Annotated in this window: 113 protein-coding genes and 3 pseudogenes (1 of these 116 running past the window's edge); 55 read left to right on the top strand and 61 right to left on the bottom strand. The window is 66.3% G+C overall.

The window, feature by feature from the left end; all coding sequences use genetic code 11:
- The 13 genes from Q8814_RS00580 to Q8814_RS00520 form a co-directional block, all read right to left on the bottom strand.
- Nucleotides 1-478, bottom strand: the start of a protein-coding gene (locus tag Q8814_RS00580) for an AMP-binding protein (protein ID WP_330150043.1). Its footprint begins 1163 nt before the window's first position; 478 of the gene's 1641 nt are visible here — the first part of the coding sequence; its start codon is at nt 476-478; the stop codon falls past the left edge of the window.
- Entirely contained in the window at nt 475-1956 is a 1482-nt protein-coding gene (locus Q8814_RS00575; protein ID WP_330150042.1) for an aldehyde dehydrogenase family protein, read from the bottom strand. The genes Q8814_RS00580 and Q8814_RS00575 overlap by 4 nt, the downstream gene beginning before the upstream one ends.
- Nucleotides 1953-2273, bottom strand: coding sequence for an AtuA-related protein (locus Q8814_RS00570; RefSeq protein ID WP_330150041.1), 321 nt, complete (start codon nt 2271-2273; stop codon nt 1953-1955). The genes Q8814_RS00575 and Q8814_RS00570 overlap by 4 nt, the downstream gene beginning before the upstream one ends.
- Nucleotides 2270-3592: an acyclic terpene utilization AtuA family protein gene (locus tag Q8814_RS00565; protein WP_330150040.1), complete on the bottom strand. Its 1323-nt coding sequence runs from the start codon at nt 3590-3592 to the stop codon at nt 2270-2272. Before Q8814_RS00565 ends, Q8814_RS00570 begins: the two co-directional genes overlap by 4 nt.
- A gap of 127 nt (nt 3593-3719) precedes the next feature.
- On the bottom strand, nt 3720-4931 hold the full coding sequence (locus tag Q8814_RS00560) for a CaiB/BaiF CoA transferase family protein (RefSeq protein ID WP_330150039.1): 1212 nt from the start codon (nt 4929-4931) through the stop codon (nt 3720-3722).
- A gap of 42 nt (nt 4932-4973) precedes the next feature.
- Nucleotides 4974-6455, bottom strand: coding sequence for an aldehyde dehydrogenase family protein (locus Q8814_RS00555; protein WP_330150038.1), 1482 nt, complete (start codon nt 6453-6455; stop codon nt 4974-4976).
- Nucleotides 6455-6922 (bottom strand): MaoC family dehydratase, encoded by a 468-nt coding sequence (locus tag Q8814_RS00550; RefSeq protein WP_330150037.1) that lies wholly within the window; start codon nt 6920-6922, stop codon nt 6455-6457. The genes Q8814_RS00555 and Q8814_RS00550 overlap by 1 nt, the downstream gene beginning before the upstream one ends.
- Complete coding sequence (locus tag Q8814_RS00545; protein ID WP_330150036.1) at nt 6922-7812, bottom strand: HpcH/HpaI aldolase/citrate lyase family protein; 891 nt, start codon at nt 7810-7812, stop codon at nt 6922-6924. The genes Q8814_RS00550 and Q8814_RS00545 overlap by 1 nt, the downstream gene beginning before the upstream one ends.
- Nucleotides 7813-7820: 8 nt before the next feature.
- Complete coding sequence (locus tag Q8814_RS00540; RefSeq protein WP_330150035.1) at nt 7821-8987, bottom strand: acyl-CoA dehydrogenase family protein; 1167 nt, start codon at nt 8985-8987, stop codon at nt 7821-7823.
- Nucleotides 8988-9007: 20 nt separating this feature from the next.
- Entirely contained in the window at nt 9008-10684 is a 1677-nt protein-coding gene (locus tag Q8814_RS00535) for an ATP-dependent acyl-CoA ligase (protein WP_330150034.1), read from the bottom strand.
- Entirely contained in the window at nt 10684-11709 is a 1026-nt protein-coding gene (locus tag Q8814_RS00530; protein ID WP_330150033.1) for an LLM class flavin-dependent oxidoreductase, read from the bottom strand. Before Q8814_RS00530 ends, Q8814_RS00535 begins: the two co-directional genes overlap by 1 nt.
- A 27-nt stretch (nt 11710-11736) precedes the next feature.
- Complete coding sequence (locus Q8814_RS00525) at nt 11737-12510, bottom strand: SDR family NAD(P)-dependent oxidoreductase (RefSeq protein WP_330150032.1); 774 nt, start codon at nt 12508-12510, stop codon at nt 11737-11739.
- Between the two features lie 44 nt (nt 12511-12554).
- Nucleotides 12555-13718, bottom strand: a complete 1164-nt coding sequence (locus tag Q8814_RS00520; protein ID WP_330150031.1) for an acyl-CoA dehydrogenase family protein — start codon at nt 13716-13718, stop codon at nt 12555-12557.
- A gap of 182 nt (nt 13719-13900) precedes the next feature.
- Between Q8814_RS00520 and Q8814_RS00515 the strand changes: the two genes are divergently transcribed.
- From Q8814_RS00515 to Q8814_RS00500, 4 genes and pseudogenes are all read left to right on the top strand, one after another.
- Nucleotides 13901-14455 (top strand): nuclear transport factor 2 family protein, encoded by a 555-nt coding sequence (locus tag Q8814_RS00515; RefSeq protein WP_330150030.1) that lies wholly within the window; start codon nt 13901-13903, stop codon nt 14453-14455.
- A 75-nt stretch (nt 14456-14530) separates the two neighbouring features.
- Nucleotides 14531-15708 (top strand): annotated as a pseudogene (locus tag Q8814_RS00510) (thiolase family protein).
- 21 nt (nt 15709-15729) lie between these two features.
- Entirely contained in the window at nt 15730-16494 is a 765-nt protein-coding gene (locus Q8814_RS00505) for an SDR family NAD(P)-dependent oxidoreductase (protein WP_330150029.1), read from the top strand.
- A gap of 9 nt (nt 16495-16503) precedes the next feature.
- Nucleotides 16504-17268, top strand: a complete 765-nt coding sequence (locus Q8814_RS00500) for a crotonase/enoyl-CoA hydratase family protein (RefSeq protein WP_330150028.1) — start codon at nt 16504-16506, stop codon at nt 17266-17268.
- Between the two features lie 83 nt (nt 17269-17351).
- Here Q8814_RS00500 and Q8814_RS00495 read toward each other — a convergent pair whose 3' ends face one another.
- The 9 genes from Q8814_RS00495 to Q8814_RS00455 all read right to left on the bottom strand — a co-directional run bounded on the left by Q8814_RS00495 (nt 17352) and on the right by Q8814_RS00455 (nt 26134).
- A complete protein-coding gene (locus Q8814_RS00495; RefSeq protein ID WP_408015787.1) occupies nt 17352-18509 on the bottom strand; it encodes an ABC transporter substrate-binding protein in 1158 nt (385 codons plus the stop codon).
- Nucleotides 18510-18525: 16 nt separating this feature from the next.
- Nucleotides 18526-19251, bottom strand: a complete 726-nt coding sequence (locus Q8814_RS00490; protein ID WP_330150027.1) for an ABC transporter ATP-binding protein — start codon at nt 19249-19251, stop codon at nt 18526-18528.
- Complete coding sequence (locus tag Q8814_RS00485; protein WP_330150026.1) at nt 19235-20053, bottom strand: ABC transporter ATP-binding protein; 819 nt, start codon at nt 20051-20053, stop codon at nt 19235-19237. Before Q8814_RS00485 ends, Q8814_RS00490 begins: the two co-directional genes overlap by 17 nt.
- Complete coding sequence (locus tag Q8814_RS00480; protein WP_330150025.1) at nt 20050-21024, bottom strand: branched-chain amino acid ABC transporter permease; 975 nt, start codon at nt 21022-21024, stop codon at nt 20050-20052. Before Q8814_RS00480 ends, Q8814_RS00485 begins: the two co-directional genes overlap by 4 nt.
- Complete coding sequence (locus Q8814_RS00475) at nt 21021-21911, bottom strand: branched-chain amino acid ABC transporter permease (protein WP_330150024.1); 891 nt, start codon at nt 21909-21911, stop codon at nt 21021-21023. The genes Q8814_RS00480 and Q8814_RS00475 overlap by 4 nt, the downstream gene beginning before the upstream one ends.
- Nucleotides 21912-22001: 90 nt before the next feature.
- Entirely contained in the window at nt 22002-23183 is a 1182-nt protein-coding gene (locus Q8814_RS00470) for an ABC transporter substrate-binding protein (protein WP_330150023.1), read from the bottom strand.
- A 103-nt stretch (nt 23184-23286) separates the two neighbouring features.
- The gene (locus Q8814_RS00465) at nt 23287-24537 is read right to left on the bottom strand and encodes a quinolone resistance protein norA (RefSeq protein WP_330150022.1); all 1251 of its coding nucleotides are present in this window, start codon (nt 24535-24537) and stop codon (nt 23287-23289) included.
- Between the two features lie 2 nt (nt 24538-24539).
- Nucleotides 24540-24857: a ferredoxin gene (fdxA, locus tag Q8814_RS00460; RefSeq protein ID WP_330150021.1), complete on the bottom strand. Its 318-nt coding sequence runs from the start codon at nt 24855-24857 to the stop codon at nt 24540-24542.
- 47 nt (nt 24858-24904) lie between these two features.
- A complete protein-coding gene (locus Q8814_RS00455; RefSeq protein WP_330150020.1) occupies nt 24905-26134 on the bottom strand; it encodes an MFS transporter in 1230 nt (409 codons plus the stop codon).
- A gap of 95 nt (nt 26135-26229) precedes the next feature.
- Here Q8814_RS00455 and Q8814_RS00450 point away from each other — a divergent pair, with 95 nt between their 5' ends.
- Nucleotides 26230-26979: a M50 family metallopeptidase gene (locus tag Q8814_RS00450; RefSeq protein ID WP_330150019.1), complete on the top strand. Its 750-nt coding sequence runs from the start codon at nt 26230-26232 to the stop codon at nt 26977-26979.
- A gap of 2 nt (nt 26980-26981) precedes the next feature.
- Here Q8814_RS00450 and Q8814_RS00445 read toward each other — a convergent pair whose 3' ends face one another.
- On the bottom strand, nt 26982-27632 hold the full coding sequence (locus Q8814_RS00445; RefSeq protein ID WP_330150018.1) for a cyclase family protein: 651 nt from the start codon (nt 27630-27632) through the stop codon (nt 26982-26984).
- Between the two features lie 77 nt (nt 27633-27709).
- Between Q8814_RS00445 and Q8814_RS00440 the strand changes: the two genes are divergently transcribed.
- Nucleotides 27710-28996: a serine/threonine-protein kinase gene (locus tag Q8814_RS00440; protein WP_330150017.1), complete on the top strand. Its 1287-nt coding sequence runs from the start codon at nt 27710-27712 to the stop codon at nt 28994-28996.
- Between the two features lie 6 nt (nt 28997-29002).
- Here Q8814_RS00440 and Q8814_RS00435 read toward each other — a convergent pair whose 3' ends face one another.
- A complete protein-coding gene (locus Q8814_RS00435; protein ID WP_330150016.1) occupies nt 29003-29809 on the bottom strand; it encodes a thioesterase family protein in 807 nt (268 codons plus the stop codon).
- Nucleotides 29810-29893: 84 nt separating this feature from the next.
- On the opposite strand from Q8814_RS00435, the gene Q8814_RS00430 reads away from it, so the two are divergent.
- The gene (locus Q8814_RS00430) at nt 29894-30970 is read left to right on the top strand and encodes a nucleoside hydrolase (protein WP_330150015.1); all 1077 of its coding nucleotides are present in this window, start codon (nt 29894-29896) and stop codon (nt 30968-30970) included.
- Nucleotides 30971-31008: 38 nt separating this feature from the next.
- Nucleotides 31009-31425 (top strand): histone-like nucleoid-structuring protein Lsr2, encoded by a 417-nt coding sequence (locus tag Q8814_RS00425; protein WP_330150014.1) that lies wholly within the window; start codon nt 31009-31011, stop codon nt 31423-31425.
- 12 nt (nt 31426-31437) lie between these two features.
- On the opposite strand, the gene Q8814_RS00420 is transcribed toward Q8814_RS00425, so the two are convergent.
- Nucleotides 31438-32853, bottom strand: coding sequence for an FUSC family protein (locus Q8814_RS00420; protein WP_330150013.1), 1416 nt, complete (start codon nt 32851-32853; stop codon nt 31438-31440).
- Nucleotides 32854-32924: 71 nt separating this feature from the next.
- Between Q8814_RS00420 and Q8814_RS00415 the strand changes: the two genes are divergently transcribed.
- Nucleotides 32925-33437 carry a MarR family winged helix-turn-helix transcriptional regulator gene (locus tag Q8814_RS00415; protein WP_330150012.1) on the top strand — a complete coding sequence of 171 codons (513 nt, stop codon included), beginning with the start codon at nt 32925-32927 and terminating at the stop codon, nt 33435-33437.
- Nucleotides 33438-33455: 18 nt separating this feature from the next.
- Here the strand turns inward: Q8814_RS00415 and Q8814_RS00410 are convergent, their stop codons facing one another.
- Together Q8814_RS00410 and Q8814_RS00405 are read right to left on the bottom strand one after the other, a co-directional pair.
- On the bottom strand, nt 33456-33935 hold the full coding sequence (locus tag Q8814_RS00410; RefSeq protein ID WP_330150011.1) for a hypothetical protein: 480 nt from the start codon (nt 33933-33935) through the stop codon (nt 33456-33458).
- A 32-nt stretch (nt 33936-33967) separates the two neighbouring features.
- Nucleotides 33968-34780 (bottom strand): DUF72 domain-containing protein, encoded by an 813-nt coding sequence (locus tag Q8814_RS00405; protein ID WP_330150010.1) that lies wholly within the window; start codon nt 34778-34780, stop codon nt 33968-33970.
- Between the two features lie 102 nt (nt 34781-34882).
- Here Q8814_RS00405 and Q8814_RS00400 point away from each other — a divergent pair, with 102 nt between their 5' ends.
- Nucleotides 34883-35470 (top strand): HdeD family acid-resistance protein, encoded by a 588-nt coding sequence (locus Q8814_RS00400; protein ID WP_330150009.1) that lies wholly within the window; start codon nt 34883-34885, stop codon nt 35468-35470.
- 1 nt (nt 35471) lies between these two features.
- Here the strand turns inward: Q8814_RS00400 and Q8814_RS00395 are convergent, their stop codons facing one another.
- Nucleotides 35472-35879 (bottom strand): TIGR03618 family F420-dependent PPOX class oxidoreductase, encoded by a 408-nt coding sequence (locus Q8814_RS00395; protein ID WP_330150008.1) that lies wholly within the window; start codon nt 35877-35879, stop codon nt 35472-35474.
- 127 nt (nt 35880-36006) lie between these two features.
- On the opposite strand from Q8814_RS00395, the gene Q8814_RS00390 reads away from it, so the two are divergent.
- Complete coding sequence (locus tag Q8814_RS00390; RefSeq protein ID WP_330150057.1) at nt 36007-36327, top strand: GYD domain-containing protein; 321 nt, start codon at nt 36007-36009, stop codon at nt 36325-36327.
- Here Q8814_RS00390 and Q8814_RS00385 read toward each other — a convergent pair.
- From Q8814_RS00385 to Q8814_RS00355, 7 genes and pseudogenes are all read right to left on the bottom strand, one after another.
- Nucleotides 36306-37460: a CoA transferase gene (locus Q8814_RS00385; protein WP_330150007.1), complete on the bottom strand. Its 1155-nt coding sequence runs from the start codon at nt 37458-37460 to the stop codon at nt 36306-36308. The genes Q8814_RS00390 and Q8814_RS00385 overlap by 22 nt on opposite strands.
- Nucleotides 37457-38695, bottom strand: coding sequence for an acetyl-CoA C-acetyltransferase (locus Q8814_RS00380; RefSeq protein ID WP_330150006.1), 1239 nt, complete (start codon nt 38693-38695; stop codon nt 37457-37459). The genes Q8814_RS00385 and Q8814_RS00380 overlap by 4 nt, the downstream gene beginning before the upstream one ends.
- 181 nt (nt 38696-38876) lie before the next feature.
- Nucleotides 38877-39578: pseudogene (locus Q8814_RS00375) on the bottom strand (AMP-binding protein); the annotation flags it as partial.
- Nucleotides 39575-40450 carry an alpha/beta fold hydrolase gene (locus tag Q8814_RS00370; RefSeq protein ID WP_330150004.1) on the bottom strand — a complete coding sequence of 292 codons (876 nt, stop codon included), beginning with the start codon at nt 40448-40450 and terminating at the stop codon, nt 39575-39577. The pseudogene Q8814_RS00375 and the gene Q8814_RS00370, both read right to left, overlap by 4 nt.
- Nucleotides 40447-41193 (bottom strand): hypothetical protein, encoded by a 747-nt coding sequence (locus tag Q8814_RS00365; protein ID WP_330150003.1) that lies wholly within the window; start codon nt 41191-41193, stop codon nt 40447-40449. Before Q8814_RS00365 ends, Q8814_RS00370 begins: the two co-directional genes overlap by 4 nt.
- Nucleotides 41190-42386 (bottom strand): acyl-CoA dehydrogenase family protein, encoded by a 1197-nt coding sequence (locus tag Q8814_RS00360; protein WP_330150002.1) that lies wholly within the window; start codon nt 42384-42386, stop codon nt 41190-41192. The genes Q8814_RS00365 and Q8814_RS00360 overlap by 4 nt, the downstream gene beginning before the upstream one ends.
- An 86-nt stretch (nt 42387-42472) precedes the next feature.
- The gene (locus Q8814_RS00355; protein WP_330150001.1) at nt 42473-43075 is read right to left on the bottom strand and encodes a TetR/AcrR family transcriptional regulator; all 603 of its coding nucleotides are present in this window, start codon (nt 43073-43075) and stop codon (nt 42473-42475) included.
- Nucleotides 43076-43216: 141 nt separating this feature from the next.
- On the opposite strand from Q8814_RS00355, the gene Q8814_RS00350 reads away from it, so the two are divergent.
- From Q8814_RS00350 to Q8814_RS00340, 3 genes are read left to right on the top strand one after another with little or no spacing between them, the layout of a single operon-like run.
- A complete protein-coding gene (locus Q8814_RS00350; protein ID WP_330150000.1) occupies nt 43217-43714 on the top strand; it encodes a nuclear transport factor 2 family protein in 498 nt (165 codons plus the stop codon).
- Nucleotides 43711-44070, top strand: coding sequence for a DUF485 domain-containing protein (locus Q8814_RS00345; protein ID WP_330149999.1), 360 nt, complete (start codon nt 43711-43713; stop codon nt 44068-44070). The genes Q8814_RS00350 and Q8814_RS00345 overlap by 4 nt, the downstream gene beginning before the upstream one ends.
- Nucleotides 44067-45683: a solute symporter family protein gene (locus tag Q8814_RS00340; protein WP_330149998.1), complete on the top strand. Its 1617-nt coding sequence runs from the start codon at nt 44067-44069 to the stop codon at nt 45681-45683. Before Q8814_RS00345 ends, Q8814_RS00340 begins: the two co-directional genes overlap by 4 nt.
- A 69-nt stretch (nt 45684-45752) precedes the next feature.
- Here Q8814_RS00340 and Q8814_RS00335 read toward each other — a convergent pair whose 3' ends face one another.
- From Q8814_RS00335 to Q8814_RS00325, 3 genes are all read right to left on the bottom strand, one after another.
- Nucleotides 45753-46289 (bottom strand): DinB family protein, encoded by a 537-nt coding sequence (locus Q8814_RS00335; RefSeq protein ID WP_330149997.1) that lies wholly within the window; start codon nt 46287-46289, stop codon nt 45753-45755.
- 83 nt (nt 46290-46372) lie between these two features.
- On the bottom strand, nt 46373-46555 hold the full coding sequence (locus Q8814_RS00330) for a hypothetical protein (RefSeq protein ID WP_330149996.1): 183 nt from the start codon (nt 46553-46555) through the stop codon (nt 46373-46375).
- Between the two features lie 51 nt (nt 46556-46606).
- The gene (locus tag Q8814_RS00325) at nt 46607-47086 is read right to left on the bottom strand and encodes a TspO/MBR family protein (protein WP_330149995.1); all 480 of its coding nucleotides are present in this window, start codon (nt 47084-47086) and stop codon (nt 46607-46609) included.
- A 120-nt stretch (nt 47087-47206) separates the two neighbouring features.
- Here Q8814_RS00325 and Q8814_RS00320 point away from each other — a divergent pair, with 120 nt between their 5' ends.
- From Q8814_RS00320 to Q8814_RS00310, 3 genes are all read left to right on the top strand, one after another.
- Nucleotides 47207-48028 carry a sugar phosphate isomerase/epimerase family protein gene (locus tag Q8814_RS00320; protein ID WP_330149994.1) on the top strand — a complete coding sequence of 274 codons (822 nt, stop codon included), beginning with the start codon at nt 47207-47209 and terminating at the stop codon, nt 48026-48028.
- A gap of 195 nt (nt 48029-48223) precedes the next feature.
- Nucleotides 48224-49141, top strand: a complete 918-nt coding sequence (locus Q8814_RS00315) for an RNA polymerase sigma-70 factor (protein ID WP_330149993.1) — start codon at nt 48224-48226, stop codon at nt 49139-49141.
- A gap of 100 nt (nt 49142-49241) precedes the next feature.
- Nucleotides 49242-50450, top strand: a complete 1209-nt coding sequence (locus tag Q8814_RS00310; protein ID WP_330149992.1) for an NAD(P)/FAD-dependent oxidoreductase — start codon at nt 49242-49244, stop codon at nt 50448-50450.
- A 46-nt stretch (nt 50451-50496) separates the two neighbouring features.
- On the opposite strand, the gene Q8814_RS00305 is transcribed toward Q8814_RS00310, so the two are convergent.
- Entirely contained in the window at nt 50497-51366 is an 870-nt protein-coding gene (locus Q8814_RS00305) for an SGNH/GDSL hydrolase family protein (RefSeq protein ID WP_408015786.1), read from the bottom strand.
- 188 nt (nt 51367-51554) lie between these two features.
- On the opposite strand from Q8814_RS00305, the gene Q8814_RS00300 reads away from it, so the two are divergent.
- Nucleotides 51555-52559: an MBL fold metallo-hydrolase gene (locus Q8814_RS00300; protein WP_330149990.1), complete on the top strand. Its 1005-nt coding sequence runs from the start codon at nt 51555-51557 to the stop codon at nt 52557-52559.
- 11 nt (nt 52560-52570) lie between these two features.
- On the opposite strand, the gene Q8814_RS00295 is transcribed toward Q8814_RS00300, so the two are convergent.
- The 3 genes from Q8814_RS00295 to Q8814_RS00285 all read right to left on the bottom strand — a co-directional run bounded on the left by Q8814_RS00295 (nt 52571) and on the right by Q8814_RS00285 (nt 55092).
- Entirely contained in the window at nt 52571-53230 is a 660-nt protein-coding gene (locus tag Q8814_RS00295) for a TerD family protein (protein ID WP_330149989.1), read from the bottom strand.
- A gap of 90 nt (nt 53231-53320) precedes the next feature.
- Nucleotides 53321-54406, bottom strand: coding sequence for a DUF475 domain-containing protein (locus tag Q8814_RS00290; protein WP_330149988.1), 1086 nt, complete (start codon nt 54404-54406; stop codon nt 53321-53323).
- A 110-nt stretch (nt 54407-54516) separates the two neighbouring features.
- On the bottom strand, nt 54517-55092 hold the full coding sequence (locus Q8814_RS00285) for a TerD family protein (protein WP_330149987.1): 576 nt from the start codon (nt 55090-55092) through the stop codon (nt 54517-54519).
- 239 nt (nt 55093-55331) lie between these two features.
- Here Q8814_RS00285 and Q8814_RS00280 point away from each other — a divergent pair.
- The 7 genes and pseudogenes from Q8814_RS00280 to Q8814_RS00250 all read left to right on the top strand — a co-directional run bounded on the left by Q8814_RS00280 (nt 55332) and on the right by Q8814_RS00250 (nt 63682).
- A pseudogene (locus tag Q8814_RS00280) lies at nt 55332-56453 on the top strand (hypothetical protein).
- 29 nt (nt 56454-56482) lie between these two features.
- The gene (locus Q8814_RS00275) at nt 56483-57640 is read left to right on the top strand and encodes an HpcH/HpaI aldolase/citrate lyase family protein (protein WP_330150056.1); all 1158 of its coding nucleotides are present in this window, start codon (nt 56483-56485) and stop codon (nt 57638-57640) included.
- Entirely contained in the window at nt 57637-58935 is a 1299-nt protein-coding gene (locus tag Q8814_RS00270) for a phosphoribosyltransferase family protein (protein ID WP_330149986.1), read from the top strand. Before Q8814_RS00275 ends, Q8814_RS00270 begins: the two co-directional genes overlap by 4 nt.
- Complete coding sequence (locus Q8814_RS00265; protein ID WP_330149985.1) at nt 58932-60038, top strand: cysteine protease StiP family protein; 1107 nt, start codon at nt 58932-58934, stop codon at nt 60036-60038. The genes Q8814_RS00270 and Q8814_RS00265 overlap by 4 nt, the downstream gene beginning before the upstream one ends.
- A gap of 56 nt (nt 60039-60094) precedes the next feature.
- A complete protein-coding gene (locus Q8814_RS00260) occupies nt 60095-60871 on the top strand; it encodes an HAD family hydrolase (protein ID WP_330150055.1) in 777 nt (258 codons plus the stop codon).
- A 66-nt stretch (nt 60872-60937) separates the two neighbouring features.
- Complete coding sequence (locus tag Q8814_RS00255) at nt 60938-62176, top strand: TerD family protein (RefSeq protein WP_330149984.1); 1239 nt, start codon at nt 60938-60940, stop codon at nt 62174-62176.
- A 6-nt stretch (nt 62177-62182) separates the two neighbouring features.
- Nucleotides 62183-63682 carry a TerD family protein gene (locus Q8814_RS00250; protein ID WP_330149983.1) on the top strand — a complete coding sequence of 500 codons (1500 nt, stop codon included), beginning with the start codon at nt 62183-62185 and terminating at the stop codon, nt 63680-63682.
- A 14-nt stretch (nt 63683-63696) separates the two neighbouring features.
- Here Q8814_RS00250 and Q8814_RS00245 read toward each other — a convergent pair whose 3' ends face one another.
- Nucleotides 63697-65502 (bottom strand): sigma-54-dependent Fis family transcriptional regulator, encoded by a 1806-nt coding sequence (locus Q8814_RS00245; RefSeq protein WP_408015785.1) that lies wholly within the window; start codon nt 65500-65502, stop codon nt 63697-63699.
- A 185-nt stretch (nt 65503-65687) separates the two neighbouring features.
- On the opposite strand from Q8814_RS00245, the gene Q8814_RS00240 reads away from it, so the two are divergent.
- From Q8814_RS00240 to Q8814_RS00175, 14 genes are all read left to right on the top strand, one after another.
- Nucleotides 65688-67316, top strand: a complete 1629-nt coding sequence (locus Q8814_RS00240; RefSeq protein ID WP_330149982.1) for an aromatic/alkene/methane monooxygenase hydroxylase/oxygenase subunit alpha — start codon at nt 65688-65690, stop codon at nt 67314-67316.
- An 83-nt stretch (nt 67317-67399) separates the two neighbouring features.
- Nucleotides 67400-68443 carry an FAD-binding oxidoreductase gene (locus Q8814_RS00235; protein WP_330149981.1) on the top strand — a complete coding sequence of 348 codons (1044 nt, stop codon included), beginning with the start codon at nt 67400-67402 and terminating at the stop codon, nt 68441-68443.
- 29 nt (nt 68444-68472) lie between these two features.
- Entirely contained in the window at nt 68473-69579 is a 1107-nt protein-coding gene (locus Q8814_RS00230) for an aromatic/alkene monooxygenase hydroxylase subunit beta (protein ID WP_330149980.1), read from the top strand.
- Nucleotides 69576-69917 carry a propane 2-monooxygenase effector subunit MimD gene (gene mimD / locus Q8814_RS00225; protein WP_330149979.1) on the top strand — a complete coding sequence of 114 codons (342 nt, stop codon included), beginning with the start codon at nt 69576-69578 and terminating at the stop codon, nt 69915-69917. The genes Q8814_RS00230 and mimD overlap by 4 nt, the downstream gene beginning before the upstream one ends.
- Before the next feature lie 47 nt (nt 69918-69964).
- Nucleotides 69965-71008, top strand: a complete 1044-nt coding sequence (locus Q8814_RS00220) for an amidohydrolase family protein (protein ID WP_330149978.1) — start codon at nt 69965-69967, stop codon at nt 71006-71008.
- Nucleotides 71005-71775, top strand: coding sequence for an iron-sulfur cluster assembly protein (locus Q8814_RS00215; RefSeq protein ID WP_330149977.1), 771 nt, complete (start codon nt 71005-71007; stop codon nt 71773-71775). The genes Q8814_RS00220 and Q8814_RS00215 overlap by 4 nt, the downstream gene beginning before the upstream one ends.
- Nucleotides 71772-72797 (top strand): NAD(P)-dependent alcohol dehydrogenase, encoded by a 1026-nt coding sequence (locus Q8814_RS00210; RefSeq protein WP_330149976.1) that lies wholly within the window; start codon nt 71772-71774, stop codon nt 72795-72797. Before Q8814_RS00215 ends, Q8814_RS00210 begins: the two co-directional genes overlap by 4 nt.
- Nucleotides 72798-72830: 33 nt before the next feature.
- On the top strand, nt 72831-74480 hold the full coding sequence (gene groL, locus Q8814_RS00205; protein ID WP_330149975.1) for a chaperonin GroEL: 1650 nt from the start codon (nt 72831-72833) through the stop codon (nt 74478-74480).
- A gap of 10 nt (nt 74481-74490) precedes the next feature.
- Complete coding sequence (locus tag Q8814_RS00200; protein ID WP_330149974.1) at nt 74491-74814, top strand: putative quinol monooxygenase; 324 nt, start codon at nt 74491-74493, stop codon at nt 74812-74814.
- Between the two features lie 202 nt (nt 74815-75016).
- Complete coding sequence (locus tag Q8814_RS00195; RefSeq protein WP_330149973.1) at nt 75017-76579, top strand: AMP-binding protein; 1563 nt, start codon at nt 75017-75019, stop codon at nt 76577-76579.
- Nucleotides 76576-77649, top strand: coding sequence for an MBL fold metallo-hydrolase (locus tag Q8814_RS00190; protein WP_330149972.1), 1074 nt, complete (start codon nt 76576-76578; stop codon nt 77647-77649). Before Q8814_RS00195 ends, Q8814_RS00190 begins: the two co-directional genes overlap by 4 nt.
- Before the next feature lies 1 nt (nt 77650).
- Entirely contained in the window at nt 77651-78412 is a 762-nt protein-coding gene (locus Q8814_RS00185; protein ID WP_330149971.1) for a crotonase/enoyl-CoA hydratase family protein, read from the top strand.
- A gap of 89 nt (nt 78413-78501) precedes the next feature.
- Nucleotides 78502-79371 (top strand): LysR family transcriptional regulator, encoded by an 870-nt coding sequence (locus Q8814_RS00180; protein WP_330149970.1) that lies wholly within the window; start codon nt 78502-78504, stop codon nt 79369-79371.
- Nucleotides 79372-79375: 4 nt separating this feature from the next.
- On the top strand, nt 79376-80263 hold the full coding sequence (locus tag Q8814_RS00175; RefSeq protein ID WP_330149969.1) for a LysR family transcriptional regulator: 888 nt from the start codon (nt 79376-79378) through the stop codon (nt 80261-80263).
- 29 nt (nt 80264-80292) lie between these two features.
- On the opposite strand, the gene Q8814_RS00170 is transcribed toward Q8814_RS00175, so the two are convergent.
- Together Q8814_RS00170 and Q8814_RS00165 are read right to left on the bottom strand one after the other, a co-directional pair.
- Nucleotides 80293-80931 (bottom strand): potassium channel family protein, encoded by a 639-nt coding sequence (locus Q8814_RS00170; RefSeq protein ID WP_408015789.1) that lies wholly within the window; start codon nt 80929-80931, stop codon nt 80293-80295.
- Nucleotides 80932-80950: 19 nt separating this feature from the next.
- On the bottom strand, nt 80951-82324 hold the full coding sequence (locus tag Q8814_RS00165; protein WP_330149967.1) for a TrkH family potassium uptake protein: 1374 nt from the start codon (nt 82322-82324) through the stop codon (nt 80951-80953).
- 161 nt (nt 82325-82485) lie between these two features.
- Here Q8814_RS00165 and Q8814_RS00160 point away from each other — a divergent pair, with 161 nt between their 5' ends.
- Nucleotides 82486-83568: a class I SAM-dependent methyltransferase gene (locus tag Q8814_RS00160; RefSeq protein WP_330149966.1), complete on the top strand. Its 1083-nt coding sequence runs from the start codon at nt 82486-82488 to the stop codon at nt 83566-83568.
- A gap of 96 nt (nt 83569-83664) precedes the next feature.
- Here Q8814_RS00160 and Q8814_RS00155 read toward each other — a convergent pair whose 3' ends face one another.
- Nucleotides 83665-84876 carry an acetyl-CoA C-acetyltransferase gene (locus Q8814_RS00155; protein ID WP_330149965.1) on the bottom strand — a complete coding sequence of 404 codons (1212 nt, stop codon included), beginning with the start codon at nt 84874-84876 and terminating at the stop codon, nt 83665-83667.
- A gap of 38 nt (nt 84877-84914) precedes the next feature.
- Entirely contained in the window at nt 84915-85655 is a 741-nt protein-coding gene (gene fabG, locus Q8814_RS00150; protein WP_330149964.1) for a 3-oxoacyl-ACP reductase FabG, read from the bottom strand.
- Between the two features lie 166 nt (nt 85656-85821).
- On the opposite strand from fabG, the gene Q8814_RS00145 reads away from it, so the two are divergent.
- The gene (locus Q8814_RS00145) at nt 85822-87000 is read left to right on the top strand and encodes an acyl-CoA dehydrogenase family protein (protein WP_330149963.1); all 1179 of its coding nucleotides are present in this window, start codon (nt 85822-85824) and stop codon (nt 86998-87000) included.
- Nucleotides 87001-87065: 65 nt separating this feature from the next.
- Here the strand turns inward: Q8814_RS00145 and Q8814_RS00140 are convergent, their stop codons facing one another.
- From Q8814_RS00140 to Q8814_RS00125, 4 genes are all read right to left on the bottom strand, one after another.
- Entirely contained in the window at nt 87066-88742 is a 1677-nt protein-coding gene (locus Q8814_RS00140; RefSeq protein ID WP_330149962.1) for a class I adenylate-forming enzyme family protein, read from the bottom strand.
- Between the two features lie 13 nt (nt 88743-88755).
- Nucleotides 88756-89520: an SDR family NAD(P)-dependent oxidoreductase gene (locus Q8814_RS00135; RefSeq protein WP_330149961.1), complete on the bottom strand. Its 765-nt coding sequence runs from the start codon at nt 89518-89520 to the stop codon at nt 88756-88758.
- Between the two features lie 53 nt (nt 89521-89573).
- A complete protein-coding gene (locus Q8814_RS00130) occupies nt 89574-90704 on the bottom strand; it encodes a thiolase family protein (protein WP_330149960.1) in 1131 nt (376 codons plus the stop codon).
- A gap of 164 nt (nt 90705-90868) precedes the next feature.
- Entirely contained in the window at nt 90869-92224 is a 1356-nt protein-coding gene (locus Q8814_RS00125) for an MFS transporter (RefSeq protein ID WP_408015784.1), read from the bottom strand.
- A 297-nt stretch (nt 92225-92521) separates the two neighbouring features.
- Here Q8814_RS00125 and Q8814_RS00120 point away from each other — a divergent pair, with 297 nt between their 5' ends.
- The 9 genes from Q8814_RS00120 (at nt 92522) to Q8814_RS00080 (ending at nt 99632) form a co-directional block, all read left to right on the top strand.
- The gene (locus Q8814_RS00120; RefSeq protein WP_330149959.1) at nt 92522-93766 is read left to right on the top strand and encodes a CoA transferase; all 1245 of its coding nucleotides are present in this window, start codon (nt 92522-92524) and stop codon (nt 93764-93766) included.
- The gene (locus Q8814_RS00115) at nt 93763-94956 is read left to right on the top strand and encodes an acyl-CoA dehydrogenase family protein (protein WP_330149958.1); all 1194 of its coding nucleotides are present in this window, start codon (nt 93763-93765) and stop codon (nt 94954-94956) included. The genes Q8814_RS00120 and Q8814_RS00115 overlap by 4 nt, the downstream gene beginning before the upstream one ends.
- Nucleotides 94957-94994: 38 nt before the next feature.
- Nucleotides 94995-96152 (top strand): acyl-CoA dehydrogenase family protein, encoded by a 1158-nt coding sequence (locus Q8814_RS00110; RefSeq protein ID WP_330149957.1) that lies wholly within the window; start codon nt 94995-94997, stop codon nt 96150-96152.
- 107 nt (nt 96153-96259) lie between these two features.
- The gene (locus tag Q8814_RS00105) at nt 96260-96880 is read left to right on the top strand and encodes an AIM24 family protein (protein ID WP_330149956.1); all 621 of its coding nucleotides are present in this window, start codon (nt 96260-96262) and stop codon (nt 96878-96880) included.
- Nucleotides 96881-96889: 9 nt separating this feature from the next.
- Nucleotides 96890-97594: an AIM24 family protein gene (locus tag Q8814_RS00100; protein ID WP_330149955.1), complete on the top strand. Its 705-nt coding sequence runs from the start codon at nt 96890-96892 to the stop codon at nt 97592-97594.
- Nucleotides 97591-98346 carry an AIM24 family protein gene (locus tag Q8814_RS00095; RefSeq protein WP_330149954.1) on the top strand — a complete coding sequence of 252 codons (756 nt, stop codon included), beginning with the start codon at nt 97591-97593 and terminating at the stop codon, nt 98344-98346. Before Q8814_RS00100 ends, Q8814_RS00095 begins: the two co-directional genes overlap by 4 nt.
- 144 nt (nt 98347-98490) lie before the next feature.
- Nucleotides 98491-98688 (top strand): (2Fe-2S)-binding protein, encoded by a 198-nt coding sequence (locus Q8814_RS00090; protein WP_169621043.1) that lies wholly within the window; start codon nt 98491-98493, stop codon nt 98686-98688.
- Nucleotides 98689-98736: 48 nt separating this feature from the next.
- On the top strand, nt 98737-99213 hold the full coding sequence (gene bfr / locus Q8814_RS00085) for a bacterioferritin (protein ID WP_330149953.1): 477 nt from the start codon (nt 98737-98739) through the stop codon (nt 99211-99213).
- Between the two features lie 128 nt (nt 99214-99341).
- The gene (locus Q8814_RS00080) at nt 99342-99632 is read left to right on the top strand and encodes a GNAT family N-acetyltransferase (protein ID WP_330149952.1); all 291 of its coding nucleotides are present in this window, start codon (nt 99342-99344) and stop codon (nt 99630-99632) included.
- Nucleotides 99633-99677: 45 nt separating this feature from the next.
- Here the strand turns inward: Q8814_RS00080 and dmpG are convergent, their stop codons facing one another.
- The 3 genes from dmpG to Q8814_RS00065 are packed head-to-tail and all read right to left on the bottom strand — an operon-like array spanning nt 99678 to nt 102490.
- Entirely contained in the window at nt 99678-100742 is a 1065-nt protein-coding gene (dmpG, locus tag Q8814_RS00075; protein ID WP_330149951.1) for a 4-hydroxy-2-oxovalerate aldolase, read from the bottom strand.
- Entirely contained in the window at nt 100739-101674 is a 936-nt protein-coding gene (locus Q8814_RS00070; protein ID WP_330149950.1) for an acetaldehyde dehydrogenase (acetylating), read from the bottom strand. The genes dmpG and Q8814_RS00070 overlap by 4 nt, the downstream gene beginning before the upstream one ends.
- Nucleotides 101675-102490 carry a 2-keto-4-pentenoate hydratase gene (locus tag Q8814_RS00065; RefSeq protein ID WP_330149949.1) on the bottom strand — a complete coding sequence of 272 codons (816 nt, stop codon included), beginning with the start codon at nt 102488-102490 and terminating at the stop codon, nt 101675-101677.
- Nucleotides 102491-102624: 134 nt separating this feature from the next.
- Between Q8814_RS00065 and Q8814_RS00060 the strand changes: the two genes are divergently transcribed.
- Nucleotides 102625-103143 carry a DnaJ family domain-containing protein gene (locus Q8814_RS00060; protein WP_330149948.1) on the top strand — a complete coding sequence of 173 codons (519 nt, stop codon included), beginning with the start codon at nt 102625-102627 and terminating at the stop codon, nt 103141-103143.
- 57 nt (nt 103144-103200) lie between these two features.
- Here the strand turns inward: Q8814_RS00060 and Q8814_RS00055 are convergent, their stop codons facing one another.
- Both Q8814_RS00055 and Q8814_RS00050 read right to left on the bottom strand, forming a co-directional pair.
- Complete coding sequence (locus tag Q8814_RS00055) at nt 103201-103863, bottom strand: CoA transferase subunit B (RefSeq protein WP_330149947.1); 663 nt, start codon at nt 103861-103863, stop codon at nt 103201-103203.
- Nucleotides 103860-104627, bottom strand: a complete 768-nt coding sequence (locus Q8814_RS00050) for a CoA transferase subunit A (RefSeq protein ID WP_330149946.1) — start codon at nt 104625-104627, stop codon at nt 103860-103862. The genes Q8814_RS00055 and Q8814_RS00050 overlap by 4 nt, the downstream gene beginning before the upstream one ends.
- 195 nt (nt 104628-104822) lie before the next feature.
- On the opposite strand from Q8814_RS00050, the gene Q8814_RS00045 reads away from it, so the two are divergent.
- Nucleotides 104823-105596, top strand: a complete 774-nt coding sequence (locus tag Q8814_RS00045) for an IclR family transcriptional regulator (RefSeq protein ID WP_330149945.1) — start codon at nt 104823-104825, stop codon at nt 105594-105596.
- 13 nt (nt 105597-105609) lie between these two features.
- Here Q8814_RS00045 and Q8814_RS00040 read toward each other — a convergent pair whose 3' ends face one another.
- The 5 genes from Q8814_RS00040 to Q8814_RS00020 are packed head-to-tail and all read right to left on the bottom strand — an operon-like array spanning nt 105610 to nt 111677.
- Entirely contained in the window at nt 105610-106431 is an 822-nt protein-coding gene (locus Q8814_RS00040) for an HpcH/HpaI aldolase/citrate lyase family protein (protein WP_330149944.1), read from the bottom strand.
- Nucleotides 106428-106913 (bottom strand): MaoC family dehydratase, encoded by a 486-nt coding sequence (locus tag Q8814_RS00035; protein ID WP_330149943.1) that lies wholly within the window; start codon nt 106911-106913, stop codon nt 106428-106430. The genes Q8814_RS00040 and Q8814_RS00035 overlap by 4 nt, the downstream gene beginning before the upstream one ends.
- Nucleotides 106910-108073 (bottom strand): acyl-CoA dehydrogenase family protein, encoded by a 1164-nt coding sequence (locus Q8814_RS00030; protein WP_330149942.1) that lies wholly within the window; start codon nt 108071-108073, stop codon nt 106910-106912. Before Q8814_RS00030 ends, Q8814_RS00035 begins: the two co-directional genes overlap by 4 nt.
- Nucleotides 108070-110076 (bottom strand): acetyl/propionyl/methylcrotonyl-CoA carboxylase subunit alpha, encoded by a 2007-nt coding sequence (locus Q8814_RS00025; RefSeq protein ID WP_330149941.1) that lies wholly within the window; start codon nt 110074-110076, stop codon nt 108070-108072. The genes Q8814_RS00030 and Q8814_RS00025 overlap by 4 nt, the downstream gene beginning before the upstream one ends.
- Before the next feature lie 5 nt (nt 110077-110081).
- Complete coding sequence (locus Q8814_RS00020) at nt 110082-111677, bottom strand: carboxyl transferase domain-containing protein (protein WP_330149940.1); 1596 nt, start codon at nt 111675-111677, stop codon at nt 110082-110084.
- A gap of 120 nt (nt 111678-111797) precedes the next feature.
- Between Q8814_RS00020 and Q8814_RS00015 the strand changes: the two genes are divergently transcribed.
- The 3 genes from Q8814_RS00015 to Q8814_RS00005 all read left to right on the top strand — a co-directional run.
- On the top strand, nt 111798-112418 hold the full coding sequence (locus Q8814_RS00015) for an SACE_7040 family transcriptional regulator (RefSeq protein ID WP_330149939.1): 621 nt from the start codon (nt 111798-111800) through the stop codon (nt 112416-112418).
- A 22-nt stretch (nt 112419-112440) separates the two neighbouring features.
- On the top strand, nt 112441-113208 hold the full coding sequence (locus Q8814_RS00010) for a thioesterase family protein (RefSeq protein WP_330149938.1): 768 nt from the start codon (nt 112441-112443) through the stop codon (nt 113206-113208).
- Between the two features lie 67 nt (nt 113209-113275).
- A partial coding sequence (locus tag Q8814_RS00005) for an AAA family ATPase (RefSeq protein ID WP_330149937.1) occupies nt 113276-114122 on the top strand: 847 nt, incomplete at its 3' end.

Below are 114122 nucleotides of genomic sequence, written 5' to 3'. Positions count from 1 at the left end.
TCGTGGCGAGCCACGACAGCCCCGGCATCGAAGCGGTGAGTGTCTCCGCCATACGCGTTTGGACGATCGCCCCTCGGGGCGCGCAGTGTTCGTCGAAGTAGGCGAGTTCGTCGGCGCTGCTTCGGGTGTTGAGGCATACCGCGACCGCACCGATCGACACGATCGCCGACCACGCGACGAGAAAATCGGGGCAGTTGTCCATCAGCAGCACGACACGGTCGCCGGGGTCGATACCGCGGGCCTGTAGTCCGGCGGCGAGCCGGTCCACGGCGGCGCCGAACTCCTCGTAAGTCCAGTGCTGCGCAAGCGCATCGGTGTGGGGTTCCCACGTGAGAAAGATCTTGCCGGGTTGCGCATTGCGGTATCGGCCGAGAAGCCACGGCACGGTCCGGTCCCCGAACGCCGCGTGGATATCGTCACCGGGGGCGGGCTCCACGGCCAGCGGGTACGCAGGCGCGTGCGCGGCACCGGGAATCACGACGGCACCTGCCAGTTGAGGTGCTTGATCCGGAAGAACTCCGCAAACCCGTCCTCGCCCATCTCGACACCGGTGCCACTGCGCTTGGACCCGCCCCACGGCACGTCGGGACGCATCGGGCCGCCGCCGTTGATCGCGACCGTGCCGGCGTCGAGCCGCCCCGCGACCGCGAGGGCTTCGTCCAGCTCACCGAAGACGCTCGCATTGAGTCCGTAAGGGGAGTCATTGGCGATCGCGACGGCCTCGTCGACAGTCCGGTAAGGCAGGATCACCGCGACTGGAGCGAACAGTTCGTCGCGGCAGATCTCGGCGTCGTTGGAGACACCGGTGACCAGGGTCGGGGGCAGGAACCATCCGGGACCGGCAGGGCGCTCTCCGGCGACCGCGACGCGGCCTCCGGCGGCGACCGCCCGGTCGAGGTAGCCGCGAACCCGGTCGAAATGCTCGGCCGAGATGAGAGGGCCGACCTCGGTACGCTCGTCGAACGGATCCCCGGTGGGAACGGCCTCGTCGATGAAACCTGCTGCCAGATCCACGAACTGGTCGACACGATCCTCGGGCACGAGGATACGTGTCGTGGCGCCGCAGCCTTGGCCTGCATTGCGGCAGAAGCGCAGAATGGACGGCCCGACCGCCGACCGGAGATCTGCGGAGGGCAACAGGATGTTCGGCGACTTGCCGCCGAGTTCGAGCACCACCTTCTTGTGAGTGGCGGCGGCCTGCGCCATCACCGCGGAGCCGACCACGGACGAGCCGGTGAAGCTGACCATGTCCACGTCGGGATGGGAGCTGAGGACGGTTCCCACCTCCGCACCGCCGAGGACCAGGTTGAGGGCGCCGGGTGGGAGCCCGGCTTCGTCGGCGAGGCGCATGAACGCCAGCGCCGAGAGCGCTCCGCGCGGCGACGGCAACAGCACGACGCTGCATCCTGCTGCGAGCGCAGGCGCGACCTTCCACGAGATCATGTTCAGCGGATAGTTGTACGGCACGATCGCCGCCACCACACCGATCGGCTCACGCACGAGCACGCTCTCCGACGAGACCGCGCCGCGAATACCGGGGAGCCGTTCCCGGTACCCACCGCGTGGACCGCGGAGCGCGGCGTCCGCGAACCACCTCAGGTTCACTGCCGGCTGGCCGACCTGCAGGGCGCGTGCCAAGGTGATCGGCGATCCGACCTCCCGCACGACGAGGTCGACGAGTTCGTCGGTGTGTTCGTCGATCAGGTCGGCGAGCCGGCGCAACACCTTGGCGCGCCGGTCGGGGTCGGCGGTGCGCCATTCCCCGCTCTCGACACTTCGGCGCGCGGCCGTCACCGCAAGGGCGGCCTGGAATTCGTCGGCACATCGGTGCCGGGCAAGGACCTTTTCCGTGGCCGGATCGACCGACTCCACGATCGCGCCCTGTCCCGCTTCCCACCGGCCGTCGATGTACAGGGACTCGCCGTACAGGGCGGCTTCCTGCAGAGTGCGGCTCATGACTGCTCCCCTCGCTCCGGCAGGTCGATGTCCAGGATCAGCGACTGGTACGACTTCCCGTGCGGGTCGACACGAAGCGACTTCGAGACACCGCCCGCGAGGGCGCGCGTGAGCACGAAGTTCAAGCAGCAGTTGACGGGTATCTCGTACCGTGTCACGTCGCCGGCCACGAGATCCCCGAACGTCTTCGCGACGAGTTCGGCGGTGAGCACCTCGCGGAGCCACTCGAAGTCGCGGTCGTCGTGGGGGAACACACAGATGTTGCTGATGTCGCCCTTGTCTCCGGAGCGGCTGTACGCCATCGAACGCAGTTTCATGCGGAGATCACCTCCACGGACAGGGGCACTTCGCTGCGCGGCAGCAGAGCAGGTGTGACCACGATTGCGGGCACGACCGAGGTGACCACCCCGCCGCCGCCGGCGGGCCCGAAGTACAGGTATTCGATCTCGTAGGCCGCAGCCTTGGCGACATCGTGATCGAGCGCGCGAGCAGCGAGCCTCAACCGGACCTCGGCCGGTTCACCGCCGCGCATTCGGTCGCCGAAAAGCGTGTTCACGCCGTGTAGTTCGATGCGCAGTTCGTCGATTCGGTCCCGTATCGGTTCGAGACGCTTTCGCACGATTTCCTCCGCGCGGCGAGCTCGGTCGACACAGCCCGGGCCGCCGTAGGAGATTTCGGCGACCGCCTTGTATCCGAGGTCGACACCGACGAGCACCTTGAGAGTGTCCGGTCGCGCGGAACCTCGGGCTCCGGACAGGCGAACGCGGTCCTTGCCCACCTCCTCGAGGCGTACACCGCTGAAGTCGGCTACGACATCGGGTGTGAGATAGATTGTGGGGTCGTGTATTTCGTAGTAGAGCTGGGTGCGTGTCGTGCGCAGGTCCACGACACCACCGGTGCCGTCGAGTTTGGTGACGATCAGTTCGTCGTCGTCGATCTCGGCGAACGGAAAGCTCAGATTGTGTGGATCGGGGACCACACGATACGGCGGGTCCTCGAAGTTTCCGCCGGTGCTGTGCACCCCGCATTCGAGGAGATGACCCGCGAGCGTCGCCTGCGCCACCCGGTCCCAGTCGTCGAGAGCCCAGCCGAGTTCGTGACAGATCGGGCCGACGAACAACGACGGGTCTGCCAGTCGCCCACCGAGGACGATCTGCGCGTCCTGCTGCAGACAGTCGACGACCGGGTCGGCACCGATGTACGCATTGGCCGACACGATCCGTTCGCCGAGCGCACGGGTGCTCGTGCCGAGTTCGGGCAGGTCGAGGTCTTGCGAGACGACGGTGTCGCGAACATCGTCGCCGCGGATGATGCCGATGCGGGTGCCCGTGATGCCCAGCCGAGCGAGACCGGCACCGAAGTCCGCGGCCGCCGCGTCCGGATTGGCTGCCCCGAAGTTCCCCACGACCCGCCCACCCGATTCGAGGAACGACTTCAAAATCGGGACGAGGGCGCCGATCCGCTCGTCCTGCCCCGCGGCAGGATCGTTCATCCTGCGGATCTGTGCAAGAGCCATGGTGCGTTCGGCGAGACAGTCGAATCCCATGTAGCCGACGCATCCGCTGTCCGCCATCGCGGCGGCGGTCTCGAGTCGGTCGTTGGCGTAGGCCGATCCGGATCCGATGGTCAAGCGCATGTGCCCTCCTCCTGGTACGTCGGCCGCCGCAGCGGGGCACACCCGGAGCCGGATCGACCTCGAGCAGAGTTCGATCCGGTTCGCGGAGTGCGGGAAACGATCGGGTACGTGAGCCCCGGGACGACGATCAGGCTGCGCTGATCACCCCGGTTGCCATGAGCGCGCCGAGATCATCGGCCGTCAGGCCGAGCCGCTCGGCCAGTACCTCGTGGGTGTGCTCGCCGATGGTGGGAACACCGTCGTAGGCGGGTCCGTCGTAGCTTTGCAGGTGCAACACCGGACCGGGGGTGAGCACACCCTTCATGATGTCGTTGCCGGTGATCTCGACGAGGGTGCGTTCCTGGAAGTGCGGATCCGCCACCACATCCGCCGCGTCATTGACCGGCGCGGACACGACCTCGAACTTCTCGAGGGTTTCCAGGACCGTCGCCCGCGGCATCGAACCGACCCATTCCTTGACGAACGCCTGCACCTCGTCGTTGTTCTCGAGGCGGGCAGCGTTGGTCGCGAAGCGAGGATCCTCGATGATCTCGGGCTTGCCCATCGCGGCGAACAGCCTCTTGGCAATGCCCTGGTTGGAAGCCGCGATGGACAGGAATCGTCCGTCCTGCGCCTCGTAGATGCCGCGCGGCGACGCCGCGCCGGTCGCGTTTCCGATGCGCTGCTGGATTTCCCCCAGAGCCGTGTAGCGCAGGAACATGTCGCCGATGATGAACATCAGCGGTTCGTACAGGGCGACGTCGACCACGTCGCCCTGTCCGGTACGTTCCCGCTTGTACAGGGCCATCGATACACCCATCGCTGCCGACAGGCCGGCGATCGAGTCGGCAAAACCGAACGGCGGAGATGTCGGAGGCGAGTCCGGCCAGCCGTTGACGTGAGCGAAACCGCTGGCCGTTTCCGCCACGGTGCCGAAGCCGGGCAGCGTCCGGTTCGGCCCGGTCTGACCGAAGCCCGACACGCGCGCCAGGACGAGTCCGGGATTCTCGGCACTGAGCGTCTCGTAGCCCAGACCCCATTCCTCGAGCCGGCCGGGACGGAACGACTCGACAACGACGTCCACGTCCGCCGCGAGCTTGCGCACGAGCTCCCGGCCCTGTTCGGATCGCAGGTCGATGCCGAGAGACTTCTTGCCGGCGTTGAGCCTCGAGAATCCCAGCGACAAGCCTTCCTTCTGCGGCACCCATTGCCGGGCGTAGTCGCCCGTCGCGGGATCCTCGACTTTGACGACATCCGCGCCGAAGTCGCGGAGCATGCGCCCCGCGGTGGGCGCGGCGTACATCGTCCCCAGCTCGAGCACCTTGATGCCCGCGAGGGGGCCAACACCGGATGCGTTCATCGTCGTCTCCTCAATCTAATGCCGAATACCTTTGCTAGCGGATCAGATCCGCCACTGGATGTGCTTGACCTCGAGGTATTCGCGCATGCCCCACTCACCCAGCTCGCGCCCGATACCCGACTTTCCGTAGCCACCGAAGGGTGCGTCCGGACGCATCGCGCCACCCCCGTTGATCCACACCGTGCCGGCGCGGATCTTCTCGGCGACCCGGCGGGCCTCGACCGGATCGTCACACCAGACGTTGGCGGCGAGACCGTAGGGTGTGTCGTTCGCGAGTCGGATGGCTTCCTCGGTGTCCTTGAACGGCAGAATCACCGCAACGGGCCCGAAGATCTCCTCCTGGACGGCGCGGGAGTCGGGCGAAAGACCGCCCAGCAGTACGGGATTGACGTACCATCCCTTGTCCGGAAGCGGTTTGGTGACTTCGAGCAGTTTCTTGCCGCCCTCGGCGACCGAATCCTCGATGAATCCCCGGACCCGGCCCTGGTGGTCGGGGCGGATCATGGGACCGATATTGGTGGCACGGTCCCACGGATCGCCGACGACCATCTGGTCGAACGCGGAGGCGCCGGCCTCGAGGAACTCGTCGTACACGGCCTCGTGGACCAGCAGTCGTGCCAGCGCCGCACAACCCTGCCCGCCGTTGCGGGACCATCGCAGGTGCATCTCCACGGCGATCTTCTGCACATCGACACCCGGAAGCACGATATTGGGCGACTTCCCCCCGAGCTCGAGGGTCACACCAGCGAGGTTGGCCGCGGCCTGCTCCATGATCTTGGCGCCCACGCAGTCGGATCCGGTGAACGAGACGCGATCGACGCCGGGATGCGACGACAAACGCTGCCCCACATCGGCGCCACCGATGACAACGTTCATCACGCCCGGAGGGAGCCCGGCCTCGCGGATGAGGTCGCCGAGGAACAGCGTGGTCAGCGGGGTCCGCGGTGACGGCAGCAGCACCACGGTGCAGCCGGCAGCCAGTGCAGCACCGAACTTGAAGATCGCGAGGTTGAGCGGGTAGTTGTAGCCGGTGATCGCAGCGACCACACCGACCGGCTCGTACACGACATCGCTCATCGTCGGCACCGGCTTGTCGTACTCGCCGAGGTGGATCGTGCGGTCGGTCTTCGCGGCTTCGGCCGCCCAGCGTAGGTGTTCGTCGACGGCCATCTTGACCTGCAGATACTCTGCGAGCGCCACCGGTGTGCCCACCTCGTTGACGATGGAGGGCAGCAACCGGTCGGCCGCCTTCTCGAGCACGTCGGCGAACCGGTGGATATAGCGGGACCGTTCCTCGCCGCTCAGCGCGGACCACGCCGGAAATGCTTCCCGTGCCGCCGAGACGGCAGCGTCGACCTGATCGAGGGAGGCCCCGCCGACGGTGGCGATGACGCCCTCGGTCGCAGGGTTGTACACGTCCCAGGTCTCACCGGCGGGTTCGACCTCACGGCCGCCCAAGAGCAGTGTGCGGGTCTCGGGAACCCAGTCCTTCAAAGGGAATTCGGTCTCTGCTGCTGTAGTCATCAGGCACCTTCCTCGGTTGCGGGGCACTTCATCATCAGGCCGACGCGCTCGAGCAGGCAGACGAGTTCGTCGCGCTGGTTGAATCCTTTGTGCTCGAACCACACGATGCCGCTGTCGGTGCGGCTCTCGGATTCGCGCTTCTTCAGGATCGTGGTCTCGGCACGGAGGGTGTCGCCGTGGAAGACCGGGTGGGGGAACTTCACCTTGTCGTAGCCGAGGTTGCCCAGGGTCGTACCCATCGTCAACTCCGGGACATGGAACGCACCGATCAACGCGACGGTGAACAGGCTGTTCATGACGCGTTGACCGTGGATCGTGGTCTTCGCGAACTCCTCGTCGAGGTGCAGCGGCTGCACGTTCATCGTCAGCGAGGTGAACAGGACGTTGTCCATCTCTGTCACCGTGCGTGTCAGAGCGTGCTTGTAGTGCTTCCCCACCTCGAACTCTTCGAAGTACAACCCGCGCATCAGCGCTCACCCTTCCGTAGGATCGTCTCGGCCCGGTCGAGCCATTGAATTGCCTTGTCGTAATGGGCCTTGTCGATGTGGAGGCCTCGATACCGGAGGGCACCCACGCCTTCGGCCTCTGCCTTTTCGTAGGCTTCGGCCAGGCCACGGTAGAACGCGAGGTCCTCCTGCGAGGGACTGAATACTTCGTTGACGGTGTCGACGTGCGTCGGATGGATCGCGATCATCCCGCGGAAGCCCAGTTGCCGACCACGCACCGCGAATTCGCGGAGACCGTCCAGGTTTTCGAGATCCTCCCACAGGCCTGTCAGCGCGTGGATGCCTGCTTCCCGGCATGCGAGAAGTACTCGGCTGCGCAGGTACAGGGTCTCCTGCCCTTCGGGCGTCCATTCGTAGCCGACCTCACGCGCGATGTCGGCGTGTTCGGCCGACGGCCCGATCATCGCCCCGACCCGGGGCGACGCCGACGCCACTTCCCGACAGTTCTGGATGGCCTTGACCGTCTCTACCGGCACGATGTATTCGAGGCCGTCGACACCATTGCGCAATTCGAAGTGATCGAGCAGCGCATCGTATCGGAGCACATCGGTCGCCTGCTCGATCTTCGGTGCGAAGATGCCGGTCAGTCCGGGCACTACGACAGCTTCGAGGTCGGCGCCGGTCAGCCGTGTCGCAAGCGGGTTGACGCGGACGAAAAGGCCGACCTCCGAATTGGTTTCCCGCACCCGGCCGATGGATTCGGCCACAGTCGCGCGGGCGGCCTCCTTCTCTGCGGCCGGCACCGAGTCCTCGAGATCGAGCACGACGCAGTCGGCCCCTGCGGCGATCGCCTTGGCCACCCACTTCGGGCGATGCCCCGGCACGAACAGAATCGAACGATACGGCTGCACGGTGTCTCCTAGTAGCTTCGCGGCAGGCCCAGCACGTGCTCGGCGGTGTAGTTGAGGACCATTTCCTGGCTGATCGGAGCGATCCGCATCAACCGCGCCTCACGGAAGTAGCGCTCGACGTGGAACTCCTTGCCATAGCCGAATCCGCCGTGGGTCTGCAACGCGACGTCCGCGGCATAGAAGCCCGCTTCGGCACACAGGAACTTCGCTGCGTTCGCCTCCCGACCGCAGGGCAAGCCCTGGTCCACCATCCAGCTCGCCTTGTCGAGCACCGCCGCCGCGGCGTCGAGACGGATACGCGCCTCGGCGAGCTGGAAGGCGATGCCCTGGTTCTGGCCGATCGGACGCCCGAACACCTCACGCTGCTTCGCATACTCGACACCCCGCCGGAGCGCGGCTTCGCCGATACCGAGAGCCGCATTCGCGGAGATGACCCGTTCGGCGTTCAGGCCACCGAGAATTGTGCGGAACCCGTGCCCGACCTCACCCACGACATCTTCGTCCGCGACGAACAGCTCGTCGATGAACAACTCGTTGGTATCGACCGCATTGCGGCCCATCTTCGGGATCGGGCGGATCTGGACCTTGCTGCGGTCCATTTCGGCGAACATCAGTGTCATGCCGGCGGTGCGTTTGGCATTCTCGTCACGGGGGCTCGTGCGGCACAGCAGGAGCATGCGTTCGGCTTCCTGCGCCTTCGTGATCCACACCTTCTTACCGGACACGACCCAGCCGCCGTCGACCTTCTTCGCAAAGGTCCGGATATTGGTGGTGTCGGTACCGGCGTCGGGTTCGGTGACGGCAAACGATGTGTGGAGTTCACCCGTGACGACGCGCGGCAGGTACTTTCGCTTCATCTCCTCGGAGCCGTGGTGGATGATCGGTTCGAATCCGAAGATGCCGATGTGAACGGCACTGCACCCGCCCATCCCGGCGCCCGACGCCGCGATCTCACGTTCGACGATCGCGGCCTCCGTGACGCCGAGCCCCCCGCCGCCGTACTCCTCCGGCACCGTGAGACCCATCCAGCCGCCGTCGGCCATGGCGTTGTAGAACTCCCACGGGAATTCATGGGAACTATCGTGCTCGGCCCAGTATTCGTCGGGGAATCGTTTACACAGTTCGCGAATTCCCTGGCGGATCTCTTCGTGGGTTTCGTTCGTGGTGAAGTCCATCTTCCAAACCTTCCTCGGCGTCAGACCACGGGGACCGCGGAGCGGTCGGTGTCACGAACCGCGGCGCGGTCGTATGTATCGGGAGTGATTCCCTCGTCGCGGAGGTCGGTCTTACGTACCTTTTCCGACGGTGTCTTCGGAAGCTCGTCCGTGAGGCGGACGTACCGGGGGATCGCGAATGCCGGCACACGACCTTCGCACCACGAGAGGATCTCCTCGGGATCCGGCGCACTGCCTCCGTTGGACACCACGACGGCGAGCACTTCGTCCTCGCCACCCTCGACGTCGGCCGGCACACCGATCACGGCGCACTCTACGACCGCCGGGTGCCCGAGAACCGCCTGCTCGATCTCGTACGAACTGATGTTCTCACCTCGACGACGCAGGGCATCCTTGTAACGATCCACAAAATAGAACCAACCGGCCTCGTCCTTCTTCAGGGCGTCCCCGGTGTGGAACCACAGGTTGCGCCACGCCTCGAGAGTCTTCTCGGGCATGTTGTAGTAGCCCATGCTGCAGGTCCAGGGCTGTACCGGTCGAACCACCAACTCGCCTATCTCGCCGACCTCCACTTCGCGATCCGTCTCGGGATCAACCAGTCGGATGTCGAACCATTGTGACGCAGCAAGGCCCGCCGCGCCCGGTGGGCGTGGTACGCCGTAGGGAGCGATGATCGGTGCGCACGTCTCGGTGAGGCCGAAGGCATCGACGAATGCCTCAATGCCGTAGCGCTTCTTGAAGTCCTCGGCGATGGAACTCGCCGTCGGCGCCGCATAGACACACCGCAGCTTGTTGTCGAGATCGTTGTCACGGGGCGGCTGTTTCCAGGCGAAATCCATCATGACACCGACGAAGTTGGTGACGGTGACGCCGTCGTCGCGTACGTGGTCGATCCACCGGCTCGCGCTGAACTTCGGCCGCACGACCGCACGTGCACCGGCGATCAAGGCCGGGTACACGGCCATGAACTGGGCGTTGCCGTGGAACAGGGGCGTGGTGGTCAGGTAGGTGTCGTCCTTCGTGAGACGAGTGAAGCAAACGACTTCCTGTGCGAAGAAGTACAGCTGCGAATGCGGCATCGCCACGCCCTTCGAAGGGCCGGTGGTTCCGGAGGTGAAGAAAATCGCCCCGAGCTCCTCGGGCGTCGCCTTCGGCAGTGCCTGAATCTCGCCGGCCTCGAGCGACTCCCACTCATCGGCCGCCCAGCCATTCGAACGCAGCAGTTCGATTGCGGCACCGCGGTTTCCGGCTCCGTCGTCGATGACCCAGAACTTCTCGATCCCGCGGGCGTGCTCGGCAACCGCGACGAAACGCTCGGCGAATCCCGCATCGATCACTGCCCAGCGTGGCTCGACGGTGACGACCTGGTGACGTAGGAACTCACCCTCGTAGTTGGTGTTGATCGGAACCTCGACAAGATTTCCGACGGCCGCGCCGAACCAGCTGCGTACGAGTTGCGACGAATTCTGGGCCATGATGACAACGCGGTCGCCCACCTCCGCGCCGGCTCTGTACCACGTGCTTGCCACCTTCTCCGCCGAGGTGAGCATCTCGGCGTAGGAGAATCTGCGCCCCTCTTCGGGGGTGACAAGGAACTCCGATTCAGGTTGGGAGGCAGCGTAAGTCCGCAGGACATGATCGAGCGTCCACGTTTCGGGATCCGCGAAGGTCGGTTGGAGATCATTGTAGGTCTGCATCATGACAACTCTCGGTTCGCTGGGATTGCAGTGATCGAGGGGACCACTTCCTTGCCGAGCCGGGCGATCGCGGCGATCGTCTCATCCGCGTCCATGGTCGGCCACTGCGGACGCATCAGCAGCGGATCGACCGGAAGTGTGGTCACGAGATCGGTCAGCTGGGCAACGACCTGTTCGGGATCGCCGACGACGGCGTGCCCCGACACTGCCTTCGCAAATTCGTTCTCGAGATCGGTCCCACTCATGACGTCGAGGCCCTTGTTCATGTACGTGAGGTAGCGCCCCTGCGCCACACGCGCGTACTCCTGCATCGCCTTTTCGCGGGTATCTGCGACCAGGACGTTGCGACGCAACGGTTGTGGGCCGAATTCCTTGCCGCGCTCGGCGAACAGGTCCCGGACGACGCGGAATCTTTCGAGGACTTCTTCTTTCGGAGTCTCCGGCGGAGTCGCGTAGGCGTCACCGTACTTTCCGGCACGACGCACCCCGGCCATAGCGTGCGCACCGATCCAGATCGGTGGATGCGGGTCCTGAACCGGTCGAAGGTGTGGTCGGACACCGTCCAATTGGAAGTACTTTCCTTGGAAGGAGACCTCATCTTCCGTCCACAGCTTCTTCATGACCTGGAGCGACTCGTCGAAACGGCCGGCCCGCTCCTTGAACGGGATTCCGAGGTAGTCGAATTCTTCGGGTCGGTATCCGAGACCTGCACCGAAGATCAGGCGTCCCTCCGTGACCACGTCCAGGGTCGCGATCTCCTCCGCGAGCATGACCGGGTGGTACAGCGGCGCAATCATGATCTGGGTGACCAGCTTGACGTGCGGTTCGACGTGCGCGGCCAGTCGCGCCAGCAGGGGGACCGGCTGAAGCCATCGCAGATCGCCGTAGAGGAAATGCTGACCGATTGCGATATAGGTGAAACCGTTTTCCTGTGCCGCATCGACGATGCGCAGAACATCCTTGAACTGCTGGGCAGGACTCACCGATTTCGGTACGTCGCTGAGCAGTAATCCGACCTGAACCATTGTGCCGCTCCTCCCGATATTCCAGCGTTACTGTGCGGTGAGTCCGCCGTCGACCGGGATGGTGGTTCCGGTGATGTAGCTTGCGTCGTCACTGTTGAGGAAAGCGATCACCGAGGCGATCTCTTCGGGTTGCGCGCCACGTCCGAGTGGAATGGTCGCGACGAAATCCTTGGTCAACGCGGAGACGTCGGCGCCGGGCTCTCGGCCGAAGAATTGCGAGAGCATGGGAGTGATCACCTGCCCCGGGCAGATGACGTTGACACGGATGCCGTCCTTCGCGCCGACGAGGGCGAGGGATCGAGCAAAGGGAACGAGGGAACCCTTGGTCATCGAGTAGATCGGGCTGAAGGGCGACCCGATGAGTGCCGACGTCGAGGAGGTGAGCGTAATCGATCCCTTGCCCTCGGCCTTCTTGAGCAGATCGAACCCGAGCGTCGTCGAGTAGTAGGCGCTCTTGACGTTGACTGCGATGTTCTTCTCCCAGCCCGCATCGTCGAGTTCGATGCCGCCCGGACCTGGCATGCCCACCTGGGCGTGCAGCGCATGTAGCACACCGTGCTCGGCGTCGATCTTGCCGAACAACGCGCGGAGGTCGTCCTTGTTCGTGGCATCCACCCGGATGGGGGTGGCCTGGCCACCGTCGGCCCGGATCTCGTCCGCCACCGTGACCGCCCCGTCCTCGGAGAGATCGGCAACGTAGACGTGACCGCCCTCCTGCGCGATGCGATGGCTGATGGCGCGTCCCATACCGGAACCGCCACCGACAATGGCAGCGATGCGTCCCTCGTATCGACCCAACATGTCGTTCACCTCGTTCTTCGAAAAGTTCTGGTTGATTGCTGACTTCAGGCCCGCTGGTTGAACGTGCGCCCCAGCAGTTCGGACACGATCCGGGTGCGCTGCATGGTGGGCGTACCTCCCGCGAGGGCCCATCCGTGGGAATCCCGGTGCAGGCGTTCGATTCCGAACTCCTCGGTGTAACCGTTTCCACCGTGCAATTGGATCGCCAGGTCCGTGACTCGCTTGGCCATCTCGTTGGCGGTGCACTTGGCGAGCGAGACCTCCAGCGGGTTCGGGAGCCCGTCCACGATGTTGGCCACCGCCCGGTCGCGGAGCAGTCGCGCTGCATCCACCTGCAGGACCATGTCGGCCAACGTCATCTGCACCGATTGGAATTCGACAAGCGGCTTCCCGAACTGGAAACGTTCCTGCACGTAGGCGACGGTCCGGTCGAGCGCCTCCTGCCCGATCGCCAGGCTCATCGTGGTATTGCCGAGCCGCTCGATGGTGAAGGCGCCGAACAGTTGCTTGAAGCCGCCGGCTTCCGCCACGACGTTCTCCTCGGGAACGAGAACATCGTCGTAGAAGATGTCGGCCGAGGGAATTCCCCGGAATCCCATGAGCTTTTCGCGTGCACCGAACGACATGCCCGGGCGGTCCGACTCCACGAGCACGGCACCGATGCCCTTCGCTCCCGGTGCGTCGCTCATTCGGCAGTACGTGAGGTAGACGTCGGCCTCACTGCCGTTGGAGATCCAGCGCTTCATTCCGTTCACGACGACCCCGTCGCCGGTGCGCACGGCCTTGGTGGTCATGTCGGTGGCCGCGGACCCCGCGTCCGGCTCCGAGATAGCCACGGCCATCGTCTTCTCACCGGCGACGATCTGCGGAAGGAATGCCTTCTTCTGCTGCTCGGTTCCCATCATCGCGATGACCTGGGCCGGACCGGTGTTGGACTCGAAGATCTGAAAAGCTGCCGGCCGGCATACCTTCGCGAACTCCTCGATCACCGCGAGCGCATGCGACAGCGGCGCGCCCGACCCGCCGTATTCTTCGGGAAGCGAGATACCGAGGTAGCCCAATTCCCCGAGAAAGCGTCGCTCATCGTGCGGAAACGCCGTGCGGTCGAGGTCCCATTGCGCCGCCTTGGGCTCGTAGCGCTCACGCGCCACCTTCGCTGCGGCTTCGCGCACTTCGCGGAGCTCGTCCTCCACGTCGGAATTCCACATGGCGACACCTTTCCTGTTCATCATTAACCTAGAGTGACGGGGCGATGTGGTCAAGGTCACTCAGCGTGACGGTAGGATAGTAACCATGATAATGATTAAGACGCAATCGGTGAGTTTTCCCGGCGCGTCGTACACACGGCACCATCGAACCCCTCCGCATCAGCACTCGTCCCGGAGCAGTCATGGCGATCTCTGACCCCGAATATCTCCGCGAACTCGGGCGGCGCGTCGGTCGACTCGAGGATCGTGCCCGAATTCGGAACCTGATCGCGGCCTATGCCATCGCTGTCGACGACCACGACATCGAGACGGTGGTCTCGATGTTCACCGAGGATGCCGAGTTCGTGCGCTCCGGTTCTGTAAGTCGTGGCCGGGACGCGATTCGCAGCTTCTACATCGATGCGATGGACCGATACTCGCTCACGCTCCATCAGCCACTGAGCGATCAGATCGACATCCACGGCGACAGCGCTCGCGGACTGCTCACCGGCCGGGCCGAGCTCGCATGGGCCGGCACGCTCATGGTGGCCGCCTACCGATACTCCGACCGGTACGTCCGAGAAGGCGACGCGTGGCTTTTCGCTCGAAGGGATCTGCGTTTTCTGTACGCCGTACCCGTGGACAGCTTGAACGACGGCCTCTGCACGACCGAGCGCATCCGCTGGCCAGGCACCCCTCCCCGCTCGGCCGACTTCCCGGAATCCTTGCCTACCTGGGAAAACTACCGGTCAATGTGACCGGCACCATAGCCGTGCGATTTTTGTTCTATAGTAACCATCATCATCAATAGTCTCCGTCGGGAGGATCGTCCCATGGTTCGTGCCGTCATTGTCGATGCCGTCCGCTCGCCCGTCGGGAAGGGCAAACCCACCGGCGCTCTGGCCGGTGTCCACCCCAGCGACCTCCTCGCCACTGTGCTCTCCGGCCTCGTCGCCCGACACGACCTCGATCCCGGGTTGATCGACGACGTGATCGTCGGTTGCGTCAATCAATCGGGCGAACAGTCCGCGACTCCCGGACGCCAAGCACTTCTCGCCGCGGGATTTCCCACACATGTGCCGTCGGTGACCATCGAACGCAAGTGCGGCTCGGGCCAGCAGGCAGTCGATTTCGCAGTCCAGGGCATCGTGTCCGGCGCATACGAGATCGTTGTCGCCGCGGGTGTCGAATCCATGAGTCGAGTACCCATGGGATCTGCCGCGATGGGCAAAGACCCTCACGGACCAGGGACACGTGGTCGCTTTCCCGGGCTCGTGCCACAGGGCATCGCCGCAGAACTCGTGGCCCAGAAATGGGCGCTCACCCGCTCGGAATTGGACGAATACTCGGCACGATCGCACGAGCGGGCCGCGCGTGCACGGCGGGAAGGCTGGTTCGACTCCGAGATCGTTCCGGTGACCACCGACAACGGAACGGTCACGGCAGACGAGACGATCCGGGAAGGAACCACACCGGACAAACTCGCGGGTCTTCGTGCCGCATTCGACTCCGACGACTGGCGGGCCCGCTTCCCCGACCTCGATTGGAAGGTCACAGCCGGCAACTCCTCCAGATCGCCGATGGTGCGGCCGCCCTCCTGATCATGTCCGATGAAAAAGCGCGCGCACTCGGACTGCGTCCGCGGGCCGTCGTCCGCGCCTCCGCCGTGGTCGGTGACGACCCGACCCTGATGCTCACCGGCCCCATTCCGGCAACGGAGCGGGTGCTGAGCCGGGCGGGACTGTCCGTGCGCGATATCGACGCGTTCGAGGTGAATGAGGCATTCGCATCCGTTCCGCTGGCCTGGCAGCGCGAGATCGGCGCATCCGACGACGTCGTCAATCCGCTCGGCGGCGCGATTGCGCTCGGACACCCCCTCGGCGCATCGGGAGCGCGCCTGATGACCTCCCTGATCGCACACCTCGAACGCACCGACGGGCGCTATGGCCTCCAGACCATGTGCGAAGCCGGCGGCATGGCGAACGCGACGATCCTCGAACGAATCGGATAGACGAACGAACAGGAGCCATTCATGGACATGACACAAGGATCCGCTGTTGTCACGGGCGGGGCATCGGGCCTCGGGCTGGCCACGGTCGAGCGGTTCATCGCACAAGGCACACCCACCGTCATCATCGACCTGCCGACATCCGACGGTGAAACAGTGGCAAAGTCCCTCGGCGACCTCGCCGTCTTCGCGCCGGCCGATGTCACCGACCCCGAAGCCGTGGACCGGGCGCTCGACGCCGCCGAGAAACTCGCTCCGCTCCGGGCTGTGGTCCACTGCGCCGGACGTGGCGGTACCGTTCGAGTCGTCGAGAAGGACGGCACACCCGGTTCCCTCGACCTCTACGAAAATCTGGTCCGGATCAATCTTGTCGGTTCGTTCAACGTCCTGCGTCTCGCCGCGGCCCGCATGGTTCGGAACGAACCCGTGGACGGCGAACGGGGAGTCGTCATCCTGACCGCATCCGTGGCAGCGTGGGAAGGCCAGATCGGCCAGATCCCCTACGCTTCGGCCAAGGCAGGAGTGGTCGGGATGACCCTCGTCGCGGCACGGGACCTATCGCGAAAGCTCGTGCGGGTCAACAGTATTGCTCCAGGAACCTTCGACACCCCGATCCTGTCGCGCTTCTCGCAGGAGATTCGTGACGGTCTCGCCGCCCAGACACCGCACCCGTCGCGCCTCGGTCAACCCGACGAGTACGCCAAGCTCGCCCTGTCGATCGTCGACAACGCCATGATCAACGGCGAGACGATTCGCATCGACGGCGCGATCCGCATGCAACCGCGTTAGGAGTCCCGCGTGAATACACCGGTCCACGTCGAACAATCCGACGGCGTCCAGATCATCACGATCAACCGCCCGCAAGTACGCAACGCAATCAACACCGAGACGGCGGTGGCCATCGCCGCCGCGCTCGACGAACTCGATGCCCGCGACGATCTCGTGGCAGGCGTTATCACCGGATACGGTGGAACATTCTGCACCGGAATGGATCTCAAGGCATTTCTCGCCGGCGAGCGTCCCTCCGTCGAAGGTCGGGGGTTCGCCGGCATCACCGAAAAGTCACCGGCGAAGCCGCTTATCGCGGCAGTCGAGGGTCACGCCGTCGCGGGAGGCTTCGAGATCGTTCTCGCGTGCGATCTCATCGTGGCCTCCGAGACTGCAATCTTCGGACTTCCCGAGGTCAAGCGGGGTCTGCTCGCAGGTGGAGGCGGTCTCCTTCGCCTCCCCCGGCGCATTCCCCACCAGCTGGCAGTCGAATGGTGTCTCACCGGTGAGTTCGTGCCTGCAGCCGTGGCGTACGACGCGAAGCTTCTCAACCGTCTCGTCCCGGAGGGCAACGCCCTCGACGAGGCACTGCAGCTCGCGCGGACCATCGCCAAGAACGGTCCCCTCGCCTTGCGTGCAACCAAGGAGATCATCGCGCAGGCGCGCGATTGGTCCAACGTAGAGGAATTCGACCGTATGCGGGAGATCTACGAGCCCGTGCGCTCCTCGGCAGATGCGAAGGAAGGTGCGCTCGCGTTCAAGGAGAAGCGCGCACCCGTCTGGCAGGGTCGCTGACCCGACCCCGCAGCCCATCGCGACAGCAAATATCCCCGCCGACAGAAACCTTGTCGGCGGGGATATTTCGGCTCGGCCTCCGGTCAGATCTTTGCCGGTTCGCCCAGCACCACTTCACGTGTGCCGTTCCACTCGACGAGCACTCCGGTGGTCCGCATGTCGTGCCCCTCGAAGGCGATCCGCCCCTGTGCACCGTCGAAGCCCTCCGCTGTCACCAGTTCGAGGCCACGTTGGATGTCGTCTCGTGACGCGCCCCCGGCCGCCTTGATCGCACGCGCCAGCATCCACGCGGCGTCGTAGCCTTCGGCAGCGTAGTTCACCGGATCCTCACCGTACTTCGCACGGTAGGCGTCTACGAACTTCTGCGAAGACGGGAAAGGCTGGTCGACAGTGAAGTTGGTCGTCCAGAACATTCCCGCGCCGTCCACGCCGGCCGGCACCAGATTGCCGGTTCCCGCGCCGGTCTGGCCGAGGACCGGCCCGGTGTATCCCGCCTGACGCAGCTGCCTCATCGCCGTGGCATTCTGCGCCCCGGTCAGGAGGAAGGCGACCGCATCCGGTTGTTCGGCTGCGATCTTCGTCGCCGACGACGCGAAGTCCTGTGTGGAGTTCTGCACCGAAGTAGCAGAGACGATCTCGTATCCGTACTCGTCCTGTCCTTCGGCGAGGTTCTTCTCGGCCATCTCGGCCAGGGCGGGATTACCCGCATTGAACAGGACACTCAGTCGTTCGACCCCGAGGTCTTCGAGGTGTGCCATCGACGTCGCGACGTGCGTGGTCTGCGGCGGCGTTGCGCGGAACGTGTAGTCGCCGATCAGTACACCGTCACTGGCCGACTGCGTGTAGACGGTCGGCAGACCGGAGCGATCCGCAAGGGGCGAGATCGCGGTCGCCTGCGCGCTCGAGATTCCGCCGAGCATCGCGCTGACCGATCGATCGGCCGTCGCCTCCACGGCTTGACTCACGGCAGTCTGAGTGTCGCTCGCCGCGTCCCGGCTCCGCAGGACGATTTGCGAACCCTCGAGATAATCCTGTTCGTTGATCTCGTCGATGGCGAGCTCGATACCCCGGAACTGGGGTTGACCGCCGAAAGCCGTCAATCCTGTCTTGTCCGTAACCGATACGATCTTGATCTGCGCGGGCATCTCGCCCGCTTCCACCGGACCACCGGCGGAACCACATGCCGTAGTCAGCACCAGCCCGGCTGCAACGGCGGATGCCACCGCAAAACGCTTCTTCATGATTTCCGCTTTCGATTCAACTGTCGGTTCCGGTGAGTGCCGCCTCGCCGAGGAAGGCCAGCACGACGGACGAGTGGTCGCGGGCCTCGTCCACCGGCCCCGAGTAGACCGATTCTCCGCGGTTCACCACCACGACGTCGTCTGCGATCTTCATCCCCGCCTCGGCGTTCTGCTCGACCATCAGCACACCGATCCCCTGGTCTGCGATGGCACGAACGCTGTCCATGACACGGTCGACCACGGCGGGCGCCAGCCCCATCGACGGTTCGTCCATCAGGATGTAGGAGGGCTGGGACATCAGACTGCGGCCGAACGCGAGCATCTGCTGCTCTCCTCCGCTCAGCAGGCCGGCCGGGCCGTCCTGGCGTTCCTCGAGGATGGGAAACATCTCGAAGACTTGCCGCATGGACCGTTCTCGTTCCTTCTTCGATGCGATCAGGCCGCCGACCTTCAGGTTCTCGGCCACTGTCAGCGACCCGAAAACCCTGCGGCCTTCGGGCACCAGGGAGATTCCGGCCGAGAGGATCCGGTGTGCGGGCCAGCCCTTGATCGATTCGCCGTCGAGGAGGATCTCGCCCGAGGTCGGAGTGGTCAGTCCGGCCACCGTACGTAGGGTTGTCGTCTTGCCGGCACCGTTCGCACCCAGCACCAGCGTGACCCGGCCCTGCCGGGCGGTCACCGATACACCCCGTACCGCACTGACCTTGCCGTAGTCGACGTGGAGATCACGAATCTCGATCATCGTTGCCCTGCTTTCCGAGATAGGCCTCGCGCACCGCGGGATCACGAACGACGTCCGTCGGCGTGCCCGACGCGATGAGTTGTCCGGAGTTCATTGCGAAGAGGTGATCGCAGACATCCACCATCATCGCCACGTCGTGCTCGACGATGAGCTGCGTCAATCCTTCCGACCTCAGATCGGACATCAGCTTGCCGATTTCTTCACGCTCGAACCGGTTCATTCCCGCCGTGGGTTCGTCGAGGAGCAGCAGTTTCGGTGACATGACGATGGCACGCGCGATCTCGACGCGACGCTGCAATCCGTACGACAGTTGTCCCGGACGCAGGCCTTCCTTCCCGGCGAGTCCGGTCCGCTCGAGGGCTCTCGTCACGGCGGCATCCGCTGCTTCACGGTCGGCGCTGTCCGGACGCCGCCACCACGGCCGCGAACCGGCGATCAAATCGTGGCCGAGTTGAACGTTTTCGCGAACCGTCAGGTCGTCGAGCAACCGGACGGTCTGGAAGGTTCGTCCTATCCCCAGCTTTGCGACTTCCTCCGGCCGCACATGCGAGTAATCCTGGCCCTCGAAGCGGAAGCTTCCCCGGGTGAGCGGGGTCAGACGGGTGATAGCTCCGAGCAACGTGCTCTTTCCGGAGCCGTTGGGTCCCAGGATCCCGGAGACCTTTCCTCGCGCCAGGTCGAGGGTGACGCCATCGACCGCCTTGATCCCGCCGAAATGCACGGCCAGATCGTCGACAGTCAGCACCGCGGTGCCCTCCGGGCCCGACGGGTCAGGTTCTCGGCGAACGAGTTCCGTAGTCATCGCTTCCCTCCTGCAGTGACGGTGGACGGACCGGATCCGGCAAGTTCGGCGGCGGCTTCGGCGTCTTGCTCGACCGCCCGCTGTTCGCGTGCTTCCTCGGAGTCGAGAGCATCGGCGTTCAGGCGTGCGACTCGCTTGCGGTACAGGTCGGTGACGATGCCGGTGATTCCGCCCGGCATGAAGATCGCGGCAAGAGCGACGATCACGCCGTAGACGATGCTCTGGTACGTGCCCACCTGTTCCAGGACCACCGGCAGCCAGGTGAAGATCAACGCTCCGATAAGGACACCGAGCCAGGAGCGCGATCCGCCGACAATGATGATGGTCAGCGCAAGCACGATCAGCGGGAAGCCGATGTTCTCCGGAGCGATTGCGGTCATCATGAGGATGTTCAGCCCACCCCCGAGCGCTCCCAGAACGCCGCTGAACACGAACGAGGCCTTTCGGTAGCGCGCCACGTTGATACCCATCGCGGATGCCAGCTCAGGGTCCTCACGGACGGCCTCGATCCTTCGGCCCATGCGACCGCGCTCGCTCAGAATCATCGCGCCGACCGCGATGCCGCACACGACGGCGAGATGCGGCACGGAGATCTCCACCGGGGTGATCACACCGAACAAGCCGACGGATCCGCCGGTGAGGTCACCACCGTTGTGCGCAACCACGGTCACGATCATCACGAACGCGACAGTCGCCATGGCCAGGTACAGCCCGCTCAATCGCTGCACCACCAACGAGAGCAGATAGCCCACGACCGCGCAGATCACCACAACGGCCAGCAGAGCTGATATCGCATCGAAGCCGTAGTGCAGCACGAAGATTGCCACTCCGTACGAGCCCATACCGTAGAACGCGGCGCCGGCAAAGGAGAATACCCCCATCCGGAACTGGATCTGAATGCTCAGCGCCAGAAGCAAAACTGTGAACGTGCCCTGAATGAGCACGATATTGGAGAAATAGAAGTCGCTCATACCCGTCGCACCTCCTTCTTTCCGAAGATTCCCTGCGGCCGCAGGAGCAAGACGACGAGGATCAGGCCGAAGCCGACGGCGTCGACCCACCCACCGCCGGTATAGCGCAGCACCAGGACCTCGGAGAATGCCAGGACCATCGCACCCAGGGCCGCACCCCCGGTGCTGCCCACCCCGCCGAGAATGATGATCGCAAATGCCTTGATCAGCAGAGTCTCACCACTTTCCGCGGTGATCGCACCCAGGTTGAAGGTGAGCAGGGCTCCGGCCAGGCCGGCCAGTCCGCCGGAGATCGCCATCGTCAGCAGTGACAACTGGCGGCGCTTCACTCCCATCAGCTCTGCGGTCTCGGAGTCCACCCCGATCGCGCGGAGGGCGAGTCCGTGGCTGGTGTTCTTCAACCAGTAGGAGATCGCCAGTGTGAGGACGAGAGCGGAGCCGAGTACGACCAGTCCGGTACTGGACAACCGCATGTTCCCAGCAGTGTGCACCGTCGTCTCATAGGTGCTTTTCAGGAAGCCGAAGGGCTCGCTCAATGTGTAGAACTGCACGATCGCAACGGGAATCGTACCGATCCCGATACCGCCGATGAGAATCTGGAGTTCGGCGGTGCGCTGGTCCTTGGCTCGTCGAAGAATGGGCTGGAAGGCGAAGGCGTAGATCGCCGCCGAAAGCAGAGCACCGACCACCACGGAGATGAGGCAGACCGCGATCAGGCCGAGCTCGAACTGAGAGACAATCTGCGATGCCACGAAGGCGGAAAACATGAAGATGCCACCGTGCGCAAAGTTCAGGATGTCGATTGTGCCCCAGGAGATGCTCATCCCCAGGCAGAACAGGAGATAGATGGACCCGAGCACGAGCGCATCGATCAACAATTGAGACATGGTGTTACTCCCTTGTTCCCGTACTCGCGCGGAACGCGCGCGACTGGGCGGATCCGCCGGACTCCGTCGATGTGTGGGGGTGGTCCGGCGTCAGTTGGCAGCATCCGAACCCTCCAGCAGGACTTCCTCGGTCCCGTTCCACTCCACCAGGACGCCGTCGACTCGCATGTCGTTGCCTTCGAACCACACCGGGCCGAGAGCACCGTCGAAACCCTCACCGACAACCTGCTCGAGTCCGCGCTGGACGTCCTCTCGGGACGCACCATTCGCGTTCTTCACGGCGTGCGCCAGCATCCAGGTCGCGTCATATCCTTCCGCGGCGTAGTTCAGCGGGTTCTCGCCGTTGTACTTGCCCCGGTACGCTTCGACGAACGCCTGGGACGACGGGGCGGTCTGGTGGAAACTGAAGTCGGTGGCCCAGAACATCCCGGCACCGGCCGCCCCTGCAGGAGCAAGGTTGCCCGCTCCGGCCGCGGGGTTGCCGACCACGGGACCGGTGTATCCGGCCTGACGGAGCTGGGACATGGCCGTGGAGTTTCCTGCGCCGACGAGTAGTACGACCACGGCATCAGGATCCTCGCCGGCGATCTTCGTCGCGGTGGTGCTGAAATCCTGGGTGGTGGCCTGCACTGCTGTGCTGGACAGTACCTTGTACCCGTACTCCTCCTGGCCCTCCGGAATCGTCTTCTCGCCGAGTCCGGCAAGGGTGACGTTACCGGCGTTGTAGAGCACGCTGATCGTCTCTGCGCCTTGGTCCTTCAAACGTTCGAGCGCCTTGACGAAATAGGTTTCCATCGGCGCTGTCGCGCGATAGGTGTAGTCGCCGATCACGACGCCCTCGCTGCCGGACTGCGTGAAGACTGCCGGCAGTTTCGCCCGTTCCACCAGCGGAGCGATCGCGACTGCATGAGAGCTGAGGACCGGCCCGAGCAACGCACTGACACCTTTGTCTCTCAGCACCTCCGTGGCCTGAGAGACAGCCGTCTGGGTGTCGCTTGCCGAATCCCTTTTTTCCAGAACGAATTCGGTGTCCCCGAGGTAATCCTGCTGATTGATCTCGTCGATGGCGAGTTCGATGCCCTCGAGTTGGCTGCTACCGACGTAGGCCGTGGTGCCGGTCTGGTCGGTGATCGAAACGACCTTGACCTGGTCCGGTAGGTCACCGTCCGAAACGGTCCCCCCACCTCCGGACCCGCATGCCGCAAGGAACAGGGACGCGGCACCGATACCGGCGAACGCCCGTAGACGGCCCCCGCGATCGACTCGACTCATGACTCCCCTTTCGGGTCGAATGATATTCATCATTACTCGTGATGGGAGTCACACTAGGAGGCTGCACCGAAAATGTCCATAGGGAAGTGGATGCGCAGGCGCTTCAGTGGTCGACCGTCAGAACCGCTGGGGCGCGGTCGGTGTCACCGGTGTTCCAGTGCTTTCGCCCGAAGAGCATGACCGCCCCGCAGAAGACTCCGAACAGCAGAACCGCGATCGCTGTTCCCCAGGTATAACCGACCCAGCAGGACAGCGCTCCGGCCAGAAGGATCATCAAGGCGGCGAATCCATACGAGGTACACGCATACAAGGAGGTGGCTTTGCCCTGTTCTACAGGCATCAACCCCGCCGTAAGCAACGTCAGGCCTTTCGCGTACGCGAAGCCCTGGCCGATGCCCCACAAAAGGCACCCGACCAGAACCGGCAACAGTCGTCCGGACACCATGCCCACGGCGAGAATCGCACTGCCGGAACCCAACAGAAGAAGCGAATGCGGTGCCGACGGCGTCCGTCCGACGGCTCGCCCGATATAGGGGACACCCCACGCCGTGATCAGCAGGACGACACCGCCGAGCACCCCCATGACGAGCAGGTCCGACTTCAGGCCGTCACGCAGCGCAGGCGGAAGCACACCCACGGCGATACCGCCGACTGTCCATCCCGCGGCACCGAGGCCGTACGCGGCGGCCCGGCCGCCACTACGAGCACCCCGGCCCGAAGACCGTACGGGCCGGCTACTGGGCACGGGCGCGGCGAGCCCCACTGCTGCCCTGATACGAGACCTGTTGCACCACAGAACAGTCAGCAATATGAGTTCGCACACCGCAAGAGCAACCGCGTGAACTCGGTAGATCAGCACCGTGGGATCACCGAAAACCTCGGCGATGACCGAGGCCGCGACCAGCCCGATAAGCGACCCCCCGATCGCTCCGGTGGCCGCGAGGGTGCGTCCGGACTCCCCGCGCGCAGCAACGGCAAGAGCGGCCGCGGAGCCCGTCGCCAATCCCACGCACGTACCCGTGAGAACTCTGCCCAGGAAGAGCAACGGGGGTGTCTCACTTCCCAGCCATAAGAAGACGTCACCCGATATACCCACAAGCAGTGCCACGGGAAGGACGACGTGCGCATGACGACCGAGCGCTGTTCGGTTCATCAGGAGAAACATGGATATCAGAGCCGCGAAGTACGTGACGAAGAGTGCAGCCAGCACGAACGGGGACATATCGAGCCGGTCCTCGTACAGCGGAAGGATCGGCCCGGGAATGTTCGAACCGACCACGGTGAGCGCGAACGCCGCTGCCACGGCGAGACCCAATACTACGGATCGTCGATCCGTATCGGGTACAGGAGCCATGTTCACACCCGCACAGGACGATTCCTCACGAACGGCGGATCGAAGTCCGTCCGACCGATCTTCGAAGCCCCTCCGGGCGATCCGATGTCGGCAAAGAACTCGAAGTTGGCGGCCGTGTATTCCGAGTGTTCTTCGGGCACATCTTCTTCGAAGAAGATGGCCTCCACCGGGCAAACCGGCTCGCACGCACCGCAGTCGACGCATTCGTCCGGGTTGATGTACATCATCCGACCCCCTTCGTAGATGCAGTCGACAGGGCACTCCTCGATGCAGGCCTTGTCCAGGATGTCCACGCAGGGCTCGGTAACGATGTAGGTCATTGCAAGCTCCTCTTCAGTCCGGCCTATGACTTAGGTCATAATCATATTCATTGATTTGCGGGTGTCAATGATTCCGGCGAACACAGCCGATCGACCACTTCTCGACGGCGGACGAGTTGCACCAACGCAGCGCACACGCACAGGAAGAACAGCGAACAGAACGCGTAACTGGCAGCCAGCAGACCGAACTCGTCGGCCAGCAGACCCATCGTGAGAATTCCCGATCCCACCGTTCCGTAACCCGCGAGCCACACGAGTGCCGTAACTTCCGCACCCCGGCCCTCCGGTGCGCACGCTCGCACGAGCTGCAATCCGGCAAGTTGAGCGAGGCTCTGCCCGAGCCCAGCCGTCAGTGCGGCGGCGATAATCACCGGAACCGATTCCGCCCCGACAGCAACGGCGATGAGGGCCGCCGCGAGGACGGAGATCCCCAACCCCGTCGCCGCGACCCGATAGGTACTCATCCGTCGCGCGAGGACCTGACTTCCGGCCCCCGCTCCGAACACCATGAACGACACTGCCCCCGCCAGCAGGCGCGTGTCGTTGCCGATAAGTTCAGAGATCATCGCAGGACCCAAAGAGATGAACAGCCCGGCGAGTGCGAACGGACTTCCGGCGACCGCCATCGCCAACAGTACGATCGCCCCGGTCCCTGGAGGGAAGCGCGGAAACTGCAGGAGTCTGCCCGTTGCCGGGACAGCGGGCCTGCCACCGGTTCGCGAAATCGGGAGTGCCGCAAGAACCAGGGGAATGATCAACACGACGAACACCAGGCTGGTCGGTGCCGGTGCGAAGTCGGCCAGCGCGCCGGAGAGCAGGGGCCCCACCGCCGAACCGGCCACGGGGGCGACGCTGGCATACAGGGCCGCTCGGGCACGTCCCGCCACCCCGCAGAGGTCCGCGATCGCTGCTCCCCCGGCTGCGCCGAATGCCCCCGACGCTACGCCGATGAGAAAGCGGCCCGATTCCAGCCAGATCGGGTTTCGGGCCGCCGCGAACAGTGCACAGGCAGCCACCGCAAGCGCGAGCGCAGGGATCAGTACGGCGCGGCGACCGAATCTATCGGCGGAACGCCCTCCGACAAGCAGGGAAACAATGGCCCCGGCAATGTAACTGACGAAGATCAACGCCACGGTGGTCTGAGAGAAGCCCATTTCTCGCTGCCACAGCACGTAAAGAGGCGCCGGCGCGTTGCTGACCGTGAATACCAGGAAGATCGACGCCATGACCCACTCAGGCCGGACAGTGCGGCTCTTTTCCGTTACGACGACCGCCACTGATCCTCCTGATCATTATCACTAATTAGGTGAGTAGCGTCTCACAGTTGGCCCCGCCCCGCACCGATTCGATGTGAGCCTCCAGAATCGGTTCCGTGAACGAAGCGACAAGCGCACCGGTCGACGCGACCGAAATACTCCGGTCCGCGTGGCAGGCCGTCTCCACGGTCGACGACCCGGCACCGACCGCGGTGGTGATCGGCACGGCACTGCTCGCGCTGGTGCTCGTCATGGTTCGGCCGCTGTGGCTGAAGACCCGTCACGTCATCACGCAGGCTCACGAGGGTTCGCACGCGCTCGTCGCGACGCTGGTCGGGCGGAAGCTGTCCGGCATACGGCTGCACGGCGACACGTCCGGGGTGATGGTGTCGTCCGGCAATCCGCGTGGGCCCGGCATGATCGCGACGACGTTCGCGGGGTACACGGGTCCGGCGGTGCTGGGCTTCGCTGCGGCGACGCTGCTCACGCTGGATCGGCCCGCTGCGGTGCTGTGGTCGATTCTCGCCGCCCTCGCTGTGTTGATCTTGTTGATTCGCAACCTGTTCGGGTTCGTTTCGGTGATCGTCGCGGGCGCACTGGTCGGGGCGGCCGCGTATCTCGGCGACCCTGTCGTCCGCTACATCGCGGCATACCTGATCACGTGGGTGCTGTTGCTCGGTGCGACGCGACCGGTGCTCGAACTCGCCCGCACCCACATGCGCGGGCGCGGACACGGCTCGGACGCACACCAGCTGCGGTCGCTCACCCACATCCCGACCGCGGTGTGGTTGGTGTTGTTCGCCGTGGTCACCGCCGGAACGGCTGTGTACGGGACTGTTCGGATCGTCGTGACGCAGCTGCTCTGAGGTCACGCCTCGATCTGCATGGCAACCGCTCGCACCGGGGCTCCGTCGGCGCCTTCGAACGCGATCGGCAGCAGGCTCACCAGCGGGTCGGCGAAGTCGATCGCCTCGAGGTTCCGGAGGTTCTCGCAGATCACCCCGTGTGCGGCCGCGATCACTCGGTGTGCGGCAAGCGCTTCGTCGCCGGTGGGGTCGATGCTCGGTGCATCGATGCCGATCGTGCGCACGCCACGTTCGATCAGCCATCGGCAGGCCTCGACGCTGAGCGCGGGATGGTCGAAGTACGCGTCGGTGCCGAAGTACTGCGACCACCCGGTGTGAACGAGAGCAAGGTCGCCCGGACGAAGATCGGCTTCCCCCCACAGCTCGGGCGTGATGTGCCCGCGCGGCGCGACGCGGCCCCGAACGTCGAGGATCACCCCACGACCCACGAGCATGCCGGGCGGCAGCCGGTCGACGGGGGCGCCGTCGTCGCGGATATGCCGCGGCGCGTCGATGTGAGTCCCGGTCTGTGTTCCCAAGTCGATGCGCAGCAGGTTGTAGCCGTCGTCGGCGATTCTCGCGTGCGGTGTGAAGACGGGCACCGGGTCGCCGGGATACACCTGGGTCCTCGTCGATATCGGATGACTCAGGTCGACGATCCGCACTACCCGCATGTGTTTCGATGTTAGGCCCGGCCGTCCCCGACCACGCTGCACCGGCCTCCCCACCGGAGACGCGCTAACGTCGATATGTGACCGTCCACAGTGTTCTCGGCGGCCGCTACGAGCTGAGCGGCCTGCTCGGCGTGGGCGGTATGGGCGAGATCTACGACGGCTGGGATACCCGGCTCGACCGTCCGGTGGCGGTGAAGATGCTGAGGCGGGAGTTCGGAAGCAAACCTGACGTGCGGCAGCGGTTCGAAGCGGAGGCACGCGCGGCGGCGACGCTGACCCATCGCTGCATCGTCGCCGTCCACGACACCGGAGAACACGACGGGCGTCCCTACATCGTGATGGAACGATTGCCCGGGCGCACGCTCGCCGACGACATCGCGCGCGGCCCGCTTCCCGACGACCGGGTCCGTGCGGTTCTCGTCGATGTTCTCGAGGCTCTCATCGCAGCCCACGACGCGGGGATCCTCCACCGCGACATCAAACCCGCCAACGTCCTGATCACCGACAGCGGCGTCAAGGTCAGCGACTTCGGAATCGCCAAGAGCGTCGGTGACGACCTCACGCGTACCGGGGAACTCGTGGGCACCGTCGCATATCTGAGTCCCGACCGCATCGCCGGCCGACCGGCGGAGGTAACGGACGACCTCTACGCACTCGGAATTGTCGGCTACGAGGCCCTATGTGGCCGGAGGCCGTTCGCGCACGACAACATTCTGTCGCTGGCCCGGGTAATCGCATACGAGGAGCCGCAGCCACTCTCCGAGGCCCGACCGGATGCGGATCCGGGGCTCGTCGCGGTTATCGAGCAGGCCATGGCTCGCGACGTGTCCCGACGCTTCGGCAGTGCCCGTGCCATGCTGGCGGCGCTGGAAGACCGCACCGGCACCTACGCCGTCGCGGCCGCGACGCGCAGCTTGCCCGTGGACGATGCCGTCACAACAGCGCCGATTCCCGTCGCGGCCGGCAAGGCCGGTCGGAACGATCCATCGCGGGGCGTAGTTCTCGCTACGGCACTGACGCTGATCGGAGCGATCGCCGTCGGCGTCCTGGCCCTCGCCTGGGGACAAAGCTCCGGCACACCGCCCGCAGCGACAACGGAGTCCCGCACACCCGGTGTTTCTGCTTCGCTTCCGCAACGCACACAGGCCTCCACTCCTGAAGCCGTGGAATCCACGACCGGACTCGACAGTGCGGTGACCGAGATTCCCCCGCTTCCGGCACCCGTGCCGGTCCCGGTGACGACTCTTCGCGTCGACCCGCCCGGCAATCCCGACAATCCGGGGAATTCCGGCAACGGCAACGGCAACAGTGGCAACGGCAACAGTGGCAACGGCAACAGTGGCAACAACGGCAACGGCCGCTGACCCGCCTCAGCCGAAGTCGACCTGCCGATGCGCATTGGACAGGGCGGTCACGGTTCCGGCGCCGAACGTCCCCATGCGATCGAACAATACGGACGTGCCGACGGAGATACCGTCCGAGCTGATGTGGTGATCGGCCTCGACACCGACCTCGGGTCCCGACGGTAGCCGGGAGAAGGTGAGAGTGAGGTCGGCGTTGATGAATCCGACGCCCTTCTCACTCCAGTTGGCCATCAGGCTGGTGGCCTCGCCCACGGTCACCGCGCGTACGAACGGCGACGGCTCCTCCCCGACGATCACCGGCAGCTGCCGAGCCCACAACCGTTTCCGGCTCGAGTTCTGGTGCTCGGAAATGGCCTGCGACCACCCCTCGGGATGATCGTCGCTGCCGAACCAGGTGGGGACGAAGCCGGTGGGCGCTCCGTCGAGACCCGCAGGTGGGGGCTCGGGATGCGAGTCCCGAGTCCATGCGGTACCCGGGGGCTGCGACGATGTACGGAGATAGACCACGGTCGCGCGGGCCGACACGTCGCCGCCCTGCAGCAGTTGCGCATCGGCGACGCGAATGCGGTTTCCGTCGCGGACACGCGTGGTGGTGAATCGGACGACTTCGGCGCGCACCGGTTTGAACAGGTCGACGGTGAACCGTGCCGGCACGAACCCCTCGACCGCGTGGTGGTTCTCGAGTTCACGCGCGAGCAGTCCGCACACGCACGGCCCGTTCAGCATCTCGGCCGACCACGGGCTCTCCGCGTACTCGGTGGGACTGTAGTTGCCGTCGGCTTCGGTGAAATATCCACGCACCTTGTGTTGCATGCCCCGGATTCTTTCAAGCGTGCATTCGGTCACCTCGACCCGCCCTGTCGCAGCCCGCGTGGCCGGGTGCCGGAAGATGTCGGTGTGGATTCACGCACCCCTTCTGCGGCTCCGGCGCAGACCCGTCTGCTCATCGATGTCGATACGGGTATCGACGACGCCCTCGCGCTGCTGTATCTCGCGGCGAGCCCGGAAGCCGACATCGTCGCGGTGCTGTGCACCGCCGGGAATGTACCGGTCGACCAGGTGACCGTGAATACGCTTGCATGGCTGGATGTTTGCGGAAGACGTGACGTCGAGGTCTTCGCTGGTTCGCAGGCGCCGCTGGTCGCCCCGCTGATGACCACCGAGGATACTCACGGTCCTCGCGGAGTCGGGTACGCGGAGTTGCCGGCACCGACGCGCGGCCCATCCGAGCGGTCGGCCGCCGAAGCGTGGGTGGAACTGACCCGCGCCCATCCCGGTGAGCTGACCGGTCTCGTCACCGGTCCGCTCACGAATCTCGCGCTCGCGTTGCGACTCGACCCGGAGTTGCCCGAGCGACTCCACCGGCTCGTGGTGATGGGCGGGTGCTTCAATCATCCGGGCAACACCACGCCCACGTCCGAATGGAACGTGGCGGTGGACCCGGAAGCCGCGAAAGTAGTGTTCGACGCGTTCTCCGCGTTGGGCCCCGACCGCCGCCCCATCATCTGCCCACTCGACGTCACCGAAACCATCGAGATGCGACCGTCACATGTGCAGCGAATCGCTCGGGTCGCGGAAAGCGTTCCCCCCGTGACGTTATCGCCCGACGACGCGCGAGGTCTGCGCTCTCGTACATCGAACCCGGTCGTGCAGCACCTGACCGATGCGCTGCGCTTCTACATGGAGTTCCATCGCGATCAGGATCTCGGATTTCTCGCGCACGTCCACGATCCGTTCGCGGCGGCGGTCGCGTTGGGCACGGTGCCGTACACGACGCGCGCCGCGACGGTGGATGTCGAGCTGGACGGTCGACTCACCCGCGGCACCACGATCGCCGACTGGATGGGCATGTGGGGCCGGGATCCCAACGCCGAAATCGTGGTCGGAACAGAGCCCGAAGTGTTCTTCGATCACCTCGTCGAGCGTGTCGGCGTGTACAGCCGCGATTTGAAGCTACCGGGGAGTAGAAACTAGCGTCGGGGGGAGACGTTCGGGGAAACAAGGAGAATAGCGTGGCGCAGAAGATGCGGGTCGAGTACTTCGACGATATCGACGGTGAGCCCATCACGGACGGGTTGGCGCAGTCATTTCGGATCATCGTCGACGATGTGGAGTACGAGCTGGATCTCCGGCCGGCCAATGCCGACAAGTTCTGGGCGGTGCTGAAGCCGTGGCTGACCGAGGCGACGCGTAAACCGCATGTGGACACGCCTCCCGCACCGGTCGTCGAGCCGGCGCCCACGGCGGTTCGCTCCCGCTCGGCCGGCCGCCCACGGACAGTTCATGCGCGGAAGAAGATCTCGTCGGGCAGGGCACCGGAACAGCTTGCCGCGGTCCGGCACTGGGCACGTGGGCAAGGCCTCGAAGTGAGTTCGCGCGGACGCGTTCCGCGCGACATCCTCGAACGCTTCGATGCGGCGCACGCCTGACCGGGAGCCGTTTCAGCGGGCGAGGTGGTGCCGGTCTCCGTGCGCGATGGTGAGCGCGGCGACGATCACGCCGATCACCACACCGATGAGGGTGTCGGCCACGCGGCTGATCGCGATGTCGGGGCCGAGTTTCGCCCCGAGACCGGTGAGCAGCAACGCCATCGTCGTGACGAAGACGGACGCGAACGCGTAGTTGCGCGTGACGACCATTTCGGTGACGGTTTGGAACAGTACGATCGCCAGCACGAGCGGCCAGTAACCGAGATCGAGCACGAGCAGGACCGCGGCGATCAGTGCACCGCCGACGTTTCCGAGTAGACGCTGGATGGCGCGTTGCACGGTGTGCCGGTAGTTCGCACCCTGCAGCGCGGCCATCGCGCCCATCGTGGCCCACAGCGGATGCTGTAATCCGGCGGCCTCGGCGAACCAGCCGGCAAGTAGCGAGGCGAGCGTGATCCGGCCTACACCGATAGTGGTTGCCCGGCCGGTGAGTCGTCGCATGCCGGTGCGGACGAAGTTCTCCGGGCGATCGACGACGGGCGCACCGGTGGCATCCACGCGCGGAATTGCGATGTCGCGCCGTACCTTACGCAGTTCGCCTTCGAGCCGCGCGAAGTCGTCGAGCCGGGCGCGGTGGGTGTCGTGGGATCCGCTGTGGACGACGGATTCGGCAGCGTCGACCAGCGCGAGAAGTTCGTGGGTGTGCGAGTCCATCCGCCGGGTGGTTCCGAGGGCGATGACCTCGCGGGCGCGGGCGATGGCGGCATGCGCTGCCGGGAGGGCTGTTTCGCCGCCGGTCTCGAGCGCGGAAACGGCGGCGAGAGCGCGTGCCACGGCGATGCGCGCCGGGGCGTGCGGATGATAGAGCGCGGGTAGGAGCGCGATCGCCCATCCGACGAGGGCCCCGATCACTGCCGCAATCGTGACGAGGCCGACGTCGTCGGCGTCGTCCGCGAATCCTGCGGCCCCGGCGGCGGCGAAGATCAGAATCACGGGTCCCGGTCCGGTGATCTCGAACACGGTGAGGAGCAGGTAGGACATGCCGGCCGCGACCGACAACAGCGCGATCTGCAACCACATCGACAGGCCCAGAGCGCCGAGCGCAGCGCCGAACGCGGTGTAGGCGACGAGGCCGAGCCCGACACAGATCACCTTCGCGGCGAGGCGGGGATACGGCTCGTACCGCGCGAACGCCGAGCACAGTGCGCCCAGCGCCGCGAAGCCCGCAACCTCCCCGTAGCCGAGGAGTCCACCGCCGACGAGGGTGATCAGCGTTGCCAGCCCGACGCGAAGTGCCACCGCGACGGTGGGGTCGGCGGAGCGCATCTCGAGGGCGTCTCGCCATGCGGTCGCCGACAGCGAATGAGCAAGCGCGTCCCCCGAGTGGCGGAGGCGACTTGATTTCGTGGCGGACCGGGAACTCTGCATCGAACCAGGATATTAGTTTATAAGTAAATTATCTATGAAACTGTAGTGAAATTGATCGTTAAGATGGCCACATGTCCGCGGAATCCTCCCAGCACGACTACGTCGAACACGTACGTCTCGCCTGGGCACGGCTCTATCCCGCCCTCGACGTGCGGCCCATCGATGTGATCGGACGAATCACCCGCATCAGTTCCCTCGCACTCACTCAACTCGACCGCGAGCTGGACGGCAGCGGCATCGGCCGGACGGAATTCGAGGTGCTCTGTGCACTCGCCCGCAGTGACCACCCGTTGCGGGCCAGCGAGGTCACCTCGGTCACGGGCATCTCCGGCGCATCCACCACCAAACACACCGAACGGCTCGTCAAGCTCGGATTGGTCGAACGCCAACGGCTCGAACGCGACGGACGAGTCGTGCTGCTCGAACTCACAGGCACCGGCCGTGCACTCGTCGAGACGGAATTTCCGCGCAGGCTCGCGCGCGAGCAGCACATGCTCGACGGCCTCACCGATCACGAACTCGAAGTCCTCACCGGTCTGCTGCGCCGCGTCGCACACAACGTCGAGACCCAGACCCGGCACTGAATCGGCCCGGTCGGAAGGTCAGGGCATCTCCATCGTTTCGGCACGTTCGATTTCGGCGACCGCGCGCCGCACATACGGTTCCGGCGCAACGCGCCGAGCCGCAACGAGCTCGGCGAGGACAACCGATCCCGCGGAGAGATACTGCTCGGGCCGGATTTTCGGGGTCTCGGCGTCGGGATCCGACACGCCCAGGGTCTCGACCAGCACTTCGACCACCGCGTCGGGGTGCAGCGACGACTGCCATCGCGCACCGCCGCGGACACTGCGCTCGAGGACCGCCTGCACGTCCTCGCCGGTCAGCCCGTCGGGATGCAGTTCCTCGAGCAACTCACGCGTCATCCCGGCATACACGGCGGTGACCTGCTCGTACGGCAAGGCGACGAGGTCGCCGACGGCGGCATCGAAGGCCGGCGCGGACTCGGAGCGCACCGCGTCCAGCGCCGACACGGTGGCGGTCGCGATCTGCCGGGTGATCGTCGGCCAGTGGTCGGGCCACACGGGATGCTCCTCGGTTCTCTGCGGGTGTTCGGTCACAGGCTTTCTTGCAGCGCCAGCGCATCGTGCGGTGCATAGCCTTTCATGTCGTTGTCGAAATAGACGTAGACGTCCCGTCCGCTCCGTAGCCACCCGTGGATCCGCTCGGCCCACGTGTCGAGCACCTCGGCCGTATAGCCGCTCGCGTACAGCTCCTGGTCGCCGTGCATCCGCACATATACGAAATCGCTCGTGACGTCGGTGAGGAACGGAAATCTGCCGGCGGTGTCGGCGACGACGAGCCCGATGTCGTGAGCGCGTAGCAATTCCACGGCCTCGGGCGCGGCAAAATCGGGATGCCGTACCTCCAGGGCATGACGGAGCGGGCGTTCGGCGTCGGTGTCCACCCACGCCCGGTCTCCTGGCAGCTTGTCGGTGTGCCGCCGGGCGAGCTCGGCCGCGGCCGTCGTCGTACGCGGCAGCTGGGCGAAGAAACCGGTGAGCCGGTCCTCCTCGAAGCCGAGCGTGGGAGGCAACTGCCACAGCAGCGGCCCGAGTTTCGAACCGAGCGCGAGCACACCCGACGCGAAGAAGTTGGCGAGCGCATCGTCGACGTCGGCGAGCCGTTTCATGTGCGTGACGAAGCGCCCGCCCTTGACGGCGAACACGAAATCGTCCGGCGTCGCATCCCGCCACGCAAGGTAGCTGCTGGGGCGCTGCAGCGAGTAGAACGACCCGTTGATCTCGATCGAACCGAGCCGCTCGGCGGCGTAGGTGAGTTCGAGACGCTGCACGAGCCCTTTCGGGTAGAAGTCGCCGCGCCAGCCGGGGTAGCGCCACCCGGAGATTCCGATCCGCGCCGTTGCCACGTCCCGAGCCTAACTTCAGCGGGCGATTCGGCACCCATCGCAACATAAGGCCGCCTACCCTGTGGAGCAACAAGATCGCGACTTCTAACGCCAGGAGCCGTCATGTCCGCAAACTCCATCTCTCATCCCGATCCGTTCCGGTCGCTGTTCAAGCAGATCTGGTGGGTGGTGCTGCTGCGCGGCATCCTCGCCGTCCTCTTCGGTGTCATCGCGCTCGTATGGCCGGGTATCACCGTGTGGGCGCTCGTCGTCGTGTTCGCCGTATACGCAATCGTCGACGGGGTCGTCCTCGCGGCGCAGTCCGTCCGCGACCGCGCCACGCTGGACGGCTGGGGCTGGTGGCTGGCGATGGGCGTCGTATCGGTTGTCGCCGGCCTGCTCGCCCTGTTCTGGCCGGCGATCACCGCGCTGGCACTGCTGTACCTGATCGCCTTCTACGCGATCATGTTCGGCATCACCGGCATCGTCGGCGGGATGCGCTTCCGGAAGGTGCCCGAGTCCGGCTGGCTGTGGTCGGTGATCGCCGGAGTCGTCGCGGTGCTCTTCGGCCTGATTCTGCTGATCTTCCCCGGTGAAGGCATCCTCGGCCTCATCGTGGTGCTGGGTATCTACGCGATCCTGTTCGGGGTGCTGCTCATCGTGATGGCGTTCCAGGTGCGCAACTCGGCGAAGAAGGCCGGGATCCTCTGACTCAGGCGTTCTTCAATCTGCCCCAGGCATGCCAGTGGTCGATGTCGATCCACGCGCTGACCCGCTTACGGTCGCGCACTCCATACGGGTGTCCGGTGTAGTGCCGCGAGAGCCGGTCGATGTCCGCGAGGTCGGGATCGTCGGCGAATTCGGCGACCTTGCCCTGAATGCTCACGTGCGTGACCCAGTCCTCCGGGTCCATCGCGCTCAGGCTCACGCGCGGATCGTTTCGCAGATATTCGAGGCGCTTGCGACCCTCGTCCATGTTGACGAGAATCCGTCCGTTTTCGTAGATGTACCACGTGGGCACCGACACGGGATGACCGTCGGCGCGCAGCGCGCTGATCGTGGCGTGGTTGGGACGGGCAAGCAGTTCGGCGACGGCGTCGGGGAGCGGGGGCTTGGGCACGGTGGTGTTCCTTCCGTCTGCGGATCGGCTCGAGCTTAGGTCCGTTTACCCGAAACCACCCCGCGCCACACGGCAGGGGCCGACCATGGAATCAGGAGCATCGCGAGTCGAGGAAGGCAGCAGCAACATGCCGAAATATCTGTGGCAGGTCACCTACACCGCCGAAGGCGCGCAGGGCCTGATCAACGACGGCGGCACCGCCCGTCGTGACGCAATTGTCGAAATGGTCGAAAGTGTGGGGGGCACAGTAGATTCCGTTCACTTCGCACTCGGCGGCCACGATCTGTATGTCGTCGGTGAGGTTCCGGACGAGATTGCCGCCGCGACACTCGAACTTCGCACCATCGCTTCCGGGGCGGCGAGATCGATGCCCATCGCGTTGCTCACCCCCGAGCAGGTGGACGAGGCCGCTCGGCGCGACGCGGCCTACCGACGGCCGGGCGGCTGATCGACCGTCGCGAACACCTCGTCCGTGTGCTGACCGTGCGGCGGCGCCGGGGAGGCATCGGTGTAGCGGCCGTTCCACCGCAGCGGCGAACGCGCGGTCAGCACCGAACCGATCCCGGGCTGGTCCACGTACTGCACCGCCGACTCGGCACGGTCCGCGACGTCCGCAACCTCGTCCATCGTCCGATACGGCGCCCACAGCACACGCGTGCCCGCCAGATCCGCTTCGATCTGCGCGAGCGTGCGCTCCGCGAACCACGGCGCGAGGATCGCGGTGATCGCATCGCGCGCGGCGTACCGGCCGCCCTCGTCGTCGAAGTTCAGGCCGCGCTGCGCAGCGAGTGCCGTGAAGACCTCCGCGGTGCCGGTGACGTCGACCAGCGCCCGCCACTGTCCGCGGGTCAGGCCGATGACCATGACGTAACGCCGATCGGCAGTAGCAAATTCGGATCCGTAGCTGCCGTACAGGGCGTTGCCCTGCCGTTCGCGACCCGACCCGCGCTCCTGCGCCTCGGCGAGCCAGCCCATGGACGCGACCGCGGAGAGCGCGACGTCGTCGAGGGCGAGTTCGAGGTAGGCGCCCTCACCGGTCTGCTCCCGCCGGCGCAGCGCGGTCACGATACCGAGGGCCGCGTGGACGCCGGTGATCAGATCCCACGCGGGCAGCACGTGGTTGACGGGCGTCGACAGGCCCTCGGGGCCGGTCATCAGCGGCACCCCGACAGCGGCGTTGACCGTGTAGTCGACCCCGGGACTGCCGTCGGCGTTGCCGGCGATGTGCAGGTGGATCAGGTCGGCCCGATGCCCGACCAGCTCGTCGTGGGCGAGCCACGGTGCGTGAGCGACATTTTCGAGCACAATCCCCGCCTCGGCGATCAGCTCGATCACCCGGGCGCGGCCCTCGTCACTGCGCAGGTCTACCGCGACGGAGCGTTTCGCCTGATTGAGACCGGTCCAGTACAGGCTCGCGCCGCTTTCGGCGAGGGGCCACCGGCCACCGTCGACGGCACCGCCGATCGGGTCGACGCGGATGACGTCGGCGCCGAGTTCGGCAAGCATGCGCCCGGCGGTGGGCCCGGCGACGAAGCTGGACAGGTCGACGACGCGGATCCCGTCCAGCGGCCGGGCGGTCATCCGACCCTCTCGAAGATGGCGGTCAGGCCCTGCCCGCCGCCGATGCACATGGTCTCGAGTCCGTAGCGGGCTCCGCGACGGTCGAGTTCGCGCAACAGGGTCGCGAGGATCCGCACCCCTGTGGCACCGACGGGATGGCCGAGCGAAATGCCGGAGCCGTTGACGTTGGTTCGCTCGAAATCGCTTGCCCCGAACTTCCATTCGCGGGTCACGGCCAGCGCCTGCGCCGCGAAGGCCTCGTTGAGTTCGATGAGGTCGATGTCCGACAGGTCCAGTCCGGCCCGGTCGAGGGCCTTCGCGGTGGACGGCACCGGCCCGATACCCATCTCCGACGGCGCCACACCGGCCGCCGCCCACGTGACGAGACGCCCGAGCGGGCGCAGGCCCAGCCGGTCGGCGTTCGCGCGGGAGGTGACGACGCACGCGGCGGCACCGTCGTTCTGGCCGCTGGCGTTACCGGCGGTGACGGTTGCCTCCGGGTCCTGCTTGCCCATGATGGGGCGCAGTTTCGCGAGGGTGTCGACGGTGGTGTCGGCGCGGGGATGCTCGTCGCGGTCGATCGTCTTCGGATCGCCCTTGCGCTGGGGCACCTGCACCGGCACGATCTCCTCGGCGAACTTGCCGGAGTCGATCGCGGCCACCGCCCGGCGATGGGATTCGACGGCGAGCTCGTCCTGTTCGAGGCGGCCGATCTCGTATTTGCGGCGCAGGTTCTCGGCGGTTTCGAGCATGCCTCCGGGCACCGGATGGTTGCGTCCTCCGGCGGTGACGCGGCCGCGGGCGAGCCGGTCGTGCAGCGCGGCGGGAGCGCCCTTGGCTCCCCATCGCATGGATTCGGTGTAGTACTCGGCGCGGCTCATGGATTCGACACCACCGGCGATCACCAAGTCCGCGACACCGGTCTGCACGCGCATCGCCGCGTCGAGGACGGCCTGCAACCCCGATCCGCAACGACGGTCGAGTTGCAGTCCGGGCACCGTGACGGGCAGGCCCGCGTCGAGTGCGGCGACACGGCCCATTGCCGGCGCCTCGCCGTTGGGGTAGCACTGGCCGAAGATGACGTCGTCGATCTTCTCCGGGTCGATACCGGTGCGCGCCAGCAGTTCCGAGATGACGCGGGCGGCGAGGTCGGTGGCGGGTACGTCGACGAACACGCCGCCGTAACGGCCTACCGGGGTACGCAGCGGTTCGCAGATCACCACATCGGTGGCACGGGCTTCGGTGGAATCAGTCACGGCGGAAATCCCTTTCACGGTCGGTCCAGTTCTGCGCCCACTCGCGCAATTCGACGGCTCGGATCTTCGAGCCGTTGCCACCCACGGTGGTGGGCATGCGATCGATGATGTGGATGGCGGACGGCACCTTGAAGGCGGCGAGTTCGTCGCGGCACCAGAGCTTCAGTGTCTCGGCATCGGTGTCGGCGTACCCGTGCCGGACGGTCGCGCTGTTGCGGTGCGCCGCGAGTTTGGGGACACCGGTCGAACCGGAGGTGGTGAACGCGACGGCCAGCCGGTCGCCCGGATCGTCCTCGGCACCGGCCGGGGTGAGGGTGGCCGTGTCGGGGGTCTCGGGAGCGCGGACACCGCCGGTGTCCCCGCTGCCCGTGATCCAGGCGCCGCCGCCGAGGTCGAACTCGGAGGCGGTTGCGCGTGCCCGGGCAGGCCCGGGAACCACCGCGACCGCCGGGGTCGCGACATCGGGCACCGACGCGGCGGCTTCGGTGAGCCGGGCGAACAGGTCGAGACCGTGGAAGGCGGCAGGCACCGCGACCACGGCTGGGCGCGCGGCGGTGAGGATGTGCGCGACCTCGCCCGTGTTGTAGCGGGTGTTGACGCCGATGACGTGGGCACCGACTCCAGCGGCGGCGAACTGCCAGACGAGAGCGTCGGACCAGTTGGGCAGCATCACCGCGACACATTGCCCGGGACCGACACCGACGGCCTCGAGTTCGCCGCGCAGCGCCTCGACGCGATCGCGCAGGTCGGCGCGAGTGCGGGTCGCGATCGGCGAATCCTGCGCGCCCGGATCGACCACGTCGTAGGCGATCGGGGCGTCGGGATTCGCCGCGGTGAGGGCCTCGAGGAGCGCCGACAGGTTCTCGGTACGGGTGATGGTCACAGGGTCACCTCCTCGGCTCTCGCCGACCGCTGGAGTTCGCCGATCCAACGGTCGGTGAGGGCCGCAAAGTCGTCGATTTCTTCCATCGGGTAGTGCCCGATGCCCTCCAGCGCGCTGAATTGCGCACGGCCCGGGTTGGTTTCGTTGACCCGCTCGGCGACACGGGCCACCTCGTCGACGGAAATCCACGGGTCGTCCCGTCCGGCCACGACGTGCAGAGGCGCACTGACGTGGTGCAGCCGGTCGCGCACATCGTGGGTGCCCCAGGCGATGAGGTCGGACGACGAGATCTCCGGGTCTTCGCGCTTGTGCATGAGGGCGACGATCCGCGCCTTGTCCTCGGGCACCGAACGCCCGATCGACGCCAGGGTGCCGAGGTAGGTGCGCTCGGAGCGGGACGGGCCCGCGACGTCTTCGAGTTCGCGGCGCAGGCCGGCGACGTTGACGCGACCCGGTCCGGCTTCGGCTTCCATGGCGATCGCGCCCGAGAGGGGCCGCTCGGGGCGGGTCGCGAGTTCGAGGGTGAGCTTGCCGCCGATCGAGCATCCGATCACGTACGGCCGCTGCACGTCGAGCACGTCGAGTAGGGCGCACAGCCAGTCGCCGTAGTCGACGATGCTGGTCACCGGACCGCCGGGGGCGGGTTCGGACCGTCCGTGTCCGGGCAGGTCGGGCACGACGACGCGGTAGCCGAGGTCGGCGAGGTCGCGGGCGACGTGTCGCCACTGCACTCCGCTCTGTCCGGCGGTGTGGATGCACAGCACGGTGGGCAGTGGTGCGGAGTCGGGCAGGGCCGCGGTGTCGCGGTCGGGGGTGACGATCTCGACGAAGCCGAGTGCTCCACCGAGTTCGAGATAGCGGGCCTCGATCATGAGCGGGCCTTTCGGGCGAGAGCACGGGCGTGCGTGATGATCGTGTTGAGCGGTTTCGTCAGCCGCAGGTACTCGTATCCGTCTCCGGTGGAGGAGAACTCGCCGCTGATCGCGCGGCGCATGAAGTCGTTGCCGTCCGACAGGACCAGATCGACCCATGTGTGCGCGGGGGCGACGAACGTGAACGTGGCGCCGTGCGGGGTGCGGCGGGTGACATCGACGATGCGCCCCTTGTAGATTCGCAGGTGCAGCTCGCGGTCGCCGCAGCGCAGCCCGATGGTGCCGTCCCACGTCGACAGCGACGAGGTGAAGTCGCGGTCGCTTTCCAGACTGTCGCGCAGCGCCGCACCCCATTCGGCGGTGCAGAAGTCGAGTTCCGGGGTGGGGGCCGCATCCTCCGGACTGTCGAGCAGCCAAGTCTCGGTACCACTCTCGCGCACCGACCCGGCGTCGTCGAGCAATCGGACGTAACGCTCGATTCGGTTACCGGCGACGCGGGTGACAACCGACTCGACGGTGAACGTGTCGTCGGGTCCGACGGCGCGCTCGGCATGCCAGCGGTATTCGGTGCGACGCGCCCGAGGAAGGGCCGGGGTGAGGATTTCGGCGGCGACAGCACCGGCGACGGTGCACCCGGCAGCAAGGGCGACCCCGGAACCGGCGAGCAGGTCGGCCAGGATGCGCGGTTCCGAGGCAGTGCGGTCACCGACAGTCACGAGAGACGGAGTGGTGTTCACGCTCATGCGGATTCGGTCCTTCCGAGCAGTTCGTCCGAGATGATGCGCATCTGGATTTCGCTGGTGCCCTCGAAGATTTTCGTCAGGCGGGCGTCGCGCCAGTGCCGTTCGACCTGGAAGTCGGTGGTGTAACCGGCACCGCCGTGGATCTGGACGGCTTCGCTGGTGACCTGCTCGGCCATCTCGGTGGCCACGAGCTTGCACATCGACGCCTCGAGCGAGCAGCGCCGGCCGGTGTCGATGTCGGTAGCCACCGAGTACATGAGCTGACGGGCGGCCTCGATGTCCGCGGCCATCTTCGCGATCTTGAAGCGCAGATGCTGGAAATCGCCGATGGGACGGCCGAATTGACGCCGAGTGTGCACATACGCGATGGAGTCCTCGAGCGCGGCACGGGCGAGACCGATCGCGCGGGCGGCGGTGTGGGCGCGACCCACCTCGAGACCCGATACGGCGAGATAGAACCCCTTGCCTTCGTCGCCGAGCATTTTGCCTGCGGGGATGCGGAAGTTGTCGAACGACAGTTCCCAGGTGTGCCACCCGAAGTAGCCGATCTTGCGGACCTTGGTACCGGAGATGCCCGCGGGAAACGTCCCGCGCTCCTTCTCGACGAGGAAGGCGCTGATCCCGCGGTGCGGTTTGGCCGGATCCTTGTTCGGATCGGTGCGGGCGAACAGCACCATGTAGTCGGCTTCGTCGGCATACGTGCACCACATCTTCGTGCCGTTGACGACCCATTCGTCTCCGTCGCGTACGGCGCGGCAGGATATGTTGGCGACGTCGGAGCCGGCTTCGGCCTCGGACAGCGCGTAGGCACCGAGGTATTCGCCGCGCGCCACCTTCGGGAGCAGTGCGGCTTCCTGTTCGGGGGTGAAGCCACCCCCCATGCCGTTGCCGCGGGCCAGCAGACCGGACACGCTCATCCACGCTCGCGACAGTTCCTCCGCGACGAGGCAGTATTCGAATACGCCGAGGCCGAGGCCTCCGTACTCCTCGGGGATCATGATGCCGAAGAAGCCGATCTCGGCCATTTCCTTCTTCAGCGAATCCGGGATGGTGCCCTGGACCGGGTCGAGTTCGTTGGCGACGGGCAACACCCGGGTCATGGCGAAGTCGCGGGCGAGGTCGCGGATCTCGAGCCGTTCCTCGGTGAGGTAGCGGGGCGAGTCGGTGCGGGGCTGGGACGGCCGGTGGGTCATGGGTACTCCCTCTATGGACCGGAGTAGGTCATTAACGCTTGTTCACCCAGTAGAGCATGGCGCCCGTCACCCGTCAACGCCGCGGGTCAGTTCGGGTGGTATCCCACCAGGTTCAGCGCGTACCGGCCGTAGTCGTCGGCGACCTGCTGCGCGCTCAGCGGGCCGTCGGCCCTGAACCACAGCGGGATCCCGGAACACATGGTCAGCACCGCCGTGACCGCCTGATGCACCCTGGACACATCGAAAACGCCTGATGCCACAGCGTTTTCCGCAATGTCGACGAACAGCTGCTCCTGTGCATCGCGCGACCCGACCACGCGTTTGCGATTGAGGGTGTCGAGGTAGCGCAGCTCGGTGTTGGCCACGAGGCACGCGCGTGGATTCTGCGCGGTGTACAGCGAGTGCGCCACCACGGCCATCCGCCACCGCTCGGCGGGATCCGCACCGGCCTTTCGGAGCGCGTTGCGCGTCGCTGTGAACTGCTCATCACTCGCGCGACGAAGGATTTCGACGAGCAGCTCGGACTTGTTTTCGAAGTGGTTGTACACGTTTGCAGCGCTGCAACCAGCCTTGTTCGCGATATTGCGCATGGTGGCGCCGTGAAAACCACACTCGTAGAACTCGTCGAGGGCGGTCTCGAGGATTCGCTCACGGACGGACGGCAGGACCCCAATTGACCGACTGTTCATCTTTCAGAGGATAGATGCGCAGGGGTTTACCAGCAAGAACCAATACTTGACCACGATAATTCGGCTTGGTATGGTCCTCATCACATGAACAACCGTTAATCACCAGGCTTGTTAATCCCCAGGCTCTCGGAGGACCCCTCAGTGACCCACCCCAGCCCTGACGTCTCGCTTGCCGACCGCATCGCCCGACTCGAAGACCTCGAAGCGATCCGCACTCTCGACGCCCAGTACTGCCGCCACCTCGACGACGGCAACTGGGATGCCCTGATGGCCCTGTTCACCGACGACGGCGAGTTCGACGGCCTGTCTCATCCCAAGGGCAAGGACGAGATGCGGGCGTTCTTTGCCGGCCTCGCCGACGGCGGACTCACCGCGTTCTGGCACTTCATCACCAATCTGGAGATCGACCTCGACGGCGACCGCGCCACCGTTCGGTCGTTCCTGTGGCAACCCTGCGTCACAGACGGCAAGACCGCGATCGCGGCCGGCCGGTACACCGACGAGGCCGTCAAGGTCGACGGCCGCTGGCTCTACCGCGTCAAGCAGGTGCGATTCCACTTCTTCGGACCCCTCGAAGCCGGTTGGGACGAGAACCTCTTCGCTCTCGAAACGGCCCGGCGAGCGGCGGTGAACGCATGACACACGCTACCGATACCGAAAGCTTCTCCAGTGCAGGAGATCTCGTCTGGACCCGGATGCTGCAGCTGCCCGAAGTCGCGGAACTGCGGCGCCGACGGAAGCGGGTCACCGGGACACTCGGAGCCATCACGATCGTGCTGTTCACCAGCTTCCTGATCGGATTCATCGGTTTCCCCGAACAGCTCGGCAGCAACTCCGTCCTGGGCATTCCCCTGTCGCTGTGGGTGGTCCTCAGCCAGTTCGCCGGCACCTGGGCACTCGTCTACGCGTACTTCCGGCTCACCCGCACCTATATCCAGCCGGCCGCCGACGACGCCATCCGCGCGGTCACCGAAAACAAGGAGGCCGGCGCATGACCGGTGACGCCGACTATCTGGCTATCGCAATCTGCTCCGCCGTCATCTCGCTGACCCTGTGGGTGACGTTCGCCGCCGCCCGACGAGCGCGCAGCGCCGACGGATTCTTCGCCGCCGGCCGGTCGATTTCGAGTTGGCAGAACGGCTTCGCCATCGCCGGTGAATTCATCTCCGCCGGCAGCTTCCTCGGCACCACCGGCCTGATCTTCTCCAAGGGCGTCGACGGCACCGTCATCCTCTTCACGTCGGTGATCTCGTTCCTGCCCGTCCTGTTCCTGCTCGCCGAGAAGATGCGAAACCTCGGCAAATACACCCTGGCCGACGTGCTCGTGTTTCGCACCGAGGCACGCAAGGTCCGCGTTGTGGTGGCGTTGAGCACGATCGCAACAGGCGCCTTCGTTCTGCTGGCACAACTCGTCGCGGCCGGGGTTCTTCTCGAGTCGGTGTCCGGTATCCCCTTCTCGCTCTCGGTTATCGTCGCGGGCTCGCTGATGGGCATCTACGTCTTCGTCGGCGGCATGCTCGCGACCACCTGGGTGCAGGTCATCAAGTCGTCGATTCTGTCGATACTGGCGATCATCGTGTGCTTCGGCATCCTGGCGCGGTTCGGCTTCAGCTTCCCCAAGGTGCTCGGTGGCGCCACCGACAATGCCGATGCCGGCGACGCGATCCTCGCGCCCGGCCTGATCTTCGGCGAAACCGGTGCCGTCAACCTCATCTCGTATTCGCTGGCGTTCGCGCTCGGCACCGCGGGAATGGCACACATCCTCATTCGCTTCTTCACCGTGCCCGAAGCAAGCACAGCGCGGCGCTCTCTCGGCTGGACCGTCGCACTGTGCAGCATGTTCTACCTCGTCGTCATCGTCATGGGCTTCGGCGCCGCGGCGATTCTCGGGCCCGACGGCACCGACCTCGTCGGTCCCGGCGGCAACTTGGCCGCACCGGTCCTCGTCACCGAACTCGGCGGTGGCGTGGGGACGACCGGCGGTTCGATCGCACTGGCACTGGTCGCGGCAGTGGCCTTCGCATCCATCGTCGCGGTCGTGGCAGGTGTGGTGATTTCTGCGGCCGGCACCTTCGCTCGCGACGTGTGGCCGGCGTTGACCCGCAAGGAACCGGCCGAACATCTCGATCCGGAAGCGCGCATTCGGGAAGAGGACGCCCAGGCCCGGATCGCGCGCTACGGGGCTGTGAGCTTCAGCGTGATCGCGATCGGGCTGACCATGCTCATCGGCGACGACACGAACATCACTTTCTTCATGGGCATGGCATTCATGGTCGCCGGCAGCGCGCACCTTCCCGCACTGGTGCTGAGCCTGAACTGGCGACGCTTCAACAGCACCGGCGCTGTGTGGGGTGTTCTCACGGGCCTGATCTCGACGGTTGTGAGCCTGATGTTCACCGAGGCCCTGTGGTTCGGCAGCGGTGCCGCACCGCTCACCATCCAACTCCCGGTGATTTTCACGATGCCGCTCGGGCTGCTCGCCTGCGTCGCCGGATCGCTCGTCGGGGAGAAGCGCCGCGGCCGCGGTATTCACGAGGACGAGAAGTTCGCCGAGATGCTGGTGCGGGCCGAGACCGGTATCGGCGCGGAAGTCGCCTCGGCCCACTGACGTACCGGCGCACCGAGATGTCGGCCTTCGCCGCTCCCGGGTCGGTGGGGAGCGGCGAAGCCGCGTCGGTCAGTCGAACTCCATGCCGGCGTCGGCACCGCGCTGCATCGTGGCGTTCGCACCGTCGAGCGACTCACGGATGATGTCCGCGTGCCCGCTGTGGTGCGCTGTCTCGCGAATGATGTGCAGCAATACTTTCCGCGCACTCCACCATTCCCGTTCGGGAGCCCACGGCGCGGTGGGCAGCGGTACCTGCAGGTCCAGGTCATCGAGCCGGGCGACGAACTCTTCGGTGTCCTTCACAGTGGCCTCGTAGCGCTCGAGCAGACCGGCCAGGGTCTCGTCGTCGCGCATGTAGTACTGCTCCATCGCCGCGTCCATGTCGAAGGTCGTGGTGTCGTCGAGGTTCCGAATGGTCTCGATCCAGTGCTTTTCGGTGTTCGACACGTGTTTGATCAATCCCCCGAGTGTGAGGTCGCTGACGGTGCTGCGGGCCCGCGCGCCCTGCTCGTCGAGACCACGCACGGTGATCAGCAGCATCTCCCGCTGTTCGGCCAGCATGGCGAGGATGTCTGCGCGTTCTCCGGTGGCGGTGTTCTGGGACATGTGCTGCCTCCTGCGTTCGCTTCCGTGTGGTACCTCAACGGTACGAACGATTGCGGTCAGCATCGGTCCTCAATGGGAAACGCTCAAGCTGCGAAGCCGACCGCGCCGATCACCGGGATGATGGTCATGAAGACGAGCGCGGCCACGAAGAACGTGATCGTCAACTTCTTGTTCCACCGGGCCCGCGTGCCGTTTGCCGCGAGCATGAAGAACACGAAGCCGACGCAGATGGACGCGATGCCGATGATCACGGGTGTTTCGAGCATGAGCCCATCATCCCCCACCGCTCTGCTCGCCGATCCGCGACCGCGCGCGGTCTACTTGTTCAGCTGCGCGATCCGTCCGCTCAGTACGGTCGCGAACCCGGTCCAGACGGCATAGGGCGACAGCGCCGCACCCGCGACAGGGTTCGCCGCTGCGGTCCGGCGGGTGAGATCGGCGCTGCTCACAGCGAGCGCGGCGGCCACCGCTGTCGCCGGCACCAGCCGGTGTGCCTTGAAGAAGACCCAGGACCACGATGCGTTCAGCGCCAGATTCGCGGCGAGTGCAGCGATGTAGTTGCGGCGTTCGTCGAACCGCTCCTGTTCGGTGAGGGCGTCGATCGCAGAGGCCGAGGTGACGGCGATGTCGGCGTAGAGAGCAGTCCACACGATCGGAAACGCTGCGGCGGGGGGCTGAAAGCCGGGCTTGCGCAGCTTCCGGTACCAGCGCGACTTGGTGTCCTGCGAGGCGATCGAGCCGACGACCGCGGTTCCCGTCGTCGCAGCAACCGTGGATATGACAGTCGTTAGGTTCATGACGTTGCTGCTCCTGTGGGGTATGGGTTGCACTTCGACTACCCGGCACGTCCGGGATCGAAACTGGGCAGGGGCCCGGATGCGTGGTCGTGAGGCTCCGCAGCTGCCACACTCATGCGCATGCCCGATGCGCCGACCGACCTGTCTCTCGCGACCGTGTGCCTCACCGGCCCCCTCGAGGAGCGGCTTGCCGCCGCTGCCCACGCGGGCTTCGACGGTATCGAGCTCTTCGAACCCGATCGGGCAGCATCCGGGCTCAGCCCCGCAGAAGTTCACAAGCACTGCACCGACCTCGGACTGAAGATCGTTGCACACCAACCATTCCACGACTTCGAGGCACTTCCCCTGGAGCTGCACGCCACGAACATGCGGCGCCTGGACCGTGCTTTCGACCTCATGTCCGAGCTCGATTGCGACCTGTTGCTGATGTGCTCCTCGGAGTCACCGCACACGATCGACGATGTCGGCCTCGCCGTCGAACAACTGCACACAGCCGCCGTCGAGGCGGCCGCACGCGGCATGCGCATCGCGTACGAAGCGCTCGCGTGGGGCCGGTACGTCAACACCTGGCAACAATCGTGGGAGATCGTCCGGAGCGTCGACCACCCGGCACTGGGCGTGTGCCTCGACAGTTTCCACATCTACGCCACCGGCAGCGACATCTCCGGCATCGCGGACGTCCCGGGCGACAAGATCTTCCTGTACCAGATCGCCGACGCCGACTACCTCGACCTGCCGCCGAAGCAATGGAGCCGCCACCACCGGAAGCTCCCGGGGGCAGGCACTTTCGACCTGACCGCACTGACCGCGGCGGTGCGCGGCGCCGGTTACACCGGACCGCTGTCGCTGGAAGTCTTCACCGACGACACCGGCACCGGCCCGGACCGAGCCGCCGTCGAAGCGTTTCGCCCCCTCGCTGCGCTGGAGCCACGTCCGTCCTGACCCGAAGGTGGCGCCGAACGACCGGGTCCAGTACCAGCCGCACGTCCTCCGCGACGTGGGGCTACCGGAGGGTCTCCGATCGGTCGAGCGCAGCCGCCCGCAGGGCGTGCTCTTTCGAGAACTCCATCGATCCTCATTGCGTCGACCCCGGGTGGAGTGCTGTCATCGAAGGACGGGTCTTCGGGAGGGGCAGACGTGACCGGTGTCGAAGAGTTCGAGAACCTGCGCCCGCTGTTGTTCGCGATCGCCTACCGAATCCTCGGGAGCGCGACCGAAGCCGAGGACGCGGTCCAGGAAACCTGGGTGCGGTACGAAACCTCCGGCGCACGGCCGGATTCACCCAAGGCGTTCCTGTCCACTGTTGTCACCAGAGTGTCGATCAACGTCCTCGAATCCGCGCGCGCGCGGCGCGAACAGTACGTGGGTGAGTGGCTGCCGGAACCGATACTCGATGAGCCGTACGACGATCCGGCGCGCTCGGCAGAGTTGACCGAATCGGTTTCGATGGCGGCGCTCGTGCTACTCGAGCGACTCAGCCCGCTCGAGCGAGCCGTCTTCGTGCTGCGCGAGGCATTCGGTTTCGGGTTCGCGGAGATCGCCGAGATCGTCGACCGGTCGGAAGCGGCGTGCCGACAGCTCGCCGTGCGGGCACGTCGCCACGTCGACCGAGGCTCGGCTCGGTTCGACACCGATCCGCATACGCACGAACAGCTCACCGCACGGTTCCTCACCGCCTTCCAGGACGGCAACGTCGACGGCCTGCGCGAATTGCTGGCTGCCGACGTGCAGCTTGTCGCCGACGGTGGCGGTAAGACGCCCGCGATACGAAAGATTGTGCTCGGCAACGAGAAGGTGATGCGATTGCTCGCCTCGTACGTGTCGCCCATGGTTCGGCTCGGTATGGTGCTCGAACCTCACGACGTCAACCGGCACCCCGGCTTGATCGCGCGGGACGACAGCGGCGCCCTCGTGCAGATCATGACGTTCGACGTGGTCGACGGAAAGATCGGCACGATCCGAGTCGTGGTCAACCCTGACAAACTCGCCCACCTGGGACGAGTAGCGGATGTGCGCGCGCTCGCACAGCAGCTCCGCGACCTGCAGCGACCGTGAGACTTCGAGCCTGATTTCCTGCGGATGTCACAAACACTGTGGCTGCGTTGTCTTCGATTACGAGGGCTCTCGACAGAGCCACGAACGGATCGGAGAAATCATGTCGCACCCACGCACCCGTGTCATCGTCATCGGCGGTGGATACGCCGGAACCGTCGCAGCCAATCGCCTGAGCAGGAGGGCTGCGGTCACCGTGATCAATCCTCGACCGCACTTCGTCCAGCGGACCCGTCTCCACCAGTACGCGGTCGGAAACCACCATGCATCCGGTGACTATCGCAAACTTCTCGGGAAAGGAGCCGAACTGCTGGTCGATACCGCGACCCGCATCGAACCGGATACTCGCACCGTCCATCTCGAATCCGGCGGAACAGTCGAGTACGACTATCTGATCTATGCCGTCGGAAGCACCGCCACGAGACGGTTCACAGTGCCCGGCGTCGAGGAATTCGCGTTCCCGGTAGCGGAATTCGAACACGCCGAGCGTCTGAAGTACGCGCTGAGCAACCTCGATGCCGACGCCATGATCACAGTCGTCGGTGGTGGGTTCACCGGCCTCGAAACAGCCGGTGAACTGGCCGAACAAGGGCGTCGGGTCCGCCTGGTGTGCAGCGGTGCTGCCGGACCGACGCTCACCGAAAGAGCGCGCCGCGCAACGCACGAACGGTTGTCGTCCCTGCAGGTCGAGATTCTCGAGAACGCGCGGGTCACTCGGGTCGGACCGGACGGTCTCGCACTCGACGACGGCACCGTCCTCGAAAGTGCGATCACCGTCTGGACTGCCGGATTCGGCGTGCCCGAACTCGCTCGGTCGAGTGGGTTCAGCACGGATACACTCGGCCGGCTCCTCACCGACGAAACGCTGACCAGCATCGACGACGACCGTGTGATCGCCGCCGGTGATTGCGCGGCGCCGTCCGGGGATCCGGTGCGGATGGCATGCCAGTCCGCCCTTCCGTTGGGCCTCGCAGCGGCCGACACGGTTCTCAGCCGCATCGCCGGTGACGAACCCGCCGATCTCGACTTCGGGTTCAACGGCGTCGGTGTAAGCCTGGGGCGACGCTCGAGTGTCATCCAATTCCACGAGCGAGACGACACCCCGAAGGATCAGGTACATGCCGGCCGGATCGCTGCGGCAGTCAAGGATCTCGGGCTGAAAGCCGCAATGGCAGGTCTTCGCATGGAAGCCCTACGTCCGGGAATTGTCGGCTTCCCCAGAGGCGGCCGACATCCGTCGAATGCTGTGGCACGCACAGAACACCCCAGCGCCGCAGTCTCCACCGAGCAGCTCTCCGAGCGGAGCGTCTGATGCTCTGACGCCCACCGAATTCGGCCTCGACCGAAATGCGCAGGGCCTATCCTGCTGTGCGCCTGACCGTCTCCACCACCCGCTGCGCCATGTGCCGCATGCCCGCAGCGGTGGGGTGCAGCGCTTTCGCCAGCGAGAGCGACTGGCGCCCCTCGTACCAGCGCTGTTCGGACGGCGCACACGCATCGTGTCCTCGAGCACCGACCGTGACGTCGACGAACTCTGCTCCTGCCGTCGCGGCGGAGTCGGCCAGGACACGGTTCATCCGGGAGAAGAAGTCGGTGACAAACGCTGCGTCGGCGTCGCTGGTAGGGATGTTGGGCCAGCAACCCCTGTTGTCGTAGATACCACCGTGCCCGACGAGCAGGACCCGTGCGCGCGGGGCGCGTTGCGCGATGGCGGTGAGCGTCGCGGTGATCTTCGGCCCGAGCGCATCCAGTGCGGCATTCATGCGCGGCGTCGTATCCGGATCGGTGCGGCAGTGTGCGTCCTCGCCGGGGAGCTCGGTGTAGCACCGAGAGACGAGGCCGGACCATCCGAGGTCGTTGCCTCCGATGCTGAGAGTGATCAGGTCGGCGTCCGGCATGACGGAGTCGATCTGCGGAGGGACCGAGCCCGTCGGCGTGTGCTGCGGAACGGACGTCACATGTTCTGCGCGCGCACCGGTGCAGGCAACATTGACGAACGCCACCGCGCGGAGCGAACCCGCGACGATGTTCGGATATCCTGCGTCGGCGCGGGCGCATCCTCCCACCATGGCTGCCGCATCGAGGTAGGGTCCGGCCGCACGCGAATCACCCAGTGCGACATACCGAATTCCCTGCTCGCCGCCCGGGTCGCTCATCGCGGACACCGGCCACACCATGGATGCAGCTGCCACGCCGGCGACGATCCCGGCCCGCACTATCGTCTTCATTCCGACCGCCGACGGGCTTGTTATCACGACAGTGAGATCGATGCCGATCACAAGCACGTTACGAGGAGCGGGCAATAATTCGGGTATCGGACATCGGGAAACCGTGCAGCTCGAGATCCGACGCGTCTGCCGGTCGAGCGCTGCCTTCGCTACGCTCGACACGCACCCGTGATCGATGAGGGGACGACATGGCACAGACACCGGCTCAGGGCCTGACCCGCATCGGGGACGACGTCTGGGCTTTTCTGCGCCCCCGCGGTGGATGGCGCGAAGCCAACACCGGGCTCGTCGTCGCACCGGGTTCCGCGTCGCTCGTCGTGGACACGATGTGGGACGTCGCCTGGGCGCGACGCGTCGCGCAGGTTCAGCAACCTCTGGTGTCCCGGGCGCCGATCACCGAGGCGGTCAACACGCATTCCGACGGCGATCACTGGTGGGGCAACGACACGCTTCCGGCGACCGCGCGCATCACCACGAGCGCTGCCGCGCGCCAGGGTATGCGCGAAGATCTGCCACCTGCGGCCCTGACGGTGCTCGCCACCGCGGGTCAACTGCTGGGCCGGGTTCCCGGTCCGATCGGCAGAACCGGCGCCTACATGGCCCGGATCCCGGGCGATGCACGGTTCCCGCGTCGCCTGCCGCGGATGCCCGACCACACCTTCGACACCACCGAACGGCTCGTCGTCGGCGGCCGCCCGGTCGATCTGGAACGACTCGGTCCGGCGCACACGGCCGGCGACGTGATCGTCCATGTGCCCGACGCCGGTGTCGTGTTCTCGGGCGATCTGCTGTTCGTCGGGTCGACACCGGTCCTGTGGCACGGTCCGCTCGAGAACTGGACGGACGCACTCGATCGGCTCCTCGCCCTCGACGCCGACGTGTACGTGCCCGGGCACGGTCCGATGTGCGGGTCGGCCGAAATCCGAGAGGTGCGCGACTACTGGATGTGGCTCGACGCCGCGGCCCGACCCCATCATGCGCGGGGAACCCGGCCCCTCGACGCTGCGCGCGCGCTCGTGCGCAGCGCCGAGTTCGTACGGTTCCGGGACTGGCATGCCCCCGAGCGGATCGTGCTCAGCCTGAGCACGCTCTATCACGTGTGGGACGGCAACCCGCCCGGTCCACCGACCGTGGTCCGGCGTGCTCGCGCGTTCGCGGATGCCGAGGCGCTCCTCCGGGAGGGAACCGTCTGACTACGGCCGTTCTACTTGCGTCCGGCCTGCCACTGCATGCCCCATCCGTAGGCCTTGTCGAGATCGGACTGGCTGCCGTTGATGTATTCGACGAGACGCTCGACGGTGATGCCCTGCCCGGTGTTCTTCAGCATCGCGATGGCGCAGATGCGTGCGCCGCTGTTGGGCGAGTCGAGCCGCACCTCGATCTGCGGTCCCGACGGCGGGGTGAGGGTGACGACGCCGTCGACCTCGGCCCAGTTCGCGGCACCCTCGTAGATCATCGCGAAGATCAGGACCCGCTTGATCAACTCGGGGCGCTCGAGGTTGATGTGCATGTTCTCGCCGCCCTGGGCGGAGCCGGTGCGATCGTCACCGTCGAGGTGGATGTACGGCGGTGTGTTCAGGGCTCCGAAGCTGTTACCGAGCGCCTGGATGACGCCCTTCGAGCCGTCGGCGAGTTCGAACAGGCACCCCAGGTCGAGGTCGACGCCCCCGGCCGCACCCGCGAGCTTGGCGAGGAAACCCTTCTTCTGCTGTCCGCGCGACCAGTTGAGGTTGACGCGGGTGACGCCCTGACCGGAGCCGCCCTTGCTGAGACTGACGCTGGGTGATTCCTTGGTGAGGCTGATCTTGCTCAGGTTGACGCCGCCCGAATTCTGCTCGGGCTTCTTGTTGTAATCGATGGCCATGGTGGTCCTTTCGGTAGGAACGACGGGCGGATACGACGATGGGAGCCGCCGGCCCGATACAGGTCGAAGGCTCCCATCGATTCCCGTCTGTCAGACGGACACTTCCGCCGCGCTTTGCTTGCGGTTGCGGTAGACGCTCGAGGCGAACGCCGCACCGATCAGGACGATGCCGACCAGGCCGGTGATGAGCTCGGGAACGTGTGTGCCGATCGAGTACAGCAGGATCAGCGCGAGCGCTCCGATTGCCCAGTGCGCGCCGTGCTCGAGATAGACGTACTCGTTGAGCGTGCCCTTCCGGACCAGGAAAATGGTCAGCGAACGGACGAACATGGCGCCGATGAAGCCGAGGCCCAAGGCGATGATGATCGGATCGGACGTGATCGCGAACGCGCCGATGACACCGTCGAACGAGAACGATGCGTCGAGCACTTCGAGGTAGAGGAACAGGAAGAAGCCGGCCTTACCCGTGGCCTTGGCGAGACCCGAAGGCCCACCGCTGGGCTCCTCGCCCTCCTCGGGGATGTGGAACATCTCGCCGAGACCGTTGACGGCGATGTAGGTGATCATGCCGAGGGCACCGGCGATCATCACGGTCGACACCTCGTCGTCGGGTGCGATGACCGTGGCCGTGATGAGGAGCAGAGCGATCGCAATGACGACCTCGAGCTGGTCGAGCTTCCCGGCCTTCGCCAGCGGACGTTCGAGCCACTGCAGCCACTTGATCTCGCGCTCTTCCAGGATGAAGTGCAGGAACAGCATCAGCAGGAACATACCGCCGAACCCGGCGATCTGCGGGTGAGCGTCGGTGATCAGCGTTTCGTAGCTCGGATCGCCGTTGGGGAAGTACGCCGCGCCGTCCGGCGGCGGGTTGAGCGCCAGGTCGAGCGCGGCAATCGGGCCGAGACCCGACGCGATCCACACGATGGCGAGCGGGAACACGAGGCGCATGCCGAAGACGGCGATGAGGATGCCGACGGTGAGGAAGATCTTCTGCCAGAAGTCGCTCATCCGCTGCAGCACGGTCGCGTTGATGACCGCGTTGTCGAACGAGAGCGACACCTCGAGGATGCCGAGGATTACGCACAGGAGCAGGGCCTCCGGGCCGCCATACAGGAAGGCGACCACCAGAGAAACGACGGTGACGGCGAAGGACGCACCGAATATTCGCAGAACCACGAAGCGTGGCCTTTCTTCTCGGAGTCAGGGCGATGCAGGGTGGTTACTGCAATTCGAAAATGCTGAGGATCCGGTCCCGGCGCGAGGGCCGGGACCGGATCTCGGCGGTGCTAGACGTTGACGCCGTAGTCGCGGGCGATGCCCGCCAGACCGGACGCGTAGCCCTGACCGATCGCACGGAACTTCCACTCCGCGCCGTTGCGGTAGAGCTCGCCGAAGACCATGGCGGTCTCGGTCGAGGCATCCTCGCTCAGGTCGTAGCGGGCCAGCTCGGTGCCGTTGGCGCGGTCGACGACGCGGATGTATGCGTTGCGGACCTGGCCGAACGACTGGCTGCGGGTCTCGCCCTCGTAGATCGACACGGGGAAGAAGATGGAATCGATGTTGGCCGGGACGGCGGCCAGGTCGACGTTGATGACCTCGTCGTCGCCTTCGCCCTCACCGGTGCGGTTGTCGCCGGCGTGCTCGATGGAGCCGTCGGGCGACTTCGTATTGTTGAAGAAGACGAAATGCTGGTCGGAAACGACCTTCTTGTCGGCGCCGGTCGCGATCGCGCTGGCGTCGAGGTCGAAGTCGGTGCCGGTGGTGGTGCGCACGTCCCAGCCGAGGCCGACGGCGACGGCGGTCAGGTTCGGCGCTTCCTTCGTGAGGGAAACGTTTCCGCCCTTGGTCAAGCTGACGCCCATGCGGGGTCCTTTCGATCGTCGTTCGGTCGGCGTACCGAGGGGTACGCCCGGTTTTGCGCGTGTCACCCCACAGTAATAGGTGAGCGTGCACTGCGCCCCCATCCACTGTGCCCGGTCTCGCCCCGGCGACGGTGCCGCCGCGACCAGTACCATTCGGTCTTGTGGCGAGCCGATGGACGCGCCGCCTCTTCGGCGGCGAGCGCACCGAAGATCCCGCGGCCCGTCGTGCGCACGATTCGATGGTGGCTGCGTTCCTCGACATGGATCGACGCCAGTCGGTTGCCGAGGCGGGTGTCGCCGAATCGCACGAGCTGATGCCCTAACGAAACCTGCTCCGACAGTGGGAACCGATTCGGCAGACGTGCTACCGCGCGGCCGAGGGTTACCTGCTGCTCGCGCACACCGAGCCCGAGCAGGAACTCGCCCCGGCAGCGGCGTACGAGCAAGCTATTCTTCAGATCGCCGATGCGACAAGAACACTCGACGAATTCTACGAGAACAATCGTGCGTATCTCGAGCACGCGACCGCGCTCGCCCGGACCGCACCGCAGCTCGCACACCGTGTTCGGGCCGACGCGCAGGTCGCTCTCGAAGCCCTGCAGGCTCCCGACCACGCGGGGTTCGCGCAGTACCCGTCGGTGCGCTCGGCCGTCGACGAGGTCGACGCCGCGCTGCGCGCGCTCGACGCCGCGCACGGCACCGGCGCCGTCCGCGCGGGAGCCCACCGACTGGAGGACGCAACGAAGGCCCTGCGCACGGCGCTTGCCGGGGCGCCCGGACGGCAGACCGAAGCGCGCAACACCGTGGCTTCGGTCACTACCCGGCTGAATGCGGTCCGCACTCGCGCCGCGGGTCTCCGGCCGGCGTTCTCGTCGTTGCTGCGCGAGTTCAACGCCGCCAGCTCCGCGGACCTGTCGGGCAACGAACAGCAGGCCACAGCCCTGCTCGAACGCGCGGAGAAGCGGCTCGACGACGCACGGCAGGCGGTAGCCGATGCACGGCCCGAGCCGGCGCTCGAGCTCGCCACCGAGATACGCGCAGAGCTCGCCGCGGCCGAAGAACTGGTCGATGCGGTCACTGATCGACTAGCGACTTTGCGCGCCGTCCGAGAGAATCCTGGGGCCAAGGTCGACGAGGTCCGGTTCCGCTTGCGTGATGCACAGCAGCTCGCGGTGCAGCGTGGCCTGACCGCAGAATGGGGTTCGGTCCTCGACGCGCAGCTGGAGCGGATCGAGCGGGCCGTCGAGGCGCTCACCGGGGTTCACCCGGACTATTGGGCCTACGTCCGGGACCTGGACGCAGTATCGAGTTTTATCGCCGGAGTGGTGCAACGAATGAGAGGACGGTCAAACGACGGATGACAGGGGCGACCTTCACCGACGCGCGCACGATGCGCCACTTCTGCCAGCTGGAGCAGTCCGTGCTGAACAGACTGTTCCTGCGCGTTCCGCAACCGTTCGGTGACGCCGACCACCGCGACCGGCTCGCCGTCGCGCTGGGCGCCACGCTGTACGTACCGGCGACACGTTCCGACCTGACCGCGACGATCATGCGCCGCGCCGGCGAAGGAGTGATGTCGATGGTCCTCGACCTCGAGGACGCCGTCGCCGACGACGAGGTCGAGAAGGGCCTGCGCAACGCGGTCGCCACCCTCGACGAACTCGCCGCCCGTGGCGCCGCTCCCATGTTGCTGTTCATCCGCGTCCGCACGGCCGACGGCATCGACCGCATCGCGTCCGTGCTCGGTGCCGGAGTGCAGGTGCTCACCGGGTTCGTGCTGCCCAAGTTCACCGCCGACTCCGGTCGCGGATTCCTCGACGCGGTCTCCGGAGCCTCCGAGCGACTCGGCAAGACCCTGTATGCGATGCCGGTCATCGAATCCACCTCGGTGGTGCACCGGGAAACCCGCGACGACGAACTGCGGGCCATCTCGCAGTTGCTCGCCGAGCACCGGCCTCGTGTGCTGGCGGTGCGGATCGGCGCCACCGACATGTGCGGGGCGTTCGGTATCCGCCGCGACCGCGACCTGACCATCTACGACGTGCGGGTGATCGTCGACGTGATCGCCGACATCGTCAACTATCTCGGCCGCACGGACGGCACCGGGTTCGTCATCACCGGTCCGGTGTGGGAGTACTTCGCCGACCACGAACGGATGTTCCGGCCGATGCTGCGCGCCACCCCCTTCGCCGAGCACGACGCGGTGCTGTTCCGGCAGCAGCTCGTCAGCCGCGACCTCGACGGACTGCTGCGCGAGATCGCGCTGGACCGCGCCAACGGCATCCAGGGCAAGACCGTCATTCATCCGTCGCACGTCGCCGCCGTACATGCCCTGTCCGCGGTCACGCACGAGGAATTCCACGACGCCGTCGACATTCTCGATACCGACACCGGCGGGGTGCAGGCCTCCGGCTACGGCAACAAGATGAACGAACGCCGGCCGCACCGTACCTGGGCGCAGCAAACCCTGCTGCGCGCGTCCGTGTTCGGCGTCACCAACAAGGGAGTCACATTCGTGGACCTGCTGACAGCACTGGTGGACCGGTGACCAATGCTCTGCAGCCCTTCTGGGCCACACAGGAATTCGGTCTGGCTCTGCACCACGACAGCTCGTCGACGGGGTACGCGGTACCCGAGCTGATCGAGCCCGGTCTGCGCCGCAACCCGCGGCGCGCGCACCTGCTGGTCTCGACGGTGCTCGGCAAGCACCTGCCCACCGACCCGTCTGTCGTGCTGGCCGCGGGCACTCGGCTCGGCGGTCTCGTCACCGATTCTCTCGGCGCAGCCGCAACCCGCGCCGTGGTGCTCGGCTTCGCGGAGACCGCAACAGGACTCGGGCACTGCGTGGCCGACAGCATCGCCGCCGCGTGTTACCTGCACTCCACACGGCGGCACGTACCCGGCGCCGACGTCTTCGCCGGGTTCGAAGAGGGTCACTCCCACGCCACCTCGCACCTGCTGCAGCCGACATCGCCCGCCCTGTTCGCGAATACCGCCCCGCTGGTGCTCGTGGACGACGAGATCTCCACGGGCGCCACCGCGATCGACGCGATCCGGGCACTGCATCGGCAACAGCCCCGCGCGCACTACGTCGTCGCGTCGCTCGTGGACATGCGCTCGGACGAGCACCGGCGGCTCACCGACGCCGCAGCCGCCGAACTCGGGGTCCGGATCGACCACGTGAGTCTGGCGAGCGGGCGGACCGACGCGCCCGCGGACCTGACCGCACGTGTCACCGCGCTCCCCGCACCGAACCTCAATCCCGTTGCGGTGCAGCGTGGAACGTCACGCTTTGTGGCGCTGCCCTGGCCCGGGGACGTTCCGGACGGTGGCCGGCACGGCGTGCTGCGCACCGATGTCGCGGACTTCGATACCGCGATCGAGGCGGCTGCCGATGTGCTAGCCGCCGCGCGCGAGCACGCCCGGCCGGCGATCGTGATCGGCCACGAAGAGCTGATGTATCTGCCGTTGCGACTCGCGAACGCGCTCACCTCCCGCGGAACACCGACGCGGTTCCAGACCACGACCCGATCACCGGCGTACGTACACGATGTTCCCGGCTACCCCCTCCGGCGCGGATTCACCTTCCCGGCACCGGAACAGGTCGCTCCCGACCTCGAAGACGAGGCACCCCGCTTCCTGTACAACGCGCGGTGGCCGGAGGAAAACACAGTGCGTCCCGAGCTGATCCTGGTGATCGACAGTCCGGCCGACACCGACCGGTTGCGTGCCCCAGGCGGTGTGCTCGACGTCCTCACCGCCGCGGGCGAGGACGTCCTCGTCGCGGTCGTGCCCTCCACGGATCCGGTTGTACTGCGCAAGTCCAGAGAGGATCGAGCATGACCACGCCGCTGACCGGACCCACCTTCGGGTCGTACGCCCCCGACGAGGTGACCTGGCTCCTCAAGGACCTCTCCCATGTCGACCTCGAGGGCGACATCGCCGCACGCGAGGCCAGAATCCAATCGGGTCTGGCGCACTACGCCGAATCCCTTCCGGTCGAATATCAGCCCGACGCCGCATACCGGGAACTGTTCGACAAGGCGCTCGCCTCCACCTCGACCCGGCTCGCGCAGGCCGTCGGCACCGTCACCGAGCTGCTGCTCGCCGAACGCGGCACCGACCTCACGCTCGTGTCGCTGGCGCGGGCCGGTACCCCGATCGGCATTCTCATCCGACGCTGGGCGCAGCACCATCACGGCCTGGACCTGCCGCACTACGCGGTCTCGATCGTCCGGGGACGCGGAATCGACAGTGCCGCGCTCGACTACATCACCACCCACCACGACCCGAGGACGGTCGTGTTCGTCGACGGGTGGACCGGAAAGGGTGCCATCGCGCGTGAACTGTCGGCGGCGCTCGCCGAGTACACCGCCGCCGGAGGCCCGGTGCTCTCCGACGACCTCGCGGTGCTCGCCGACCCGGGGCACTGCGTGCGCACCTTCGGCACACGCGACGACTTCCTCATCGCCTCCGCGTGCCTGAACTCCACCGTCTCGGGCCTGGTGTCGCGCACGGTGCTCAACGACGAACTCATCGCGCCCGGCGAGTTCCACGGCGCCAAGTTCTACGGCGAACTGGCAGACGACGACGTCTCGGGCACGCTCCTCGATACCGTGACCGCCGAGTTCGACGGCCGGGACCTGGCGTCCGCACGCGCCCACGCCATCCGCGACTCCGACCGCACCCCCACGTGGGCGGGGTGGGAATCGGTCGAGAAGATCCGCCTCCGCTACGGCATTTCCAGTGTCAACTTCGTCAAGCCGGGCGTCGGGGAAACCACGCGCGTGTTGCTGCGCCGCGTGCCGTGGAAGGTACTCGTGCGCGACGTCCACGCCGACGAACACGCCCACATCCGGATGCTGGCCGCGGCGCGGAACGTGCCCGTCGAGGAAGTTCCCGACCTCGCCTATTCCTGCATGGGCCTGATCAAGGATCTACCGTGAGCACCGCACTGATCGCCACCGACCTCGACCGCACCCTGATCTACTCCCGGGGCTCCATGGTCGGAAATCAATTCGACACAAGCACTCTCGTGTGCGTCGAATACTACGAGGGCGCGCCGCTGTCGTACGTCACCGACGCTGCCGCGGGACGGTTGCGCGAGCTCGCCGCCGACCTGACGATCGTGCCGACCACCACCCGCACGCCGGACCAGTTCCGCCGGATCGACCTGCCGGGCGGCCCGTGGCCCTACGCGATCGCCAGCAACGGTGGCGCGATCCTCGTCGACGGAGAGCCCGACACGCGGTGGCGCAGCGCCGTCGATGCCGCGGTGCGGGCCGGCGGAGCGAGCCTCGACGACATCACAGCAGAACTGCACCGACGAGTTTCCGAAGACTGGGTCCACAAGTTCCGCATCGCCGACGACCTGTTCTGCTACCTCGTCGTCGACGTCGCCGCGCAACCGGCCGGCTTCCTCGACGAATGGCACGCATGGTGCCGCGAACGCGGATGGGGCGCGTCGCAGCAGGGCCGCAAGATCTACACGATGCCCGATTGCGTGTGCAAGAGCCGCGCGGTCGCGGAGGTGCACCGCCGGCTGTCCGACGAGGGTCTCCTCGCACCGGATGCGCCGGTGTTCGCGGCAGGCGACGGGGCGCTCGACGCCGAGATGCTCAAGGCGGCCGACGCCGCGATCCGCCCACGCCACGGCGAACTGGAACTGCTGGACTGGCAGCACCCGACGGTCACCGTGACCGCGGAAGCGGGAGTGGCCGCCGGCGAGGAGATCCTCGCGTGGTTCGCCGACTCCGCGCGGCTCCCGGTGGGCTCGTAGCGGCAGGTTCGTAGAGTAGAGGCCAGTACCCGACCGACCCGGTCTCGACACAGTGAGGACTCTCCGTTGTCCACTCCGCTCGCCAAGGGCCAGAACGGCCCCGTCACCGTCACCGATGTCGTCGTCTCGCTCGAACTGACCACGCCCGCCGATCTGTCGGCCCTGCTGGTCACGGCCGACGGCAAAGTACGGTCCGATGCCGACTTCGTGTTCTTCAACCAGCCCACCGGCCCGGGTGTGCGTCTCGTGCCCGGCACGCAGGGGCAGGCCGCCGCGCTGGCCGTGTCGCTGAACGAAGTGCCGGCGGACATCGAGCAGGTGCGCGCGGTGATCACTCTCGACGACGCGTCGAGCAACTTCGGTCGCTTCGCACCGCCCACGGCTCGGGTGTCGGATACGAGCGGCAATGTGCTCTACGAGTACCGGGTCGAGGGACTGAGCAGCGAATCCATCGTGATCGCGCTCGAGCTGTACCGGCGACAGGGCGCGTGGAAGGTGCGTGCCGTGGGGCAGGGATACGCGGGCGGTTTCGCCGCGCTCGTGACCGATCACGGTGTGTCGGTGGACGATGCGCCGGCCGCGGCCGCCGTCCCGGCTGCCGAGCCGCCCGTGCCACCGAACCCTATTGCGCAGCCTGTGCCGCCCCGGCCCGCGACTCCGCCCGCACAACCGGTCGCAACGCCGCCGGCCGCTCCCGCCGGACCCCCCGAGGTCAGTCTCACCAAGAATCGGCCCGTCAGCCTCGTCAAGGGACAGAAGGTGACGCTGCGCAAGGACGGCGGCGTCGCACTGACCTTCCTGCGAATGGGTCTCGGCTGGGATCCGATCGAGAAGCGAGGCCTGTTCGGCAACCGGTCCGCCGACATCGACCTCGACGCGTCGGCAGTGCTGTTCGCCGATCAGAACATCATCGACGTGGCCTACTACGGCCAGCTGACGTCGAAGGACGGATCGGTTCGGCACCAGGGCGACAACCTCACCGGTGAGGGCGCGGGCGACGACGAGGTCGTGCTCGTCGACCTCACGCGCATTCCTCCGCACGTGAACACGGTGATGTTCATCGTCACTTCGTACAAGGGCCACACGTTCGAGCAGGTGAAGAACGCCTTCTGCCGGCTCGTCGACGGCACCACCGACGGCGAGCTCGCCCGGTACACCCTGCAGGGCGGCATGCCGTTCACCGGCATGGTCATGGCGAAGGTCTACCGCGCGGGTGGCGAATGGAAGCTGCAGGCGGTCGGCGAGGGCATCCAGGCCAAGCACCCGGGTGAGGCGGCACCGCAGCTGGGCCGGTTCCTCGGGTAACAACCTGTGACAAAAGAATTTTCGGCGGGGCAGAATGCTCCGCTGACAACGAACACGGTCCGTTTCACCGCGACCGCCTCGGCACCGTTGGATGTCTGTGCGCTGGTCGTGGACAAACGGTGGCGGATCGGATCGTCCGACGACGTGGTGTTCTTCAATCAGACTCGGACGCAGGGTGTCCGGCTCGACGGTGACTGTGTCGTCGTCGAGCTGGACACCGTCCGGCCGGGCGCGACGGTGGTGTGCGGGGCCGGTTCGGATCGAGCGGTGCCGATCTCGACCACGCTCACCGACGCCGACGGGTCGGTCCTTGCGACGTTCGTCGTGACACCCCGGCATGCAGAAACCGCGTTGCTGTGCTGGGAACTGTACCGCCACAACAACATATGGAAGATCCGGGCGCTCGGGCAAGGCTACGCGGGTGGCCTGGCCGAGCTGTTCACCGCGCACGGCGTCGACCTCGACGACGAGCCCGCACCCACACCGGCCGCCCCCGCACTGACCGGAACGGAGCTCGCGCCGTCGTGCGAACTGATGTGGCGGATCTTCGAAGACGCCTCCCGGTCGGCCGCGGCGTACGTTGCTGCCCACGAGTACGCGCAGCATCGACTCGACGAGGAGTTGTCCGCCGCCGTCGCCGACCCTGCGTCCCGCATCGGTCCCGGCGCGGAATCTGCTCGTGCACAAGCACATCGACGCTGCAATGATCTCGTCGAGGCCGCCGAAGCCCGGCATCTCAGCGACAGCGCCGCGCTGACCGGGGAACTACACGCGGTCGATGCGGTACTCCCGGCCTCCATGGCGTCGTGGGAGTCGGTCGCGTGGCAGCGTGCGGCGAATCCGGCGGACGGCGTGCGCGTCGGCGAGCTGTGGGCCCCCGATCGCGGACCGCTGCGGGTACCGCTGTGCGTACCGCTGCCGCTGGAGCAGCCACTGTGGATCGAAGATGAAGACACCGCCGCGACGGCAATCGTCACTGCCCTGGTGCTGCGACTGCTGTGCGCGCGCCCCGGCACCCGACTCGACCTCGTCGACCCGGCCGGTGCACTGGTCGAACTGAGCACGCTCGCGAAGCCCATGCTGGCCGGGCCGCCGATACACGCGATCGCCGGTGTCGCGCCGAAGCTGAAGGGTTTGGCCGAAGCCGCCGACCTCACTGATCTGGCCGTGTCCGCCGGTACGGACACCGGTGCGCCCGAGCCGCGCGTGCTCGTACTTGCCGGGGTACCGCACGGCTACAGCGGTGAAGATCTGCTGCACGTGGTGCAGCTCGCCCGATTCGCTGCGGCCCGGCATGTTTCGATCGTGATCACCGGGACCTCCGACACCGTAGTGGACAACCCCGCCTACCGGCTACTCCACGATGCGGCACAGCACCTTCCGGCCACCGGAGACGGTCATCTGGCCGATCCCTGGACGAAGACCGACTGGCTTTTCGTCGCCGACACCGCACCCGTCGATATCGGAATGCTCCAGCGGGTCGTCGCGGGGCTCGTTGCGCGCTGATCGCGCGGCCGGACTCAGAACACGATGCCGAACTCGCGGATCTTGCGGTAGATCGTCGCCCGGGACATCCCCAACGCCTTCGCCGCTGCAGCCTTGTCCCCGTCGTGCAGCGCAAGCGCGTCGACGACGGCGTCGCGCTCGAGCGCTTCGAGCTGGGTGAGGGTGCGGCGGGTCGTCGCGCGGCACTCGGCCGGCAGGTCCTGGGGTTCGATCACCCCGGACCGTCGGTGACGGCCGACCTCGTCGAGGACGCTGCGCAGGTGTGCGACGTTTCCGCGCCACGACAACCGCATCAGCTGATTGCACGCGGCTGTCGACATCGTGAGGTCGGCGGCGCCGGCTCTGTCGAGCAGATGCCGCACCAGTTCGGGGATGTCCTCGAGGTGGTGCCGGAGCGGTGGCACGCTGATCGTCTTCGGGAACAACCGCAGCAGCGGGTGGGTGTCCGGAACTCCCTGCGACACGTGCGTCGTCAACGCAACCCATGGCTCGTCCGACGGCGAATCGAGACGAACGGTATGCAGCAGTTCGCTCAGTACGGTGAGGTCGCCGTCGCTCAACACGTGTGCGTGAAGCACCACCAGATCGGATCCGGCGTCGAGGGTGTTCGAAACCTGGTCGAGCAGCTCGGTTCCGGTGAGCACCGCCGCATCGAGCACGCTCACGTCGTGGCCGCCGCGCACCGAGACGTGGGCCGCGCGGAGCAATGTCGTCTTGCCGACGCCGGGTTCACCGTCGAGCACAAGCCATTCGCGTCGAGTGCAGACATCGACGATGCTGCGCACCGTGTGCTTCCACTGTGCGCTCGAGCCGGCGACGGACTGCAGCGCGGGCAGCCGGTCACGGCCGAGGGCCCGGGCCCGCTCGACCTGTTCCTTGATGCGCACGATCCCACCGGCAAGGGTGTCGGCGACAAAGATCGGCTGGTACGAGAGCCGAGCGGTGATTCCGCTCGGCAGGTCGGCGAGCGTCGTGAACGCTTCGGTACGCCCGCGAGCGTCGCGGGTGCGGTCGATGATGGCGGCCTGGTCGCGTGAGTCGAATTTCTGCTGGGTAGAGGTATTCATCATCAGGACCTCGTCGCCGATGGCGATGACCGGCCGACCCGAATGCCTGCACGCAATGTGGTAATCGTGCAGGAGAGCTCGATCCAATTCGTTGGTTTCGTCGAGGATGCGCTCTCTGATACGCGTGGCGGCGAGCTTGGCGAACGAGAGCAGGAGCGCGTTGGTGTTGTCTGCCAGGGTGGTCAGATCGACGACACCCAGAACCGCCCCCGTGACGGGATGTGTCACCAGAGCCCCTGCGCAGGAGAATTTCTTCAGCGGTCCGTTGTAGTGCTCCTCGCCGCGGATCAACAGGGGCGCACCCACTTCGAGTGCGGTCCCGATACCGTTGGTGCCCACTTGCGACTCCGCGTAGCGGAAGCCGGGCGCGAGGTCCACGCGGTCGAGCGCCGAGACCAGGCTGCGGTCGCCGGCGTAGCGGTGGAGCACGGTGCCGTTGGCGTCGGTGAGGATCAGCGCCACCGGTTCGTTCTCGATCTCGGCCGCCATCTCGTCCAGGACGTGCCGGGCCGCGCGAGTGAGCACAGTGTCCGCGGGGACCTGGTCGACGAAGTCGGCGCTGGGCCGGTCGATGTCGACGTTGGCTTCTCTCGACCGCAGCCACGACACGCGCAGCCAGTTGCGGACACGGCGACCGTCCAGAATCCGCGAGGTCGAGCCGGGCAAGGACAGGGACCCGGGCGCGGGCAAGGACCCACGGGCGCTGCCGGTGGACGTGTGGTCCGGGGAAGTGCTCCGGTTGTGTGCACTCACCAAGGATCTCCGTTTGTCGAGTTGTCGCTCTGCGGGATCTTACGACTGCAAATCTAACCATTCTGCGTGTGACTCACGTCTCACATTGAGACAGATTGTGTGTACGTCGCGGGGTTGTATCTGGATCCACACCCGATCTTCGACGGCCGGTACACCCGCCGGCTCCCGATCCAGGAGGCGTCACATTGAGTAGGCAGAGTCTGACCAAGGCACACGCGAAGATCACCGAGTTGTCGTGGGAACCGACGTTCGCGACCCCGGCCACCCGATTCGGCACCGACTACACGTTCGAGAAGGCCCCGAAGAAGGATCCTCTCAAGCAGATCATGCGGTCGTATTTCCCCATGGAGGAGGAGAAGGACAACCGCGTGTTCGGCGCGATGGACGGCGCCATCCGCGGCAACATGTTTCGCCAGGTCCAGCAGCGCTGGCTGGAATGGCAGAAGCTCTTCCTGTCGATCATCCCGTTTCCCGAGATCTCGGCGGCACGCGCGATGCCGATGGCGATCGACGCCGTACCCAACCCCGAGATCCACAACGGACTCGCGGTGCAGATGATCGACGAGGTTCGTCACTCCACGATCCAGATGAACCTCAAGAAGCTGTACATGAACAACTACATCGACCCGGCCGGGTTCGACATCACCGAGAAGGCGTTCTCGAACAACTACGCGGGCACGATCGGCCGGCAGTTCGGTGAAGGGTTCATCACCGGTGACGCGATCACCGCCGCGAACATCTATCTGACGGTTGTCGCGGAGACGGCCTTCACGAACACGCTGTTCGTCGCGATGCCGGACGAAGCCGCCGCGAACGGCGACTATCTGCTGCCGACGGTGTTCCACTCGGTGCAGTCCGACGAGTCCCGGCACATCTCCAACGGCTATTCGATCCTGCTCATGGCCCTCGCGGACGAACGGAACCGCCCGCTGCTCGAACGGGACCTGCGGTACGCATGGTGGAACAACCACTGCGTCGTGGACGCCGCGATCGGCACGTTCATCGAGTACGGCACGAAGGACCGTCGTAAGGACCGCGAGAGCTACGCCGAGATGTGGCGGCGGTGGATCTACGACGATTACTACCGCAGCTACCTGCTTCCCCTCGAGAAGTACGGCCTGACCATTCCCCACGACCTCGTCGAGGAGGCATGGAAGCGCATCACCGAGAAGGGCTACGTGCACGAGGTCGCGCGGTTCTTCGCAACCGGCTGGCCTGTGAACTACTGGCGGATCGATGCGATGACCGACGCGGACTTCGAATGGTTCGAGGAGAAGTACCCGGGCTGGTATTCGAAGTTCGGCAAGTGGTGGGAGAACTACAACCGTCTCGCCTACCCGGGCCGGAACAAGCCCATCGCGTTCGAGGAAGTCGGATACCAGTATCCGCACCGCTGCTGGACGTGCATGGTGCCCGCCCTGATCCGGGAGGACATGGTGGTCGAAAAGGTCGACGGTCAGTGGCGCACCTACTGCTCGGAGCCCTGCTACTGGACCGACGCGGTCGCCTTCCGCGGCGAGTACGAGGGCCGGGAGACTCCGAACATGGGTCGGCTCACCGGGTTCCGCGAGTGGGAGACACTGCACCACGACAAGGACCTCGCCGACATCGTGCAGGACCTCGGGTATGTGCGCGACGACGGCAAGACCCTCATCGGCCAGCCGCATCTCGACCTGGACCCGAAGAAGATGTGGACCCTCGACGACGTGCGGGGCAACACCTTCCGGAGTCCGAACGTGCTGCTGAACCAGATGTCCGACGAAGAGCGTGCCGCGCACATCGCGGAGTACCGCGCCGGCGCGACGCCGCTCTGATCCCGGCTCGGTGGGCGGCGCCGACGAAAAGCGGCGCCGCCCACCGCTTCAGCACATTGACTTTCTCGAGCTCAGGAGGACTCGTGGCCGACATCCACCGTATCCACTTCGAACCGGTCGACATCGAGATGGACGTCGGCGAGGACGAGAAGATCCTCGACGCCGCCTTCCGTCAGGGCATCCACCTGATGCACGGTTGCCGCGAAGGTCAGTGCTCGGCCTGCAAGTCGTACATCCTCGACGGCGACATCCAGATGGAGCGCTATTCGACATTCGCCTGCAACGACTCCGAAGTCGACGAAGGCTACGTGCTGCTGTGCCGGGCACACGCCTTCAGCGACTGCACGATCGAGCTGCTCAACTTCGACGAGGGCGAGCTGCTCGGCGGCGTGCCGATTCAGAATGTACGGACGACGGTGACAGCGATCGAGCCTGTCACCCACGACATCGTGTCGCTGCGACTGCAGGCCGGCGAACCCGGCACGTTCGAGTTCAAGCCCGGCCAGTACGCCGATCTCACGATCCCGGGGACCGATGAGCACCGGTCGTTCTCGATGGCCACGACACCGTCGACACCGGACGGGGTGGAGTTTCTCATCAAGAAATATCCGGGCGGCGAGTTCTCAGGCCTGCTCGACAGCGGAATCGCAGTAGGCGACGACATCGCGCTCACCGGCCCGTACGGATCGTTCACCCTCAAGGAGGGTCACGTTCTTCCCGTCGTCTGCATCGGGGGTGGCGCCGGCATGGCCCCCATCCTGTCCCTGCTCCGGCACATGAACGAGACAGGCAGCACCCGCCCCGTGCGGTTCTACTACGGCGCCCGCACACCGGCAGACCTCTTCTACCTCGACGAGATCGCCGAACTGGGAAAGAACCTGCGGGACTTCGTATTCGTGCCGTGCCTGTCCGAGTCTGCGGGACCGGCGCAGACGGAGTCGTCCGACGTCGAGGAAGGCATGGTCACCGACGTCGTGGACCGTCGTGAGGCAGACCTGCACCGGTGCGAGGTGTACCTGTGCGGTCCACCGCCGATGGTCGATGCCGCACTCGGGCTGCTCGACACCAGAGCCGTCCCGAAAGACCAGGTCTTCTACGACAAGTTCACCAGCCCCACCTTCGAGTGATTCGTCCCGACCGACAGGAGCACCCAGACATGACCGCAACCGCCGAGCCTGCGCGTCGCAGTTTCCCCAAGATCGAGTTCACCGACGCGGAGGCAGGAGCCCTCGAGTTCCCGAGTTCGAAGAGCCGCACCTACAACTACTACAAGCCGGCAAAACTGCGGGCGACGACGTACGAGGACGTCACGGTCGACGTCCAGCCCGATCCCGACCGGCATCTGTCCCAGGGCTGGATCTACGGCTTCGGCAACGGACCGGGTGGATATCCGAAGGAGTGGACAACCGCGAAATCGTCCGACTGGCACATCTTCCGCGATCCCAACGAGGAATGGGACCAGACGATCTACCGCAACAACGCGGCGGTCGTGCGTCAGGTGGATCTGTGCCTGAAGAACGCGAAGCGCGCGCGGGCCTACGACGGGTGGAATACGCCGTGGCTGAAGTTCATCGAACGGAACCTCGGCGCATGGATGCACGCCGAGAACGGACTCGCGCTGCACGTGTTCACGTCGATTCAGCGTTCCGGACCCACAAACATGATCAACACCGCGGTCGCGGTCAACGCGGCGCACAAGTTGCGGTTCGCGCAGGATCTTGCCCTGTTCAACCTCGATCTCGCCGAATCGGGCGCCGCCTTCGACGGTGCGGCGCACAAGGAGGTGTGGCAGGCGGCACCCGAGTGGCAGCCCACCCGCGAGGTGGTCGAGCGGCTGACCGCGGTTCCGGACTGGTGCGAACTGCTCTTTGCCACCAACATCGTCTTCGAGCAGCTCGTCGGGTCGCTGTTCCGCAGCGAGCTGATCATGCAGATCTCGGCCCGTAACGGTGACTACATCACTCCGACGATCGTGGGCACGGGCGAACACGACTACGACCGCGACCTCGCCTACACCCGCAATCTGTTCCAGATGCTCACACGCGACGAGGAGCACGGCGAGACCAACAAGGCGCTGTTCGCCACGTGGCTCGAGACCTGGGTGCCGCGGTGCCTCGGCGCGGCCCGCGCCCTGCAGCCGATCTGGTCGCAGCCGGCCGACAAGGCCGTCACGTTCGCGTCGAGCCTCGACGCTGCCGAGGACAAGTTCCGTGCCCTGCTCGAGGAGATCGGGCTCGATTCACCGAAGGAGTTGGACCAGTGAGCATGAATTTCGGATCCGCGACCGAGTTCTCCAACAAGTGCGGCGTCACGTTGATGAACACACCGATCGGCCGTGTCGTGGCAGACGTCATGGGCGCCAAGGACGGCGTGGAATTGACGGAGTATCCGTCGATGATCCGCGTCGACGGTGTGCGCCTGCTCGAATTCGACTACGACGAACTCACCGACGCCCTCGGTTCCGAGTTCGACGGATCGGTGTTCGAGGAGATCAGCTCCACGCACTACGGCCGCATGGTGCACCTCGACGACAAGACGATGCTCTTCGCCAGCCCCGAAGACGCAGCGGAGTACATCGGTTTCGATCTCACCGCGCACTAGCCCGGCGCACCCCCTCCTGCAGTTCCCGACGACCGAACGAGGCACAGATGTACCAAAAAGACGGACAGCAGTTCTTCATCGTCGACTCACACGTTCACATCTGGGACGCACGCGAATCGAACCAGAAGAACATCCACGGAAAGCAGTTCATCGACTGTTTCTACGACTACCACAAGAACCTGAGCCCCGAGAGCGAGGTATGGGACTACGACCTGTACACCTACTACGGCAGCGAGCGGTTCATGAAGGACCTGTTCGTCGACGGGTACGTGGACCACGCCATCTTCCAGGCGACGCTCCTGAGCGACTTCTACCACGACGGTTTCGGTCGCACGGAGGAGTCGTTCGGGCTGGCGCAGCAGCACCCCGACAAGCTGACCTACAACCACGCGTACGACCCGCGGCACGAAGAGGCCGGCCTCGAGCAGTTGCGACGCGACGCGGAGCGGATGAACCTGAAGGGCGTCAAGTTGTACACGGCCGAATGGTTCGGTGATTCACGCGGTTACAAGCTCGACGACAAGTGGTCCCGGCGCTACCTCGAGGAATGCCTCGAATTGGGCATCGAGAACATTCACGTGCACAAGGGTCCCACGATCCGCCCGCTGGATCGTGACGCCTTCGACGTGGCCGACGTCGACAAGGTCGCGACCGACTACACGGATCTCAAGTTCGTCGTCGAACACGTCGGCCTGCCGCGCCTGGAGGACTTCTGCTGGATCGCCACGCAGGAATCCAACGTGTACGGCGGTCTCGCCGTGGCGATTCCGTTCATCCATACGCGTCCGCGCTACTTCGCGCAGATCATGGGTGAGCTGCTCTACTGGATCGGTGAGGACAAGATCCTGTTCTCGAGCGACTACGCCCTGTGGACACCGCGGTGGCTGATCGAGAAGTTCGTGGACTTCCAGATCCCGGAGGACATGACCGAGTACGCGCCGATCACCATCGAACAGAAGAAGAAGATCCTCGGGCTCAATGCCGCGGCGCTGTACGACATCGACGTTCCGNAGGAACTGCGGCTCGACGAACCCGCGGGACAGAGCGGAGTCGAGGTCGCTGCGGGAGCGAAGGAGGCAGTGTCCTCATGACAGCGGTCGACGTTTCCGTGGACGAGGTCATGGCGGCCCTCGCAACGGTCGTCGACCCCGAACTCGACGAGCCGATCACCGACCTGGGCTTCGTCCGGTCGGTGATCCTCGACGACGAGGGGCTGACGGTACATCTGCGTCTGCCGACCGCGTTCTGTTCACCGAACTTCGCGTACCTCATGGCGTCCGACGCGCAGGATGCGTTGCGCCTGGTGTCCGAATCCACTTGCGTGCGGATACTTCTCGACGATCACCACGACAGCGACAAGATCAATGCCGGGTTGGCCGCGGATGCCGGTTACCGGGGCACGTTCGGTGTCGAGGCGCAGGACAGCCTCGACGAACTCCGCGCCGTCTTCCGCCGCAAGGCGCATGCCGCCGCGATGGAACGGGCGGTCGAGGTGCTGCTGAAACGAACATCGCTCGAGGTCGACGGGATCTTCGCGCTGACCCTCAGCGATCTGCCGGCCGGCAAGGAGAAGACGGCACTGCTGCGCCGGCGGATCGGCAACGGATTGAGCATCTGCCCGGCCAGCCGGGTTCTGGTCGACGACGACGGTAAACCCGTTCCCCGCGAACAGGTTCCGATGCGTCTTCGGTTCGCCAAATCGGTGCGTATTTCGATGGAAGGCAACTCCCATTTCTGCCGCGGATTGCTGGCCACGAGATACGGTGACAGTGACACAGAGGGCACCGGCGGCGAAGTCGCGACACCCCGGATCATCGACGCACGAACAACTTCCGCACTCGTCAGGAGGGTTTCATGAAGGCTGTTCAGGTGGTTGGTTACCACACCAAGCTGCAACTCACCGAGATTCCGGAGCCCGAGATCACCGGCTCGCTCGACGTGATCGTACGGATCGGCGGGGCCGGAGTGTGCCGCACGGATATCCACATCCTCGAAGGCCAGTGGGAAGAGAAGAGCGGCGTCGAACTTCCGTACACGATCGGGCACGAGAACGCCGGATGGGTCCACGCGGTGGGGGATGCGGTGACCAACGTCGCCGTGGGAGACAAGGTGATCCTGCATCCGCTGATCACTTGCGGACAGTGTCGCGCATGCCGGTTCGGTGACGACGTGCACTGCGAGAACAGCGCGTTTCCGGGCATCGACACCAACGGCGGCTACGCCGAATACCTCCGCACCACCGCGCGCAGCGTCGTCCGCATCGACGACTCCCTCGAACCGGCGGACGTCGCCGCGCTGGCCGATGCCGGCCTCACCGCGTATCACGCGGTGGCGAAGGCGGCCAAGGTACTTCGTCCCGGGGACACCTGCGTGATGATCGGCGCGGGCGGACTCGGGCACATCGGAATCCAGGTTCTGAAGGCGATTTCCGGAGCATCGTTGATCGTCGTCGATCGCAATCCGGCCGCGGTCGAACTGGCTGCGCAGATCGGCGCCGACCACGCGATCGTCGCCGACGGCACCCATGTGCAGCAGGTGCTCGACCTGACCGGCGGCCACGGCGCGGAAGCCGTCGTCGATTTCGTCGGGGAAGGGGGCGCCACCAAGGAGGGCGTGGCGATGCTGCGCCGCGCCGGCAACTACTTCGTCGTCGGATACGGCGAGAACATCGATATTCCCACCATCGATGTGGTCTCCACCGAGATCAACTTCATCGGCAACCTCGTCGGCTCGTACAACGACCTGCAAGAGCTGATGGTTCTGGCCGCGCAGGGAAAGGTCATGCTCCACACCACCAAGTACCCGCTCGATCAGTTCCAGCAGGCGATCGACGATCTCGACGCCGGTCGCGTCCGCGGCCGCGCCATTCTCGTTCCCTGAACCGCACCGTCATTCCACGAGAGGACTCACACCATGGCAAAAGACCTGCGGTTCAACCAGGAGGCGCGCTTGCTCCTCGAGTACGGCGTCAATGCACTGGCCGATGCGGTGAAGGTGACGTTGGGCCCCAAGGGACGCAACGCGGTGCTCGAAAAGCTCACCGGTCCGCCCACCATCACCAACGACGGTGTGACCATTGCGCGGGAGATCCAGCTCCGCGACCCGTTCGCGAACATGGGTGCCCAGTTGGTCAAGGAAGTCGCGATGAAGACCAACGGCTCGGTCGGTGACGGCACCACCACCGCCACCGTGCTCGCGCAGGCGATGGTGCGTGAAGGACTGCGCGCCGTGGATGCCGGCGCCAACCCCATGCGAGTACGGCGAGGTATCGAACGCACCGTGCCCGTCGTCGTCGACGCGGTGCGCCGCCACGCCGTGAAGATCGAGAACCGGCGCGACCTGCAGCGCATCGCTACTCTCGCCGCGAGCGACGACGATGTCATCGGTGAAGTGATCGCCGACGCCGTCACCCACGTCGGTCGCTCGGGCATCGTCACCACCGAGGAATCGGACACACTCGGCATGTCGGTGGACATCGTCGACGGCATCGAATTCGGCCACGGATACATCTCCGGGTACATGGTCACCGACTTCGAACGTATGGAATCGGTGCACGAGAACCCGGTGGTACTGCTCACCAACAAGAAGATCTCGCAGGTGCAGGACATCATGCCGAGTATCGAGGCGGCGAAACGCGCCGACCGGCCGCTCGTCGTATTCGCCGAAGATGTGGACGGGCCGGCGTTGCAGCTGCTCGTGGGCGGCAACATGCACAAGACCATGCAGTCCGTGGTGGTGCGGGCACCCGGATTCGGACACCGGCGGGTCGCCGAACTCCAGGACCTCGCGATCGCCCTCGGCGGGCACGTCATCGCGAAGGACACCGGCGTCGAACTGTCCGAAGTCACGCGCGAGCATCTCGGGTCGTGCGACCGCGTCACCGTCACCGAGAACGACACGACGATCGTCGGTGGACACGGTGACGAAAAGTTGCTCGACGCACGGATCGGGCAGCTCGAGACCCAGCTCGGGCGGGCACGGCTGGATGCCGATCAGGACAGCCTCCGGATGCGTCTCGCGCGGCTCACCGGCCGGGTCGCGGTGATCAAGGTGGGCGGCGCCACCAGTGTCGAGCTCAAGGAACGCATGCTGCGCGTCGAGGACGCCCTCGCCGCGACGCGCGCTGCACTCGAGGACGGCGTCGTCGCCGGTGGCGGCACCGCACTGGGCCAGGCGCACCGGGCGCTGGCCGAACTCGACCTGCCCGGCGACGAAGGCGTCGGACGCGACGTGGTGCGCCGCGCACTGGCCGAGCCGCTGCGCTGGATCGCGATCAACGCCGGATTCGAAGGCGAGGACGTGGTAGAGGTCGTGGAAGGTCTGCCGCTCGGTCACGGGTTCAACGCACTCACCGGCAAGTACGGCGACATGTTCGACGAGGGCGTGATCGATCCGTTCAAGGTCACCCGTGCGGCCCTCGAAAGCGCCGCGTCGATCGCTGCCCTGCTCATCACGACGGAAACCGCGATCGTCGAAGAGGTGCTGGGTAATCCGGGGGCGATCCCGGCCCCCGGATTCGGCGATCTGGCCGAAGGCATGGTTCGTCCCTCCAACATCTACTGAGCGAGGAACAATGATCTTCATCGTGGTGAGATTCAAGGTGCGTCCCGAGTATCAGGACGAATGGCTTTCTACCACCAAGGCATTCACCGAAGCCACTCGCGCCGAACCGGGCAATCTCTGGTTCGATTGGTCACGCAACGTGGAGGATCCGTCCGAATTCGTTCTGGTGGAAGCATTCCGGGACGGCGACGCGGGCGCCGCGCATGTCGGCTCCGATCATTTCCGCAAGGGGCTCGACGCGATGCGCCCTGCACTGGCCGAAACCCCGCGCATCCTGAACACCGAGATGCCGGGCGTCGAGTGGGCGCGGATGGGCGAGCTGCAGATCGACTGACCGTCGGCCCGAGCGGGAGGTGGCGTGCGACGTTCCATGCGGACTCGCCGCGCCTCCCGCTCGTTATTGCAACGAATTACATAGGTTTCTCCTAACCCTGTGTGCGGCCTCAGGTCTTTGTGGCTGCCGTCACGACCGTGATCGACTGGAGTCCCTCGGACGTCGTTCGTCCGTGTGACCGGAAGTAGATCAGGAGTGTGACGTGAGCGAACTGCACCTTCCCAACCGTGTCCGGCGGCTCGCCGTCGAACATCCGGACCGGCCGGCGGTGACCGCAGACGACACGACCCTGACCTATCGCGACTTCGACACGTACACCAACCGCGTCGCGTCGGCCCTGGTACCGCTCGCCACCGATCCGAAGCGGGTCGGTGCGCTGCTGCGTATGGGACTGCCCGGGGCGGCGACCTTCGTCGGATGCGCGAAAGCCGGTCTGGTGTTCACCCCGATCAACTGGCGCCTGACGTCCGACGAGGTCGCTGTGATCGCCCTCGATGCGGAACTGTCCGTGCTCGTCGTAGAGGCGGAATTCGCCGAAGCCGCACTCGCGGCGGCACAGGTCCTCCCCGGGTTGCACGTCGTCGTGGTGGGTGACGCTTCGGTGGTGCCCGGAGCCCGGACGTGGGACCAGCTCGTCGCGCAGGGCACCGACAGCGATCCCGGCTTCGGCGACGATCCCGATACCGAGGTCCTCCAGCTGTACACCTCCGGAACCACCGGAAAGCCGAAAGGCGTTGTGGCGGTTCACCGCAACCTGTACAACGTGCAGGAGAACTTCGACCTGTACGAGTTCGAGGAAGGCTCGGTCTCGCTCGATGCGCTGCCGCTGTTCCACATCGCCGGCGCCGGATGGTTGAGCACGTCCCTGTCTGCGGGCCTGCACCTGGTCCTGCTCGGTGAGATGCGTCCCGCTCTGGTGGCCCGGGCCATCGCCGAGCACCGCGTCACCCACGCCTTCCTGGTGCCCGCCGCGATCGGCATGCTCCTCGAACTTCCCGACCTGGCCCGGTACGACCTGTCGAGCCTGAAGGTCATCGCGTACGGGGCGTCCCCGATCACGCCCGCCCTGCTCGCCCGCACGATGGACACCCTCGGCTGCCGGCTCGTGCAGCGCTACGGCATGACCGAGACGATGGGCGCCCTGACCGCCCTGCGCACCGGCGACCACGACCCACACGGACCTCGCACCTATCTGCTGCGTTCGGCCGGCACCCCGCTGCCCGGCACCGAGGTGCAGATCCGCGACATCGCCACCGGCAAACTGCTCCCGCAGGGCGCCACCGGTGAGATCGTGTCGCGCTCACGCAACAACGTCGCGGGCTATTGGCGGCGCGAGGCCGAGACCGCCGCGCTGTACACCGAGGACGGTTTCCTGCGCACCGGCGACGCCGGACACATCGACGAGGACGGTTACCTGTTCGTCACCGACCGTGTGAAGGACATGATCATCACCGGCGGTGAGAACGTGTACCCCGTCGAGGTCGAGGCCGTGCTGGCCGAACATCCCGCGGTGGCGGAGGTCGCCGTGGTCGGCCTGCCCGATGCCCGCTGGGGCGAGGCCGTCACCGCCGTGGTGCGGCTCGCCGACGTCGCCGAGCCGCCGACGGAAGCCGAACTCGTCGCGTTCACGAGCGGGCGGCTCGCGTCGTACAAGAAGCCGCAGCGCATCCACATCGTCCGCGAACTGCCCCGCAATGCGAGCGGCAAGATCCTCAAGCGCACACTCCGCGACACCCTGCCCACCGCCGAGGAGGCGCAGCGATGATCGTCACCGAGGACATCGGCGTCGCCCAGCGCGAAGCGTGGGCAGCGAAAATCCTGCCTCCCGTCGAGCAGGTCCGTCCGGGACTGTGGTCCATTCCCGTACCGATGCCGCGCAATCCGCTGCGCTACGTTCTGGTCTACGCGCTGGCGCTCGACCACGGGCTGGCGCTGATCGACGTCGGCATGGACACCGAGGAGTCCTGGCAGGCCCTCGTCGACGGCATCGCGCAGACCGGCCACCGCATCGGCGACGTGCGCTATGCGGCAATCACCCACCTGCACCCCGACCACTTCGGTCTCGCGCCACGATTGCGGGAGACCACCGGCGCGGCCATCGCGATGCACGCCGCCGAGGCCACAGCACTGGGCCACTTCACCCCCGCGGATGTCGCCGCCGACGTGGAGGCCTGGCGAGTCGATCTGACCGCGCTCGGCGCCCCTCCCGAGGTGATCGAGGCCGCGCGGTTCGACCTCGTGCGGTTCGCGCCCGGCGAGACCGCCGACGTCGTCCTCGACAGCGGCACCCGGCTCGACCTGCCCGGCTGGAACATCGAAGCGTTGTGGACCCCGGGCCACACGCCCGGGCACCTGGCGTTCGTCGACCGCGACAACGACCTGCTGTTCAGCGGTGATCACATGCTGCCGCGTATCAGTCCCAACATCTCGTCCGGCCCCGGAGAACTCGAGGATCCGCTGCACCGGTACCTGCTGTCGCTGCACGCCACGACGATGCTGCCGGACTGCGACGTACTGCCCGCCCACGAATACCGCTTCCGGGGCGTCACCGACCGTGCCCGCCAGCTGATGGCACATCACGACGAACGTCTCGACGAAATCCGCGCGGCCGTGACCGCACACCCGGAATCCACGGCGTGGGAGATCACCGAGCGCATCTCGTGGTCGCGGCCGATCGAGGCACTGACACCGCGACTGCTGCGGCTCGCGGTGCGCGAAACCCAGGCCCATCTGATTGTTCTCGCCGACCGCGGCGCTATCTCCTCGGACGGCGGCACACCCGCACGCTGGACCGTGCCGGCATCGACACCCCTATCGAATACGAAGGAAAACTGACATGAGCGTTGTTCTCACCGAATTCGCCGACGGCGTCGCCGTCTTCACCCTGAACCGTCCCGAGGCGAAGAACGCGGTCAACCTCGAGGTGGCGGAGGCGCTCGCCGCAGCGATCGACGAATTCGAGGCACGCCCCGACCTCACCATCGGCATCCTGACCGGGGCCGGTGGAACATTCTGCGCCGGAATGGATCTGAAGGCCTTTTCCCGTGGTGAGCGGCCGTCCATCCCCGGGCGCGGATTCGGCGGTCTCACCGAGGCCCCGCCGACCAAGCCGCTCATCGCCGCAGTCGAGGGCTGGGCGCTGGCCGGTGGCTGCGAACTCGCACTGTCCGCCGACCTGATCGTCGCCTCACGCGAAGCCAAGTTCGGCATCCCCGAGGTCAAGCGCGGCCTCGCCGCCGCAGCGGGCGGCCTGCTGCGTCTGCCGAAGATCCTGCCGTACCCGCTCGCGATGGAGATGGCCATCACCGGCGATCCGCTCACCGCCGAGCTCGCGCACCAGCACGGCCTCGTCAACCGGGTCACCGAGCCGGGCCAGGCCCTCACCGTCGCGAAGGAACTCGCCGAACGGGTCGCTGCGAACGGCCCGCTGGCCGTGCGCGCCACCAAGCAGGTGGTGTCGATGGCCGCGAACTACACCGACCCCGACGCGTTCGTCGCGCAACGCAAGTTCATCGACCCGGTTTTCGCGTCGTCCGACGCGCAGGAAGGTGCTCGTGCGTTCGCCGAGAAGCGCGCCCCGGTGTGGACGGGCGCATAGTCCCGGTCGACCGACAGCATTTCGTGTCGAAAGCGCCGTGTTCGTTCACCGGTGATCGGCAGGCTCGGTGAATCACATACGATGACCGGGTGGACCTGCATCTCGTGACCTACTTCGTCGCTGTCGTCGACCATGGTGGGATCACGAAAGCTGCCCAGGCCCTGTATATTTCCCAGCCATCGCTGTCGCAGGCCATTCGCACCCTCGAACGTCGCCTGGGCACAACCCTCTTCGACCGCACCGGCCGCCGTCTCACCTTGACCGACGACGGCCGGACGCTCGAGGTCTCCGCGCGGCGAATCCTCGCCGACGTCGAACGCGCGAAACGCAAGGTTGCGGACGTCCGCGAACTCACAGCGGGGCGGGTGGAAATTGCGACATTCTCGGCATTTTCGATTCATCCCGTGGTCGAACTCGTCCAACGTTTCCGTTCCCGATATCCCGGCATCACCGTGCGGATCTCCGACGTCGACGGGCCCGCCGGGGTGCACTCCGCGCTGCGACGCGGGGCGGCCGAGATCGGTGTGACCGACTTGTCCGTCGAGCACGCCGGAATGATCGCCATTCCCGTGCTCGAACAGGAGATGGTGCTGGCCATCCACCCGGAGCTGGCTGCCGGCCTGCCCGATCCTGTCACCCGCGCCCAGGTCCGGGAGGTACCGCTGGTCCTGGATCTCGGCTCCCGCGCGAGCGCGGTGCGCGCCGGTGATCTGCTCGGTGAGCAGAACGTCGTCGTCGACTGCGCGCACCCGTCGGCGATCTGGGAATTCGTGATGCGCGGCACCGGGGGCACCGTGGTACCGCGCAAGGTTGCCGAGCAGCAGATGCCGAGCGCCACCGTGCGTGCGCTCGTTCCTCCGCTGAAGCGGCCGGTGGGGCTCGTGCTGCGCGCCGGCGAGCCGTCACCCGCGGCAGCCGCCTTCATCGCGACCTCCACCGCCCAGGCATCAGGAGCGTAGGGACATGGAGTTCCGTCAGGTCGAATACTTCCTCGCCGTCGTCGAGAACGACGGCATCAACGGCGCGGCCGCTGCGCTCGGGGTCGCGCAGCCGACCGTGTCGCAGGCACTGCGCAGCCTCGAGCGCGAACTGGGTGTGCAGCTGTTCCATCGCATCGGTCGCGGCATGGTGCTCACTGCGGCCGGCCGCAGTCTCATCGGCCCGAGCCGGCAGATCCTGCGCGATGTGAGCGCGGTGAGCGAGTTGATGAGCGCGGCCACCGGAGAAGTGACGGGCAGCCTGGATTTGATGGTGTTTCCGGCGCTCGCAACCGGACTCATCGTCGATCTGGTCGCTCGCTTCCGTCGCGCTTGCCCGAAGACGACGGTGCGATTCGGGGAACTTCGGAGCGAGGAGAGCTCGGGGTCGGTGATCCGGGACGGGCACTGTGAGTTCGTCGTCGCGCATCTGCCACTCGAAGACGGCGGACACGGCCTCGAAGTGATCGAGCTGGGTGAGCAGGAGTACTGGCTCGTCTACCCACCGGGCACCGACCTGGCGCCGGGACCGGTGGCGATTTCCGCGATGCCGGACATTCCGATGGTGTTCGTGCCGCGGGGTGGCGGCTCGCTGAGCCTCGAATTCAACGACGCGATGCGTCGGGCCGGTGTGCGGCCACCCCTGGCGGCGCTCGTGGACCACCGCGAGGCGCGACTGCCGATGGTCCTCGCCGGTCTCGGCGGGTCGTTCGTGGAGCGTTCCCTGGCGGAGTCGGTGCGCGACGTCGCGGTGGTGCGGCCGTGCGAGCCCACCTTCAGCCGCACGTTCGGTCTCGTGTTCGACCCCGCGTCGCTGTCCAGGGCCGGCCAGGCATTCGTCGATCTGGTGAGGTCGACGCGCCCCACCATTTGAGCCATCGTTGCTCGATCCGGCGCGCTTCTTCAGGTCAGTTCGGCGAAGCGTTCGGTGTCGCGGACCCGCCCGGAGACGATGATGGTGTCGCCGGAGGCGACGACCGTGTCGGCGCTGGCGTAGGTGAACCCCTCCCCCGGTCGTTTGATGGCTACCACCGTGACTCCGTACTTGCTGCGGATGGTGGTCTGACCCAACGCTTTGCCCACGGCGAATGCCGGCGCGGTGGTCTTGACCATGGCGAAGCCGTCGTCGAACTCGATGTAGTCCATCATTCGTCCACGAACCAGGTGGGCCACGCGTTTGCCCATGTCGTGCTCGGGCCGCACCACATGATGCACACCGATCTGGGTGAGAATTCTCGCGTGCGCGTTGCTGATGGCCTTTGCCCACACGTTCGGCACCTCCATGTTGATCAGCGCCGAGGCGGTGAGCAGGCTCGCCTCGAGATCGGAGCCGATGCCCACCACCGCGCGGTCGTACTCGTGCACGGACAGCTGCCGCAGTGATTCCTCGTCGGTGGTGTCGGCGACGGCGGCGTGGGTGAGCCGGCCCGCCACCTTCTCGATTACTGCCTGACTCGAATCGATCCCGAGCACTTCGGTGCCCTGTGCCATCAGCTCGAGGGCAAGGGACTTGCCGAACCGGCCCATGCCGAGAACGACCACGACCTCGGCGGCGGATTTTCTAGCCAATGAACGGCCTTTCTGTGGGGAGTTCGTAGCGTCGGCCGCGTTCGCGGGCCGCCAACGCACTGACCAGGGTGATCGACCCGATGCGGCCCAGATACATCAAGACCACCAGGATCAACTGTCCCCAGGCCGGCAACTGCGCGGTGATCCCGGTCGACAGTCCCACGGTCGCGAACGCGGACACCACCTCGAACAGCAGGGCGTTGAGATCGAACGTCGTGCCGGCGAGCAGCACCATGGTCGGCACCATCACCAGCGCCACCCCGATCAGCGCTACCGACAGCGCCTGACGCTGCACGCGCGGATCGATCCGCCGGTCGAACACCGTCACCGACTTTTCGCCGCGCACCTCCGCCGCGATGACGAACAGCAGCAGCGCAAATGTGGTGACCTTGATACCGCCCGCGGTGCCACCGCTACCGCCGCCGATGAACATCAACACGTCGGTCACCAGCAGCGTCGCATCGTCCATCTGCGCGTAGTCGACGCTGTTGAACCCGGCCGTGCGCGGCATGATTCCCTGGAAACCGGCCACCAGCAGCTTCGCGCCCAGGTCGTGTCCGCGTAGGGTGTGGCGCCATTCGAGGATCAGCACCAGCAACGGCCCCACCACGAGCAGCACCGCGGTCACCGCCACCGTCAGACGGGTGTGCAGGGACCAGCGTGGCCTGCGGCCTCGCAGATGCCGGCCCACCTCGAACAACACCGGAAACCCGATGCCACCGAGAACCACTGCGGCCATCAGCGGCACGCAGATCCAGGGGTCGTCGGCGAAGCCGATGATGTTGTCGCTGTACAGCGCGAACCCGGCGTTGTTGAACGCCGAAATCGCATGAAAGACCCCCAGCCACAGTGCTCTGGCCGGGGACTCGCCGTAGCCGACGGCGAAGCGGAGTGCCAGGCACACCGCCACGACACCTTCGATGAGCACACTGGTCCGCACGACGCCGACGATGACACTGCGTACGTCACCGAGCCCTGAGGCGCGTGCCTCCGCAGCGGCATTGAGCCGCGCCTTGAGTCCGATCCGGTTCGCCAGCAACAGGCCGATCAGGGAAGCCATCGTCATGATTCCGAGGCCGCCCACCTGGATCAGCGCCATGATCACCCCCTGGCCGAATCCGGACCAGTAGGTGGGAGTGTCCACGGTGATCAGCCCGGTCAGGCACACCGCGGAGGTCGCGGTGAACAGCGCCGCCATCAGCCCGGCGCCGACCCCGGACCCGGTCGCGGCCGGCGTCAGCAGCAAAACGGTTCCCGCCACGATCGCCGCAGCGAAGCTCAGCGCAACCACCCGTGCCGGGCTCCGGGTCGCCCGCGCCCCGGCTCGGCGCAGCGGCCCGGACAACGCACCGGTGCGTGTATTCACGTCGTCGAACAATAGACCTGTTCCGGCGCACTTCGTTGCTGTGTGCGGCTGCTTGCTCCCGGGCTGCGACGGAGCGGCAGAGCGAATCACCCGTGACACCGACTCGTCCGAGGATCACGCTGGTAGGTACGCATCTGCCGACAACCCGGGAGTTGATCTCCATGTCCGCACCGACGCCCCCACGTACCGATACGGTCGACGCCTTCGCGCAACGCGTAGTCGACGCCACGCTCGGCGCAATCGACCTGATCTCCATCTACCTCGGCGACCGTCTCGGCTGGTACCGAAGCCTGGCCGCCGACGGTCCCGCAACTTCACAAGAACTCGCCGTCCGCACAGGCACCCATCCGCGGTACGCGCGCGAGTGGCTCGAACAGCAGGCGGTGACAGGCCTGCTCACCGTCGACAACGGCGAACCGCCGTGCTTCGCCCTGTCACCTGCCGGCGCGGAAGTCCTCACCGACGACAGGAGCCTGAATTTTCTGGCTCCGCTACCACGGCTGCTCTCCAGTGCCGTGGTGCAACTGCCGGCGCTGCTCGAGGCCTACCGCACCGGGGGCGGTGTCGGCTGGGCGCAGTACGGCGACGACGCGAGAGAATCGCAGGCCGATGTGAACCGGCCGTGGTTCGAGCAGATGTTGCCCGGTGCGCTGCGCTCGGTGGCCGAGGTGGATTCGCTGCTTCGCACGCCGGGAACCGCGATCGCAGACATCGGCTGCGGTGGCGGATGGTCCACCATTGCGCTGGCCCGCACCTATCCGGAGGCGTCGCTGCACGGCTTCGACATCGATCCCGCGTCGGCCGAGCTCGCCCGCTCCAATGCGGCGTCCGAACCTGCTGTGGCGCAGCGGATCACGATCACCGCGGCCGACGCTACCGCACTTCCCGAATCCACGTTCCAGGCAGTGTTCGCATTCGAATGCATGCACGACATGCCGCAACCTGTCGAGGTGCTCGCGGCCGCACGCCGCTCGCTCGTCCCCGGCGGCATGGTCATCGTCATGGACGAGGCCGTCGCGGACGAGTTCACCGCGCCCGGCGACGACATCGAACGGCTCATGTACGGCTACAGTCTGGTGGTCTGCCTGCCCGACGGGATGAGCCACCAGCCCAGCGCCGGGACGGGCACCGTGATGCGCCCCGACACGTTGCGCCGCTACGCACAGGAGGCGGGCTTCACCCGGATGGACGTGCTTCCCATCGAGGATTTCAGCTTCTTCCGGTTCTACCGGCTGCAGGAATAGGCCTACGGGCGGGCTGTTCGCCTCCGGGATCGGATCCCGACGACAACGGTCGGCCGGCGTACGCCGGCCGACCGTCCACTTGTCGCGCGTACGAGGTCAGGACACGCGTTCGAACACCGCGGCCAGCCCCTGACCGCCGCCGATGCACATGGTCTCGAGCGCGTAGCGGCCCTCGCGACGATGCAGTTCGCGGGCCAGAGTCGCGAGCATGCGGCCGCCGGTCGCGCCCACGGGGTGACCGAGCGAGATGCCCGAGCCGTGGATGTTGGTGCGCTCGAAGTCGGAGGCACCGAACTTCCACTCGCGGGTCACGGCGAGAGCCTGCGCCGCGAACGCCTCGTTGAGTTCGATGACGTCGACGTCGGCGAGTCCGATACCGGCCTTGCCGAGGGCGACCTCGGTGGCGGGCACCGGTCCGATGCCCATGATCTTCGGCGCGACACCGGCGACGCCCCACGATACGAAGCGCACCAACGGCGTCAGACCGAGCTCGGCAGCTTTCTCCGGGGTGGTGACGATCGCCATGGACGCGGCGTCGTTCTGGCCGCTGGCGTTGCCGGCGGTGACGGTGGCCTCGGGATCCTGCTTGCCCATGATCGGACGAAGCGCTGCGAGCGATTCGAGGCTGATGTCGGCGCGCGGGTGCTCGTCGGTGTCGATGACCTGCTCGCCCTTACGGCTGCTCACGGTCACCGGGACGATCTCCTCGGCGAGGATGCCGCTCTGCTGCGCGGCGACAGCCCGCAGGTGCGAGTTCAGGGCGAGTTCGTCCTGCTCGGCGCGGGAGATCGAGTACTCGGCGCGCAGGTTCTCGGCGGTTTCGATCATGCCGCCGGGCACCGGGTAGAACTGTCCACCGGCGGTGGACCGTGCGCGGGCGAGGCTGTCGTGCATCTGCACACCGGTGCGGGCACCGCCCCAGCGGATGTCGGTGGAGTAGAACGACGCGTTGCTCATCGACTCGGCACCACCGGCGACGACGAGTTCGTTGTCGCCGTTGCCGACCTGGAACGCGGCCTGGATGACGGCCTGCAGACCCGAACCACAGCGGCGGTCGATGTGCATGCCCGGCACCGTGATCGGCAGACCGGCGTCGAGTGCGACGACACGGCCGATCGCGGGGGCTTCACTGTTGCCGTTGCAGTGGCCGAGGATGACGTCGCCGACCTCGTCGGGGGCGATCCCGGTTCGCTCGATCAGACCCTTCAGCGCGGCGACACCGAGGTCGACGGCGGTGAGGGACTTGAACATTCCGCCGTAGCGGCCGATGGGAGTACGGACGGGCTCGCAGATGACGACTTCGCGCATGATGACCTTTCGAGAAGAAGAAGTGACGGCAACGACCGTCACATGAAGCGGCCGCCGGTGACCTCGAGAACCGTGCCGGTCATGTACGACGACATATCGGACGCGAGGAACAGGGCGACAGAAGCAATTTCGTCGACCTCGCCGGGACGGCCCATCGGGATCTCGGCCATCTTCTGATCCCACGCCTTCTGCGGCATCGCTTCGGTCATCGCCGAACGGATCAGGCCGGGCTGGATAGCGTTGACACGCACACCGTGGTGGGCCATCTCCTTGGCGGCAGCCTTGGTCAGACCGACGATGCCGGCCTTGGCGGCCGAGTAGTTGGTCTGCCCGACCATGCCGACCTTGCCGGACAGCGACGAGATGTTGACGATCGCGCCGCGCTTGGCCTCACGCATGATCGCCGACGCCTTGCGGGTGCCGTGCCACGTGCCCTTGAGATGCACGTCGATGACGAGGTCGAAGTCCTCTTCGGTCATCGTGCGCATCGTCGCGTCGCGGGTGATACCGGCATTGTTGACGACCACATCGAGGGAGCCGAACCCGTCGACCGCCTCGGCGAGGAGGGTGTCCCAGTCGGCGGCCTCGACCACGTTGGCGCGCACGGCACGAGCCACGTCGCGTCCACCGAGCTTCTCCGCGGCGGCATTCGCCGCATCCAGATCGAGGTCGCCGATCACGACGCGGCCACCGGCGTCGACGAAGGACTGGGCAATTGCGAAGCCGATCCCCTGGGCGCCACCCGTGATGACGGCAGTGCGGTTCTCCAACAAAGACATCAGGAATTCCTTTCGGAGGGCTCGAACAATGCCCCAACGTATCGATTGCTCCGAATATATCGGTGAAACCCTGCGGAAGACCCCTCCGATTCCATCGACGCTGCCTATACGGCGATGGCGCCATTCGTATTGGACATGTTCCGAGACGGCGTCGAAAGTTGTGGCTATGACACTCTCGACACCGGCCCCCGAGGTCGACGAAGACGACTTCCGCGAGATCCTCGCCCAGACCCGCGCGTTCGTGCGCAATGTGGTCGTGCCGCGTGAGCAGGAAATCGCCGACACCAACGCGATTCCGGACGACATCCGCCAGGCCGCCAAGGACATGGGCCTGTTCGGATACGCCATCCCGCAGGAATGGGGCGGTCTCGGCCTGAACCTGATGCAGGACGCCGAACTCGCGATGGAACTCGGCTACACCACGCTGTCGCTGCGCTCGATGTTCGGCACCAACAACGGCATCGCCGGCCAGGTCCTGGTCAACTTCGGCACCGACGAGCAGAAGAAGCAGTGGCTCGAAGGCATCGCCTCCGGCGAGGTCGTCGCCTCCTTCGCCCTGACCGAGCCCGGCGCCGGCTCGAACCCGTCCGGTCTGCGTACCAAGGCCGTGCGCGACGGCGACGACTGGATCATCACCGGCGAGAAGCGCTTCATCACCAACGCGCCGCTGGCGAACCTGTTCGTCGTCTTCGCCCGCACCCGCCCCGCCGACAGCAACGGCACCGGCATCGCGGTGTTCCTCGTGCCCGCCGACACCGACGGTGTGCAGGTGTCGGGCAAGGACGCCAAGATGGGGCAGGAAGGCGCCTGGACCGCGGATGTGCACTTCAACGACGTGCGCGTACCGAACGCGGCGCTCGTCGGCGGCAGCGAGGACGTGGGCTACAAGGCCGCGATGATCTCCCTGGCCCGCGGTCGCGTGCACATTGCGGCGCTGTCGGTCGGTCAGGCCCAGCGGGCCCTCGACGAGTCCGTCGCCTACGCCGCGACCGCCACCCAGGGCGGTACCGCGATCGGCAACTTCCAGCTCGTGCAGGCGATGATCGCCGATCAGCAGACGGGTGTGATGGCCGGCCGCGCCCTGGTGCGCGACGCCGCCCGCGCGTGGGTGGAGGAAACCGACCGCCGAATCGCACCGTCGGTGGCGAAGCTGTACTGCACCGAAATGGTCGGCAAGGTCGCCGATCTCGCGGTGCAGATCCACGGTGGCACCGGCTACATGCGCGAGGTGCCCGTCGAGCGCATCTACCGCGACGTGCGCCTGCTGCGTCTCTACGAGGGCACCAGCGAGATCCAGCGCCTGATCATCGGCGGCGGTCTGGTCAAGCAGGCCCAGCGCGGCTGACCGCATTCCCGACGAGAAGGCCGCCGGTATCGAAACCGGCGGCCTTTTCGTTATGTCTGGAGCATCTACCGGTTCGCCGAAGCTCCCTCGACCCGGTCGCGCAGATCCGTCTTGAGGATCTTGCCGGCGGCGGAGGTGGGCAGAGTCGCCACCACCACCACGTCGCGAATCTTCTTGTACGGCAGCACACGTTCGGCGACGTATGCCTTCAGCTCATCGGCGTCGATCTCTGCGCCTGCCACCGGAACCACGAATGCGACGGGTTCCTGACCGATCGCACCGACGTCGCGGCCGACCACCGCGGCGGTCGACACGGACGGGTGCGTCACGATGATCTCCTCGAGCTCACGCGGATACACGTTGTAGCCCTTGTAGATCAACATGTCCTTCGCCCGGTCGGCGATGTACACGAAACCGTCGGCGTCCCGGTAGGCGATGTCGCCGGTGGCGAGCCACCCGTCGACGTACTGCTGTGCCGTGATCTCGGGATGACCCAGGTACCCGTCGGTGACCTGCGGACCACGCACCCACAGTTCACCCCGCTCGTTGTCACCGAGCACCACGGACGGATCGCCTTGCGCGCGGATCTCGACCTCGGTGTCGAAGATCGGGAGACCGACACTGCCGAGCCGGTATTCCGATCCCACCACGAGCGGCATGGTCGTCACGACGCACGTGCCTTCGGTGAGCCCGTATCCCTCGGCGACACGTGCATTGGGAAATGCGCGTTCGAGGTTCTCGAGCGTCACGTGATCGATCGGGGCCGCACCGGACGCCACGACACGCACCGACGAAAGGTCGCGCGAAGCTACGTCCGGGTGTGTGGCGAGCGCATGCCACATCGCCGGGCTTCCGGTGATGTAACTGGCCTCGTACTTCTCGACCTGCTCGAGCATCTTCGCAGGATCGAAACGCCCCGAAAGTACTTGGGTGAGGCCGCACACCAGTAGGAACGACGTGTTGATCAGTGCGTGTGCGTGGAACAGAGGGGAGACCACGATCGTGGAACCCACACCGGGCACGACACCCGCGACGTTCAGACCCTCGATGGGCTCGAGCGAGACCAGGCCGTCCGGGCCGGCGACGACCCGGTGCCCGGCACGCCACCCGCACATCTGCGTGACGTTGCCCAGGACGTTGCGGTGCAGGACACGCACACCCTTCGAAATACCGGTTGTGCCACCGGTATACGCAATGTGAGCGACGTCGTCGCCCGACATCGGCACCGGAGCGAACGACGGAGGGTGCCCGGCGAGCAGATCGTCGAAGCGCACGGTGCCGGGTGTGCCGGTCGTGACCGCCTCGTCGGACACGACCGCAATCAGGGCGACGTTCGTACCCACCGTCGCACCGAGCAGTGTGTCGAGTTGCTGCGGCTGGGTGACCGCCGCGACGGCGCCGGTCTCCTCGATCTGGCGGCGCAGGCCGGGCTCGGGCTGCAGCGGGTTCACCAGCGTGACAGCGGCACCCACACGCAGCGCACCGTAGTACGCGACGTGGAACTCGGCGCAGTTGCCGAGATGCATGAGTACGACGTCGCGCGGCTGCACGCCCGCAGCGACCAGGGCACCGGCGAATTGCGCCGACCGCTCGTCCAGTTCACGGTAGGTGCACACGCGGTCGCCGTCGACGATCGCGGGACGATCGCCGTACATGGCCGCCATGCTCGGCGCCCACGCCGTCATCGATGTGGACGGGTACGACAGGGTCGTCGCCGTCCAGTCCGGTCGATCGGAATTCATCGTCATCCCCGGATCAGCGCGGTGCCATGCGGATGGCACCGTCGAGACGGATGGTCTCACCGTTGAGGTAACCGTTCTCGAGAATCGACGCGGCCAGCTTGCCGAATTCGTCGGGACGGCCCAGGCGCGACGGGTTGGGCACGGTTGCCTCGAGCGACTTGCGGACGTCGTCGCGCAGACGGGCGAGCAACGGGGTGTCCATGATGCCGGGGGCGATGGTGTTGACGCGGATGCCCTTGCTCGCGAGGTCGCGAGCGGCGACGATCGTCATACCCACGATGCCGGCCTTCGACGCCGAGTAGTTGATCTGGCCGATCTGGCCCTCGAATGCCGCGACCGATGCGGTCAGGATGATTGCGCCGCGCTCGTCGTCCATCAGATCGAGCTGAGCCATACGCTCGGCACCGAGACGCAGCGCGTTGAACGAGCCGATGAGGTTGAGGCGGATGACGAACTCGAAGTCCTCGAGCGAGCCGGCCTTGCCTTCCTTGTCGAGCACGCGCATCTTGCGGCCCGCCCCGGCGCAGTGCACGACGCCGCGGAGACCGCCGCGCTCGTGCGCAACGTCGAGAGCGGCCGCGAACTGCTCGGCGTCGGTGACGTCGGCGGGGGCGAAGGTGGCACCGTCACCGAGCTCCTCGGCGACATCCGCACCGTTCGACGTCGGCAGGTCGATGAGGGTGACGTTGCCACCCGCGGCGAGGACACGACGGGCGGTGGCGAGGCCGAGACCCGAGGCGCCACCGGTGACTGCGATGGAAAGATCCTTGAGTTCCATAATGTTTCGTTCCTAACTTGAAATCCGAAGTGCTGAATCGGAGAAGTGCTGAATCAGAGAAGTTCGAGGATGGTCGCGTTGGCCATGCCGCCGGCTTCGCACATCGACTGCAGCCCGTAGCGAATGCCGTTGTCGCGCATGTGGTGCACGAGGCGCGTCATGAGGATGGAACCGGAACCACCGAGCGGGTGGCCGACGCCGATCGCTCCGCCGAGCGGGTTGAGCCGGTTCACGTCGGCGCCGGTCTCGGCGAGCCAGGCGAGCGGCACGGGGGCGAATGCCTCGTTGATCTCGAAGGCGCCGATGTCGTCGATGGACAGACCGGAACGCTTCAGGGCCTTCGCGGTGGCGGGGATGGGGCCGGCGAGCATCATGACCGGGTCGTCGGCGGCGACGACGGCGGTGTGGATGCGTGCCATCGGGGTCCAGCCCTGGGCGGCCGCGTATTCGCTGGTGGTGATGAGCAGCGCGCCGGCACCGTCGGAGATCTGCGAGGAGTTGCCGGCGTGGATGACACCGTCTTCCTTGAACACGGTCTTGAGCTTGGCGAGCGATTCGACGCTGCCGCCGCGGCGGATGCCCTCGTCGGCGGTCAGGCCTGCGATGGGGGCGAGCTGCTTGGCGAACGCGCCGGCGTCGGTGGCGGCGGCCGACAGCGCATGCGACCGCAGGGCGAACTCGTCGAGCTCGGTGCGCGAGAAGTTCCACTTCTCGGCCATCATCTCGGCGCCGATGCCCTGGCTGAAGCTCTCGATTCCGAACCGCTCGAGCACGTTCGGCGGGAAGTGCTCGCCGTTCTTGGCCGCGCTGCCCATCGGGACCCGGGTCATGGTCTCGACACCGCCGGCGATGACGACGTCGTTCTGACCGGAGAGCACGCTGGCCGCGGCGAACGAAACCGCCTGCTGGGCCGAGCCGCATGCCCGGTTGACGGTGGTGGCCGGGACGGTCACCGGCCAGCCGGCGGCGAAGACCGCGGTGCGCGAGACGATTCCGGCCTGCTCGCCGACCTGGCTGACGCAGCCCCACATGACGTCCTCGACGGTGGCCGGATCGAGGCCGGTGCGGTCGGCGAGAGCGGTCAGCACGTGAGCCGACAGGTTGGCCGGGTGAATCTCGGAGAGGGAGCCGCCGCGTCGTCCGATGGGGGTACGAACGGCGTCGACGATCACGGCATCGCGCATGGGAAGGATCCTTTGCAGTGTGCGGACGGCTGCTCGACGGAGCAGCCGGTGGTACGACGACCGGCCGGGTAGTGGTCCTCACATCGAGGAGACCACGCGCCCGGCCGGTGAGGGAAAGTCTTTCGGCGGAAGCTTCCGTTAGGTGGAAGCTATGCCGGTGGATCTCAGGCTTCGCTGCGGATGAGCTTGCGGTCGCGCTCGGGGTTGGCGAGCACGAGCACCGCAACCGCGGCGATGGCGCCGAGGACACCGATGATCTGGAACGAGGTGGCGTAGCCCGCTGCGGGAGTGGCCGCGTTGTCGACGATGACACCGGTGCCGTACGGAGCGACGAGGCCACCGATTGCCATGAGCGCCAGGAACACACCCATCGTGCCGGCCGTCTGCTGCGGCGGGCACAGCTCGGAGATCGCGGCGTTGATCAGCGGGAAGGCGATGGCGCCGAAGCCGTAGCCGATGGAGACGACCGCCACCGCGATGGCCGGGGTGCTGATGGACGGCAGGAACACCAGGATCAGGCCGCAGGTGAGCACGCCGACGGCGGGCACGATGATGCGGACGACGCGCGAGCGGTAGCCCTTCTGGCTCAGGCGGTCGGTGACCGTACCCGAGGAGACCATGAGGACCAGACCCACGATGGAGGGCAGCGCGAACATCGAACCGGCCTGCAGGGCGCTGTAGCCGAGGCCGACCTCGAAGTAGGACGGCAGCCAGGTCAGCACGACGGTGGTGAGTGCGTACACGACCATGATGAGAACCGCGCAGCTGATGAACGTGCGGGTCAGGAAGATCTTGCGCCACGGCACGGACGGCTCGGTCGCGGCGGAGGCAGCGGCGCCGGCGCCCTTGACGGCACTGGTGGTGTACGGGCCTTCCTTCCAACCGGTGAGCCACGTCAGCATCCAGACGCCACCGAGGATGGACAGCGCGACCAGGGCGGCACGCCAGCCCCACTCGACGGTGATGTAGGCGAGGATCGGGGCCAGGGCGATCTTGGCGACCGATGCGGAGCCGGCGAGGAACGCGCCGGGCAGGCCGCGCTTGGTCGGCGGATGCCACGAGTAGGCGGCGGTGTGCATCAGCGCCGAGGCCGGGCCCTCCGCGAGACCGAGCAGCATCCGGGTGACGATGAGCATCACGAGCGAGGCACTGACGATCAGCGGGAGCATCACCACCGACCAGACCAGGCCGAGGGCGAGCAGCGCCCACCGCAGCGTCAGGTACTTGTTGAGCGGCCCGGCGAGGAACCCGCCGAGCGTGAATGTCACGAAGAACAGCGAACCGACCAGGCCGATCTGGGACGAGCTCATGCCCAGTTCACGGGCGAGGGGCTGGGCGATGATGCCGAGCACGGCCTTGTCGGCGTAGTTGACGACGTAGAGGAAGATGACCATGCCGGTCATGCCCCACGCCCGCCCCGGTGTCACACCGAATGCCGGGCCGTTGGAAGTCTTGGGAGCCGAAGCGCCCGGTTTTTCGTGGGCGCCTGAGCTGCCGTTCACGATTTCACCTGTGGTCACGGAGAGTCCCTTCACGACTCGGAGACTGGCTTGTGCGAGAGAAGTTCTGCGGCGGGAACCTGGGCCCACCGGCGAGGTCGCGCCTCACGCCTGGCGTTGGAATTCATTCAACGTGACCTGCCTCACGAGAAGCAAAGAGCGACGGGCAAACAGACCGATCACCGCTGCCTATGAGTCGCCACAAGGCTGTTGACATTGGTCTGCGCTAACCGAGCGATAGCCGATCGGTGCTGGTCCGCCACCGGAACCTGTTGCATGCTGAGCATTGCAACGGCACCGCGACGGACGAGGACTCGCATGAACTCCACCGCTTCCACCGACGAGCTTCCCTCGTCCACCGCACCACTGGCGGGTGTGCGCGTGGTCGAGGTGTCCAGCTTCGTCGCCGCTCCCCTGTGCGGAATGACCCTGGCACACCTCGGTGCCGACGTGATCCGCGTCGACCCGATCGGCGGCGCGGCCGACTACAAGCGGTGGCCGCTGACCGAGGACGACGAATCGATCTACTGGGCGGGCCTGAACAAGGGCAAGCGCTCGTTCGCCGCCGATTTCAAGGATCCCAAGGCGCACAACCTTATTCGGGATCTGATCATCGATGCGGGTGTGCTCGTCACCAACGCCGCCGGACGGGCATGGCTCGACTACGACGAGCTCGCCGCGATCCGCCCCGACCTGATCCACGTGCAGGTGCTCGGGCGTGCCGACGGAACCGGTGCCGTCGACTACACCGTCAACGCCGCCGCAGGTTTCCCGCAGGTGACCGGCCCCGAATCGCTGTCGACCCCGGTCAACCACGTGCTTCCGGCATGGGATGTCTCGTGCGGGCTCTACGCCGCGCTGTCGGTCGCCTCCGCGGTGTACCGCCGCGAGATCACCGGTGCCGGCACCAAGATCGTGTTGCCGCTCGAAGATGTCGCCTTCGCGACCGCCGGTAACCTCGGCTACCTCGCCGAAGCGCAACTCGGCCTGCCGGGACGCGGTCGCGTCGGCAACGCCGTCTACGGCACCTACGGCTCGGACTTCGGCACCGCCGACGGCGCGCGCATCATGATCGTCGCGCTGACTCCCCGCCACTTCCGTGACCTCACCGAACTCACCGGCACCACCGCCGCGGTCACCGCGCTCGAAGGCGCGCTCGGTGCCGACTTCCGCGACGAAGGCACCCGATTCAAGCACCGCGATGTGCTCAACGGACTGTTCTCCCCGTGGTTCCGTGAGCGCACCGTCGAGCAGGTCGAAGCCGCACTCGACGGCACCTCGATCCTGCACGAGCGGTACCGGACCTTCGCCGAACTCGCGACCGATTCGCGCGTGACCGACAACCCCATGTTCCAGTCGCTCGACCAGCCTCGCATCGGTACCCATCTCGCGCCGAGCACGCCGATGTCGTTCGACGGCAAGCACCCCGTCGTCCGGCCGGCCCCGGCCAACGGCGACGACACCGCCTCCGTCCTCGCCGAGCACCTCGGGCTGACGGAGGAAGAGATCGACGAACTCGCCACCGGCGGTACCGTCCGCATCACAGAAAAGGACCCGGCATGACCCGCCTTGCTCAGACTCTGGATCTGACCGAATTCCAGAGCGACATCCTCGACACCGTGCGCAAGTTCGTCGATCGCGAGATCATCCCGAACGCGCAGGAACTCGAGCATTCGGACACCTACCCGCAGGCGATCGTCGATCAGATGCGCGAGATGGGCCTGTTCGGGTTGATGATCCCCGAGGAGTACGGCGGACTCGGCGAATCACTGCTGACCTACGCGCTGTGCGTCGAGGAACTCGCCCGCGGGTGGATGAGCGTCTCCGGCGTCATCAACACGCATTTCATCGTCGCGTACATGATCCGCCAGCACGGCACCGACGCGCAGAAGCAGCACTTCCTGCCGCGCATGGCCACCGGCGAGGTGCGCGGCGCGTTCTCGATGTCCGAACCCGAACTGGGCTCCGACGTCGCCGCGATCCGCACCAAGGCCAAGCGCGACGCCGACGGCAACTACGTCATCAACGGCCAGAAGATGTGGCTGACCAACGGCGGCAGCTCGACCCTGGTCGCGGCGCTCGTGCGCACCGACGAGGGCGCCGACAAGCCCCACCAGAACCTCACCACCTTCCTGATCGAGAAGCCCGCCGGATTCGGTGAAGTGGTCCCCGGGGTCACCATCCCCGGCAAGATCGACAAGATGGGCTACAAGGGCATCGACACCACCGAGCTCGTCTTCGACAACTACCAGACCACCGGCGACGCCATCCTCGGCGGCGAGCCGGGACGCGGCTTCGCGCAGATGATGGACGGCGTCGAGGTCGGTCGCGTCAACGTCTCCGCCCGCGCCTGTGGTGTCGCGATCCGCGCGTTCGAGCTCGCGGCGCGATACGCGCAGCAGCGCACCACGTTCGGCAAGCCCATCGCGCAGCATCAGGCGATCGGCTTCTCCCTGGCCGAGATGGCCACCAAGGTCGAAGCCGCGCATCTGATGATGGTCAACGCGGCGCGGCTGAAGGATTCGGGTGAGCGCAACGACGTCGCGGCCGGTATGGCGAAATACCTGACCAGCGAATACTGCTCGGAGGTCACCCAGGCCAGCTTCCGCATCCACGGCGGCTACGGCTACTCCAAGGAGTACGAGATCGAGCGGCTCATGCGCGAAGCACCGTTCCTGCTCATCGGTGAGGGCACCAGCGAAATCCAGAAGACGATCATCAGCAAGGGCATCCTGCGCAGCTACGCGCTGTAATCGTCTCCCACACTTCATCTCCGAAAGGAAACAAGCGCGTGCAGCGTACGGTGTTCAACGAGGATCACGATGCGTTCCGGCAGACGGTCCGCGACTTCATCGCCAAGGAAGTTGTGCCCGTCTACCCCGAGTGGGAGGAAGCCGGCCACCCGCCGCGCGAGTTCTACAACCGCATGGGTGAACTCGGTCTTCTCGGCATCCAGGTGCCGGAGGAGTACGGCGGAGGCGGCGAGGCGTCGCTGAAGTTCAACGTGGTCCTCGCGGAGGAGGCGTCCGCGGCCGGCGTGTCGTTCGGTTCGTCGTCCGTCCACTCGAACCTGATCCTGCCGTACCTCATGCAGAACGCCACCGAGGAGCAGAAGCAGCGCTGGCTTCCCGGATTCGCTTCGGGCGAGCTGATGTTCGCGATCGCGATGACCGAGCCCGGAACCGGGTCGGATCTCGCGAACATCGCCACCACCGCGAAACTGTCGGCCGACGGCAGCCACTATGTCGTCAACGGCGCGAAGACGTTCATCACCGGTGGCGCACTTGCCGACCGCATCCTCGTCGTGTGCCGCACGTCGCCGTTCAACCCCGAGGATCGCCGCGGCGGATTGACGATCCTGGTCGTCGACACCGCGACCGAGGGATTCTCGGTGGGCCGCAAGCTCAACAAGATCGGCCTGAAGACGTCCGACACGGCCGAGCTGTCTTTCGACGACGTGCAGGTTCCGGTCACGGATCTGCTAGGCAAGGAAGGCGAAGCCTTCTCCTACCTGACGCAGAACCTGGCGCAGGAGCGGCTGACGATCGCGTTCGGCGCCCACGCCACAGCTGCGGCCGCTATCCAGCACGCGATCGCATACACCAAGGACCGCAAGGTCTTCGGTAAGCCGGTCGCCTCGTTCCAGAACTCCAAGTTCGTGCTCGCCGAGTGTTCGACGGAGCTGCAGGCGATGCAGATCATGGTCGACAACGCCATCGAGCTCCACGACCGCGGTGAACTGACCGTGCCGGATGCTGCCCGCGCCAAGCTGTTCTCGACCGAGGCCGCCGGCCGCATCATCGACAAGTGCCTGCAGCTGCACGGCGGCTACGGCTACATCACCGAGTACCCGATCGCCCGTCTCTACGCCGACACCCGCGTGACCCGCATCTACGGAGGCACCAGTGAGGTCATGAAGACGATCATCGCCAAGGATCTGGGCCTGTAGGTTCACGGCAGCCGCCCGACGGGCCCCGGACATTACGTCCGGGGCCCGTCGGCGTATCCGGGCGATCCGGAACGACATCCGTACGCGCAGCCGCTATCGTTCGCGCCATGCGACTGCTCGAGAAATCGAAACGGGTCATCGAGGCCCAACTGAGCAATTCCGGCATTCGTGCGCTGTCGGGCTCGATGGTGGCGTACGAGGGGCAGGTCACCTTCAAATCCGCCGGATTCGGCGGCGGTGACGGGGTACTCGCCGGATTGCGCCAGCGCGCCACCGGCGAGGGTCTGTCGCTGATGGAGTGCACCGGCACCGGCGTCGTGTATCTCGCGCACCGCGCGCAGTACGTAACCGTGCTCGAATTGAACAACGAGACCCTGCAGGTCGAATCCGAACAGTTGCTCGCGCTGAACGGCAACCTCGACACCAACGTCACCTTCGCGGGACTGCGTGGCGGTATGAGCGGGCAGGGACTGTTCACGACGACGGTGAGCGGGCACGGTCAGGTGGCGTTGCTGTCGGCGGGCGGACCGCTGATCCACCTCGAAGTGTCGCCGCAGTATCCGCTCGTCGTCGACCCCGACGCATTCGTCTGCGCGAAAGGCCGATTGACGCAGTCGTTCGTCACCGACGTGTCGTGGCGGACTTCGATCGGGCAGGGCAGCGGTGAGGCGTTCTCGCTCAAATGGGACGGCGTGGGCGTCGTGTCCATCCAGCCGGCGGAACGATAGGGGGCGGCAGTGTCGTTCACGAAGATCAACAGCAAGGTCGTTCGGGTCGAGTTGAGCCGGACCGGACCGATCGTCGCGCGACGCGGCGCGATGCTCTTCTACACGGGCAATGTCCGCTTCTCTCCGCATCAGGTGCCCGGCGGCGTCGGTGGCGCACCCGGGCTCGGCGGCATGGCCGGCATGGCCGGCCGGATGCTGCGGGGCGAGCACGAGGCCACGATGATCGCGCAGGGCGACGGAACGGTGCACTACGGTTTCCGCGGCCTCGAGACGCACGTGGTGGACATGGCGTCCGGAGGAGAGCTGCGGGTGGAGGCTTCGCGACTGCTCGCGCACACCGCGGGACTGCAGAGCACGGTGGTCTCCGCGGGAGCCGCGCCGTCCGGGGGCGGAGGTGGCGGCGGGCTCCTCGGCGCCCTGCGCGGCGCGGCGGCGGGAGTGGCGACCGGCACCGGCATGTTCACCACGCAATTGACCGGGCAGGGCGCGGCGGTGGTCCTCGCGCATGGTGGCGTCCTCGAATTGCAGGTCGGCGGTCCGGCGCCGGTCATCGTCGATCCGCAGGCATTCGTCGCGTCGCTCGGGCCGGTCCGCACCGAACTGAAGTCGTCGATGCGCTGGCGCAACGTCGGCCGCACCGGTGGTGAGGCGATGCAACTCGAATGCAGCGGCCAAGGCATCGTCTACGTTCAGGCATCGGAGGAGAAGCTGTGAGCACCATCCTGAATCCGTCGCATCTCGTGGGCAACGACAACGTGCCCGGCAACGGCTACGCGTACAGCATCGATCTGCAGTCCCCGTGGTTCCTGTCCAAGGGCGCGATGATCGCCTACTACGGTCAGGTGCAGTTCACCGCGCTCACCCACGGTCTGCAGGGGCAGGCACTGCAGATGGTGGCGCGGCAGTTCTCGGCGCCGATGTATCTCGGGGAGTATGTGGTGGCCGAGGGCTACGGGAAGCTGATCCTCGGCGACCGCGGCTACGACATCAACTCCTACGATCTCGACGACGGCAACCTCACCATTCGCCAGGCGAACCTGCTCGCATTCGAACCGGGGTTGTCGCTGAACCAGTCGATCGTGCCCGGTTTCCTCACGCTGATCGGCACGGGCAAGTTCCTGGCGTCCTCGAACGGGCCTGTGATGTTCGCCGAGCCGCCGCTGCGAGTCGACCCGGAGGCGCTGGTGGGCTGGGCGGACTGCCCGTCGCCGAGCCATCACTACGACGAATCGTGGATCACCGGGTTCATGGCGGCCGGTGCCCGCAGGTTCGGTGTGCAGTCGGGCGAAGAGCGGCAGTTCGATTTCACGGGCGCCGGCACCGTGCTGATCCAGTCGAGCGAGAAGGTCATCGACGACCACTCTGTCGTCCGGCAGATCGAAGGGCAGATTCCGGGGCTGACGATGGGCGGATTGCAGCGGATCAATCAGGCGGTTTCGCAACAAATGCAACAGCAGCAGCAGTAGTAACACACCCTGGGTCGAAACCGGGTATAGCACGGACGTCGAACCCCGGCTTAGTGACTACTATCACACTATAGGCTAACCTAACCCGATGTAAGGTTTGGGAAGCCTAATCAAGTGTCGTCGGCCTCAGGATGGTGGTTCCCAATGATCGTCTGCAGTTGCCACGCACTCACGCACCACCACATCGAAGCCGAAGTGGCCGCGGGAGCGCGGTGTACCCGCGAGGTCAGCGCCGCATGTCGCGCGGGCACCGACTGCGGCAATTGCGTACGCAACATCTCGGCGATCATCCGGCAGGCTCGCGTTCGCAATGAGACGATCGAACTCGAGACCGCCGTGTAGCCAGCCCCTGCCCGGCGGTAAACCTGATGGTTCACCCCAGGAGGTGCCATGAAGGGCGACAAAAAGGTCATCGAGTTCCTGAACGAGCAGTTGACGGCAGAACTCACCGCGATCAACCAGTACTTCCTGCACTCGAAAATGCAGGAAGACCGCGGTTGGTCCAAACTCGCGTCGCATACACGCGCAGAATCGTTCGAAGAGATGCGCCACGCCGAGACACTCACCGACCGCATTCTCTACCTCGACGGATTACCCAACTATCAGCGACTGGGTTCGCTGCGCCTGGGACAGAGCGTCAAGGAAATGTTCGAGGCGGATCTGCAGGTGGAGATCGAGGCACGCGACCGGCTCCGCAAGGGATCGGAGTACATGCGCTCGGTCAGCGACATCACGTCGGCCAACATCTTCGAGAGCATCCTGGCCAACGAAGAGGAACACATCGACTACCTGGAAACCCAGCTCGGCTTGCTCGAGCAGCTGGGCGAACCGCTCTATATCGCGCAGCACATCTCGCCGCCGGAGTAATCCGACGCCGGGAACCCCTGCAAACCCGAGATAACGAGTACGGGCCGCGGCATCCGCCGCGGCCCGTATTCGTGTGCGCTGTATCTTCGACGTGCCCGATGATGTGCAACGGAGAGTGAGGGATAACCATGAGTGACTCGCCCGTGACCGTGGTTCACAACGCCGACAAGCAGCGATACGAACTCCGCGACGACGACGCCGTCATCGGTTACACCCAGTACCACCCCGACGGCGACACCCAGCTCGTGTTCGATCACACCGAGGTCGACGACGGCTACTCGGGGCAGGGCCTGGCCGGCAAGCTCGTCCGGTTCGCTCTCGACGACGTGCGCGAGCGTGGCAAGCGGGTCGTCGCGATCTGCCCGTACGTCGACAACTTCATCGGCAAGCATCCCGAATACCAGGACCTCACCGACTGAGACCCGCCCGATCCCGGTGTCCCCGATCCCGGTGTCACACGACCGTCAGTGACCCGCCCGGTTGCGGAGGTCGAGAGCGACGTCGGTGATCATGTCCTCCTGACCACCGACCAGCCCGCGGCGCCCGATCTCGACGAGAATCTCGCGGGTGTCGAGGCCGTAGATCTCCGCGGCGGTTTCGGCGTGCCGCAGGAAGCTCGAGTAGACACCGGCGTAGCCGAGGGTGAGGGTCTCGCGGTCGACCTGGACGGGCCGATCCTGCAGCGGTCGCACCAGATCGTCGGCGGCATCCTGCAGGCCGAACAGATCGCACGAGTGCTTCCAGCCGTGCAGATCGGCGACCGCGACGAACGGTTCGATCGGGCAGTTGCCCGCGCCGGCGCCCTGGCCCGCGAGCGACGCGTCGACGCGAATGACGCCTTCCTCGACGGCGACGACCGAGTTGGCGACGGACAGCGACAGGTTCTGATGCGCGTGGATACCGATCTGCGTGGTGTCCTTCAGAACGTCGCGGTAGGCGCGGACGCGGTCGCGGACCCCGTCCATCGTGAGCCGGCCGCCGGAGTCGGTGACGTAGACGCAGTCGGCGCCGTACGACTCCATCAGCTGCGCCTGACGCGCCAGCTCTTCCGCGGGGGCCATGTGCGACATCATGAGGAAGCCGGACACGTCCATGCCCAGTTCCTTCGCCGCGGCGATGTGCTGCGCGGAGACGTCGGCCTCGGTGCAGTGGGTGGCCACACGCACCGACCGCACACCGATCTCGTAGGCGCGCTTCAGTTCGTGGACCGTGCCGATTCCGGGGAGCAGCAGCGTCGTCAGGGTCGCCGAGTTGATCGCCGACGCGGCGGCCTCGAGCCATTCCCAGTCGGTGTTGCTACCCGGACCGTAGGTGAGGGAGTGACCGGTGAGCCCGTCGCCGTGCGAGACCTCGATGGCATCCACACCGGCGCGGTCCAAGGCGCCCGCGATGGCCGCGACATCGTCGGGGGTGATGCGGTGACGGATGGCGTGCATGCCGTCGCGCAGGGTCACGTCCTGGATGTAGAGGGCCGTGCCGTCGGTCGCGTATTCGCGCGATCCCGTTTCGCTCTTGGTTGTCTCGCTCATGCCGAAACCTGCTCCTTCTTGCGTGCCGCCACTGCCCGCGCGACCTGCAGCGCCGCGGACGTCATGATGTCGAGATTTCCTGCGTACTCGGGCAGGTAGTGTGCTGCGCCCTTGACCTCGAGGAAGACCGCGACCTTCCACATCGGACCGGTGTGGTCGGTCAGCGTCGTCATGGACTCGGTGACCGGGGTGAACTGGATCTGCTGCTTGAGCTTGTAGCCCGGCACGTACTTGGCGACCTTCGCGACCATCGCTTCGACCGATGCGACGATCTCGTCCTTGCGGTCCTCACCGACCAGCGTGAGCACGGTGTCGCGCATGATCATCGGCGGTTCGGCCGGGTTGAGGATGATGATCGCCTTGCCGCGGGTCGCGCCGCCGATCTTCTCGATGGCCTGCGAGGTGGTCTCGGTGAATTCGTCGATGTTCGCGCGGGTGCCGGGACCGGCCGACTTCGAGGAGATCGACGCGACGATCTCCGCCCAGTGCACCGGCGTCACCTGCGAGATGGCGGCGACGATCGGGATCGTCGCCTGACCACCACACGTGACCATGTTGACGTTGGGAGCGGCGAGGTGCTCTTCCAGATTCACCGGCGGCACCACGTACGGGCCGATCGCGGCCGGCGTGAGGTCGATGAGCATCTTGCCGTGCGGGCGCAGCATCTTCTCGTTGTATTCGTGCGCCTTGGCCGAGGTCGCGTCGAACACGATCTCGATCTCGTCGAAGCGGGGATGCTCGATCAGGCCCTCCACGCCGGTGGCGACGGCGTCGATGCCGAGGCGCTTCGCGCGGGCGAGACCGTCGGACTCGGGATCGATACCGACGAGGGCGATCGTCTCGAGTTCGGCGTCGGCCAATCTCTTGATCTTGATAAGCAGGTCGGTGCCGATATTGCCGGGCCCGATGATGGCAACCTTGGTCGTGGTCATCTAGTTCTCCTGTGCCGAAGTCGGTGAGGACGAGAAGGGGGCGATCACGGTGCCGAGTGTCGAGATCTCGGCACGGACGGTGACGCCGGGGGGTGCGGGCACCATGGGCCCGAGCGCACCGGACAGCACCACCTGTCCGGCGGTGAGCGGCTGTCCGAATTCCCGTGCGGTACGGGCGAGCCAGAGCAACGCGTTGAGGGGATCGCCGAGGCAGGCGGCGCCGTCGCCCTCCGAGACGAGCTCGTCGTCGACATACATCCGCATGGTCGCGTCGATCGGCTCGAAATCCGCGAGGGACACCCGATGCGAGCCGAGCACGTAGAGGCCGCTGGACGCGTTGTCCGCCACGGTGTCGGTGATCTTGATGTCCCATCCGGCCACGCGACTGTCGACGATCTCCAGGGCCGCGACCGCGTAGTCGACGGCCGCCCGGACCTTGTCGAGGTCGAGGTCGTCGTCGTCGAGGTCGGCGGAGAGCACGAACGCGATCTCGGCCTCCGCCTTGGGCTGGAGCAGACGGTCGCTGGGGACCTCGTCGAGTCCGCTGACGTCCATGTCGTCGAACAGCACCCCGAAGTCCGGGCGGTTCACGCCGAGTTGCTGCTGCACCGCGGGGGAGGTCAGGCCGATCTTGCGGCCCACGATGCGGGCGCCGCCGGCCAGCTTGTGTTCGGTCAGTTGCTGCTGCACCGCGTAGGCCAGGTCGATGTCGGTTTCACCGAGCAGGTCTCGCACCGGGGAGCAGGGCACTGCCGTGCGTGTGGCGTCGATGAGCCGCTCGGCGGCCGCGCTGAGAGTGTTCGGGATAGTGGTCATCAGGTCCTCGTCGATCGATGGGTAGCACCATCGTTACGGGACGAACCCCTCTTGCCTAGCGACTCGTTCCACTGAGTGGAATGGACGGCCGGTTACCGATTACGACACCCGCACGCGGTGGCATCCTGGAGGGCGTGACCGAGCGAAAGCGGCCGGACATCACCTTCGAGTCGTGGATCGAACGACAGATCCGCGTCGCACAGGAGCGCGGCGATCTCGACAACCTGCCCGGCTCCGGAAAACCGATCCCGAATCACGGAAACGACGAATTATGGTGGGTGAAGAGCTATCTTGCCCGTGAAGGTTTGTCGACCGAGGCGCTGCTCCCACCCGAACTGCAGTTGCGGCGGGAGATCGAGCGGCTACCCGACACCCTCGGCACCGTGACCTCCGAGCGGGCCGTGCGGGAGATCGTCGCCGATCTCAACCGCCGGGTGGCGGAGTGCCTGCGCCTGCCGGGCCGGCTACCCGTTCCGGTCCACAAGATGGACGCCGACGCGGTGGTCGAGACGTGGAAGGCATCGCGGGAGAAGCGGCGCGACGATGCACGCCGGGCGTTGCGCGCATCGCAGCAGACAGCGGCGGGCCGGACCGTCGAAAGTGTGCGCCCGGCACGGAAACGGCCGCTGTTCCGGTGGTTCCGGGCCGGATAGCCGCGCCGGAACCACCGGCAGTGTTGTACGAGCGGCGGTGTTATCCGAAGTCGACGCTCACGCGAGGTCGACGGTGAGGACAGCGCCGGTCGCGGCGATCACCTGTTCTTCGGTGACGCCGGGAGCGAGCTCGCGCAGGACCAACCCGGTGTCGGCGACATCGACGACCGCGAGGTTCGTGATGATCCGCTGCACCACGCCTTCCCCCGTGAGCGGCAACGAACACTCCGACACGATCTTCGGGTTACCCGACTTGTCGGTGTGCTCCATCAACACGATCACCTTGCGGGCACCGTGCACGAGATCCATCGCACCACCCATGCCCTTGACCATCTTGCCGGGCACCATCCAGTTCGCGAGGTCGCCGGTGGCCGAAACCTCCATGCCGCCCAGCACTGCGGTATCGATATGGCCACCGCGGATCATCCCGAACGACAACGCCGAATCGAAGAAGGCCGCACCGGAATTGACCGTCACGGTTTCCTTGCCCGCATTGATCAGGTCCGGATCGATCTCGTCCTCGGTCGGATACCGGCCCGTACCCAAGATGCCGTTCTCCGAGTGCAGGGTCACCCGCACACCCTCGGCCAGATAGTTCGGAATCAACGTCGGCAACCCGATACCCAGATTCACATACTCACCCGGCGACAACTCCTGCGCCGCGCGAGCCGCCATCTGCGTACGCGACCAGCCCATCGTCTCGGTCACTGTTGCAGTCATCCTCGGGCCTCCTTGCCGGCGCTGACGGTGCGCTTCTCGATCTGCTTGTCCTGCCCACCCGTATGCACGATCCGGTTCACGAAAATCCCCGGAAGATGCACCTGCGCCGGATCGATCTCACCCGGCTCCACCAGCTGCTCGACCTGCGCGATGCAGATCTTGCCCGCCATCGCCGCGAGCGGATTGAAGTTCATCGCAGCCTTGTTGAACACCAGGTTGCCCTCGGTGTCGCCCATGACCGCGTGGACCAGTGAGAAGTCCGCGCTGATGGACTCCTCGAGCACATACTTCTTGCCGCGGAACTCGCGGACCTCCTTCGGTGGCGACGCCACCGCTACCGCACCGTGTTCGTCGTAGCGCCACGGCAACCCGCCCTGCGAGATCGGTGTCCCCACCCCGGCCGGGGTGAAGAACGCCGGGATTCCCGCGCCACCGGCGCGCAACTTCTCCGCCAACGTTCCCTGCGGGGTCAGCTCCACCTCGAGCTCGCCGGACAGGTACTGGCGGGCGAATTCCTTGTTCTCACCCACATACGACGCGGTGACCCGGCTGATCCGGCCGTTGCCGAGCAGGATTCCGAGGCCGTGGCCGTCGACACCGCAGTTGTTGGAGAACACCTCGAGGCCCGTGACACCGGACCGGGCGAGCGCCTGGATGAGAATGTCGGGGATGCCGCACAGGCCGAAGCCGCCGACCGCGAGAGACGCGCCGTCCGTCACGTCCGCGACGGCCTCCGCCGCAGATCCGAATACCTTCGTTGCCAATACACACCTCTCGGTTCTGGGAGTCACGCAGACCCGCCGCCGGATACGTCCACTCAGTGAACGCCAATTTTCACTGCCTACCAATAAAGTTGTCGCAGCTCATCGATGCAAGTGATTGGGTAAACCCCGTCGAAATTGCTCGCTGTCCGAACACGGCCGTGCAATCCGTTCATCCAGTGAACGTAGGATGGGGGCGTGATCTCACGCGCGCAGGGACAGTTGGTCGGCAGGGTGAGCGCACTGCTGCGGACGATTTCGTCGTACGAGCCGGACGGCGCCTCCACGTCCGACCTCGCACGCGCCACCGATCTGGCCCGTCCCACCGTCCACCGTCTGCTCTCCTCGCTCGCCGACGAGGGACTGGTCGATCGGGATCCGAAGTCCGGCCGGTGGGCGCTCGGACCCGAGCTGTATCTGCTGGGTTCGGTGGCGGCCACCCGATACGACATCACGGATCTCGCCGGAGAGGTGCTTCGGGATCTGGCCCGGGAAACCGGCGAGAGCGCCTTCCTGTCCGCACGTCGCGGTGACGAAACAGTATGCCTGGCAAGCGAAGAAGGAAGCTTCCCGTTGCGCTCGCACGTGCTGCACATCGGGATCCGGTTTCCGCTCGGCGTCGCGTCGGCGGGGCTGGCGATCCTGGCCCACATGTCCGACCACGACATCGACGAGTATCTGTCCCGGGTCGACCTGACCGCCGAGTGGGGCGCCGACCACTCCCGCGCGGCGATCGAGGAACGGATCGCCGCGACACGCCTGGCCGGATTCTCCGTCAATCCCGCACTCATCGTCGAGGGCAGCTGGGGCATGGGTGCTGCCGTCTTCGACCATCGGGGTGCCCCGACGTGGGCGCTGAGCATCACCGGCGTGGAAAGTCGCTTCCGCGCCGAGCGTCTGCCCGACGTCGGGGCACTGCTGCTGAGCCGGGCGCACCGGCTCACTCAGCTACTGCGTCACCGCGCGCGGTGACGACCCCGGACGGTCAGGATTTCGCGCCGGCCTCGGCGCGCTGGAGCACCCGCTCGGCGTGGCGCAGCACCGGGGCGTCGACCATCTTGCCCTCGAAATCGAACACGCCCCGCTCCCGGCCGGCAGCCTCGAGCACGCGTCGCGCCCAATCCTCTTCCTCCGGAGTCGGTGCGTAGGCGCGGCGGATCACCTCGATCTGACCCGGATGGATCGAGACCTTGATGTCGAACCCGACAGCGACGGCGTCGAGCGCCTCCTCGTACAGCCCGTCGGTGTCCTTGATGTCGAGGTACACCGAATCGAGCGCCCACCGCGCGTGGCCCTTCGCCGCGAGCAGCGACACCGAGCGGGCATGCTGGGCCACCGCCCGGTAGGTGCCGTCGGCGCGCCGGCTGGAGTTTCCGCCCAGGCCGGCGACGAGGTCCTCCGCGCCCCACATCACTCCGATGGTGTTGTCCGCCTTGGCGATCTCCTCGACGGCCAGCACACCCAACGGCGATTCGATGAGCGCGACGACCTCGAGGAACTCGAGCGACCGCACCTCCTCGGCACTCTCGCACTTGGGCAGCATCACCCTCGTGTAGGCGGTGCGGCGCAGCGCGTCGAGGTCCGGACCGTGATCGGCGGTGCCGACCGGGTTGATCCGCACCACGGTGCGCTCGGGATCGAGCGGCGTGGCGACCAGTGCCTCACGCGCGGCCTGCTTGTCACCGGCCGAAACCGCGTCCTCGAGATCGAGGATCACGACATCGGCACGCGCGGCGGCCTTCTCGTAGCGATCGGGGCGATCGGCCGGGCAGAACAACCATGCCGGGCCGGGCAGTTCCCAGGTCATGCCGGCCTCTTCTGGACGAGGGTCTTGCGGACCGCGACGCCGACGACGTCGCCGTGCTGGTTGCGTCCGGTGTGTTCGAGCGTGACGATGCCTTCACCCGGCCGGCTCTTCGATTCGCGCTTGTCGACGATCTTCGTCTCCACGTACAGGGTGTCGCCGTGGAACAGCGGCTTCGGGAACGACACCTCGGAGAAGCCGAGATTCGCGACGATCGTGCCCTGGGTGAGCTGCGCGACCGACAACCCGATCATGGTGGAGAGCGTGAACATCGAGTTCACCAGGCGCTCACCGAAACTCGTACCCTCCGCGTATGCGGCGTCGAGGTGCAGGGCCTGGGTGTTCATCGTCTGGGTGGTGAACAGGACGTTGTCGGCCTCGGTGATGGTGCGTCCGGGCCGGTGTTCGTACACGGCGCCGAGCTCGAATTCTTCGAACCACAGGCCGCGCTGGACGATGCGCTTTTCGGTGCCGGCGTCGGTCACAGCCCGAGCTCCCGTCCGACGAGCATGAGCTGCACCTCGGTGGTGCCCTCGCCGATCTCGAGGATCTTGCTGTCGCGGTAGTGGCGCGCGACGGCGTACTCGTTCATGAAGCCGTACCCGCCGTGGATCTGCGTGGCGTCGCGCGCGTTGTCCATCGCCGCCTCGGAGGCGATGAGCTTCGCGATCGCGGCCTGCTTCTTGAACGGCTTGCCGGCGAGCATCGCGGCCGCCGCGTCGTAGTACGCGGTGCGTGCGGTGTGGGCGCGCGCTTCCATCCGGGCGATCTTGAATGCGATGGCCTGGTTGTTGCCGATCGCGGTGCCGAACGCCTCGCGCTCCTTGGCGTACTTGACTGACTCGTCGACGCAGCCCTGTGCGGCACCGGTCGAGAGGGCGGCGATCGCGATGCGGCCCTCGTCGAGGATGCGCAGGAAGTTCGCGTAACCACGACCGCGCTCGCCGAGCAGGTTCTCCTCCGGCACCCGCACATCGGCGAATGTCAGGGGATGGGTGTCCGAGGCATTCCAGCCGACCTTGTTGTAGGCGGGCTCGGCGGTGAAACCGGGGGTGGACGTCGGCACGAGGATCGTCGAGATCTCCTTCTTGCCGTTGTCCTTGACGCCGGTGACGGCGGTGACGGTGACCAGGGAGGTGATGTCGGTGCCGGAGTTGGTGATGAACTGCTTGTTGCCGTTGATCACCCACTGGCCGTCTTCGAGTTTCGCGGTGGTCTTGGTGCCGCCCGCGTCGCTGCCGGCGCCGGGCTCGGTCAGACCGAACGCGGCGAGGTTGCGGCCACTGGTGAGCTGCGGCAGCCACTCCTGCTTCTGCTCCTCGGTACCGAAGCGGTAGACCGGCATCGCACCGAGCGACACACCCGCCTCGAGGGTGATCGCGACGGACTGGTCGACCTTGCCGAGTTCCTCGAGCGCGAGGCACAGCGCGAAGTAGTCGCCGCCCATGCCGCCGAACTCCTCGGGGAACGGCAGACCGAACAGGCCCATCTCGGCCATACCCGCGACCACTTCGTACGGGAACGAGTGCTCGGCGTCGTGCTTCGCGGCGACCGGTGCGACGACGGTGCGCGCGAAATCGGCGACCGTCTTCCGGAGCTGTTCGTATTCGTCGGGGAGTTGGCCGGTGGCCAGGTAATCGGTCATGCCACTTCTTCCTTCGTGTCGGTGTGAGGGGCGATCCGTGCGAGGAGCTGATCGACCTTGACCTGTTCGCCTGCAGCCGCGAAGAGTTCGACGGTGCCGTCGATCGGGGCGGTGAGTGCGTGTTCCATCTTCATCGCCTCGACGACGACGATCGTCTGACCGGCGGTCACCGCGGTACCCGGTTCGACGGGCACGGCGATGACGGCACCCGGCATCGGGCTGGTGATGTCGGCGTCGCCGGTGTGCGCGTCGTCGCCGCGGACACTGGCCTCGCGAAGCTCGCGGACCGAGACGGTGGAGTGACCGTCCGAGAGCCAGACCGCGCCGTCGACCTGAGCGACCCGGTAGGCGATGCGCCGACCGTCGAGCACCACTGCGAGGGTCGAGCCGTCGAGCGTGACGGACAACGTGTGCGCGGGGCCGTCCTCGACGCTGGCGGTCGCGGCGCCGGGATTACCCGAAAGATGCACGTGCGCAGTGCGCGAGCCGGACGTCAGCCGGGTGGTGACGGGAAGCGCAGCGCCCACGCGCCAGCCGTCGGCAACGTCCCACGGATCGGACGCGGCCGTCGGCCAGTGCTCGAGCCAGTGCAGGGCAGCCGCGGCGACGAGCGCGCTGTCGGAGGTTTCGGCGGCGGCGTAGTCGTCGAGCCGGCGATCGAGCAGCCCCGTGTCGAGGGCACCGGCGATCACCTGGTCGTCGGCGAGCAGGAACCGCGCGAATTCGATGTTGGTGACCACGCCGAGCACGGCGGTGCCGGCGAGTGCGCGATCGAGCCGGCGCAGCGCACCGGCACGGTCGTCGGCGTGCGCGATGACCTTGGCGAGCATCGGGTCGTAGTCGCTGCCGACCACGGTCCCCGGCCGCAGCCCCGAATCGATCCGGATGCCTTCGCCGCGCGGCTCGACCACATCGGCGACGGTGCCGCCCGTGGGCAGGAACCCGCGACCGGGATCCTCGGCGTAGACGCGAGCCTCGATGGCGTGGCCGGTGAGGGTGATGTCGTCCTGGGTGAAGGCGAGCGGTTCGCCGGCGGCGATGCGCACCTGCCACTCGACGAGGTCGAGACCGGTCACCATCTCGGTGACGGGATGTTCGACCTGCAACCGGGTGTTCATCTCCATGAAGAAGAACTCGTCGGGTGCATCGGCCGAGACGATGAATTCCACTGTGCCGGCACCGGTGTAGTCGACACTGCGTGCGGTGTTGCAGGCCGCTTCGCCGATGCGGGCGCGGGTGGCCGGGTCGAGCAGCGGCGACGGCGCTTCCTCGATGACCTTCTGGTGCCGGCGCTGCAGGCTGCATTCACGCTCGCCGAGATGTACGACGTTGCCGTGCGTGTCGGCGAGGATCTGCACCTCGATGTGCCGGGGCCGCAGCACGAACCGCTCGAGGAACAGGGTGTCGTCACCGAATGCGGAGGCTGCTTCGCGTCGCGCGGAAGCCAGCGCGGCGGGAAGATCGACCGGGTCGGTGACCAGGCGCATGCCCTTGCCACCGCCACCGGCGGACGGCTTGACCAGGACGGGGTAGCCCACCTCGTCGGCGCCGGCGATCAGGTCGGCGTCGGTCAGGCCGGGCCGGGAGATGCCGGGGACGACGGGCACGTCGAACGCCGACACGGCAGCCTTCGCGGTGATCTTGTCACCCATCGTCTCGATGGCGTGTGCCGACGGTCCGAGGAACGCGATGCCCTCGGTGGCACATGCGGCGGCGAATGCCGAGTTCTCCGAGAGGAATCCGTAACCGGGGTGGATGGCCTGGGCGCCGCTGGTGACGGCGGCGGCGATGACCTTGTCGATCGCCAGGTAGCTCTCGCGCGCCGAGGCCGGGCCGAGCCGGACGGCGGTGTCGGCTTCGCGCACATGGCGTGCGTCGGCGTCGGCGTCGCTGAACACGGCCACCGAGCGGATTCCCATGTCGCGCAGGGTCCGGATGACGCGCACCGCGATCTCGCCGCGGTTGGCAACCAGTACCGTATCGATCCGATTCGTATCAGTCATCTCGCTCACATCCGGAAGACGCCGTAGGAGACGGGCTCGAGCGGCGCGTTGGCGCACACCGAAAGGGCCAGTCCGAGAACTTTTCTGGTGTCGGCGGGATCGATGATCCCGTCGTCCCACAACCGGGCGCTCGAGTAGTAGGGGTTGCCCTGGCTCTCGTACCGGTCGCGGATCGGGGCCTTGAACGACTCCTCGTCCTCCGGCGTCCACGGGTTGCCCGCGGCATCGAGCTGGTCGGAACGCACGGTCGCGAGTACCGAGGCGGCCTGTTCGCCGCCCATCACCGAGATGCGCGCGTTGGGCCACATCCACAGGAAACGCGGCGAGTACGCCCGGCCGCACATCGAGTAGTTGCCGGCGCCGTAGGAGCCGCCGATGACCACGGTCAGCTTCGGCACCCGGGCACACGCGACCGCGGTGACCATCTTCGCGCCGTGCTTGGCGATGCCACCGGCCTCGTAGTCGCGACCGACCATGAAGCCGGAGATGTTCTGCAGGAACAGCAGCGGGATCGACCGCTTGTCGCACAGCTCGATGAAATGTGCTCCCTTGACGGCGGATTCGCCGAAGAGCACACCGTTGTTGGCGACGATGCCGACCGGGTGACCGTGGATGCGGGCGAACCCGGTGACGAGCGTCTTGCCGTACTCGGCCTTGAACTCGTGGAAGCTGTCTCCGTCGACGACCCGCGAAATGACCTCGCGCACGTCGTACGGGGTGCGCGAATCGGTGGGCACCACGTCGTACAACTCGGCGGGGTCGGCCTCGGGCTCGACCGCGGGAGCGACGTCCCAGGGGCGCGGGGTGCGCGGGCCGAAGGTGGAGACGATATCGCGAACCTTGCTCAGCGCGTCGCGGTCGTCCTCGGCGAGATGATCGGTGACACCGGAGACCTTCGAATGCAGGTCGCCGCCACCGAGTTCCTCGGCCGTGACGACCTCGCCGGTCGCGGCCTTCACCAGCGGCGGGCCACCGAGGAAGATGGTGCCCTGGTTGCGGACGATGACGGCCTCGTCGCTCATCGCCGGCACGTAGGCGCCACCGGCGGTGCACGAACCGAGCACGGCCGCGATCTGCGGGATGCCCTTGGCGCTCATCGTCGCCTGGTTGTAGAAGATGCGGCCGAAATGCTCGCGGTCGGGGAACACCTCGTCCTGCCGGGGCAGGAACGCGCCGCCCGAGTCGACGAGATAGATGCACGGCAGGTTGTTCTGCAGCGCCACTTCCTGAGCACGCAGGTGCTTCTTGACCGTGATCGGGTAGTAGGTACCGCCCTTGACGGTCGCGTCGTTGGCGACGATCACGCACTCGCGCCCGGCCACCCGGCCGATTCCGGTGATGATCCCGGCGCCGGGGCACTCGTCGTCGTACATGCCGTTCGCTGCCAGCGGGGACAGCTCGAGAAACGGGCTGCCCGTGTCGAGAAGTTCGTCGACCCGGTCGCGGGGAAGCAGTTTTCCGCGCGAGACGTGCCGTTCGCGAGACTTTTCGCTGCCGCCGAGCGCTGCTGCGGCAAGCCTGTCGCGGAGCTCTCCGACCAGCTGTTCGTGCTGGTCGCGGCTGGTTGTCGAGATCGCGTGAGCGGTTGTCACGGACACCATCCTCGGTTGATTGACCTAATCGTCATTAACTGAAAAGCTAGGTTAGTTATCATTAACCGAGTTGTCCAGACCCTTGGTCGACCGTGTTGTCCAGTGTTCCCGCCGAGTGGAGTTTCGAGAATGAACGAGGCCGTTGAAGTAGCAGCGCCCCCCACACCGCGCTCCCTCGCCAAGGCCGAGCGCCGACAGCAACTGCTGCGGGCCGCCGCGCGCCTGATCGCCGAACGCGGCTTCACCGGCGTGCGACTCGAGGATCTCGGCGCCGCCGTGGGCATCAGCGGCCCCGCCGTCTACCGTCACTTCTCCAACAAGGACGCACTGCTGGTGGAGATCCTCGTCGACATCAGCCGTCGCCTGCTCTCCGGTGGTACCGCCGTCGTCGAGGGCACCGCGGACCCCCGCGCCGCCCTCGAAGGTCTTGTCGACTTCCACCTCGACTTCGCGCTCGGAGAACCCGACCTCATCCGCGTCCAGGACCGCGAACTGCACTCCCTGCCCGACGACGCCCGCCGCGAAGTGCGGCTCACGCAGCGCCGCTACGTCGAGATCTGGGTCGGCGTCCTGCGCCGGATCACACCCAGCCTGCCGGAATCCGACGCGCGCACCATGGCCCACGCCACCTTCGGTCTCATCAACTCGACCCCGCACAGCGCCGATCCCAGGTCGCCCCAGGCCACCCGGGCGGTCCTGCGCCGGATGGTGCTGTCGGCCCTTACAGACGGCGCCGAAGCGTTCGCCTGATCTCTACCCGAGGAGAACAACCGTGTCCTACTTCGAACGAATCGACTCGACCTCGTTCCGCTCCACCCCGCACGTCGGGGGCGCATGGAAGACCGACGAACAGCACATCGCCCCTGCCCTCGGGCTGCTCGCGCACGTCGTCGAATGCGACCGCGACGCCCGCCGCGACGACGGCCTGGTGATCGGCCGGCTCTCGTACGACATCCTCGGCACCGTCCCCATCGACGTGGTCGACACCAGCGTGACCGTGTTGCGGCCCGGCCGCACCATCGAACTCGTCGAGGCCGTGCTCGAATACGACGGTCGCGCCGTCGTCCGGTTGCGCGCATGGCTCATGCAGCCGCGCCCCACCACCGAACTCGTGGCGACCGCGCATCCCCCGATCGCGTCGCCCGAGGACATGGAGCCGTGGGATGCCTCGACGGTGTGGCCCGGCGGCTTCATCGCCTCCACCGAGGTTCGCCGGGCCCAGGCCGCGCCCGGCCGGGCAGCGTTCTGGGTTCGCACACCGATCCCGCTCGTCGACGAGAAGGTCAGCGGTTTCGCCGGTGCCGCGGGTCTTCTCGACATCGCCAACGGCATGACCGTGCGCGCCGACCCGAAGCAGGTCGCGTTCCCCAACCTCGATCTCACCGCCCACCTGTTCACGGAACCGCGCGGCGAGTGGATCGGGTTCGACACCACCGTGTCGTTCGGGCCCGACGGGCTCGGCCTGACCAGCAGCGTCCTGCACGACCTCGACGGCCCGATCGGAACGATGTCGCAGATCCTCACCGTGCGCCCCAACTGACCTGCGGTAACGCGCGTTTCCCGGAAGAATCGGGCAGGCGCGGGCAGGGCTGACCTAGGCTCACGGCATGGTTGGTGCGGTGAAGTCCCCCGAGGAGTTGACGCGGGCCCTGGAGGCGACCGGGTACCTCGCCGACGACGGCTTGTCGATGGTGGCGTTCCTGGCGCTGCGCATGGGCCGGCCGTTGTTCTGCGAAGGCGAACCCGGCACCGGCAAGACGTCGCTCGCGGCGGCGCTGGCCGAAGCCCTGCAGTTGCCGCTGATCCGGCTGCAGTGCCACGAGGGGATCGACGCCTCCCAGGCCCTGTACGACTGGGACTTCCCCCGGCAGCTGCTGCACCTGCGGACCCTCGAGGCCGCGAGCAGCGGGGGACTCGACGCCGACACCGCCGAACGGTCCCTCTACACCGAGCGGTTCCTGCTCACCCGACCGCTGCTGCAGGCCCTCACCGACGCGCCGTGTGTGTTACTCGTCGACGAAATCGACCGTGCCGACGACGAATTCGAAGCGTTCCTGCTGCAGATCCTCGACGAAAACGCGGTGACCATCCCCGAACTCGGCGAGATCCGCGCGACCACCCCGCCGCTCGTCGTCCTCACCTCCAACCGCACCCGCGAGGTCCACGACGCGCTCAAACGCCGCTGCCTGTACCACTGGGTCGAGCACCCCGGACTCGAACGCGAGGTCGCCATCCTGCGCCGACGCCTGCCCGGTATCGATGCCGGCCTCGCCGAGCAGGTCGCCCGGGCGGTACACGCCCTGCGCGAGAGCGAACTGCTCAAGCCGCCCGGCGTCGCCGAGTCGCTCGACTGGGCCCGCGCGCTGCTCGAACTGGACCGCACCGTGCTCGACGCGGCCACCGCTGCCGCGACACTGGGCGCGGTCCTGAAATACCGTGAAGACCTCGAACGGG

It is taken from the genome of Rhodococcus chondri, assembly GCF_036327435.1.
In the GTDB taxonomy this organism is placed as follows: Bacteria; Actinomycetota; Actinomycetes; order Mycobacteriales; family Mycobacteriaceae; genus Rhodococcus; species Rhodococcus chondri.
The sequence above is the reverse complement of the archived record's forward strand: the minus strand, read 5'-3'. Positions and strand labels throughout refer to the sequence as shown.

What these genes read in the sequence shown, in the direction of transcription:
- Q8814_RS00210 (WP_330149976.1), top strand. Translation starts at nt 71,772, where the DNA reads ATGAAGGCTGTTCAGGTGGTTGGTTACCACACCAAGCTGCAACTCACC.
- Q8814_RS00055 (WP_330149947.1), bottom strand. Translation starts at nt 103,863, where the DNA reads ATGACTGCAACAGTGACCGAGACGATGGGCTGGTCGCGTACGCAGATG.
- Q8814_RS00215 (WP_330149977.1), top strand. Translation starts at nt 71,005, where the DNA reads ATGACAGCGGTCGACGTTTCCGTGGACGAGGTCATGGCGGCCCTCGCA.
- Q8814_RS00305 (WP_408015786.1), bottom strand. Translation starts at nt 51,366, where the DNA reads ATGAAGACGATAGTGCGGGCCGGGATCGTCGCCGGCGTGGCAGCTGCA.
- Q8814_RS00520 (WP_330150031.1), bottom strand. Translation starts at nt 13,718, where the DNA reads ATGTGGAATTCCGACGTGGAGGACGAGCTCCGCGAAGTGCGCGAAGCC.
- Q8814_RS00340 (WP_330149998.1), top strand. Translation starts at nt 44,067, where the DNA reads ATGACCGGTGACGCCGACTATCTGGCTATCGCAATCTGCTCCGCCGTC.
- dmpG (WP_330149951.1), bottom strand. Translation starts at nt 100,742, where the DNA reads ATGAGCGAGACAACCAAGAGCGAAACGGGATCGCGCGAATACGCGACC.
- Q8814_RS00020 (WP_330149940.1), bottom strand. Translation starts at nt 111,677, where the DNA reads ATGGTGTCCGTGACAACCGCTCACGCGATCTCGACAACCAGCCGCGAC.
- Q8814_RS00530 (WP_330150033.1), bottom strand. Translation starts at nt 11,709, where the DNA reads ATGGTTCAGGTCGGATTACTGCTCAGCGACGTACCGAAATCGGTGAGT.
- Q8814_RS00155 (WP_330149965.1), bottom strand. Translation starts at nt 84,876, where the DNA reads ATGCGCGAAGTCGTCATCTGCGAGCCCGTCCGTACTCCCATCGGCCGC.
- Q8814_RS00320 (WP_330149994.1), top strand. Translation starts at nt 47,207, where the DNA reads ATGCCCGATGCGCCGACCGACCTGTCTCTCGCGACCGTGTGCCTCACC.
- Q8814_RS00480 (WP_330150025.1), bottom strand. Translation starts at nt 21,024, where the DNA reads ATGAGCGACTTCTATTTCTCCAATATCGTGCTCATTCAGGGCACGTTC.
- Q8814_RS00555 (WP_330150038.1), bottom strand. Translation starts at nt 6,455, where the DNA reads ATGACTACAGCAGCAGAGACCGAATTCCCTTTGAAGGACTGGGTTCCC.
- Q8814_RS00435 (WP_330150016.1), bottom strand. Translation starts at nt 29,809, where the DNA reads ATGCAACACAAGGTGCGTGGATATTTCACCGAAGCCGACGGCAACTAC.
- Q8814_RS00505 (WP_330150029.1), top strand. Translation starts at nt 15,730, where the DNA reads ATGGACATGACACAAGGATCCGCTGTTGTCACGGGCGGGGCATCGGGC.
- Q8814_RS00335 (WP_330149997.1), bottom strand. Translation starts at nt 46,289, where the DNA reads ATGTCCCAGAACACCGCCACCGGAGAACGCGCAGACATCCTCGCCATG.
- Q8814_RS00565 (WP_330150040.1), bottom strand. Translation starts at nt 3,592, where the DNA reads ATGCGCTTGACCATCGGATCCGGATCGGCCTACGCCAACGACCGACTC.
- Q8814_RS00140 (WP_330149962.1), bottom strand. Translation starts at nt 88,742, where the DNA reads ATGAATTCCGATCGACCGGACTGGACGGCGACGACCCTGTCGTACCCG.
- Q8814_RS00345 (WP_330149999.1), top strand. Translation starts at nt 43,711, where the DNA reads ATGACACACGCTACCGATACCGAAAGCTTCTCCAGTGCAGGAGATCTC.
- Q8814_RS00080 (WP_330149952.1), top strand. Translation starts at nt 99,342, where the DNA reads ATGAGTGACTCGCCCGTGACCGTGGTTCACAACGCCGACAAGCAGCGA.
- Q8814_RS00115 (WP_330149958.1), top strand. Translation starts at nt 93,763, where the DNA reads ATGACCCGCCTTGCTCAGACTCTGGATCTGACCGAATTCCAGAGCGAC.
- Q8814_RS00090 (WP_169621043.1), top strand. Translation starts at nt 98,491, where the DNA reads ATGATCGTCTGCAGTTGCCACGCACTCACGCACCACCACATCGAAGCC.
- Q8814_RS00490 (WP_330150027.1), bottom strand. Translation starts at nt 19,251, where the DNA reads ATGATCGAGATTCGTGATCTCCACGTCGACTACGGCAAGGTCAGTGCG.
- Q8814_RS00135 (WP_330149961.1), bottom strand. Translation starts at nt 89,520, where the DNA reads ATGGAACTCAAGGATCTTTCCATCGCAGTCACCGGTGGCGCCTCGGGT.
- Q8814_RS00330 (WP_330149996.1), bottom strand. Translation starts at nt 46,555, where the DNA reads ATGCTCGAAACACCCGTGATCATCGGCATCGCGTCCATCTGCGTCGGC.
- Q8814_RS00130 (WP_330149960.1), bottom strand. Translation starts at nt 90,704, where the DNA reads ATGCGCGATGCCGTGATCGTCGACGCCGTTCGTACCCCCATCGGACGA.
- Q8814_RS00540 (WP_330150035.1), bottom strand. Translation starts at nt 8,987, where the DNA reads ATGGACTTCACCACGAACGAAACCCACGAAGAGATCCGCCAGGGAATT.
- fabG (WP_330149964.1), bottom strand. Translation starts at nt 85,655, where the DNA reads ATGTCTTTGTTGGAGAACCGCACTGCCGTCATCACGGGTGGCGCCCAG.
- Q8814_RS00265 (WP_330149985.1), top strand. Translation starts at nt 58,932, where the DNA reads ATGACCACGCCGCTGACCGGACCCACCTTCGGGTCGTACGCCCCCGAC.
- Q8814_RS00065 (WP_330149949.1), bottom strand. Translation starts at nt 102,490, where the DNA reads ATGACCACTATCCCGAACACTCTCAGCGCGGCCGCCGAGCGGCTCATC.
- Q8814_RS00300 (WP_330149990.1), top strand. Translation starts at nt 51,555, where the DNA reads ATGGCACAGACACCGGCTCAGGGCCTGACCCGCATCGGGGACGACGTC.
- Q8814_RS00070 (WP_330149950.1), bottom strand. Translation starts at nt 101,674, where the DNA reads ATGACCACGACCAAGGTTGCCATCATCGGGCCCGGCAATATCGGCACC.
- bfr (WP_330149953.1), top strand. Translation starts at nt 98,737, where the DNA reads ATGAAGGGCGACAAAAAGGTCATCGAGTTCCTGAACGAGCAGTTGACG.
- Q8814_RS00325 (WP_330149995.1), bottom strand. Translation starts at nt 47,086, where the DNA reads ATGAACCTAACGACTGTCATATCCACGGTTGCTGCGACGACGGGAACC.
- Q8814_RS00570 (WP_330150041.1), bottom strand. Translation starts at nt 2,273, where the DNA reads ATGAAACTGCGTTCGATGGCGTACAGCCGCTCCGGAGACAAGGGCGAC.
- Q8814_RS00470 (WP_330150023.1), bottom strand. Translation starts at nt 23,183, where the DNA reads ATGAGTCGAGTCGATCGCGGGGGCCGTCTACGGGCGTTCGCCGGTATC.
- Q8814_RS00275 (WP_330150056.1), top strand. Translation starts at nt 56,483, where the DNA reads ATGCGCCACTTCTGCCAGCTGGAGCAGTCCGTGCTGAACAGACTGTTC.
- Q8814_RS00445 (WP_330150018.1), bottom strand. Translation starts at nt 27,632, where the DNA reads ATGCGGGTAGTGCGGATCGTCGACCTGAGTCATCCGATATCGACGAGG.
- Q8814_RS00525 (WP_330150032.1), bottom strand. Translation starts at nt 12,510, where the DNA reads ATGTTGGGTCGATACGAGGGACGCATCGCTGCCATTGTCGGTGGCGGT.
- Q8814_RS00285 (WP_330149987.1), bottom strand. Translation starts at nt 55,092, where the DNA reads ATGGGCGTCAGCTTGACCAAGGGCGGAAACGTTTCCCTCACGAAGGAA.
- Q8814_RS00175 (WP_330149969.1), top strand. Translation starts at nt 79,376, where the DNA reads ATGGAGTTCCGTCAGGTCGAATACTTCCTCGCCGTCGTCGAGAACGAC.
- Q8814_RS00260 (WP_330150055.1), top strand. Translation starts at nt 60,095, where the DNA reads ATGGTCGGAAATCAATTCGACACAAGCACTCTCGTGTGCGTCGAATAC.
- Q8814_RS00185 (WP_330149971.1), top strand. Translation starts at nt 77,651, where the DNA reads ATGAGCGTTGTTCTCACCGAATTCGCCGACGGCGTCGCCGTCTTCACC.
- Q8814_RS00560 (WP_330150039.1), bottom strand. Translation starts at nt 4,931, where the DNA reads ATGAACGCATCCGGTGTTGGCCCCCTCGCGGGCATCAAGGTGCTCGAG.
- Q8814_RS00515 (WP_330150030.1), top strand. Translation starts at nt 13,901, where the DNA reads ATGGCGATCTCTGACCCCGAATATCTCCGCGAACTCGGGCGGCGCGTC.
- Q8814_RS00030 (WP_330149942.1), bottom strand. Translation starts at nt 108,073, where the DNA reads ATGACCGATTACCTGGCCACCGGCCAACTCCCCGACGAATACGAACAG.
- Q8814_RS00190 (WP_330149972.1), top strand. Translation starts at nt 76,576, where the DNA reads ATGATCGTCACCGAGGACATCGGCGTCGCCCAGCGCGAAGCGTGGGCA.
- Q8814_RS00495 (WP_408015787.1), bottom strand. Translation starts at nt 18,509, where the DNA reads ATGAAGAAGCGTTTTGCGGTGGCATCCGCCGTTGCAGCCGGGCTGGTG.
- Q8814_RS00465 (WP_330150022.1), bottom strand. Translation starts at nt 24,537, where the DNA reads ATGGCTCCTGTACCCGATACGGATCGACGATCCGTAGTATTGGGTCTC.
- Q8814_RS00385 (WP_330150007.1), bottom strand. Translation starts at nt 37,460, where the DNA reads ATGACCGCCCGGCCGCTGGACGGGATCCGCGTCGTCGACCTGTCCAGC.
- Q8814_RS00120 (WP_330149959.1), top strand. Translation starts at nt 92,522, where the DNA reads ATGAACTCCACCGCTTCCACCGACGAGCTTCCCTCGTCCACCGCACCA.
- fdxA (WP_330150021.1), bottom strand. Translation starts at nt 24,857, where the DNA reads ATGACCTACATCGTTACCGAGCCCTGCGTGGACATCCTGGACAAGGCC.
- groL (WP_330149975.1), top strand. Translation starts at nt 72,831, where the DNA reads ATGGCAAAAGACCTGCGGTTCAACCAGGAGGCGCGCTTGCTCCTCGAG.
- Q8814_RS00400 (WP_330150009.1), top strand. Translation starts at nt 34,883, where the DNA reads ATGTCCGCAAACTCCATCTCTCATCCCGATCCGTTCCGGTCGCTGTTC.
- Q8814_RS00390 (WP_330150057.1), top strand. Translation starts at nt 36,007, where the DNA reads ATGCCGAAATATCTGTGGCAGGTCACCTACACCGCCGAAGGCGCGCAG.
- Q8814_RS00420 (WP_330150013.1), bottom strand. Translation starts at nt 32,853, where the DNA reads ATGCAGAGTTCCCGGTCCGCCACGAAATCAAGTCGCCTCCGCCACTCG.
- Q8814_RS00160 (WP_330149966.1), top strand. Translation starts at nt 82,486, where the DNA reads ATGTCCGCACCGACGCCCCCACGTACCGATACGGTCGACGCCTTCGCG.
- Q8814_RS00370 (WP_330150004.1), bottom strand. Translation starts at nt 40,450, where the DNA reads ATGATCGAGGCCCGCTATCTCGAACTCGGTGGAGCACTCGGCTTCGTC.
- Q8814_RS00355 (WP_330150001.1), bottom strand. Translation starts at nt 43,075, where the DNA reads ATGAACAGTCGGTCAATTGGGGTCCTGCCGTCCGTCCGTGAGCGAATC.
- Q8814_RS00145 (WP_330149963.1), top strand. Translation starts at nt 85,822, where the DNA reads ATGACACTCTCGACACCGGCCCCCGAGGTCGACGAAGACGACTTCCGC.
- Q8814_RS00310 (WP_330149992.1), top strand. Translation starts at nt 49,242, where the DNA reads ATGTCGCACCCACGCACCCGTGTCATCGTCATCGGCGGTGGATACGCC.
- Q8814_RS00550 (WP_330150037.1), bottom strand. Translation starts at nt 6,922, where the DNA reads ATGCGCGGGTTGTACTTCGAAGAGTTCGAGGTGGGGAAGCACTACAAG.
- Q8814_RS00025 (WP_330149941.1), bottom strand. Translation starts at nt 110,076, where the DNA reads ATGACTGATACGAATCGGATCGATACGGTACTGGTTGCCAACCGCGGC.
- Q8814_RS00295 (WP_330149989.1), bottom strand. Translation starts at nt 53,230, where the DNA reads ATGGCCATCGATTACAACAAGAAGCCCGAGCAGAATTCGGGCGGCGTC.
- Q8814_RS00230 (WP_330149980.1), top strand. Translation starts at nt 68,473, where the DNA reads ATGACCGCAACCGCCGAGCCTGCGCGTCGCAGTTTCCCCAAGATCGAG.
- Q8814_RS00575 (WP_330150042.1), bottom strand. Translation starts at nt 1,956, where the DNA reads ATGAGCCGCACTCTGCAGGAAGCCGCCCTGTACGGCGAGTCCCTGTAC.
- Q8814_RS00475 (WP_330150024.1), bottom strand. Translation starts at nt 21,911, where the DNA reads ATGTCTCAATTGTTGATCGATGCGCTCGTGCTCGGGTCCATCTATCTC.
- Q8814_RS00485 (WP_330150026.1), bottom strand. Translation starts at nt 20,053, where the DNA reads ATGACTACGGAACTCGTTCGCCGAGAACCTGACCCGTCGGGCCCGGAG.
- Q8814_RS00415 (WP_330150012.1), top strand. Translation starts at nt 32,925, where the DNA reads ATGTCCGCGGAATCCTCCCAGCACGACTACGTCGAACACGTACGTCTC.
- Q8814_RS00360 (WP_330150002.1), bottom strand. Translation starts at nt 42,386, where the DNA reads ATGACCCACCGGCCGTCCCAGCCCCGCACCGACTCGCCCCGCTACCTC.
- Q8814_RS00365 (WP_330150003.1), bottom strand. Translation starts at nt 41,193, where the DNA reads ATGAGCGTGAACACCACTCCGTCTCTCGTGACTGTCGGTGACCGCACT.
- Q8814_RS00040 (WP_330149944.1), bottom strand. Translation starts at nt 106,431, where the DNA reads ATGACCTGGGAACTGCCCGGCCCGGCATGGTTGTTCTGCCCGGCCGAT.
- Q8814_RS00200 (WP_330149974.1), top strand. Translation starts at nt 74,491, where the DNA reads ATGATCTTCATCGTGGTGAGATTCAAGGTGCGTCCCGAGTATCAGGAC.
- Q8814_RS00105 (WP_330149956.1), top strand. Translation starts at nt 96,260, where the DNA reads ATGCGACTGCTCGAGAAATCGAAACGGGTCATCGAGGCCCAACTGAGC.
- Q8814_RS00015 (WP_330149939.1), top strand. Translation starts at nt 111,798, where the DNA reads ATGAACGAGGCCGTTGAAGTAGCAGCGCCCCCCACACCGCGCTCCCTC.
- Q8814_RS00535 (WP_330150034.1), bottom strand. Translation starts at nt 10,684, where the DNA reads ATGCAGACCTACAATGATCTCCAACCGACCTTCGCGGATCCCGAAACG.